95 protein-coding genes and 1 other annotated feature (1 of these 96 running past the window's edge) are annotated in these 115,343 nt (G+C 54.4%); of the genes, 78 read left to right on the top strand and 17 right to left on the bottom strand.

Annotation, left to right across the window (positions count from 1 at the left end):
- Positions 1-56 precede the first annotated feature (56 nt).
- Positions 57-1,781, top strand: coding sequence for an acetate--CoA ligase (gene acsA / locus EHV15_RS29355; protein WP_128634356.1), 1,725 nt, complete (start codon positions 57-59; stop codon positions 1,779-1,781).
- A gap of 65 nt (positions 1,782-1,846) precedes the next feature.
- Here acsA and EHV15_RS29350 read toward each other — a convergent pair whose 3' ends face one another.
- The gene (locus EHV15_RS29350; protein WP_128634355.1) at positions 1,847-4,951 is read right to left on the bottom strand and encodes a transglycosylase domain-containing protein; all 3,105 of its coding nucleotides are present in this window, start codon (positions 4,949-4,951) and stop codon (positions 1,847-1,849) included.
- 131 nt (positions 4,952-5,082) lie between these two features.
- Positions 5,083-5,348, top strand: a binding site (T-box leader).
- A 64-nt stretch (positions 5,349-5,412) separates the two neighbouring features.
- Between EHV15_RS29350 and tyrS the strand changes: the two genes are divergently transcribed.
- The 3 genes from tyrS to EHV15_RS29335 all read left to right on the top strand — a co-directional run bounded on the left by tyrS (position 5,413) and on the right by EHV15_RS29335 (position 9,573).
- Positions 5,413-6,666, top strand: coding sequence for a tyrosine--tRNA ligase (gene tyrS / locus EHV15_RS29345; protein ID WP_128634354.1), 1,254 nt, complete (start codon positions 5,413-5,415; stop codon positions 6,664-6,666).
- A 626-nt stretch (positions 6,667-7,292) separates the two neighbouring features.
- Positions 7,293-8,420 carry a hypothetical protein gene (locus tag EHV15_RS29340; RefSeq protein WP_128634353.1) on the top strand — a complete coding sequence of 376 codons (1,128 nt, stop codon included), beginning with the start codon at positions 7,293-7,295 and terminating at the stop codon, positions 8,418-8,420.
- A gap of 106 nt (positions 8,421-8,526) precedes the next feature.
- Positions 8,527-9,573, top strand: coding sequence for a hypothetical protein (locus EHV15_RS29335; protein ID WP_128634352.1), 1,047 nt, complete (start codon positions 8,527-8,529; stop codon positions 9,571-9,573).
- A gap of 97 nt (positions 9,574-9,670) precedes the next feature.
- Here EHV15_RS29335 and rpsD read toward each other — a convergent pair whose 3' ends face one another.
- Positions 9,671-10,270, bottom strand: a complete 600-nt coding sequence (gene rpsD, locus EHV15_RS29330) for a 30S ribosomal protein S4 (protein WP_128634351.1) — start codon at positions 10,268-10,270, stop codon at positions 9,671-9,673.
- A 390-nt stretch (positions 10,271-10,660) separates the two neighbouring features.
- Here rpsD and EHV15_RS29325 point away from each other — a divergent pair, with 390 nt between their 5' ends.
- From EHV15_RS29325 to EHV15_RS29305, 5 genes are all read left to right on the top strand, one after another.
- Complete coding sequence (locus tag EHV15_RS29325) at positions 10,661-12,634, top strand: sensor domain-containing diguanylate cyclase (RefSeq protein WP_128634350.1); 1,974 nt, start codon at positions 10,661-10,663, stop codon at positions 12,632-12,634.
- A gap of 152 nt (positions 12,635-12,786) precedes the next feature.
- Positions 12,787-13,623, top strand: a complete 837-nt coding sequence (locus EHV15_RS29320; RefSeq protein WP_128634349.1) for a hypothetical protein — start codon at positions 12,787-12,789, stop codon at positions 13,621-13,623.
- Between the two features lie 137 nt (positions 13,624-13,760).
- The gene (locus EHV15_RS29315) at positions 13,761-14,876 is read left to right on the top strand and encodes an aminopeptidase (protein WP_128634348.1); all 1,116 of its coding nucleotides are present in this window, start codon (positions 13,761-13,763) and stop codon (positions 14,874-14,876) included.
- Between the two features lie 82 nt (positions 14,877-14,958).
- A complete protein-coding gene (locus EHV15_RS29310) occupies positions 14,959-15,204 on the top strand; it encodes an HPr family phosphocarrier protein (protein WP_128634347.1) in 246 nt (81 codons plus the stop codon).
- Positions 15,205-15,360: 156 nt separating this feature from the next.
- Positions 15,361-15,648, top strand: a complete 288-nt coding sequence (locus EHV15_RS29305) for an Fpa/YlaN family protein (RefSeq protein ID WP_036621560.1) — start codon at positions 15,361-15,363, stop codon at positions 15,646-15,648.
- Between the two features lie 88 nt (positions 15,649-15,736).
- Here EHV15_RS29305 and cax read toward each other — a convergent pair whose 3' ends face one another.
- Entirely contained in the window at positions 15,737-16,810 is a 1,074-nt protein-coding gene (gene cax, locus EHV15_RS29300) for a calcium/proton exchanger (protein ID WP_128634346.1), read from the bottom strand.
- A 166-nt stretch (positions 16,811-16,976) separates the two neighbouring features.
- Between cax and EHV15_RS29295 the strand changes: the two genes are divergently transcribed.
- On the top strand, positions 16,977-17,339 hold the full coding sequence (locus tag EHV15_RS29295) for an Asp23/Gls24 family envelope stress response protein (RefSeq protein ID WP_128634345.1): 363 nt from the start codon (positions 16,977-16,979) through the stop codon (positions 17,337-17,339).
- A 277-nt stretch (positions 17,340-17,616) separates the two neighbouring features.
- Here the strand turns inward: EHV15_RS29295 and ftsW are convergent, their stop codons facing one another.
- Both ftsW and EHV15_RS29285 read right to left on the bottom strand, forming a co-directional pair.
- Complete coding sequence (gene ftsW / locus EHV15_RS29290; RefSeq protein ID WP_128634344.1) at positions 17,617-18,852, bottom strand: putative lipid II flippase FtsW; 1,236 nt, start codon at positions 18,850-18,852, stop codon at positions 17,617-17,619.
- 12 nt (positions 18,853-18,864) lie between these two features.
- On the bottom strand, positions 18,865-19,206 hold the full coding sequence (locus tag EHV15_RS29285; protein ID WP_128634343.1) for a YugN family protein: 342 nt from the start codon (positions 19,204-19,206) through the stop codon (positions 18,865-18,867).
- A gap of 231 nt (positions 19,207-19,437) precedes the next feature.
- On the opposite strand from EHV15_RS29285, the gene EHV15_RS29280 reads away from it, so the two are divergent.
- From EHV15_RS29280 to EHV15_RS29240, 9 genes are all read left to right on the top strand, one after another.
- The gene (locus EHV15_RS29280; protein WP_128634342.1) at positions 19,438-20,607 is read left to right on the top strand and encodes an amidohydrolase; all 1,170 of its coding nucleotides are present in this window, start codon (positions 19,438-19,440) and stop codon (positions 20,605-20,607) included.
- A 46-nt stretch (positions 20,608-20,653) separates the two neighbouring features.
- A complete protein-coding gene (locus EHV15_RS29275; RefSeq protein ID WP_128634341.1) occupies positions 20,654-21,073 on the top strand; it encodes a CBS domain-containing protein in 420 nt (139 codons plus the stop codon).
- A 117-nt stretch (positions 21,074-21,190) separates the two neighbouring features.
- Positions 21,191-22,882, top strand: a complete 1,692-nt coding sequence (locus tag EHV15_RS29270; RefSeq protein ID WP_128634340.1) for a DNA repair helicase XPB — start codon at positions 21,191-21,193, stop codon at positions 22,880-22,882.
- Positions 22,879-24,789 (top strand): helicase-associated domain-containing protein, encoded by a 1,911-nt coding sequence (locus tag EHV15_RS29265; protein WP_246061821.1) that lies wholly within the window; start codon positions 22,879-22,881, stop codon positions 24,787-24,789. Before EHV15_RS29270 ends, EHV15_RS29265 begins: the two co-directional genes overlap by 4 nt.
- Positions 24,790-24,896: 107 nt before the next feature.
- Positions 24,897-25,337 (top strand): YlbF/YmcA family competence regulator, encoded by a 441-nt coding sequence (locus EHV15_RS29260; protein WP_128634339.1) that lies wholly within the window; start codon positions 24,897-24,899, stop codon positions 25,335-25,337.
- Between the two features lie 101 nt (positions 25,338-25,438).
- A complete protein-coding gene (locus tag EHV15_RS29255) occupies positions 25,439-25,702 on the top strand; it encodes a YlbG family protein (RefSeq protein WP_128634338.1) in 264 nt (87 codons plus the stop codon).
- A gap of 774 nt (positions 25,703-26,476) precedes the next feature.
- The gene (locus tag EHV15_RS29250; RefSeq protein ID WP_128634337.1) at positions 26,477-26,914 is read left to right on the top strand and encodes a hypothetical protein; all 438 of its coding nucleotides are present in this window, start codon (positions 26,477-26,479) and stop codon (positions 26,912-26,914) included.
- A 118-nt stretch (positions 26,915-27,032) separates the two neighbouring features.
- Positions 27,033-27,932, top strand: coding sequence for a selenium metabolism-associated LysR family transcriptional regulator (locus EHV15_RS29245; RefSeq protein ID WP_128634336.1), 900 nt, complete (start codon positions 27,033-27,035; stop codon positions 27,930-27,932).
- Positions 27,933-27,961: 29 nt separating this feature from the next.
- Positions 27,962-28,843 (top strand): PHP domain-containing protein, encoded by an 882-nt coding sequence (locus tag EHV15_RS29240; RefSeq protein WP_128634335.1) that lies wholly within the window; start codon positions 27,962-27,964, stop codon positions 28,841-28,843.
- Positions 28,844-28,922: 79 nt separating this feature from the next.
- Here the strand turns inward: EHV15_RS29240 and EHV15_RS29235 are convergent, their stop codons facing one another.
- Positions 28,923-30,686: an Rqc2 family fibronectin-binding protein gene (locus EHV15_RS29235; RefSeq protein WP_128634334.1), complete on the bottom strand. Its 1,764-nt coding sequence runs from the start codon at positions 30,684-30,686 to the stop codon at positions 28,923-28,925.
- Positions 30,687-30,871: 185 nt separating this feature from the next.
- On the opposite strand from EHV15_RS29235, the gene EHV15_RS29230 reads away from it, so the two are divergent.
- The 19 genes from EHV15_RS29230 to spoVM all read left to right on the top strand — a co-directional run bounded on the left by EHV15_RS29230 (position 30,872) and on the right by spoVM (position 52,673).
- Positions 30,872-33,676 carry a calcium-translocating P-type ATPase, SERCA-type gene (locus EHV15_RS29230; protein ID WP_128634333.1) on the top strand — a complete coding sequence of 935 codons (2,805 nt, stop codon included), beginning with the start codon at positions 30,872-30,874 and terminating at the stop codon, positions 33,674-33,676.
- 111 nt (positions 33,677-33,787) lie between these two features.
- Complete coding sequence (gene dapF / locus EHV15_RS29225; protein WP_128634332.1) at positions 33,788-34,624, top strand: diaminopimelate epimerase; 837 nt, start codon at positions 33,788-33,790, stop codon at positions 34,622-34,624.
- A gap of 462 nt (positions 34,625-35,086) precedes the next feature.
- Positions 35,087-36,997 carry a bifunctional homocysteine S-methyltransferase/methylenetetrahydrofolate reductase gene (locus EHV15_RS29220; RefSeq protein ID WP_128634331.1) on the top strand — a complete coding sequence of 637 codons (1,911 nt, stop codon included), beginning with the start codon at positions 35,087-35,089 and terminating at the stop codon, positions 36,995-36,997.
- A 32-nt stretch (positions 36,998-37,029) separates the two neighbouring features.
- Positions 37,030-37,914, top strand: a complete 885-nt coding sequence (locus EHV15_RS29215; protein WP_128635601.1) for a YicC/YloC family endoribonuclease — start codon at positions 37,030-37,032, stop codon at positions 37,912-37,914.
- A gap of 50 nt (positions 37,915-37,964) precedes the next feature.
- A complete protein-coding gene (gene remA, locus EHV15_RS29210; RefSeq protein WP_036621599.1) occupies positions 37,965-38,225 on the top strand; it encodes an extracellular matrix/biofilm regulator RemA in 261 nt (86 codons plus the stop codon).
- Positions 38,226-38,238: 13 nt separating this feature from the next.
- Positions 38,239-38,823, top strand: coding sequence for a guanylate kinase (gmk, locus tag EHV15_RS29205; protein ID WP_128634330.1), 585 nt, complete (start codon positions 38,239-38,241; stop codon positions 38,821-38,823).
- Positions 38,824-38,859: 36 nt separating this feature from the next.
- Complete coding sequence (gene rpoZ / locus EHV15_RS29200) at positions 38,860-39,078, top strand: DNA-directed RNA polymerase subunit omega (RefSeq protein ID WP_128634329.1); 219 nt, start codon at positions 38,860-38,862, stop codon at positions 39,076-39,078.
- Between the two features lie 77 nt (positions 39,079-39,155).
- The gene (gene coaBC, locus EHV15_RS29195; RefSeq protein ID WP_128634328.1) at positions 39,156-40,376 is read left to right on the top strand and encodes a bifunctional phosphopantothenoylcysteine decarboxylase/phosphopantothenate--cysteine ligase CoaBC; all 1,221 of its coding nucleotides are present in this window, start codon (positions 39,156-39,158) and stop codon (positions 40,374-40,376) included.
- A complete protein-coding gene (gene priA / locus EHV15_RS29190) occupies positions 40,373-42,991 on the top strand; it encodes a primosomal protein N' (RefSeq protein WP_128634327.1) in 2,619 nt (872 codons plus the stop codon). Before coaBC ends, priA begins: the two co-directional genes overlap by 4 nt.
- 125 nt (positions 42,992-43,116) lie before the next feature.
- The gene (gene def, locus EHV15_RS29185; RefSeq protein ID WP_128634326.1) at positions 43,117-43,599 is read left to right on the top strand and encodes a peptide deformylase; all 483 of its coding nucleotides are present in this window, start codon (positions 43,117-43,119) and stop codon (positions 43,597-43,599) included.
- Between the two features lie 8 nt (positions 43,600-43,607).
- The gene (gene fmt, locus EHV15_RS29180; protein WP_128634325.1) at positions 43,608-44,567 is read left to right on the top strand and encodes a methionyl-tRNA formyltransferase; all 960 of its coding nucleotides are present in this window, start codon (positions 43,608-43,610) and stop codon (positions 44,565-44,567) included.
- Positions 44,564-46,117, top strand: a complete 1,554-nt coding sequence (gene rsmB, locus EHV15_RS29175) for a 16S rRNA (cytosine(967)-C(5))-methyltransferase RsmB (RefSeq protein WP_128634324.1) — start codon at positions 44,564-44,566, stop codon at positions 46,115-46,117. Before fmt ends, rsmB begins: the two co-directional genes overlap by 4 nt.
- A gap of 108 nt (positions 46,118-46,225) precedes the next feature.
- Positions 46,226-46,414 carry a hypothetical protein gene (locus EHV15_RS29170; protein ID WP_128634323.1) on the top strand — a complete coding sequence of 63 codons (189 nt, stop codon included), beginning with the start codon at positions 46,226-46,228 and terminating at the stop codon, positions 46,412-46,414.
- Positions 46,415-46,849: 435 nt separating this feature from the next.
- Positions 46,850-47,896: a dual-specificity RNA methyltransferase RlmN gene (gene rlmN / locus EHV15_RS29165; RefSeq protein ID WP_128634322.1), complete on the top strand. Its 1,047-nt coding sequence runs from the start codon at positions 46,850-46,852 to the stop codon at positions 47,894-47,896.
- Positions 47,897-47,902: 6 nt separating this feature from the next.
- The gene (locus tag EHV15_RS29160; protein ID WP_128634321.1) at positions 47,903-48,676 is read left to right on the top strand and encodes a Stp1/IreP family PP2C-type Ser/Thr phosphatase; all 774 of its coding nucleotides are present in this window, start codon (positions 47,903-47,905) and stop codon (positions 48,674-48,676) included.
- On the top strand, positions 48,673-50,844 hold the full coding sequence (pknB, locus tag EHV15_RS29155) for a Stk1 family PASTA domain-containing Ser/Thr kinase (RefSeq protein WP_128634320.1): 2,172 nt from the start codon (positions 48,673-48,675) through the stop codon (positions 50,842-50,844). The genes EHV15_RS29160 and pknB overlap by 4 nt, the downstream gene beginning before the upstream one ends.
- 33 nt (positions 50,845-50,877) lie before the next feature.
- Complete coding sequence (gene rsgA / locus EHV15_RS29150) at positions 50,878-51,780, top strand: ribosome small subunit-dependent GTPase A (protein WP_128634319.1); 903 nt, start codon at positions 50,878-50,880, stop codon at positions 51,778-51,780.
- Between the two features lie 4 nt (positions 51,781-51,784).
- Complete coding sequence (gene rpe, locus EHV15_RS29145) at positions 51,785-52,456, top strand: ribulose-phosphate 3-epimerase (RefSeq protein ID WP_128634318.1); 672 nt, start codon at positions 51,785-51,787, stop codon at positions 52,454-52,456.
- A gap of 136 nt (positions 52,457-52,592) precedes the next feature.
- Positions 52,593-52,673, top strand: a complete 81-nt coding sequence (gene spoVM / locus EHV15_RS29140) for a stage V sporulation protein SpoVM (RefSeq protein WP_036621610.1) — start codon at positions 52,593-52,595, stop codon at positions 52,671-52,673.
- A gap of 188 nt (positions 52,674-52,861) precedes the next feature.
- Here spoVM and rpmB read toward each other — a convergent pair whose 3' ends face one another.
- The gene (rpmB, locus tag EHV15_RS29135) at positions 52,862-53,050 is read right to left on the bottom strand and encodes a 50S ribosomal protein L28 (protein WP_009225259.1); all 189 of its coding nucleotides are present in this window, start codon (positions 53,048-53,050) and stop codon (positions 52,862-52,864) included.
- 309 nt (positions 53,051-53,359) lie between these two features.
- Between rpmB and EHV15_RS29130 the strand changes: the two genes are divergently transcribed.
- From EHV15_RS29130 to recG, 3 genes are read left to right on the top strand one after another with little or no spacing between them, the layout of a single operon-like run.
- Positions 53,360-55,129 carry a DAK2 domain-containing protein gene (locus tag EHV15_RS29130; RefSeq protein WP_128634317.1) on the top strand — a complete coding sequence of 590 codons (1,770 nt, stop codon included), beginning with the start codon at positions 53,360-53,362 and terminating at the stop codon, positions 55,127-55,129.
- Between the two features lie 47 nt (positions 55,130-55,176).
- Complete coding sequence (locus EHV15_RS29125) at positions 55,177-56,061, top strand: DegV family protein (RefSeq protein ID WP_128634316.1); 885 nt, start codon at positions 55,177-55,179, stop codon at positions 56,059-56,061.
- 46 nt (positions 56,062-56,107) lie between these two features.
- Positions 56,108-58,153: an ATP-dependent DNA helicase RecG gene (recG, locus tag EHV15_RS29120; protein WP_128634315.1), complete on the top strand. Its 2,046-nt coding sequence runs from the start codon at positions 56,108-56,110 to the stop codon at positions 58,151-58,153.
- A gap of 428 nt (positions 58,154-58,581) precedes the next feature.
- Here recG and EHV15_RS29115 read toward each other — a convergent pair whose 3' ends face one another.
- The 5 genes from EHV15_RS29115 to licT all read right to left on the bottom strand — a co-directional run bounded on the left by EHV15_RS29115 (position 58,582) and on the right by licT (position 66,068).
- The gene (locus tag EHV15_RS29115; protein ID WP_128630411.1) at positions 58,582-59,757 is read right to left on the bottom strand and encodes an IS256 family transposase; all 1,176 of its coding nucleotides are present in this window, start codon (positions 59,755-59,757) and stop codon (positions 58,582-58,584) included.
- A gap of 284 nt (positions 59,758-60,041) precedes the next feature.
- The gene (locus EHV15_RS29110) at positions 60,042-61,253 is read right to left on the bottom strand and encodes an IS4 family transposase (protein WP_128632138.1); all 1,212 of its coding nucleotides are present in this window, start codon (positions 61,251-61,253) and stop codon (positions 60,042-60,044) included.
- Positions 61,254-61,516: 263 nt separating this feature from the next.
- A complete protein-coding gene (locus tag EHV15_RS29105) occupies positions 61,517-62,926 on the bottom strand; it encodes a glycoside hydrolase family 1 protein (protein WP_128634314.1) in 1,410 nt (469 codons plus the stop codon).
- A 219-nt stretch (positions 62,927-63,145) separates the two neighbouring features.
- Complete coding sequence (locus EHV15_RS29100) at positions 63,146-65,035, bottom strand: beta-glucoside-specific PTS transporter subunit IIABC (protein WP_128634313.1); 1,890 nt, start codon at positions 65,033-65,035, stop codon at positions 63,146-63,148.
- Positions 65,036-65,219: 184 nt separating this feature from the next.
- Positions 65,220-66,068: a BglG family transcription antiterminator LicT gene (licT, locus tag EHV15_RS29095; RefSeq protein ID WP_128635600.1), complete on the bottom strand. Its 849-nt coding sequence runs from the start codon at positions 66,066-66,068 to the stop codon at positions 65,220-65,222.
- Between the two features lie 304 nt (positions 66,069-66,372).
- On the opposite strand from licT, the gene murQ reads away from it, so the two are divergent.
- The 15 genes from murQ (at position 66,373) to EHV15_RS29015 (ending at position 83,742) form a co-directional block, all read left to right on the top strand.
- Positions 66,373-67,287, top strand: a complete 915-nt coding sequence (murQ, locus tag EHV15_RS29090) for an N-acetylmuramic acid 6-phosphate etherase (protein ID WP_128634312.1) — start codon at positions 66,373-66,375, stop codon at positions 67,285-67,287.
- Positions 67,284-68,735 (top strand): PTS transporter subunit EIIC, encoded by a 1,452-nt coding sequence (locus tag EHV15_RS29085; protein ID WP_128634311.1) that lies wholly within the window; start codon positions 67,284-67,286, stop codon positions 68,733-68,735. The genes murQ and EHV15_RS29085 overlap by 4 nt, the downstream gene beginning before the upstream one ends.
- A 103-nt stretch (positions 68,736-68,838) precedes the next feature.
- The gene (locus EHV15_RS29080) at positions 68,839-69,693 is read left to right on the top strand and encodes a MurR/RpiR family transcriptional regulator (protein ID WP_128634310.1); all 855 of its coding nucleotides are present in this window, start codon (positions 68,839-68,841) and stop codon (positions 69,691-69,693) included.
- A 106-nt stretch (positions 69,694-69,799) separates the two neighbouring features.
- Positions 69,800-70,090 carry a stage VI sporulation protein F gene (locus EHV15_RS29075; RefSeq protein ID WP_128634309.1) on the top strand — a complete coding sequence of 97 codons (291 nt, stop codon included), beginning with the start codon at positions 69,800-69,802 and terminating at the stop codon, positions 70,088-70,090.
- 307 nt (positions 70,091-70,397) lie between these two features.
- Positions 70,398-71,057 carry a TetR/AcrR family transcriptional regulator gene (locus tag EHV15_RS29065; protein ID WP_128635599.1) on the top strand — a complete coding sequence of 220 codons (660 nt, stop codon included), beginning with the start codon at positions 70,398-70,400 and terminating at the stop codon, positions 71,055-71,057.
- On the top strand, positions 71,026-71,772 hold the full coding sequence (gene map / locus EHV15_RS29060; protein ID WP_128634307.1) for a type I methionyl aminopeptidase: 747 nt from the start codon (positions 71,026-71,028) through the stop codon (positions 71,770-71,772). The genes EHV15_RS29065 and map overlap by 32 nt, the downstream gene beginning before the upstream one ends.
- Positions 71,773-72,084: 312 nt before the next feature.
- Positions 72,085-73,341, top strand: coding sequence for a DNA polymerase IV (locus tag EHV15_RS29055; RefSeq protein ID WP_128634306.1), 1,257 nt, complete (start codon positions 72,085-72,087; stop codon positions 73,339-73,341).
- Entirely contained in the window at positions 73,338-73,808 is a 471-nt protein-coding gene (locus EHV15_RS29050; RefSeq protein ID WP_128634305.1) for a YhjD family protein, read from the top strand. Before EHV15_RS29055 ends, EHV15_RS29050 begins: the two co-directional genes overlap by 4 nt.
- A 994-nt stretch (positions 73,809-74,802) precedes the next feature.
- Entirely contained in the window at positions 74,803-77,049 is a 2,247-nt protein-coding gene (locus tag EHV15_RS29045; protein ID WP_128634304.1) for a glycoside hydrolase family 5 protein, read from the top strand.
- Between the two features lie 46 nt (positions 77,050-77,095).
- A complete protein-coding gene (locus tag EHV15_RS29040) occupies positions 77,096-78,289 on the top strand; it encodes a HEAT repeat domain-containing protein (protein ID WP_128634303.1) in 1,194 nt (397 codons plus the stop codon).
- A 43-nt stretch (positions 78,290-78,332) separates the two neighbouring features.
- Positions 78,333-79,736 (top strand): glycosyltransferase family 2 protein, encoded by a 1,404-nt coding sequence (locus EHV15_RS29035; RefSeq protein ID WP_128635598.1) that lies wholly within the window; start codon positions 78,333-78,335, stop codon positions 79,734-79,736.
- Positions 79,737-79,872: 136 nt separating this feature from the next.
- Positions 79,873-80,685 carry a response regulator transcription factor gene (locus EHV15_RS29030; RefSeq protein ID WP_246061820.1) on the top strand — a complete coding sequence of 271 codons (813 nt, stop codon included), beginning with the start codon at positions 79,873-79,875 and terminating at the stop codon, positions 80,683-80,685.
- Between the two features lie 42 nt (positions 80,686-80,727).
- Positions 80,728-82,092, top strand: a complete 1,365-nt coding sequence (locus tag EHV15_RS29025; RefSeq protein ID WP_128634302.1) for a nucleotide sugar dehydrogenase — start codon at positions 80,728-80,730, stop codon at positions 82,090-82,092.
- A 7-nt stretch (positions 82,093-82,099) separates the two neighbouring features.
- The gene (locus EHV15_RS29020) at positions 82,100-83,038 is read left to right on the top strand and encodes a hypothetical protein (protein ID WP_246061819.1); all 939 of its coding nucleotides are present in this window, start codon (positions 82,100-82,102) and stop codon (positions 83,036-83,038) included.
- 197 nt (positions 83,039-83,235) lie between these two features.
- The gene (locus tag EHV15_RS29015; RefSeq protein ID WP_128634301.1) at positions 83,236-83,742 is read left to right on the top strand and encodes a Crp/Fnr family transcriptional regulator; all 507 of its coding nucleotides are present in this window, start codon (positions 83,236-83,238) and stop codon (positions 83,740-83,742) included.
- 376 nt (positions 83,743-84,118) lie between these two features.
- Here the strand turns inward: EHV15_RS29015 and hmpA are convergent, their stop codons facing one another.
- Positions 84,119-85,336 carry an NO-inducible flavohemoprotein gene (gene hmpA, locus EHV15_RS29010; RefSeq protein WP_128634300.1) on the bottom strand — a complete coding sequence of 406 codons (1,218 nt, stop codon included), beginning with the start codon at positions 85,334-85,336 and terminating at the stop codon, positions 84,119-84,121.
- Positions 85,337-85,784: 448 nt separating this feature from the next.
- Between hmpA and EHV15_RS29005 the strand changes: the two genes are divergently transcribed.
- Positions 85,785-86,453, top strand: a complete 669-nt coding sequence (locus tag EHV15_RS29005) for a YitT family protein (RefSeq protein ID WP_128634299.1) — start codon at positions 85,785-85,787, stop codon at positions 86,451-86,453.
- 54 nt (positions 86,454-86,507) lie between these two features.
- Here EHV15_RS29005 and EHV15_RS29000 read toward each other — a convergent pair whose 3' ends face one another.
- Positions 86,508-86,996 carry a DinB family protein gene (locus EHV15_RS29000; protein ID WP_128634298.1) on the bottom strand — a complete coding sequence of 163 codons (489 nt, stop codon included), beginning with the start codon at positions 86,994-86,996 and terminating at the stop codon, positions 86,508-86,510.
- A gap of 138 nt (positions 86,997-87,134) precedes the next feature.
- Between EHV15_RS29000 and EHV15_RS28995 the strand changes: the two genes are divergently transcribed.
- Complete coding sequence (locus EHV15_RS28995; RefSeq protein WP_128634297.1) at positions 87,135-87,713, top strand: CGNR zinc finger domain-containing protein; 579 nt, start codon at positions 87,135-87,137, stop codon at positions 87,711-87,713.
- Between the two features lie 374 nt (positions 87,714-88,087).
- Here EHV15_RS28995 and msrB read toward each other — a convergent pair whose 3' ends face one another.
- Positions 88,088-89,068, bottom strand: coding sequence for a peptide-methionine (R)-S-oxide reductase MsrB (gene msrB, locus EHV15_RS28990; protein WP_128635595.1), 981 nt, complete (start codon positions 89,066-89,068; stop codon positions 88,088-88,090).
- Positions 89,069-89,456: 388 nt separating this feature from the next.
- Here msrB and EHV15_RS28985 point away from each other — a divergent pair, with 388 nt between their 5' ends.
- A complete protein-coding gene (locus EHV15_RS28985) occupies positions 89,457-90,140 on the top strand; it encodes a TerC family protein (protein WP_128634296.1) in 684 nt (227 codons plus the stop codon).
- Between the two features lie 58 nt (positions 90,141-90,198).
- Here EHV15_RS28985 and EHV15_RS28980 read toward each other — a convergent pair whose 3' ends face one another.
- Positions 90,199-91,023 (bottom strand): AraC family transcriptional regulator, encoded by an 825-nt coding sequence (locus tag EHV15_RS28980; protein ID WP_128634295.1) that lies wholly within the window; start codon positions 91,021-91,023, stop codon positions 90,199-90,201.
- Between the two features lie 140 nt (positions 91,024-91,163).
- Here EHV15_RS28980 and EHV15_RS28975 point away from each other — a divergent pair, with 140 nt between their 5' ends.
- From EHV15_RS28975 to EHV15_RS28925, 11 genes are all read left to right on the top strand, one after another.
- A complete protein-coding gene (locus EHV15_RS28975) occupies positions 91,164-92,225 on the top strand; it encodes a Gfo/Idh/MocA family protein (RefSeq protein ID WP_128634294.1) in 1,062 nt (353 codons plus the stop codon).
- A gap of 32 nt (positions 92,226-92,257) precedes the next feature.
- Entirely contained in the window at positions 92,258-93,028 is a 771-nt protein-coding gene (locus tag EHV15_RS28970; protein ID WP_128634293.1) for a sugar phosphate isomerase/epimerase family protein, read from the top strand.
- Positions 93,021-94,103: a Gfo/Idh/MocA family protein gene (locus EHV15_RS28965; protein WP_128634292.1), complete on the top strand. Its 1,083-nt coding sequence runs from the start codon at positions 93,021-93,023 to the stop codon at positions 94,101-94,103. The genes EHV15_RS28970 and EHV15_RS28965 overlap by 8 nt, the downstream gene beginning before the upstream one ends.
- A 36-nt stretch (positions 94,104-94,139) precedes the next feature.
- Positions 94,140-95,108, top strand: coding sequence for a sugar phosphate isomerase/epimerase family protein (locus EHV15_RS28960; protein WP_128634291.1), 969 nt, complete (start codon positions 94,140-94,142; stop codon positions 95,106-95,108).
- Between the two features lie 183 nt (positions 95,109-95,291).
- On the top strand, positions 95,292-95,609 hold the full coding sequence (locus tag EHV15_RS28955; protein ID WP_128634290.1) for a winged helix-turn-helix transcriptional regulator: 318 nt from the start codon (positions 95,292-95,294) through the stop codon (positions 95,607-95,609).
- 59 nt (positions 95,610-95,668) lie between these two features.
- Positions 95,669-96,235, top strand: coding sequence for an FAD-dependent oxidoreductase (locus EHV15_RS28950; protein WP_128634289.1), 567 nt, complete (start codon positions 95,669-95,671; stop codon positions 96,233-96,235).
- Between the two features lie 175 nt (positions 96,236-96,410).
- Entirely contained in the window at positions 96,411-97,118 is a 708-nt protein-coding gene (gene ric, locus EHV15_RS28945) for an iron-sulfur cluster repair di-iron protein (RefSeq protein ID WP_246061818.1), read from the top strand.
- Between the two features lie 156 nt (positions 97,119-97,274).
- Positions 97,275-98,000, top strand: coding sequence for a DUF4430 domain-containing protein (locus EHV15_RS28940; protein WP_128634288.1), 726 nt, complete (start codon positions 97,275-97,277; stop codon positions 97,998-98,000).
- 231 nt (positions 98,001-98,231) lie between these two features.
- Complete coding sequence (gene nirB / locus EHV15_RS28935) at positions 98,232-100,670, top strand: nitrite reductase large subunit NirB (RefSeq protein ID WP_128635593.1); 2,439 nt, start codon at positions 98,232-98,234, stop codon at positions 100,668-100,670.
- 33 nt (positions 100,671-100,703) lie between these two features.
- Positions 100,704-101,051, top strand: coding sequence for a nitrite reductase small subunit NirD (gene nirD / locus EHV15_RS28930; protein ID WP_178075987.1), 348 nt, complete (start codon positions 100,704-100,706; stop codon positions 101,049-101,051).
- A 91-nt stretch (positions 101,052-101,142) separates the two neighbouring features.
- Positions 101,143-101,952: a formate/nitrite transporter family protein gene (locus EHV15_RS28925; protein WP_128634287.1), complete on the top strand. Its 810-nt coding sequence runs from the start codon at positions 101,143-101,145 to the stop codon at positions 101,950-101,952.
- 136 nt (positions 101,953-102,088) lie between these two features.
- Here EHV15_RS28925 and EHV15_RS28920 read toward each other — a convergent pair whose 3' ends face one another.
- Positions 102,089-102,805 (bottom strand): Crp/Fnr family transcriptional regulator, encoded by a 717-nt coding sequence (locus EHV15_RS28920; RefSeq protein WP_036621673.1) that lies wholly within the window; start codon positions 102,803-102,805, stop codon positions 102,089-102,091.
- 341 nt (positions 102,806-103,146) lie between these two features.
- On the opposite strand from EHV15_RS28920, the gene adhE reads away from it, so the two are divergent.
- The 8 genes from adhE to EHV15_RS28880 form a co-directional block, all read left to right on the top strand.
- Positions 103,147-105,762 (top strand): bifunctional acetaldehyde-CoA/alcohol dehydrogenase, encoded by a 2,616-nt coding sequence (adhE, locus tag EHV15_RS28915; protein WP_128634286.1) that lies wholly within the window; start codon positions 103,147-103,149, stop codon positions 105,760-105,762.
- A gap of 295 nt (positions 105,763-106,057) precedes the next feature.
- Entirely contained in the window at positions 106,058-108,319 is a 2,262-nt protein-coding gene (gene pflB, locus EHV15_RS28910; RefSeq protein WP_128634285.1) for a formate C-acetyltransferase, read from the top strand.
- A 75-nt stretch (positions 108,320-108,394) separates the two neighbouring features.
- Positions 108,395-109,150, top strand: a complete 756-nt coding sequence (gene pflA / locus EHV15_RS28905; protein ID WP_128634284.1) for a pyruvate formate-lyase-activating protein — start codon at positions 108,395-108,397, stop codon at positions 109,148-109,150.
- Positions 109,151-109,346: 196 nt separating this feature from the next.
- On the top strand, positions 109,347-110,735 hold the full coding sequence (locus tag EHV15_RS28900; RefSeq protein ID WP_128634283.1) for an extracellular solute-binding protein: 1,389 nt from the start codon (positions 109,347-109,349) through the stop codon (positions 110,733-110,735).
- Positions 110,736-110,818: 83 nt separating this feature from the next.
- Positions 110,819-111,703, top strand: a complete 885-nt coding sequence (locus EHV15_RS28895) for a carbohydrate ABC transporter permease (RefSeq protein ID WP_128634282.1) — start codon at positions 110,819-110,821, stop codon at positions 111,701-111,703.
- The gene (locus EHV15_RS28890) at positions 111,703-112,530 is read left to right on the top strand and encodes a carbohydrate ABC transporter permease (RefSeq protein ID WP_128634281.1); all 828 of its coding nucleotides are present in this window, start codon (positions 111,703-111,705) and stop codon (positions 112,528-112,530) included. The genes EHV15_RS28895 and EHV15_RS28890 overlap by 1 nt, the downstream gene beginning before the upstream one ends.
- Positions 112,531-112,608: 78 nt before the next feature.
- Positions 112,609-114,453, top strand: a complete 1,845-nt coding sequence (locus EHV15_RS28885; RefSeq protein WP_128634280.1) for a cache domain-containing sensor histidine kinase — start codon at positions 112,609-112,611, stop codon at positions 114,451-114,453.
- Positions 114,428-115,343, top strand: partial view of a response regulator gene (locus EHV15_RS28880; RefSeq protein WP_128634279.1) — the 5' portion only. Its footprint extends 710 nt past the window's final position; the window shows 916 of its 1,626 coding nt (coding positions 1-916); its start codon is at positions 114,428-114,430; its stop codon lies beyond the right edge, outside the window. The genes EHV15_RS28885 and EHV15_RS28880 overlap by 26 nt, the downstream gene beginning before the upstream one ends.

Below are 115,343 nucleotides of genomic sequence, written 5' to 3'. Positions count from 1 at the left end.
TTCATGAACTTTGATCTACTGTTTTCTTATTTACAAAGATTAAGGAGGATGAAACGATGAGTCAACTGCAAGGGGAAATCATTGCGGCGGGCGTACCGTCGTCCAACATGAACAGCTACGAAGAAGCCTATCAAAATTTTAACTGGAGCGATGTGGAGAAGCAGTTTTCCTGGCATGTCACGGGCCGGGTAAACATGGCTTACGAGGCGATCGACCGCCATGTCGATGCCGGCAAGGGAGATAAACCCGCGCTTCTGTTCAGCGATCCGGCCCGGGAGGAATCCTACACGTATGAGCAGATGCAGGAGCAGACGAACCGGTGCGCCAATGTATTGCGCAAATACGGGATCGCCAAAGGGGACCGGGTATTCGTGTTTATGCCGCGGTCACCCGAGCTTTATATCAGCGTTCTTGGGATTATTAAGGTGGGAGCCGTAGTGGGCCCATTATTCGAAGCTTTTATGGAGACGGCGGTCAAAGACCGGCTGGAAGACAGCGGAGCGGTTGCGCTCGTCACGACGCCTGAACTGCTGCCCCGCGTCAAACGGGAGGAGTTGCCGTTGCTTAAAACGATCTTCGTCGTCGGCGACAACGTGGCCGCGGAACCCGGCATCGCCGATTGGAAATCTGAGCTTGCAGCGGCTTCCCCCGAGGCCGAAATCGAATGGGTGAACCGCGAAGACGGACTTATCTTGCATTATACTTCCGGCTCCACCGGCAAGCCTAAAGGCGTTTACCATGTGCATAATGCAATGATCCAGCACTATCACACCGGAGATGTCGTGCTCGATCTGAAAGAAGGGGACGTGTATTGGTGCACGGCCGACCCCGGATGGGTCACCGGCACGTCCTACGGCATTTTTGCTCCTTGGCTGCACGGGGTAACCAATGTCGTCCGTGGCGGACGTTTTAGTCCGGCCGACTGGTATAGAACGATTGAGAAATATCAAGTGACCGTCTGGTACAGTGCGCCGACCGCTTTTCGGATGCTGATGGGAGCCGGGCAGGACATCATCCAGCAATACGATCTGTCTTCGCTGCGCCATGTGTTATCGGTCGGCGAGCCGCTGAACCCCGAGGTTGTCCGCTGGGGGATGAAGGTATATAACCGCCGGATCCACGATACGTGGTGGATGACCGAGACGGGCGGCCAACTGATCTGCAATTATGCGTCGATGCCAATCAAACCGGGCTCGATGGGAAAACCGGTTCCCGGCATTCAGGCCGCGATCATCGATGATAACGGCAAGGAGCTGCCGCCGTACCGGATGGGCAATTTGGCGATACGGACCCCGTGGCCGTCGATGATGCGGCTGATCTGGAACAACGCGCCGAAATACGAGGAGTACTTCCGGATTCCCGGCTGGTACATTTCCGGGGATACGGCGTATATGGACGAGGACGGGTATTTCTGGTTCCAGGGCCGGATCGACGACGTCATCAATTCGTCCGGCGAACGCATCGGGCCGTTTGAGGTCGAGAGCAAGCTGGTCGAGCACCCGGCCGTGGCTGAAGCCGGCGTGATCGGTAAGCCCGATCCCGTCCGGGGAGAGATCATCAAGGCGTTTATATCCTTGCGCGAAGGCTTCACGCCTTCCGAGGAGCTAAAGGCGGAAATCGCCAAATTCGTCAAAGAAGGGCTGTCCGCCCATGCGGCGCCGAGGGAAATCGAATTCAAGGACAAGTTGCCCAAAACGCGTTCCGGCAAAATTATGCGCCGCGTGCTGAAGGCTTGGGAGCTCAACCTCCCGGCCGGGGATTTATCGACGATTGAAGACTGAAGCAAAAAGCCCCTCCGAACAACGTTCGGAGGGGCTTTCCCTTGCTCATCTAGTTTTGGCGCCAACTATTTGCTGTACTGCACCGGAGACGACGCCGGAGATTCGCCCAGCACGTTCACGGCCGTAACTTTGACCCATACGGTGCCAGAGTCGGTTTTGAACGAATACTGCGTGTCGGCGGTGGAGCCAACTTTGGAATACGTGCCGTCCGCAGCATCGGATACGAATACGTTATAACTTGTGACGAGGTCCAGAGCCGGGTTGGCTTCCCAGCTTGCCGTAAACCCTCTCTCGTCCTTCTTTACGCTCACCTGGGCGGGAGAAGCGGGGAGCGGACCGCCGGTGGCGTTCTCCCCGGCCGTTCCTCCGTCTCCCGGCGTTTCGCCGCTGTCGTCCAGAGGCGTAACGCCGCTCGGGTTCATGCCTCCCAATAATCCGACAACCGCGCTAGGCGTGGATTCCTTGCCGGCTACGTCCACGGCCGTGACGTAATAAGAAGTGGCCGGGCCGGGGGCGCTGGAGTCGGTGATCGACAAATCGTCGCCGATGAGCGCTGCTTTTCCGGTATATTGGAACTTCACCCCGTCATCCGAACGGTACAGACGGTAGCCGACGACGTCTTTTTCGCCGTTCGCACTAAACGTTACTGTAGCCGATCCTCCGCCGGAAGCCAGAGCGACGCCCTCCGGAGCGGCAGGCGCTTTGCCGTCGTCGGCACGCGGGTCCGGCTTATACGGCGCGTCCTCGCCGGCATCCCTCGGCATGTAGTAGCTCAGCGCTCTGTGGCTGCCCCTCATGACGGAAAATGCGTTCTGCAGCTCCTTCACCAGCTCGGCGATCGGTTTATCGCGGCGAACGACCACTTTTTCGCGCTGCATATCGGACGGCGTCGTTTCCAGGGGCACGTAATTCACCCCATTATAGGTGACGTATTTCGCCCGCACCAGAACGTCTTCCGATTTCGTCGGGACGTATTTGGCGTTGAAAATATCCGTAACCAGCTTGCCGGCCTGCTGCGTCAACTGGGTCGGCAGCTTGCCGCTGTAGCCGGAGACCGTTTTGGTGACGATTCCGTCGGGTTTCACGAATTCTTTCGTAACAAACAGGTCCGGTTCGTTTTCGGTGACCTCGTTCATGACGAGCGACCATATTTTGCGGGCCCGCGATTTACCGGCATCGGACAGCGTGTTCACCGAATCTCTATAGCCGATCCATACGCCAAGCGTCACGTCCGGCGAATAGCCCATAAACCATACGTCCGCGTAATTTTGCGTGGTTCCGGTTTTGCCGACGACGGGAATTTTTCCGTAGTTTTTAAAATCCCTTTTGATCGAACTGCCTGTCCCGTCTCGAATAACGGTGCGCAGCATATCGGTCATCAAATAAGCGGTTTGCTCGGAAAACACCTGCTGCGGTTCGATTTCATGTTTGTAAACGACTTTGCCTTTCCCATCGACGATTTTTTCGATCATGTAGGCGTCGGTGAATTTTCCGCCGTTCGGGATCGCGCTGTAGGCGTTCGTCAGCTCCTCTACGGTAACGCCGTATTTCAGGCCGCCGAGCACGCCGGTTTGCGCATTATAGTCCTCGTCTTCCAGCGTGGTGATCCCGAGTTTTTTGGCGAAATCCCAGGCTTTGTCGATGCCGACGATGTCGTTGAACACCCTAAGCGCCGGGATGTTGCGGGATTCGTTTAGCGCTGTTCTCGCCGTAACCAGCCCTTTGTAGCCGCCGCTGGAGTTTACGGGAATGTGGTACCCCTTTTGATAATCCCGTAAAATGATCGGCGAATCGTCAATGATGCTGGCCGGTTGAACCAAGCCCGCATCAAGCGCCGGCAAATAAGCGGCGATCGGCTTCATCGTGGAGCCGGGCTGCCGTTTCATTTGCGTCGCGTAGTTCATTTGCTCGGTATAGAAATCCCGCCCCTCGATCATGCCCAGAATCGCACCGGTATCGTTGTCGAGCATTATCGCCGCAACCTGCTCCAGCCCTTTCTTTTCACTGTATGGCGAGAAATTATCCGCATTTTCGGAAACTTTGTGCATCGAGTTGTATACCTGTTTATCGATCGTGGTATACACTTTGTATCCCCCGGTCAGCAGTTCCTGCCGGGCATCCTCGAGAATCTGCGGGTTGCTTGCCGCCTGTTCCTTGGACAACTCGGGATTGCGCAGCGTTGCAAGCACGATAGCGCCTTGCCGCTCCGTCTCCAGCATCAGATAAGGATAAGTGTCGTAAGCTTTTTTGGTTTGCCGCGCCAGCGAACCTTTCAGATCAAAAGCCAGCGCCTCCTGATACTGGGCGTTGGTAATTTTGTTCTCTTCCAGCATGCGCTGCAGCACGAGCTGCTGGCGTTTCATCGCTCTCCCGAAAGCGTCCTCGTTAAATTCCCCTTTGCCGTTAAAGGCCGAATAAGAGGAGGGAAGCTGCGGAAGACCGGCCAAATAAGCGGTCTGGGCGATGTTCAGGTCCTCCAGATTGGAGATGTTGAAGATCCCTTTCGCCGCCGCTTTGATCCCGTAAACCTGGTATCCGTTTGACCCGTTGCCGAAAGGAACTTTGTTCAAATAAGCCGTAATGATTTCTTCTTTGGATAAAAAACGCTCCAGCCGGAGCGCCAGCAGTATTTCCTTGACCTTCCGGTCTTCCGTGCGTTCTAAATTCAGGAAGACGCGCCGCGCGAGCTGCTGGGTCAGCGTACTCCCGCCGGTCTGTACGCTTTCATGGAGCACCCTTTGTTTCACGGCCCGGAGCGTTCCTTTAAAGTCGACCCCAATATGCTCCTTGAAATGGTTGTCCTCAATCGCAATCACCGCATCGATGACCGATTGGGGGATTTGCTGGTAAGAAACCGGACGGCGGTCTTCCTCCGAGCGAAGCTGGCCGATCGCCTGCCCGTCGCGGAAATACGCGAAACCCGTCATCTCGTTATAATTGATTTTTTCTTCAATGTCGGCTCGCGACCGCACGGGATCGTCCTTGACGATCGAGGAGACGTAACCGAACACGGCGCCCCCCGCAAACAGAAATCCCGCAAATCCAAGGAGAACGAGCCAGCCTAGCGTCGCCCAGATCCAGCGGCCTTTCCTGCGCCGCCGAACCGGTTTGCCGCTCCGTGTCCTGCGCTTTTTTTGCTGGCCGGAGTTGTTTTCTTTATCATGAGCCATCAATGATCCTCCTTTATAAACAGCAACATTATAGCATAAAAAAGGTCTATTGGTTGTTTTTTCATCCTATTTGGGCAGAGGTTTGACTTCTTAAACGGGATTATGTTATATAATAATTTAAATGCATATCGTCAAAGGCGTGGAAAGACTTAGTAGAAAGCGGAATCCCGCCGCTCAGAGAATCGGTGGAAGCTGCGAACCGAATGGGCGGATCCCTTTTGAATTACCGTCTGGAGCCGTCCGGGGGAACGCGGTCTTAGCCGCAAGTAGTCCGGTTCCGGGATGACCGTTATAGGAATGAAGTGAAAACCGTTTCGTTTGTTTGGTTGCGGCCTGCGGCAGGTAAACGGCGGTTTTAATTAGGGTGGTAACGCGAGCGCTCCTTCTCGTCCCTTGGGACTGGAAGGAGCTTTTTTGCGTTTGGCGGTTGTTCCAATTTTTAATCTGGAGGAGTGTTTGTCATGAAGTGGGAAGAGTTGACGCCTGAGCAGCAGGCGGAGGTGGAGCGCCAGTTAAAGGTGATTTCCCGGGGGGTTGTTGAGATTGTCCCGGAGGATGAACTGAGGCAAAAGGTGATGAAATCGGTGGCGACCGCAACGCCGCTGAAGGTTAAGCTGGGGCTTGATCCGTCGGCGCCTGACATTCACGTCGGGCACACGGTCGTGATGCAGAAGCTGCGCCAATTTCAGGAGCTGGGCCATCAGGTTCACCTCATCATCGGGGATTTTACGGGGCGGATCGGCGATCCGACCGGCAAATCGGAAACCCGCAAGGAGCTGACCGAGGAAGATGTGCTGCGGAATGCGGAAACGTACCGGAAGCAGATTTTTAAAATTTTGGATGCGGAAAAAACGAAGGTCCATTTTAACTCCGAATGGCTGGCTCCGATGACGTTTGCCGACGTCGTCAAGCTGGCGGCCAAAGTGACGGTAGCCCGGATGCTGGAGCGGGACGACTTCACCAAGCGTTACCAAAGCGGTCAACCGATCAGCATTCACGAATTTTTCTACCCGCTGATGCAGGGGATGGACTCCGTGGCGCTGGAGAGCGATATCGAGCTGGGCGGAACCGACCAGAAGTTCAACCTGTTGATGGGCCGCACGCTGCAGAAGGAATATGGCAAAGATACCCAGATTGCGATCATGACGCCGATTATTGAAGGTCTCGACGGCGTGCAGAAGATGAGCAAAAGCCTTGGCAACTACATCGGCATCGACGAGGAACCGAACGAAATTTACGGTAAAGCGATGTCCGTGCCGGACGAGCTGATGTTGAAATACTACGAGCTTGTGACGGATTTGTCGGACGATGAGCTGGAAGCTCTCGCGGCAGGCCTCAAAGCGGGCAGCGTCCATCCGCGCGACGCGAAGATGAAGCTGGCTTATACGCTGGTCCGGATGTACCATGGCGCAGATGCTGCGAATGCCGCCCAGGAGCATTTCGTTACGGTGTTTCAGCAGCGGGCTTTGCCGGAGGATATCGAAGAGAAGGAAATCCCGGCCGAAGAGCTGGAGGAAGGGAAGATCCGCCTGATCAAGCTGCTGACGCTGATCGGCTTCGCTGCCTCGAACGGGGAAGCAAAACGCAGCATCCAGCAGGGGGCGGTTAAACTGAGCGAAGAGAAGCTGACCGACCCGAATGCGGAGGTCGGGTTGTCCGGCGGAGAAGTGATTCAAGTCGGAAAACGGAAATTCGCGAAGCTGACGGTGAAATAAAGAGAATCCAGCCCATTCGATTGAAGCACCTGAATTAAAGATTTAGTGACGTTATAGAAGCGCCGGAGCGAATTTCTCCGGCGTTTTTTTAACCTTTTTATAAAATTTCGGGCATGGTAGAGGGCGACCGCAGGTAGAGAGGGGAGGAGAAGAGGGACCTAGGGGGGGGCTAAGGGACACCAGAGCCGTTATTTGCGAAAATACGGGAGTTTGCAAAATGTAACGGACACAGATGACCTTATTTACCTCAAATCGGCCTGGATGAACGGGTTTAGAGCGAAATAGGGTCGTCTGTGTCCGTTAGGCTGGGAAATACCCGGGAAATGGGCGAATAAGGTCGCTGGTGTCCGTTAGAGCAGCGTCCAAAGTTTAGGAAGAGCCTCCAATCGCTCCAAAGTAGAAGTCAGAGCAACTAAAGGACGCCGTCCGGCGTTTTTTTTATATCACAGGGGGCAGCAGGAACGGTACAAGCTGCACCAGCTCAGGCCGAGAAGCGGAGCAAACTCTTTTTTGGAAAAAATTATTGATGTTTTAAAAACTTTTTTGCAGGCCCATCCGTTTACGCCATGTGTCAACCGATCGGAACATGAGACACTAAAAAATAGGCGGAAGGATGGAAAGATAAAATGAAGCACAATTTTTACAAAGTTTTAAGCACGGCCGCACTGGCCGCAATCATTGCCGGTGCAGGGACGATTGGCGTGATGCGGGCTGTGGAGGCTGCTCCGGAAGCGAAGGCTGCCACAGCCGAACAAGCCGAACATGCCGTACAAGCCGAACAAGCCGGGAAAACGGCCGGTTTGGGCCATGTGGACCAAGAGCTGATCGGCGCCGCGCAAGCGAAGCTCAAAGAATTTGTAGAGCGACCGGTTACCTTCATTAAGGCGGAAACCACAAAACTCGGCGATGAGGAGGCCGTCTGTTTCGTGATCAGCGAGACAAAGATGGGATCTGAGACTTCCCCTAACGAAAATGTAACGGTAAAACACGACGGTACGGTGGTAAATCTCTTTCTTGGCACCTCGTATAAAGAACTTAACGATACCACCAAGGCAAAGCTGGACCTCGCTTGGAAGCAAGCCCTTAACACAGATTCAAGCGACATTGAGCGCGTGTTTGTTCATTATACAAATTCAGAATATTATTACACCGGATTGAATTATTCCAACATAACGGCTACCAACAGCAAAAACGAGTCTGTTGATCTTATGGGCGGAAAACTGGATTATGTCAGCGGAAAGTTGAAGGAGCAAGAGGTACCGGCCGCAATCAAAAAGGCGGCTGCCGAGGCCCTTTCCCGCGCCGGAGCGACAGCGAAGGGAAGCCCCGATGTAACCTTCGGCAACAAACCGAACGAAAAGAAAGTGTACTATTTTACCTACAGAGAGACGAATAAGGGAGAAGTGAAGGTTAATATTGAAGAAACGACCAACCGGCTGCTCGGCCTGAGCTTGGAGGACTCGTCCCTGCTCAAGGACCTCTCCCAAGTAAGCAAGGAAAAAGCGGAGGAAGAAATGAACGCCATCCATGAACAAGTGAACGGATACAGTTTGGACGAGTTAAAGAAAGCGGCCGTAGAGCAGGCCAAAGCGATGTTGAATCTGGACTTGTCGGAATACAAAGCCGCGAAGCGGGATGAAACATCCAAGTCTTCTTACCATAATTCAGTAGTCTTTACCAAAGAAGGCGCTCCTAGCGTAACGGGTTACTTTAACGCCAAAGGTTTTTTCCACGGCTTTAATATTGAGCAATAACCGGAGTATATTGGCCGCGAATAGGCTGGATTTATATCCGTTTACGCAATGTGTCGTCCGAATCGGGAACAGGCACTAAAATCAGTTAGGAGGAAGGAAAGACAAAATGAAGCACAATTTGTACAAAGTTTTAAGCACGGCCGCATTAGCGGCGATCATTGCCGGTACGGGAGCCGCGGGGGCGTCTGGATCGGTACAGGCAGCGTCGATAGCGGAGGCCGCACAAACCGAGCAAACGGTCAATCTAAAAAATGTAGACCAGAAGCTGATCGACGCCGCGCAGACCAAGCTTAAAGAGCATGCCAAGGGATCGGTTTCCTTCAGCAAGGCGGAGACTACGGAATATAACGGCGAGGTGGTCAGTCTCTCCTGGCAAAAAAACGGCAAATTAGCCGGTTCGGTGTATGTGAAGCCTGACGGTAAAGTGGTTAGAGTCTATCTTGATCTAAAATATGCACAACTAAACGATACGTTAAAATCTAAGCTGGGTACTGCCTGGAAACAGCTCTATAAAAAAACGGCCCCGGGATTTACGAAGCTGGACGTTAATTATTTGGAAGACGGTTCTACCGATATCATGGCTTTTTGCAATAACGAGCGTATTACCCTTGTGGACGGAAAAGTGAAAAGTGGTGGCGGATCGCTGAAATCGCTGCCGGCGGTAATCCAAAAAGCGGCAACCCAGGCGCTTTCCCGCGTCGGAGCGAAGGCGAAGGGCAGTCCGAGAATATACTTCAGTCTCGAGCCGAACAAGAAGAAGGTATATGGCTTGGAATACTCTACCAATAAAGGGGATATTGAGCTTGAGATTGAAGAAACGACCAACCGGCTGCTCAGAATCGACTTGGGATATATGTCCTTGACCAAGGAGCTCACCGAAGTAAGCACGGAAAACGGGAAAGAGGAAACAAAAGCCATCCGTGATAAAGTGAACTCTTACAGTCTGGACGAGTTACAGAAATCGGCCGTAAAGCAAGCTAAGGAAATCATGAATCTGGATTTGTCGGGATACAAAGCGGCGCGTAATGATGAAGACAACGATTCTGAGTATGCCTATCACGATTCCGTTGTCTTCACCAAAAAAGGAGCTCCTACCGTGACGGGATTTTTCAACTCCAAAGGAGTCTTCTCCGGCTTCAGAATTGAACAATAAAGCAACGGGATCTCGGATGTTCCCGTAAACAGGCCGTCCTTTATACGGCGAAACGGCCCAAGTCGAAATCGACTTGGGCCGTTTGCGTTGCAAAATCTTAACGGTTGTAGAACTCGACGATTTGCTTCTCGTCGATGTCTTGCGACAGCTCCGCACGTTCCGGTAAACGGATCAGTTTGCCTTCCATAGCGGTGTCATTGTACTCCAGGTAAGCTGGAAGATGCGAGCGGTTCTCCAAAGCTTCCTTAATGGAAGAAAGGCCGCGGCTTCTTTCACGCAGGCTGATCAAGTCGCCAATGCTTACGCGGTAAGAAGCGATGTCCACCTTCTTGCCATTGACGGTTACGTGGCCGTGGGATACCAACTGGCGCGCACCTGCGCGGGAGTTGGCGAAGCCCAGACGGTAAACGAGGTTGTCCAGACGGCTTTCGAGCAGGAACATGAAGTTTTCGCCGGCGATACCAGGCAGTTTTTGCGCTTTCTCGAACAGGGTGCGGAATTGCTTCTCGCCCAGGCCGTACATATGGCGCAATTTTTGTTTCTCGAGCAGCTGTGCGCCGTAGTTGCTTACTTTTCTGCGTTGGTTAGCGCCATGTTGTCCCGGAGGGAATGGGCGCTTCAAGTCTTTGCCTGTACCGCTCAAGGAAATGCCAAGGCGGCGGCTGAGTTTAAATTTAGGACCAGTGTAACGTGCCATTGTATAGGTAGACTCCTTTTGGTTTGAAATTTCGTGTAGGGTTCTACTTATGCGGGTTTTGTTTGCTGAGCGTAGGATAGATGATAATTACGCTCACTGACAAGAAAGTTCAGCCGCTGTCCTGTCAGCAACAAAAACCGAGAGGGTGCTCGCATGCGTTACGCCCTAATCAAGACTCTATCCAGTCTTTATCAACAATATATATTATATGAATCGGATGCCTAAAGTCAAGAAGAGGATTTTGTTTTAAAAGGTGTTTTTTTGTCGATAGGGCTTTTGTCCTAAAAATTTGATGCAAAACGACGTGGAAGATAGTAAAATACAGTTAGCAAACAAGAACGGTTAAAGCAGAGGGAGGCAGCCGACAACCTCTATAAAGGAGTTTTCCTAATGGCAGACCAATCCCGAGGACACCCTACGTTGAACATGAACATCTCTTCAATGCTGCCGCGCCCGGAACAGGAAGGAGGCTGCGCAGATTGGCTGCAGCAGCTGGATATTACCGCCTACGATTACCCCTATATTGAACCGGTTATTCTACAAGCCTACAGGGACTTATGCAAAAATGTTTCCGAAATCGCCGAGGGGGGCGAGGTCCGCTTTTTTGTGGCGCACCATGACGGAGAGCTGATGATTTCCGGGACGGAGGAGGACGAGTCTTCCGAGGATCGGGGGGACGCCTCCCATGTTGCCGGAATCATTTCCCGCTGCATCGAGGTTGCCGGTCCTGCGGTTATTCCGCAGGGGAGATTCGTCTATGCGGCGGCCCCCATCTATACGCGGAGAGAAGGCGAAATGTTCGCCGTGTTCGGTTGCCGGCTGCAGGATGCCCCCGATTATGAAGGGACGGGTGCCAAGCTGTTTATCCGTGCGGTGGCGCTGCATTTCCGGACATGCTTTTACAAAGCTTTTGAAGCCTTGTTCATCGCGGACATGCTGCTCGTTCAGCAGCGCGCCAAACGCGAGGAGCATCGCCGTTCGAAGCTGTTTCAGGTCGTGCAGAAGCTTCACGACAAAATCGATGTCGATTCCGTCCTGTCGGAAGTGTTTGAAAGAGTATCGGGCATGTACCCGGCAGCCAAGCTTGAACTTTTGATGTCCCAGGACGACTTAAGCCGCGATCCGCGGGTAAAACTGCTGCAGTTGCAGGGGCCCGAGGAGCAGTTTTGCGTCAAAGCGTTTATGGAAGGGCAAATGCTTAGCCGGAAGCTGCATGGCCCCTTGGGAGAGCTATTGCTCGAAATCGCCGCCCCGCTAGGCGGAAAGCAGGGAGTCTACGGCGTGTTTCGCCTGCTGATTCGGCGCGATCTGATCGATGAGTTCGATCTGCAGCTGATCGGCATGCTGGCGGATACCGCAGGCGTCGCCTTTGAAAACGCCAAGCTGTACCAGCAGTCCAATTTGCTGATCAATGAGCTGCGGCTGATCAACGAACTCACCAAACGCCTGAATCAAAGCTTGAAGCTGAAAGAGGTTTTCCGGTTTGCCAGCGACGAGCTGCTATCGATTTTCCAGGCGGAGTACTGCTGCATCTCCCAGCTCCATAAAGAAACCGGAACTTTCGAGGTCATGTCCACAAATGTACCCGGTCTTTCGAAACGGACTTTTCCGGAGGATTATGGATTTTGCGGTTTGGTGTGCTCCACGCAGGAACCAATCATTTTGTCGGATTATCAAGTGTACGGTAAAGTATCCTCCCAAATGATGGAAGTAACAAAAGCGCGCTCGCTGATTGCCGCTCCTTTGATCGTCCGGGGAGAAGTGAACGGGGCGATCATGCTGGCTCACCGGGAAGGGCGGTATTTTTCCTACGACAATTACAAATTGCTGCAGGTTCTTTCTTCGCATATCGGTTTGGCTATCGCCAACGCCCTGCTGCATGCCGAGGTGCGCAGAATGGCCAACAGAGACATGCTGACCGGACTTTACGCACGCCACTATGTGGATGACGCCATCCAGCAATTTCAGAAAAAAGACAGCAACGGTTCGTTGATCATCGTCGACATCGATCAGTTTAAACAGGTCAACGACACGTACGGGCATCAGACCGGGGATAAAATCCTTCAGCAGGTATGCACGATCGTCAAAAGCTCGATACGTAAAACGGATATCGCCGCCCGTTGGGGAGGCGAGGAACTGGCCATATATTTGCCGGGGGCCGATGCGGAAAACGCCTATCGGATTGCGGAAACGATTCGGCTCCGCGCCGCGATGGATACCGATCCTGCCGTAACGGTGTCGTGCGGCATTGCCGAATGGGCGCAGGGAGACGGGAAGGTCAGCGTAGAATCGCTTTTTTATGAGGCGGATATGGCGCTCTACAAAGCCAAAAACAACGGGAGAAACCAGACGCAGCTCGGGTAAAAGGTGTTCCGGAAAGCGGCAAGTCCGCGAACGGAACACCTTTTCTTTTGCGCATAGATTTCCCGCGCCGGAGGCACGATATTGCCGAATGCAGTTGTTGAATCCGCCGTTAGGCAGCGGTGAATTTCAAAGACGAGAGGCGCGGAAAGCATATGCTGAAAAAAGCTAGGGGTTATCGGAAACTGATCTGGATAATTTTGCTTGCGGCCGTTTTGTCCGCCTGCGGCGAGCCGAAAACCGGCGACCAATGGTTTGACTTTACTTGGTCCGGGCTGGCGGGTTGGGACGGGCTGACCTTTCGCGGTCTTGCTTCGCTTCAGCGGGGAGAACATAACATGCCGGAGGAGAGCATCAGCTATACGGGTCAGCTAAATAATCATCGCGAACTTAGCATAAGGGCGAAATCAGCGGCCCAAGGCGACAAGAATCGTTTTCGAGCGGCCGGATTGACCGCCGCCTCAGGATACGAAGCGAAGCTCCGCCTGCAAAACGGAAGCTGGCTGCTGCAGGCGGATCAAAGCAACGCCCTCCTGCATGGAATGAACCGCTTGAACCCGCTCGATCAGTTGGAGGATATCCGCTTTGCCGTCAAGAAGAAAATTACGCTGGAAAGCGGAGCCGCGCGCGGCACCAAAGTGCTGAGAATCGAAATGGACCCAGCTGAAGCCGGAATTCGCTTAAAAGATGAGCTTATGGCGGAGATGAGCCTGCTTGGGACGGACCTGGACAGCAAACTGGCGGCCGTTTCTCCAAGCCGGAGAAATCAAGTGCGGGCCCGGCTATCGTCCATCTTGTCGGCGGGCCACGAGCAATTGCTCGGGATGCTTGAGGATATGGAGGCGAACGTGCTTTACCATCTGACGATCAACCGCAAAACCGGGCTGCCCTCCCGTTTGACCTCGGAGACCAAGCTGAAATATTTAACGCCGCAGGGACAGCCCCAGCAGGAAGTGCTGCGGACGGACAACAGGTTCGAGAATTATAAGTAGAATTGGGGCGGGCTGACTTCCTGCGATGGCCGTGCTACAATAGTAGAAGAATTAACCATTGGTTAACACGCGGGTTCCTTGAGCGATGCGTTCGTGCGAAGGGAGGTCCCGCTCCATTTTTGAGGAGGGAAAGCCATATGCGAGATCCTAGAATACAAAAGCTGGCGGAAAATCTGGTCGGTTACTCCGTAAATGTTCAGCCTGGAGAAAATGTGCTGGTTGAAATGATCGGCGAAGAACGCGACTTGTTAAAAGCGGTTATTGAAGAGGTCGGAAAAAGAGGCGGAAACGCGTTCGTTGAAATTACCGACCGCACCGTTCAGCGGACGCAGTTGAAATACGCCACCGAGGAAAGTATGAAGACGTGGGCGGAATACGACTTGAAGCGGATGGAGATGATGGACTGCTACATCGGGATTCGGGCGGGTTCCAATGTCAACGATTTGTCCGACGTGCCTGAAGACAAAATGAAGTTGTACAATGCGCTTTACTCCCATCCGGTACATAGCGAGCAGCGGGTCAAGAAGACGAAGTGGGTCGTGCTTCGCTATCCGAACGCCAGCATGGCTCAATTGGCCAATACAAGCACGGAGGCTTTTGAAGATTTTTATTTCAACGTCTGCAACCTCGATTACGCCAAGATGGACCGGGCTCAGGACGCGCTGGCTGATCTGATGAAGCGCACGGATAAGGTACGCATTGCCGGCCCGGGAACAGACCTTGCTTTTTCGATCAAAAACATCGGTGCCGAGAAATGCTCCGGCCAGAAGAACATTCCGGACGGTGAAGTATACACCGCACCGGTGCGCGATTCCGTGAACGGGACGATTAGCTATAACGCGGCGACGCTGTACAACGGCGTTACGTTCGAAAACATCAAGTTCCGTTTTGAAAACGGCAAAATCGTCGAAGCGACCGGCAACGATACAAAACGCTTAAACGAAATTCTTGATTCCGACGAAGGGGCAAGATATATCGGGGAATTTGCGATCGGCTTCAATCCGTACATCCTGCATCCGATGAAGGATATTCTGTTTGACGAAAAAATCGCCGGCAGCCTGCATTTTACTCCTGGCCAGGCCTACGATGAAACGGATAACGGCAACCGTTCGTCGATCCATTGGGATCTGGTGCTGATTCAACGTCCGGATTACGGCGGCGGGGAAATTTATTTCGATGATGTGCTGATCCGTAAAGACGGTATTTTCGTGCTCCCTGAGCTTGCGGCGCTAAATCCGGAAAACTTGAAATAACGAGGAAAATCCTTGCTTGGAAAGCGGATTCAATGTATGATTGAAGTATGTTATTTTCAATGTTAATCACGGAGGGATCTCAATGGCCACGAACAATGAAGCGGTAGTTGAAATTGCCCAAGCAGCGGGCAAGTTTACTTCTTCCATCGTGCTCCAAGCTGACAACAAGTACATCGACGTTAAAAGTATCCTCGGCCTTTTCACCACGCTCGTGAATACGAAGAGTTATGAGCTTCACGTTCACGGACCGGATGCCGATGAGGCGAAAAAAGCGATGAGCGAAGTTTTCGCCAAGCACGGCTTAAATGTAAAATTGGTAGAAGATTAATCGAAAAGCGGAAGACACTCCAGTCGTTTTGGCGGGGGTGTCTTTTTACGAGGATAGAGTTTGTTTCCCGCAGGTTCTTGTATTGGCCCTCAATTTCGTCTAATATTAGGAATAGAGTAGCTATGAAAGGAACATTGGACATAGGGGGGAAGAAGCATGACTTCATCTGAGTTACAGGAGCAACTGAACCTGAAGGCACTTAATCTTCTGCAAGAAGATGCAGATAAAATAGAGAAGCTGATCGAAGTACAGATGGAGAACTTGGCCACACGTTACTGCCCTCTCTATGAGGAAGTGCTGGACACCCAGATGTATGGATTCTCAAGGCAGGTGGATTACGCGATTCGCGTCGGACTGATTGAGGAAATGGTAGGCAAACAAATTATAAGCAGACTGGAACGGAATCTTGCCTCGCTTTATGAAGCCATGAACAAGAAAAAGTGACCTGCAGGTCAGGCATGCATATAGCCCATAAGACAAAATACAAGCGTATGATCCGGAAATTTTCGGCCATACGCTTGTTTTGTTTTTCTTACACGAGGTAAAAAGAGACGCCGAGAATCGCGTATACGGCCAGCAGCAGCAATCCTTCGTACCAGTTGGTTTGGCCGTCCTGGGTAATCGATTTGGCGATAAATACGGATACGCCGATCGCCGCCAGCTCGATGACCGTAAACACGATATCCATGGGCCGTCCGAACAGATGGCTGACGAAGATCAGCACCGGCGCAACAAACAAGGCGATCTGCAAGCTGCTGCCGACGGCGATCTCCACGGCCGCCCCGATTTTGTTTTTCATGGCGAGCATGATGGCGGCGCTGTGTTCGGCCGCGTTGCCCACGATCGCAACGACGAAGGCACCGACGAAAAGTTCGCTAAGCCCAAACTTGGCGGAGAACGTATCCAAGGTGTGCACCAGCCATTCGCTGACGAAAGCGACCATAACGGTGGCTAGAATCAGATACAGGATCGATTTGCCTCTGGACCAGGCCGGTTCATGCTCATGCTCACCCGGCAGCTCATCACCTTTTTCGGTGATATCGGCCAAATAGTTTTTGTGGGTAATCATGGAGAAAACGAGCCAGAGCAAATAGGCGGCGATGAGGATGCCGGCGACGACCAGGCTTAACGTGGTGCGGTCCTCCTCATGCAGCACATGGGTTTGCAGAAATACCGCCGGGACGAATAAGGCGATGATCGCTACGACCATAAGTGACCCGCTCATGCCCGCCAAGGCCACATTATACTTTTGCACCTTGTGTTTTAGACCGCCCGCAAGCAGGCTCACCCCCAAGACGAGCAGCAGGTTGCCGATGATCGATCCGGTAATGCTGGCCTTCACCATATCAAATAGGCCTTCCCTGACGAGCAAAATGGCGATGATCAGTTCGGCGGCATTGCCGAAGGTGGCATTCAGAAAGCCGCCGAGGCGCTGTCCTGCGTAATGGGCGACGCTTTCCGTCGCTTTTCCCAGAAAGCCGGCCACAAAAATAACGGCGATCGCGGAAATGATGAACTCCAGTGTCGCCGGCCAATGCGCATAATGTCCGATGGCGCTTAGTGCAAAGAAAAGAATGAGCAAAAATGGGGTTAAGTACTTTCTCATAATACACCTCAAATTGTAGTAAATTGTCAGAACTGAATGATCAATTCTCCCTAAATATAACCAATAACGTGAAAATTATAAATCAAAAATAATTAGCCGGTCTACATTTGCTTTAAAGCGACTTACCATTTACAATGAAATTAATGAGGTTGAAGGAGGTATGACCATGACCGAACAACTGCAGTTGGATAATGGGCTAATTCGGATTTCGGATGACGTCGTTGCAAAAATTGCCGGAATGGCCGCCCTGGAAACACCGGGAATTGCAGCGATGTCCGGCGGGCTGTCCGAGGGCTGGGCGAAACGGTTAAGCGGCAAAAATGTGCAAAGAGGCGTCACGGTGGAAGTCGGTCAATTGGAGGCGGCGATTGATCTAAGGATTATCGTCCTTTACGAGACGCCGATTCACGAGGTATGCCGGATGCTTCAGCAAAATGTCCGCGAAGCGGTAGAGAGTATGACGGGGCTTAAAATTGTGGAAGTCAATGTGAAAGTCGAAGGCGTAGCGTTTAAAGATGACGAGATGTAATCGATCTTTGACCTTCTGCAGTAATATAAGTGCGTGAGCAACCTCTATTAAGGTTTGGCTTTCGCTCTCGGATTATCTGCAGCATCGGCTGGCATAACAAAAGGGGTTGTCCCGAAGCAGTTTCACTGCTTGGGCAACCCCTTTTTTTAGAGATCAGAAAGTGTAAGTTTCGGAGCCTCGGCTTCCTGATATCGCAATAAAAACTACCGCTGAACGCGGTCTGTCTTCTTTGAGAGTACGTCGATAAACGTTTTCTTATATGTGAGAACTTCGCGATTTAAATCTGACGCCGGCTCCGAAAATCGTAAACAGCCGATTCTCTGACGACGACCGATTTGGTCCGTTCCTGCTTTGCTGGAAGCGTCGATTCGCGCGAGATGCTCAGCACGATGCCAATGGATATCATCATGGTCAGCAGGGAAGAGCCCCCGTAGCTGATGAACGGCAGCGTTACCCCGGTCATGGGAATGGTGTTCGTGACCCCGCCGATATTGATGAAAGCCTGAATGGCGATGAGCCCCATGATGCCGACGCCGGTCAACGTGCCGAACGTACTTTGGCAGCGCAGCGAAATAAGCAGGCCTCGCCAAATAAAATAAATGTAAAACAGCAGGAAAAGCAGTGTGCCGATAAAACCGAACTCTTCGCCAATCACGGAAAAAATAAAATCGTTATACGCGTTGGGCAGATAGTGCAGCTTTTGAATGCCTTGTCCGAAGCCGGTTCCCGCAACTCCGCCGTGCCCGATGGCCGTGAGCGATTGGAGCAGATTATAGCCGGTTCCCAGGGGATCCTGCGTAGGATCCAAATAGGCCTGAATCCGGCCTACCTTATAGTTAACCTGGTCTTCCGCAGATTCGCTGGGGTGAATTTTGTCCCACAGCGCTCCGGCGGCCAGCACGATGCTGGCTCCGAGTACGAGCAGCCCGATCGAACCGAGGATGTGCTTCAGGTTCGCACCCCCGGCGAAAATAATCAGCCCGGAGGTGGCGACGAGGATCATGCAGGAGCCTAGGTCGGGCTGCAGCATGATCAAACCGGCGACAAAACCGACGATGACCATGACCGGGATGTACCCGGTCCTTAAATCCCGGAAGCGCTCGCCTTTTTTCGATATCAGGGCGGCCAGGTATAAAATCGTTGTGATTTTGGCCAGCTCCGTCGGTTGAATGCCCAGCGTACCGATGGCAAACCAACTGGTCGCCCCGTTTCTTTTGTCACCGATAATGGGGACGAGCACAAGCAAAAGGATGGCTAGAATAAACACGGGCACAAACAGTTTTTTGTATTTGTCATAACGGATATTCATCGTCACGAACATGAAAACCAGTCCGAGACAGGCAAAGATAACCTGCCGCTTGGCAAAATACATCGAATCGCCCTTACTAATCAGCGTGACGTTGGAGCTGGAGCTAAATACCATGATGATCCCGAACCCTACCAGCAGCAGGGTGAGAATGAGCAATTGAAAATCCGGGGTCCCGCGTCTGGGTTTATCCGCTTCGTCTCTCATAGGCTTGCGGCTTTAAGCCTCAAGAAGTTCCTTCAATTCGGTCAATTTATAGCTTGCGGTTTTCATCACCGTCGCGGGAATTTCCGATTCGTATTCCAGTCCGTGCGGGAAAGTGGCCCGCCCCATGTAGACCGCTTCAATAGCCAGGACCGTATCCGGACGCTCCAATTTGCCCTCTACCGCGCGCGTGTTGATGCGCAGGTAATATTCGTCGTTGTTGTGTTCGATTTTATAGTCGTATGTAGCCCGGTAATATTCCCATTGCCACCGCACAAATCCGACCTTTTCAGCGGATTCGTCCAAATAAGCCAGGTCGCTTTTTAAGCCGTTCAAACCGCTATTCTCCACGATCATGCAAGAAATGCCCCCTTAATTATGACTTTTCAACAAATTCGATTGATTCTCTACCTCATGATATTATGTTTCCACCGCTTGTGCAAGCGCCGGAAAACGCTGCCTTAAGGACGGTTTCGCCATCTTGGAGTGATTCCGTCTTCCTTTTTCTGCTACAATAGAGCTAGATTCCATTCGGGTCGGCTTTGCAAGCTAAAGAAGCGGTACTCGGATGAAGAGGAGTGGAAGACCATGGAACAGGACGTTGTACGCGCGTTGTTTCCGGCCATGGTGGCGCGGCGCAGACATTTGCACCGCCATCCCGAGCTGTCTTATCAGGAGAAGGAAACCTCGGGGCTTGTGGCGGAGAAGCTGAGAGAACTTGGCGCCGAAACCACCGTGAACGTAGGCGGTTTTGGCGTGGTCGGCAAAATCCGCGGCGGGATGCCGGGGAAAACCGTTGCGCTGCGGGCCGATATGGACGCCCTGCCGATTCAGGACGAAAAAAGCTGTGAATACGCCTCCGAGGTTCCCGGCGTCATGCACGCCTGCGGCCACGACGGGCATACAGCGACGCTGCTTGCGGTCGCGGAATATTTCAGCCGGATCCGGCCTGAGCTGCGCGGAGAAATCCGCCTGCTGTTTCAACCGGCCGAGGAGACTTGCCCCGGCGGAGCCAAAGCGATGATCGAGGACGGGGCGCTGGACGGCGTGGACGTCATTTACGGCGTGCACTTATGGACGCCGATCCCCGTGGGGACGGCGGCAAGCGCTCCGGGGCCGCTGATGGCTTCAACCGATGAGTTTCTCATCGAGATGCAGGGGCGGGGCGGACATGGCGGAATGCCGCATAAAACGGTCGACAGCGTCGTTGCGGCTTCCGCGCTGGTGCTGCAGTTGCAAAGCGTCATCAGCCGCTCCGTAAACCCGCTCGACCCGGCCGTTGTGACGATCGGATCGATCCAGGGCGGAACGGCGCAAAACATCATTGCCGACCGCTGTAAACTGGCGGGTACGGTCCGCTGCTTCAGCGAGGAGTCGAGGGCGCTGATCCGCGAGCGGATTCACGCTCTGGCTGAAGGGACGGCCCAAGCCTATGGGGCGAAGGCCGACGTCAGTTATATGATGGGTTATCCCAGCCTCGTCAACGACGAGAAGGAAACCCGGCGTTTTTTTTCCGAGGCTCCGGGGGTGTTTGGACTTCGGGCGGAGACGTCGCCTCCAATTATGCCTGCCGAGGATTTCGCCTATTATCTGCAAAAGGTTCCGGGCTGTTTTATGTTCGTCGGGGCGGGGAACCCTGATAAGGAATCCGTTTATCCGCATCATCATCCGAAGTTTGATATCGACGAAGACGCGATGCTCCACGCTGCCGGTCTGCTGATCGCCATGGCGGAATCGTATCAGAAGGAGCATGCATAATTATTTTCCCGCTTTGGAACTCTATATCCGAAGGAGGGATTTTGTAGTGAGAAAAGTAGCCGATATCATGACGGACGAAGTCGTTACCGTAACCGTCCGGGATAACATCTATGAGGTTGCCGTTAAAATGAAAGAAAACGATACCGGTTTTATTCCCGTCGTCGAAGGCGACAAGCTGCTCGGCGTCATCACCGACCGGGATTTGGTCATTCGCTGCATGGCGGAGAAACGTCCGAACTCCACGGCGGTTGATGAGATCATGACCCGCGGAATCAAAACGGCATCGCGCGACATGTCCGTGGACGAAGCTGCGGAGCTGATGGCCGAGCAGCAGATCCGGCGCCTGCCGGTCACCGAAGGCGACCGGCTCATCGGGATCGTATCGATCGGCGATTTGGCCGTGCGCAATATTTTCTCGGACAATGCCGGAGAAGCGCTGTCGGAAATATCGGAGCGGGTGCATTAATCGGCCGGACCTGAAGCGGCGGCCGGACACATCCGGGGGAAGTTCGCGGCCATGGAAGCGGACTTCTCTTTTTTTGCCCGTACCTAAGCGGTTACGGCACGAAAGGAGGAACAACTTGTGAATAAAGCGGGAGCCTGCATCGTTCAGCGCGATTTTACCGTGCTGCTGGAGAAGGATCACCCTGGTTTTGCAGCCGCGCGGGAGATTTTGTCCACGTTTGCCGAACTGGTGAAAAGCCCTGCTGTTTACCATACATACCGGATCACCCCGCTTACTTTATGGAATGCGGCGGCCGGCGGGCTGGATGCGGAGGAGATCATCGGGCGCCTGCGCTCGGTGGCGCGCTGGGATTTACCCGAAGGCGTCGCTCTCGACATCCGCAAATGGATGTCCAGATACGGCGCTTTAAAGCTGCATCCCGTCTTGGAGAATCCCGAGCTGATCGAACTGGAAAACCTGAGCCGGGAGGACGGCTTGCTGGATGAGCTCATCGGCCAGGTTGCGCTCCCGGAAGAAAAGCCGGCGGCGGCCGGCGTCCGAAACGTAAAGCTGCCGGCGAAGTACCGCGGGCTGCTTAAGCGGGAATTGGCCCGGCTCGGTTACCCCGTATTGGACGAAGCCGGATACCACAGCGGGAAGGCGATGAGCTTTACGCTGCGTTCATCCCTGCCGGACGGCAGGCCATTTCAGCTGAGACCTTATCAGCTTGGGGCGGTTGAGACTTTTGCGGGACAAAAGGGAAACGGGGGAAGCGGCGTTGTCGTCCTGCCCTGCGGAGCGGGAAAAACCGTGGTTGGCCTGGCGGCGATGGCGCGGTTTCAGTGCGAAACGCTGATTTTGACCTCCAACGTCACATCGGTGCGCCAGTGGATTTCCGAAATTTTAAGCAAAACGACCCTGTCTCCCGAAGCGGTCGGGGAATATTCGGGAGAGAAAAAGCTGGTGAAGCCTGTCACCGTCTCGACCTACCAAATACTGACTCATCGGAACCGGAAGGAGGAGGGCTTCAAGCATATGTCGCTTTTCAATGAACGGGATTGGGGTTTGATCATTTACGATGAAGTTCATCTTCTTCCGGCGCCGATTTTTCGGGCGACCGCCGATATCCAGGCGACCCGCAGGCTCGGGCTCACCGCTACGCTGGTCCGCGAGGACGGCTGCGAACGCGACGTGTTTTCATTGATCGGGCCCAAGCGGTACGACGTGCCGTGGAGAGATCTGGAAGAGGTCGGGTTTATCGCCCGCGTCGATTGCCAGGAGATCCGCGTGCCGATGCCGGATGATCATCAGGAAAAATACACCCTGGCCGAAGGGAAGGAAAAATTCCGCATTGCCGCGGAAAACCCGCAGAAATTGGCCGTAGTAAGGCAACTGCTCGAAAAGCATCGGGGGCGGCAGATCTTAATCATCGGACAGTACCTGGAACAATTGAAACGCCTAGCCGCTGATCTCGGCGTCCCGCTTATCACCGGCAGTATGCCGCAAACGGAGCGGGGAAAGCTGTTTCAGGCGTTTCGTCAAGGGGGGCTTCCCGTTTTGGCCGTCTCCAAGGTGGCCAATTTCGCCGTTGATTTGCCGGATGCTTCCGTGGCCATTCAAATTTCCGGAAGCTTCGGTTCGCGTCAGGAGGAGGCGCAGCGGCTCGGGCGGATTTTGCGGCCGAAAAGCGATGGCAGCCGCGCCTATTTCTATACGCTTGTATCGGAGAATACGCGGGAGCAGGATTTCGCCCTGCGGCGCCAGTTGTTCCTGCTGGAGCAGGGTTACGAATACGCCGTGCGGCGGGAGCGGGAGGTGTTTGAGGCATGACGGGCCCGCAAGCGAACCATTTCATGGACTGGAACGGCGATGCCATGCAGCCGCCGCTGCCTTCGTCCGCGGAGCGGGCGCTCCGCCGGTTGTTTCGCCGGTTTGCCGGGCAGCCGTTTAAGCTTGAGCAGGTCAACTCGGCTGCCGCTGGCGACGTATCGGGCGCGGAGCTGCGCGCGGCGATGCCGGCGTTGCTGCGCCGGGGCGACATCAGGGCCGTTCGCAAAGCCTGGGGCGAAAAGCTGTATTATTTGCCGCTGGACAAGCTTTTGCAGCTGCAGCGCGTATGGCGGTATTCCGGCTTGAAACCGCTGGCCGGAGGACCGGCCAGCCTGCGGCGGGAAGCCAAGACCGGACTGGCTTTCGATTTGTTCCGAGCGCTTACTTATATCGCCGGAAACGGCTTGAAATTAACGGCTAAAGGCACGATTCACCAAAAGGAGCTTGGCAAGCTGACGGGCCGGTTGCAGCTGACCGAACGGGATGTGGCCGGCCTGGGATTAAAGTATCCGCATGCCGACGTTTATTCGCCGCAGCTGGCGATCGTGCTTGATCTGCTGCAGGCGCTGGGGCTGATCGCCAAAGAACGGGCGGCGTGGCGCCTGAACGACGGGGCGCTGGCGTCCTGGCTTGCATTGGACGTTCCGGCGATGAATCGGGTGCTGCTTCGCCACGCCTTGCAGCGCTATGTTCCGGCGGAGCCGGGGCTGGCGCATGTTGTGCTGCGCCTCGCCGCACCGGATCTGCAGGCGGGCGAGTGGTATTCGATTGAAGAACTGCTGGGCACGCTGCTGGATCAGGGGATGCTGGCCGATTCGCTTCCCAAGGAACGCCAGGACTGGATCGGCAGCTGGCTTGCGGCTTGCGCCGGATTTGGCTGGATGGACCTCGGGGAAAATCCGGAGGACGGGTTAATGTTTCGCTGGCGGATCGGGAGGGGTGAGCTTGCTTTCTTTCCTGAAGTCGGTTCGGGTGAAGCTTCGGGAAAAGTCATCGTCCAGCCGGATTTTGAAATTCTCGTGCCGCCGGACGTTCCTTTTTCGGTGCGTTTCGAGCTTGAAGCCTGCTGCGAGCACGTCGCGACGGATGTGATGAGCGTGTACCGGCTGACCCGGGCGAGCGTTGCTGGGGCCGCCCGGTACGGCCGCACGCCGGAGGAGGTGTCCGCCTTCTTGACCGGGCATGCCGCCTTCGTCCCGGAGACGGTGCTGAACGCGCTCGAACAGTGGGGAAGGGAAATCGGCCGGACGTCGCTTGCCGAAGTGCTGCTGCTGCGCTGCGCCGACGCCGAAGCGGCCGCCAGGATCGCTTCGCTTTCCGCGCTGCACGGTGCTGTGGAGCGGATCGGGCCGCTGGATTTTATCGTCGCCGCAGGAAGGGAAGCGGAGGTGCGAAAGGCGCTCGAGGGCGAACGGCTCGCTCCGCCGGGCCGCGGTTCTGCCGAAACGAAGCTCGAATATCCGAGGCTGACGGGCCAAGGTTCCGCACCTTCGGACGCTTCCGGCATCGGCTGGCTGGAGGAAACGGGCGGACAAGGCTGGATCTACCAGGGAACGGACCTGCATTTTTACGAGCCTGATGATGAGCTTCCCGGCGACGAGCAGATTTTTCCCGGGCTCCGGGAACTGCCGCCGATGTGGTGGAAGGAACAGAGGTCTTACCACCATTCAACGGCGCGTCAAATCATTGCTCAGGCCGAGGCGTGGCAAACGATGGTCGCCTTGCAAATCGGCGGGGAAACGCTTCTTTGCCTGCCCCTGGAGCTTCGCGGCGATGAGGATTGGAGCGTCAAGGTTCGCACGCTTCCTTCCCCATCGGGAAAAGGGCCTGACGAGGGACGGGAGATGTGGCTGTACCCCGGGGACTGGCGGGCCATGCGGCTGATCGTGCCCGAAATTGCGCGGTAAGCCGGGGATTAGGAAGGATGAACCCCTTCTTCTTATAGCCGGATTGTGATATGATTATGTCGTCTACCTCCGGTGGATAATAAGGAGCAGAATCGAGTTGAAAATTCATGAGCGTAATCGAGAAGAACACGGTCGATATGGCCGCCGTGCTGACATACGCCTATGAATTGGGCGATATGATAAATAACTCGCGCGCCGTGTCCGATTATTTATACTGGAAACGCCGCGTAGAGGAAGATGCCGGGATTCAGGCATTGGTCAAGAAGCTGGAATCGCAGAAAGAGCTCTTCCAGGAAACGGAACGCTTCGGTCATTTCCATCCCAACTACCATGAAGCCAAAGATAGAGTGGCTGCGGTCGAGAAGGAGCTGGAGCAGTTTGAAGCCGTCCGCAAATTCAAAGCGGCCGAAAACGAGCTCGACGACATCCTGCACGAGATGTCGGAAATGATCGCTTATGCCGTCTCGGACAGCATCAAGGTGCCGAGCAACGATCCGAATCCGAAAGGCGGCGGATGCGGGAGCGGCGGCAAGTGCAGCTGCGGTTAAAGCGGCAAATGCCGCCATTAAATTCGAAACGCGGCCAGTCTGCAGCAGTTGGATAGCTCACGGCCGCCGAAATTTATAACGTACCCGGGAGGGGGGGAATCATGTTTCCGGAGCGTACAGGCTATATTATTTGGGTCAGCGATTTAAAGGCGGCAAGAAATTTGGAGAAGTACGGGAGCGTGCACTACTTGTCCCGGCGCATGCATTATGTGGTCATGTATGTGGACGCGGAGCGCGCCGAAGACATTATGCGCAACATTCGCAAGCTCTCCTATGTCCGCAAAATCGAACGATCTTACCGCGGGGAAATCAAGACGGAATACAGCAAGGATGTTCCGGACAAAACCCGGTATTACGGACTGTAAGATAACGAGAAGCGCCCGGCAGCTATCGAAAGCAGCCGGGTGTTTTTTTTAACGCCGGAATTATTTACAAAATTACGGCGGGGTAGAGGACGATGCGCAGATAGAGGTAAGATGAGGGCTTGAAGGCTAAGGGACACCAGAGGCGTTATCTGCGGAAAAACGGAGGTTTGCAAAATGTAACGGACACAGAAGACCTTATTTACCGCAAATCGTCCTGGATGAACGGGTTTAGAGCGAAATAGGGTCGCCTGTGTCCGTTAGGCTGGGAAATACCCGGGAAATGGGCGGATAAGGTCGCTGGTGTCCGTTAGAGCAGCGTCCAAATAGAAGTCAGAACACTTAAGAACGCCGTCAGGCGTTTTTCTTAGGGTAAACTAAGTATTGGCATTGTCATTGGATATATCCAATAGAATAGAAGTATGATGGTAATATTGAATTTTTCCAAGTGAAAGCGTGAACGCGTCTCAAATGTGCCTGCAATGGAACGCGGTTCTGCGCTTTATTGAAGGCGAACGTCTAATGCAAAGCCGGCTATAATTATGGATACGCCATGTTGTCGATGCCAAAAATAGGTCTAAAGTTTCTAAGTTTATACTTTTTTTACGATTTGCGAGCGCTTGCCTTGTAGAAGAATAGGAAATTATATAATATAATAGGTAAAAGTGCTTAGTCAAAAAGACCTATATAGTTACATGAGTCTGTTGGCAAAGAGGCTTATGAACATGAAATTGACGGTTAGTATGTTGAACAAGCCTATTAAATGTGAGGTGCGGCATGAGAGATAGGGCGACGGAGCGTTGGGGAACCTATGAAGCTTTCCATATTATTTTAGGGGATAAAAGAGTAGCGGACATCGTGGTGACAAACCACGCAAGAAGCAGATATCACGATCGGGTCAACCGGGAAAACATCGGATTCGAGCAAATTGCCGGATGGGCTTGGGAATGCTTGAAGCAGGGGCGGATTACCCCATACTACCGGAAGGAAGAGGACGTCTATTTGATTGACGACGACTTGGTTATGGTTGCCGAATTTACGGAAATTCCGGGCGAATTCGATTTGGCCGGCCGGCCGCTGCACCGGATGATTATCGTTACGTTCCTGGGCCGGATGTCGGAAACGATTGAATTGCGCGATTTGAAATCCTATTATTCCTGGCTGCGCCACTCCCGGCGGATGACGTTGATCAAAAACAGCCGCAAACGCAGATGACGCGATGTTAAGCGGATGGAGATTGGACGTATAGCAAGGTTCGCATGCTCAAGCGGCATGCTTTTTTTGTTGGCCTGAACATGCTATTGTAGGGTTAAAGAAAGGGGGGTAGCGGACGATGGCGTTGAACTACCACCAGCTCCATATTTTTTACACGGTCGCGGAGCGGGGAAGCTTTTCGGCGGCCGCTCAGGCGCTCCACATGACGCAGCCGGCGGTGACGATGCAGATCCAATCGCTGGAGGATTATTTCGGCTGCAAGCTGCTGGTCAGATCGACGAAAAAAATCGAGCTGACGGAGGCGGGACAGACGCTGATTCCGTTTGCCCGAAAAAGCGTTGAGCTTATCCGGGAAACCGAGCAGGCGATGTCGCGGTATACTTCGATGCTGGAAGGCAGGCTTCAGCTCGGGGCGAGCCTGACGATCGGGGAATACGTGCTGCCGCGGCTGCTCGGACCGTTCGGGCAGCGGTATCCGCACATTTCGATCGTGATGAAAGTGATGAATACAACGCAAATTATCGAGGAGATCGTGGGTCATCAGCTCAATTTCGGACTCGTCGAAGCGCCCGTCCAGCACCCGGATATGGTATCGGAGCCGGTGATGGAGGATGAGCTGAAACTGATCGTTCCGTCGGGGCATCCGCTGTCCGGCAAAAAGACGGTGACGTTGGAGGAGGTTGTTTCTTATCCGTTTGTGCTGCGGGAAAAAGGCTCCGGGACGCGCCAGGTAATGGAAGCCGAATTTAAGCGCCGCGGGATCGAGATGAGCCGGGTTCAAACCGTTATGGAGCTGGGCAGTACGGGAGCGGTCAAATCGGCGGTCGAAGCGGGAATCGGGATTACGATCATCTCCCCGTCTTCCGTCAAGCATGAACAGGCGCTTGGCCTCATGGAGGCGCTCGACATCGAAGGTGTCTCTTTTAAGCGGAAATTTTATTCGATCCACTTGAAATCGACGCTGCTGCCGGTCAGCGCGGTGACATTCCTGACGTTTTTGCGGGAATACGGAGGATAAAATAGACAACAAAGGAAGTGGAAGGAAGGATGACACAGGCACAGCAAGCAGGGGAGGGTAAATTTGATTTACATACGCATACGCAGGCTTCGGACGGCATGAACGCCCCGGCGGAAAACGTCAGGCTGGCCAAGGAAAAAGGCCTGGCGGGACTGGCGATCACCGATCACGACACGGTGGCCGGCATCGCGGAAGCCCGGGAAGCGGGGGAGCGGCTTTCGCTCGCCGTTGTACCGGGAGTCGAGATCAGCACGCGGGCCGGGGGCAAGGACATCCATGTGCTCGGTTATTTTTTGAACGACCGGGACGGGCTGCTGCTGGAGCGGCTGGAGCGGTTGCGGGCGGTGCGCGAAGAGCGGAACGAAAAAATTATCGCCAACCTGCAAAAGCTCGGCATTCCGATCACGCTGCAGGAGGTGAAGGACGGCTTGTCGCGGCCGCTTCGCCCCGATGAAAGCGTGGGGCGGCCGCATATCGCCGACGCGCTCGTCCGCAAAGGGGCTGCGAAGGACATGCGGGACGCGTTTGACCGCTATTTGGCGGAAGGGAAACCCGGGTACGCGTCCCAGCCAAGGATCGGCCCCGAGGAAGCGATGGAGTGGATCCGCGAGGCCGGCGGAGCGCCGGTGCTGGCCCATCCGGGCTTGTACGGCGACGACGATCTGGTGCGAAAGATTCTCGAAAACGGGAAACCCGCGGGCATCGAAGTTTACCATTCCGACCACGGTCCGGACGAGGAGAAGCGATACATGGCGATGGCCGAACAATTCGGGTTGATCGCCACGGGCGGGTCGGATTACCACGGCGTGCGCCAGGGCGTCGTGTTCCACGGCGATCTCGGCAGCCGCACCGCCCCGCCGGGGACGGTGGAGCGGCTTAAGTCAGCGGCGCTGGCCGGCCGGGCGCAATGATGCTCAAACACAAAGCAGCCCCGAGGTCCAAAACGGACTTCGGGGCTGCTTTTTTTGCGCGGTCTGCCGGCTATTTCCGCTAACCGTTTTTGACGGAGCTCGGCAAAGCCTTGATCAGCTGCTCGTCGGGCGTCACGAACAATGTCCGCTGATGGTCATAAATGACGAAGCCGGGCTTCGCCCCGCTCGGCTTGCGCACGTGGCGGATCAGGGTGCAGTCGACCGGCACGCTGCTGGACTGTTTGGCCTGGCTGAAATACGCGGCCAGTTGGGCCGCTTCATTCAAAGTAGCCTCCCCGTAGCTATCGCTGCGGATCAGCACATGCGAGCCCGGAATGTCCTTCGTATGCAGCCAGGTGTCGTTTGGTTTGCCCAGCCGGTTCGTGACGTACTCGTTTTGCAGATTGTTTTTGCCGACGTAAATTTCGATGCCTTCCGAGGAAGTGTAGAGGTGCAGCGTCGGACGGTCGCCTTTTTTCTTCTTTTTGCCGCCCTTTTTTCCCCGGTCCCGTAAATACCCTTGCTGGGTCAACTCCTCGCGGATTTCGTCGATATCGCTTAATGTAGCGTCGTCCAGCTGCTGCAGCAGCCCTTGCAGATAAGCGATTTCCTCCCCGGCCAGCTTCATCTGTTCGTGGATGACGGCGAGGCTGTTTTTGAATTTATTGTATTTCTTAAAATAGCGCTGGGCGTTCTCCGAAGGGCTGAGCAGCGGGTCGAGCGGGATCGTTTCGGTCTTTTGCTCCTCGTCGTAATAATTGACCAGTTCCACGGAGCGGTCGCCTTTGCGGATCGCATGCAGGGATGGAAGCAGCAACTCGCCCCAGATCCGGTAGCGTTCGGCGTCCTCCGCTTCGTTTAAGTCTTTTTCCAGGTTGGCCAGCTTTTTGATGTTTTTGTTCCGTTCGTTTTGCAAAAACCGCAGCAGGTCGCCCGTTTTCTGTTTAACGGTGTCGCGCCGCGCTTTGTCTCCGTAATAGTCCTCCATGCATTCGCTGATCGACTTGTAAGTCCGCAGTTCGCCCTGGATTTGCGTCAGCCGGATCGCGGAAAACACGCTTTTTCCTTTGGCGGTTTCGCCCGTCACCGGGGTATAAGCGTGGCCCCGGACATCTTCCATCAGCGCGGAAAAAGCCTGCCATAGCCGCTCCGCAGAATCAAGGCCGGTTTGTTCCTTGTCGGGTCCGGTCAGGCCCGCCCGGGCGTAAATTTCCCCGGCGATCAGCGGGCTTAATCCGTTATAGGCCTCGACCAGCCAGCCGCTGCCTTTTCCGGCCTGCTCCGCCTCCCGGTAAGCCGCCAAAAACCCGGCGCGCTCCGCGCCCAGCGGGTCGAGCTTGTGCTGCTCGGGAGGATGGGTGTAGGCGAATCCGGGCATAACGACGCGGTAGCCGCTGATGGCCGGGGTCACATGGTGGATTCCGTCAAGCTGAACTCCTGCCGCCGGATCGACGAGAATGATGTTGCTGTGCCGGCCCATCAGTTCGATGATGACCCTCTTCAACGACAGATCGCCAAGCTCATCGCGCGTGCGGACATCGATATGGATGATCCGCTCCATGCCGACCTGGCTGATCGCTTCGATGGTTCCTCCTTCAAAATGCTTGCGCAGCAGCATGCAGAACATCGGAGCTTCCAGCGGATTCGGAAAAGAGCTTTCCGTAAAATGAACGCGCGGATACGTCGGATTCGCCGACAGCAGCAGGCGCCGGTTGCCACCCTGCGTACGCAGGGCCAACACGATGTCGCTGGCCGCGGGCTGGTGTATTTTATTGATGCGCCCCCCTATGCAGGCTTGCAGTTCATGAACGAGCGCACGGGTTACAATGCCATCGAGTGCCATAAGCTTGTTATCTCCTGTCTTTCTGTCTAAGTAATGTTAAAGAAAACGCCTCTTCTATGATGCCATACTTTGGGCAAAAACTTAAGGGCTCCGCTGTGATAATTTGGGACTGGCCGGAATACATTTACCCTAGGTGGAAAAGCCTTCACGCTGAAACTGCACAAAAAACGGAAGGGGAATAGGGGATGGAACAAAAAAACTGGCACCAGTGGAGTGCTGAAGCGCTTTTGGAACGGCTTGGCGTCACGCGTGATCAGGGGTTGTCCGACGAGGAAGCGCAACGAAGACGCGAGGAGAGCGGCTGGAACGAGCTCGAAGAAGGGAAGCGGATTTCCCCGATCCTGCTGTTTCTGAATCAGTTTAAGGATTTCATGATGCTGGTGCTGATGGGCGCCACGCTGATCTCGGGATTTCTCGGTGAATATTTGGACGCCGTGACGATTATAGCCATCATTGTTTTGAACGGGGTGCTGGGGTTCATCCAGGAATTCCGGGCGGAGCGCTCCCTGCGCGCGCTGAAGCAGCTTTCGGCGCCGCACGCCAACGTGCTAAGGGAAGGAACCGTGAAGCATGTGCCGGCCCGGGAGCTTGTTCCCGGGGACATCGTTGCCCTGGAGAGCGGCGACCGGATTCCGGCGGATATCCGCTGGTTGTCCACAAACAGCCTGGACGTCGAGGAATCCGCGCTTACGGGCGAATCGCATCCGGTCGGCAAGCATGCCGGGGTGCTGAAAGAAAGTGAAGTGCCGCTCGGCGACCAGAAAAATATCGGCTTTATGGGCACGATGATTACCCGCGGTACCGGGCGAGGCATCGTTATCCGGACGGGCATGGACACCGAAATGGGGAAAATCGCCGACCTGATCCAAAATACCGAAGCTCAGGAAACGCCGCTGCAGCGGCGGCTTGAGCAGCTTGGGAAAATTCTGATCTACATGGCGCTTGGCCTGACCGTGCTCGTGGTGCTGCTGGGCATTTTACAGGGGCAGCCGGCGAGCGGCATGTTTTTTGCCGGGGTCAGTCTGGCGGTCGCCGCGATTCCGGAAGGTCTGCCGGCCATCGTCACGATCGCCCTGGCGCTCGGCGTACAGCGGATGATCAAACGCAAAGCGATCGTCCGCAAGCTGCCTTCGGTGGAAACGCTGGGCTGCGCATCGGTCATTTGCTCGGATAAAACCGGCACGCTGACGCAAAACAAAATGACCGTTACCCGCCTTTGGCTGGAGGGCCGTTCTTTGGAGGTCACCGGTGAAGGCTACGAGCCGGTCGGCAACATCCTCGAGGGGGACAGCCCGGTCGATTTGCGCAAGGATCAAAGCCTGCGCCGGCTGCTGCAAATCAGCGCGCTGTGCAGCAATGCCGTCATATATGAGGATGACCCGGAACAACGCGGCCGGCGCAAGACGAAAGATGAAGCGGCGGTGGGCCCGGTTTGGAAATTAAAAGGCGACCCGACCGAAGGGGCTTTGGTTACGCTGGCTTCAAAAATGGGCTTGTCCCCGGCCTCCTTAAGCGGCATGTATACGCGCGAGCGGGAGTTTCCGTTCGATTCTAAGCGTAAGGCGATGTCCGTGATCGTTTCGCATCAGGGCGGTAAAATGGCGCTGGTGAAAGGTGCGCCGGATATGCTGCTGGAGCGCTGCTCGTATATTTTGTGGGAAGGGAAAGTGGTGCCTTTTACCGGGACATTCCGCCAGCGGGTGCAGGCCGCCAACGAAAAGATGGCCCGCGGCGCGCTGCGCGTGCTCGGCATGGCGTACCGGGAATTAAGATCTCATGAAGGGGCAGATGGTGAGGACGGCGTGGAATCGCAGCTGATTTTCGTCGGCCTGGCGGGCATGATCGATCCGCCGCGGCGCGAAGCGCGGGACGCGATCAACGTCTGCCGCAAGGCGGGTATCAAAACGGTGATGATCACCGGGGACCATGGGCTTACCGCCGAAGCGATCGCCTCCGAGCTCGGCATTTTGCCGCGCGGCGGCTCCGCGATGTCCGGCCAGCAGCTGGAAGGGCTCAGCGATGAAGAACTCGAACGTCAGGTGGAGAACATCTACGTGTATTCCCGGGTTTCTCCGGAACATAAGCTGCGGATCGTCAAAGCTCTGCAGCGCAGAGGACATGTCGTGGCGATGACCGGCGACGGCGTCAACGACGCGCCGGCGATCAAAGCGGCCGACATCGGCATCGCGATGGGCATGACCGGAACCGACGTCTCCAAAGAGGCTTCTTCCTTGATCCTGAGCGACGACAACTTTACGTCGATTGTGGCCGCGATCGAGGAGGGCCGGAACATTTACGAGAACATCCGCAAGTTCATCCGCTATTTGCTGGCGTCGAACGTCGGGGAAATTTTGACGATGTTTTTCGCCATGCTGGCCGGGCTGCCGCTGCCGCTGCTGCCCATTCAGATCTTGTGGGTGAACCTCGTCACCGACGGCCTGCCGGCGATGGCGCTTGGGGTGGACCAGCCGGAGAAAGATTTGATGGAGCACAAGCCGCGCGGGGCGAACGAAAATATTTTTGCCCGGCGTTTGGGCTGGAAAATCATCAGCCGCGGCGTGCTGATCGGCGTGTGTACGCTTGGCGCCTTCTGGCTGACGCTGCAGTACGCGCCGGACGATCCGGGCCAACTGATCAAAGCGCAGTCGGTCGCTTTCGCCACTTTGGTCATGGCGCAGTTGATCCACGTCTTCGACTGCCGCAGCTCGCGTTCGATTTTTCACCGCAACATCTTGCAAAACAAGTTATTGGTGCTTGCGGTCTTGTCTTCCGTCATTTTGATGCTTGGCGTCATGTACATCGAACCGCTGCAGCCGATCTTTAAAACGGTTCCGCTCGGCGCGCGGGAATGGGCGATTACGCTGGTAGCCGCCGGCATTCCGACGTTCCTGTTGGGCGCGGGCAGCGTCTGGTCCGGGAACCGCAAGCGCCGCGGCTTCAACGGTCCGCGTCCGCTGGGAGCCGCGAAAAGTACAAATATTCGTGCATAAAATCAATACCTTTTCCGGCCGCCAAACTTTAGACTAACCCCATAGGCAAGCTTTGTCGCAAGGGATCACGTTTCCCTTGATATATATTGATGATGCAGGAGTGGGGTTAAGATGGAATTTACGAAAATGCATGGACTGGGCAACGATTTTCTCGTTTTTTACGGGCATACGGAACTGCCTGAAAATGTATCCGAGCTGGCGGTAAAATGGTGCGACCGGTATTTTGGGGTCGGCGGGGATGGTCTCGTGTTTATCCTTCCGTCGGAGAAGGCCGATTTCAAAATGCGGATCATCAACTCGGACGGTACGGAAGCCGAGCAATGCGGCAATGCGATCCGCTGTGTGTCCAAGTACGTATACGACAACGGCTTGGTCGGCAAAGAAAACGTGACGATCGAAACGCTTGGCGCGGGCGTACAGCAGGTGAGCCTGCAGGTGGAGAACGGAACCGTCAAAACGGTGCGCGTCGATATGGGCGAACCGATTTTAGACGGTTTGGCCGTTCCGACCACGCTGGAGGAAAGCCCGGTGCTGAACCGGCCGATCGAGGCGGGGGGGCGCGAATTTTCCTTCACGGCCGTGTCGATGGGCAATCCGCATTGCGTCATTTATGTGGACGACGCCCCGAACTTCGATTTGACGACATGGGGGCCAAAGCTTGAGGTCCATCCTTATTTCCCGCGCAAAATCAACGTCGAATTCGCGACCGTAACGAGCCGGGAACGGGTGGAAATGCGCGTCTGGGAACGCGGAGCCGGACCTACGCTCGCCTGCGGAACGGGCGCCTGCGCCACCTTGGTATCCTCCGTGCTGAACGGGCTGACGGACCGGGCGGCCTGGATCGGGCTGAAGGGCGGGGACCTGTTTATCGAATGGGATGAACGGGACAACCACGTATATATGACCGGCCCGGCGGAAGCGGTGTACAAGGGCAGCGTAGAAATCTAAATGCCGTTTGACCAGCGTTGCAGCAGGCGGCAAACAAAGCCGGGACACCCGTGGTTAGGGGCCCGGCTTTTTTAAGATCTGTGACCTGCATTTGCGGAGGCAGCGGAAATAACGGTAAAAAAGGGCGCTATTTTTGCCAAATAGGGAACGGGTGCGAGATAGAGGAACTTTTTTCCTCTATTTTTCGCCGGATAGGGGCAAAACGACGGTTTTTCAAGCCTAATAAGAAAATAAGGACCAAAAGTTCCTCTAATTTATTAGCGAGGGGCAAATTTGCAAAAATAACGCCACAAAATACCTCTATGTCAGGACGGTTGCTTCCTCCTAAGGCTTAAACCATGGGTGTATACAGCAAAACGAAAGTTTTCTTCCAAACGCATCATATTCTATCTTACCATTCTTATTAATTTATGTTAGATTAATATGATAATAGTTTACGTCAGGCGGTCAGGAGGAGCGAGCATGAAGCCGAATTTGCGCGAGGCGCTGAAAAACGAAGTCATTGTCGGCGATGGAGCCATGGGCACGTATTTGTACCATCTGGGCTTTCCGGTCGGCATTTCCTATGAAGAATTCAATTTGCTGCGCCCGGATGTCATCGGCGACGTGCATCGGCGATACATCAGGGCCGGAGCCCGGTTGATCGAGACCAACACGTTTTCGGCAAATTACTATAAATTGTCCAGGTTCGGCCTGGAGGAGAAAGTGGAGGAAATCAACCGCGCCGCCGTGCGCATTGCAAGGGAAGCCGCGGGGGATGAAGCTTATGTGGCGGGCGCGGTCGGTTCGATCCGCGGCGGAAAGCGGGCGAACGTCACGGCGCAGGAGCTGGGCGCTTATTATGAACAGCAAATCGCCACGCTCTTATCAGAAGGGGTCGACGCCCTGCTGTTCGAAACGTTTTACGATTTGCGGGAAATGCGGATCGCGTTGGGGAAAGCGCGGCATCTGACCGATCTTCCGGTCATCTGCCAGTTCGCCGTCGACCAGGTCGGCCGTACGCTGGACGGATTTGCGATGCCGGAAGCGTTCGGCACGCTGCTTCGGGAAGGCGCCGATGTGCTTGGCTTCAACTGCCATTCCGGCCCGAAAGGGATCATGAGCGTGATGGCCGAATTGAACGGCCCGCTGGACGTTCCGATGTCCGTATTTCCGAACGCAGGTTTGGCGGATTACGTGGATGGAGAATATGTATATGGAGCAACCCCCGAATATTTCGGTGAAAACGCGGCAGCGTTCGCCGATTTGGGCGCGCGGCTGATCGGCGGCTGCTGCGGCACGACGCCGGAGCATACCGCGGCAACCGCGAAAGCGCTGCTTGGCTACGCCGCGCCGCCGCTGGAGAAGGAACGTCAGCTCCCCGAGGCGCGTTCGTCCGTAACCTTGAACGAGCCCGAGGCTCCGGAGACGGAATCCGGACTTTCCCCAGGCGGCGGTCAGGTACGGCGGGACCGTCCGAGCCTTGTCGAGTTGGCGAAGGAACGGCACACCGTCATCGTCGAGCTTGATCCGCCGCGCGATCTGGATATCGGCAAGTTTATGGAAGGAGCGGCCGCGCTTAAGGCGGCGGGCGTCGACGCCCTGACGCTGGCGGACAATTCGCTGGCCGTGACGCGCATGAGCAACATGGCTTTGGGGCATCTCGTTCAGTCCGAGCTGGGCCTCCGCCCGCTCATACACATCGCCTGCCGGGACCGCAATTTGATCGGCACGCAGTCGCATATGATGGGTTTTGACGCTCTGGACATCGACCATGTGCTGGCCGTGACGGGCGATCCGGCGCGGTTCGGGGATTTGCCGGGCGCAAGCTCCGTCTACGATTTGACGTCGTTTGAGATCATCCGTATGATCAAGCAGCTTAACGACGGAACCTCTTTTTCCGGGAAGCCGTTGAAGCAGAAAGCCAAATTCGTCGTTGGCGCCGCTTTTAATCCGAACGTGAAGCATTTGCATAAAGCGGTTGAGCGGCTGGAGAAAAAAATCGCCTCCGGCGCCGATTACATCATGACCCAACCGGTCTATGATCCGGAGCTGATCGTGGCGATCAAAGAAGCGACGGCGCATCTGGATATTCCGATATTTATCGGCATCATGCCCCTGGCCAGCGGCAAAAACGCCGCATACCTGCATAACGAGGTACCCGGCATCCAGCTGCCGGAGGAGATTCTGAAGCGGATGGAGGGACTGCAGGGTCCCGAAGGGCGCAAAGCGGGCGTGGAAATCGCCAAGGAACTGCTCGACACGGCGATGGAGCATTTTAACGGCATTTATTTAATGACCCCGTTTATGTTCTATGAAATGAATGTCGCTTTGGTGAATTATGTCAAGGAGAAATCGAAACAAGGGGCGTCCCACTTGTCTCGCTCCACATAATCATTTACAATAGGATAACGGATGTGATGCCATTGTCGCACAGTATGACAGGATACGGTGGGGCCGTCAGATCTTACGGCGGTTACATCGTTCAATTCGAGATAAAATCCGTCAATCACAGATACGCGGAAATCGTTCTGCGTATGCCGCGGGAGTGGTCATGCTACGAGGAAGGGCTGCGACGGCTGGTTCAACGCCGCGTAAAACGGGGGCGCATCGATGTCTTCATCAGCAAAGAGCGTGACGATACAAGCGCTTTGCCTTTGGTGTTGAACGCTCCGGTCGCGGAGTCTTACCTGCAGGCCGCCGAAGAGCTCGGCCGCCGTTACGGGGTGGACGCTAAATTGAGCGCCAAAGACCTGCTCTCCCTGCCGGACGTGTTGACCGCTCCCGAGCTGTCGCCGGCGGGCGAAAGCGAACCGGAGTGGGAACGGGTGCTGCAGGACGGTCTCGAGGAAGCGCTGATCGGGCTTCTGGGCATGCGCGAGCGCGAGGGCCGGAACCTCGTTGCCGACTTAAGCGGGCGGCTGGCCCGCCTGGAGGCGATTCACGGCGAGCTGGTGCGCCTCGCTCCGGAGGTTGTGAATGATTACAGAAGCCGGCTTAAGGGGCGGCTTTCCGAACTGCTTGAGGGAAGTTTTGACGAGCAGAGATTTGCGATGGAAGTGGCCGTATTTGCCGACCGCTCCAATATCGACGAAGAGCTGATCCGCTTGAAGAGCCATTTCGAGCAATGCCGCAGTTTGCTGCAGGCTTTTGAACCGATAGGGCGCAAGCTGGATTTTCTCATACAGGAAATGAACCGGGAAACCAATACGATTGGATCTAAAGCCAATCATTTGGCTCTAGTCAACCTTGTCGTCGAAATGAAGGCGGAGTTGGAGAAGATCCGCGAGCAAGCCGCGAATCTCGAATAACGTATTTTGACGCGAGTAGGAGTCAAGTATATAGGGGGAACTACCTGAACATGGGAATTAAACTTATTAACATCGGCTTCGGAAATATCGTATCGGCCAACCGAATCATTTCGATCGTAAGCCCGGAGTCTGCGCCGATCAAGCGGATCATTCAGGAAGCGAGAGATCGCCATATGCTGATTGACGCTACATACGGGCGGCGGACGCGCGCGGTTATTATCACGGATAGCGACCATGTTATTTTGTCGGCGGTGCAACCGGAGACAGTCGCCCACCGGCTGTCGACCAAAGATGAAGACAACGACGAATAAAATGGAGAGAATTATGTCTAAAGGGTTACTTATTGTGTTATCTGGACCGTCGGGCGTCGGGAAAGGAACGGTTTGCAGCGAACTGCGCAAGCGTATGCCGGATTTGATTTATTCGGTTTCCGCGACGACGCGGCAGCCTCGCCTTGGCGAAGAAAACGGCGTGAACTATTTTTTCAAAAGCCGCGAGCAGTTTCTGGAGATGATCGAAAACGATCAGCTGCTGGAGTATGCCGAATACGTCGGCAACTTTTACGGTACCCCGCGGGATTTCGTGGAGGAGACGATCGCTAGCGGCAAGGACATTATTTTGGAGATTGAAGTTCAAGGTGCGCTCAAGGTGAAGGAGAAATTCCCGGAGGGCGTGTTCGTGTTTCTGCTCCCGCCTTCGCTTGACGAGCTGAAGGGCCGCATTCAAGGCCGGGGAACGGAAAACCAGGCAACGATCGATCACCGCATGTCGGTGGCCGCTCATGAGATCGGACTGATGGAAAATTATGATTATGCCGTCGTCAACGACGAAATCGATCATGCCTGCCAAAGAATACAATCCATCGTTATCGCCGAACATTGCAGAATCCGCAAACAAGGAAAGTGCTAAATCCGGCGATCAGCCAATAAGAAGAGGTGTTACGTTATGCTGTATCCATCCATTGACAAGATGCTCGGCAAAGTAGGGAGCAAATACTCCCTGGTCGTGGCAGCATCCCGCCGCGCCAGACTGCTGCGCGAAGGGGACAAAAGCGAGCTGAAGCAGCCGAAATCGCATAAGCAGGTCGGTATTGCGCTCGAAGAGATTTACGGCGACTACGTCAAGATCAAAAACGACGGGGAACAGCCTGCAGAAAACGAATAAATTCCGGCCTCCGGGCTGCTTTACAACAACCGCGAGGTTGTTATTTTTTTGGTTTGGGAGAAAGGCAGGGGATACCGATGTTATCCGGCAAAAAAGTTTTGCTAGGCGTCACCGGCGGAATCGCCGCTTTCAAAGCGGCGTCGCTAACCAGCAAGCTGGTGAAAGAAGGAGCGGAGGTCCGCGTCATCATGACCCGGTCGGCGACAAAATTCATCACGGAGCTGACGCTGCAGGCCTTATCGAAAAATTTCGTGTACACCGACACGTTTGATGAAAAACACCCTGAATCGATTTCGCATATCAATTTGGCCGATTGGGCCGATCTCGTGCTGGTCGCTCCGGCGACGGCCAACATCATCGCCAAAATGGCCACAGGAATCGCCGACGACATGCTGTCGACGACGCTGCTCGCCACGCAGGCGCCGATCATGCTTGCTCCGGCGATGAACGTGCATATGTACGAGCACCCGACGGTCGTCCGCAATATGGCTGAGCTCGTGGAGCGCGGGGTCATGATGATCGAGCCGGGCGAAGGGCTGCTGGCCTGCGGTTATACGGGCAAAGGGCGGATGGAAGAGCCGGAGTCGATCGCGGCCGTGGTGAACGGCTATTTTGCGCGCCAGGCCAAGCGGGCGGAAAAGCCGCTTGCCGGCAAAAAAGTCGTCGTGACCGCCGGCGGCACGGTCGAGCGGATCGATCCGGTCCGCTATATCACCAACGACTCTTCGGGCAAAATGGGCTTTGCCATTGCCAAAGCGGCCCGGGAGTTGGGGGCGGACGTGACGATTATCGCCGGAACAACGCAAGCGCAACCGCCTGTAGGGATCTCCCTGACGCGCGTCTCCTCGGCGCAGGAGATGTACGAAGCCGCCCTTCGGGAATGGGCCGATACGGATATCCTGGTGAAGGCTGCTGCTGTGGCGGATTACCGGCCAAAGGAAACCGCGCCGAACAAAATCAAAAAAACCGGTGATTCCCTGGTGCTGGAGCTGGTGAAGAACATTGATATTTTGGAAACGCTCGGGAAACAGAAAACGACCCAACTGCTGATCGGCTTTGCGGCGGAGACGGAAAATCTTGAGCAGCATGCCATGGACAAGCTGAAGCGCAAAAATTGCGATCTGCTCGTCGCCAACGATGTCACCGCGGAGGGAGCGGGATTCGGCGCCGAAACCAACATCGTCAACATTTATGATGCGAACGGACTGGTGGATTCGCTGCCCCGGCTCGCCAAAGACGAAGTGGGCATGCGGATTATGGAGCTTGCGGCCGGCCGATTGAAGGGTACGGGCCGATGACCTACCGAATGGCCAAAGTGATCGTGGATGTGCCGAGCCGGGAAACCGACCGGCCTTTTGATTATTTGATCCCCCAGCCGCTGGCGGGGTGGATCGAGGTCGGCAGCCGGGTCGGCGTCCCGTTCGGACGCCGCACGGTGCAGGGCTTTGTCGTTTCGCTGCATGAACAGCCGGAAATGGATCCGGCGCGGATGAAGCCGGTTCAGGAGCTGCTGGACCTGCTGCCGCCCCTGCCGCCCGATCTCGTGGAGCTGGCGGAGTGGATGAGCCGGAAATACGCCTGCAGCATGATTTCGGCGCTGCAGGCGATGATCCCGTCGGCGTTGAAAGGCAAGGCGGAAAGGTATATCCGCGCGGCCGAGCCGGAGGATGCGCCGGAAAGCGGGGGCGCAGCGGAGCTGATCGCGGCGGGAAGCGCAGCGGAGCCGTTTCGGGGCGGGCAGGAGGAAGAGGAACTGCGCCGGGAAACCGGCAGCCTGCCCTCTTTGTCGGCTTTGCTGACCCGGGAAGAGGAAGAAATCGTCGCCCATGTCAAGGCGTCCGGCACCGTGACGATGACCCAGCTTGGCGGCCGGTTTCCGGACCAGGCGGCGATCATCAAGGATTTGCTGAACCGGGGCGTGCTGACGGAAAGCCAGGCGATCAAGGACAAGGTCGGCAAAAAAACGGTGAAAAGCGTGGCCGCGGCAGTTAGCGGCAAGGCGGCGGAAGATGCGCTCGCTTCCTTCGGGGCGCAGGCCAAACGACAGAAGGAAGTGCTGCAGTTTTTGCTGGAGGTCGGCATGCCGCTGTCCCTTCAGGAGCTGCTGTCCACCCTGCGGGTGACGGCAGGCACGGTGAAGAAGCTGGCGGAAAAAGGCTACGCTGTCATCGAAGACGTCGAAGTGTTCCGCGACCCTTACCAAGGCCGGCGATTTAAGAGCAGCGTGCCGCTGGAACGAACGCCGGAGCAGGAGATCGTATATAATCGACTGGCCGCGGCGCTTGACGCAGGGAGGCCCGAAGTTTTTCTGCTGCACGGGGTGACCGGCAGCGGCAAAACGGAGGTGTACCTGCAAACGATTGAGCGCTGTCTTTCCCTGGGGCGCCAGGCGATCGTGCTCGTGCCGGAAATTTCGCTCACTCCGCAGATGGTCGAGCGGTTCAAAGGGCGGTTCGGCGGCAAGGTTGCCGTGATGCACAGCCGGTTGTCCAGCGGGGAGCGGTACGACGAGTGGCGGAAAATCCGCGAAGGCCGCGTAGAGGTTGCGATCGGGGCACGTTCGGCGGTGTTTGCGCCGTTTGCCAAGCTCGGGCTGATCGTCATGGACGAGGAGCATGAAACCTCCTACAAGCAGGAGGAGACGCCGAAATACCACGCCCGCGACGTCGCCGTCCGGCGCGCCCGGCAGCACGGGGCCGCGGTGATATTAGGCTCGGCAACCCCGTCGCTGGAGAGCTATCATGCGGCCCGCTCCGCAGGCGGGGACCATGGCGGCTTTGCTCCGGTGCTGCTGGAAATGAAGCAGCGTCCGTCCGGCAGCCGGCTGCCGGAGGTTCAAATCGTCGACATGCGGGAAGAACTGAAGGAAGGCAACCGTTCGATGTTCAGCCGCGCGCTGCACCGGGGGATTTCAGCCCGCCTCGAGCGCGGCGAACAGACCGTGCTGTTCCTCAACCGGCGCGGCTACTCCACGTTTGTGATGTGCCGGACTTGCGGCTACGTCGCCGGTTGTCCCGAGTGCGACATTTCGCTCACCTACCATCAAAAATCGAACAACCTGCGCTGCCATTATTGCGGTTACGCCGAAGCGGCGCCATCCGTATGCCCGGAATGCGGCAGCGAGCATATCCGCTACTTCGGAACGGGCACCCAGCGGGTCGAAGCTGAACTGGCCAAGCTGTTTCCGGGCATGCGCGTCATCCGCATGGATGTGGACACCACGAGCGAAAAAGGCGCGCACGAGAAGCTGCTGCAGGCGTTTCGCGAGAAAAAAGGCGACGTGCTGCTGGGGACGCAAATGGTCGCCAAGGGGCTGGATTTTCCCGACGTGACGCTGGTCGGTGTGATCGCGGCGGATACGGCGCTGAATTTCCCCGATTTTCGCGCGGCGGAAAAAACGTTCCAACTGCTGACGCAGGTGGCGGGACGCGCCGGGCGCCATCAGCTGCCGGGGGAAGTGTTTATCCAGTCCTATATACCGGAGCATTATTCGATCGTCCACGCCAGCGGGCACGATTATTTGTCTTTCGTGCGCGAGGAGCTGAAGCACCGCAAGGCGCTGCATTATCCGCCGTACAGCCGGCTGATTCTGGTCACGCTTTCGCATGAGAAGCTGCCGCTGCTGCTGCGGATGGCGGAAAATTTCGCCGGCGATCTGCGGGTCAAGGCGCAGCGCCTCGGCTGGTTCGGCAGCCTGGACCGGTTTACGCCGGCGGCGCTGGACATTCTCGGCCCGGTCGCCTCGCCGATTCCGCGCATCAAAAACCGCTACCGGTTCCAGTGCATGGTGAAGTACCGCGGCGATTTGGACGCGGTCGGCCTCGTGCGGGAGACGGCGGCCGCGACGCTGGCGGGCCTGCGTGACGCCAATCTGCAAATCAGCATCGACGTCGATCCGCAAATGCTGATGTAATGGCTGCATACACTTTATGATCAAACCGCGGGTTTACGGCATATATATTTTTTGAAGAATGTACTGGGCCTTTTTAATGTAAATAATACTCAAAAAGCTCATGAAGCGACGGAAGGAAGTGCCATATGGCGATACGCATTATCGTAAAAGAACCGGATGAAGTGCTGCATAAGGCAGCCAAAGAAGTGACGAAAATTACGCCGAACGTACAGAAGATTTTGAGCGATATGGCGGATACGATGTACGACGCGGAAGGCGTGGGGCTGGCCGCCCCGCAGATCGGCATTTTAAAACGGATGATCGTGGTGGACGTGGGCGATGAGCACGGACTGATCGAGCTGATCAACCCGGAGATCGTGTCCAAGGAAGGGGAGCAGTTCGGGCCCGAAGGGTGCCTAAGCATCCCGGGATATCGCGGCGATGTGCGCCGGGCGATGACGGTGACGGTCAAAGGCCTTGACCGCAACGGGAAGGAAGTCACATATACCGGATCTGAGCTGCTGGCTAGAGCTTTTCAGCATGAGATCGATCATTTGAACGGGGTTCTTTACACCGATGTGGCCGAAAAAGTATACGAAATTACACCGGAAGGTGAAGAGAAGGAGTGACGTCGCAGGTGAAGATCGTCTTTATGGGAACCCCGGAGTTTGCGGTTCCTTCCCTGGAGGCCTTGCTGCGCGAAGGGTACGATGTGGCCGCCGTCGTGACCCAGCCGGATCGTCCGCAGGGGCGCAAAAAGGTGCTGACGCCGACGCCGGTCAAAGAGGCAGCGCTGCGGCACGGGTTGCCCGTGCTGCAGCCTGTGCGGATGCGGGCGCCCGAGGCGGTGGCGGAGGTGGCGGGCTATCGGCCCGACCTGATCGTCACGGCGGCGTACGGACAAATTTTGCCCAAAGCGGTGCTCGATTTGCCCCGTTACGGCTGCCTTAACGTTCACGGCTCGCTGCTCCCGAAATACCGGGGCGGCGCGCCGATTCAACGTGCGATCATAAACGGCGAGAAGGAGACCGGGATCACGCTGATGTATATGGCGGAGGGGCTGGACACCGGCGACATGATCGCGAAGTCCATCGTCCCGATCGCGGACGAGGACACGTCCGGCACGTTGTTCGAGAAGCTGAGCCAGGCGGGCGCCGGGCTGCTGCTGGAGCAGCTGCCGCTGATCGTGGCGGGCAAGGCCGGGCGGATTCCGCAAAACGATGAGGAATCGACGTATGCGCCGAATTTGAGCCGCGAGGATGAGCGCATCGACTGGACGGCTTCTTCGCGGGACATCTATAACCGGGTGCGGGGGCTTGTTCCTTTTGCCGGCGGTTTTACGTTATGGAACGGCGAAGTGTTTAAAATATGGGCGGTTGCCAAGCCTGCGGAAGGCGGAGTTTCTGGATCGGCGGACGGGGCCGCGCCCGGACAAGCTCCCGGGACGGTGCTCGATTTGTCGGCGCGCGGCATTGAGGTGCAAACCGGGGACGGTTCCGTGCTGCTCACCCGCGTCCAGCCGGCCGGCAAAAAAGCGATGGAAGCCGCGGAGTTCGTGCGCGGCGGCGTGATGAAGAAAGGAACGGTATTGGGATGAGCCTAAGCGGTGGCGTTGGCGGAGGAAAAAATGGCAGGGAGCGCGGTAGCGCCCGAAAGGGAGGCGCCGAGGGCGGTTTCGCTTCAAATGCGGGGGGCAGCTCTGCTCCAAAAGCAGGCGCCGGCGGCGGGTCTCAAAAAGAGAAGGCCGGGCGCAGTGCTGGCTCCTCGGGGGGAGCGGCCCGCAGACAGGGGAAACCTTCCGCCCGCGGCGTTGCGTTGGAGGTGCTTACCGCCGTCGAGCAGGAAGGAGCCTATAGCAACCTGCTGCTGAACGGGGCGCTGCAAAAATCCAGTCTGTCCGGGCCTGATGCGGGTCTTGCGACCGAGCTCGTTTACGGTACGATTCAACGGTTGAATACGATCGACTTTTTTCTGGCGCCTTTCGTAACCAAAGGGCTTGGCAAGCTTGCTCCGTGGGTGCGCAATTTGCTGCGGCTCAGTTTCTACCAGCTTCATTATCTGGACCGGATTCCTCCGCATGCCGCCGTCAACGAGGCGGTCAATATCGCCAAAAAGAAGGGGCATCAAGGCATTTCCGGGATGGTCAACGGTGTATTGCGCAACGTGTTGCGCCGGAAGGAGGAACTGACCCTGCCGGAAGATCTGCCGCCGGTCAGCCGGATCGCCCTGGCTCACTCGCATCCGGAATGGCTGGTCGCCCGCTGGATCGAACAGTACGGGGAAGCCACGGCCGAGGCCATCTGCCGGGCCAACAACGAACCGCCTTCGGTCAGCGTCAGGGTCAACCGGGCCCGGGCGAGCCGGGAGGAGATACTGCGGCTGATGGAAGGGCAGGGTCTCACGGCTTCCGCTTCCCCGATTTCGCCGGACGGCATCATCGTACATAGCGGCGGGAACATGGCGCTGACGTCTTGGTACCGGGAAGGATTGATCTCCGTTCAGGACGAGAGTTCCATGTTGGTGGCCGAAGCGGTGGATCCGCAGCCGGGCATGTCGGTCCTGGACTGCTGCGCGGCGCCCGGCGGGAAAACGTGCCATATGGCGGAAATCCTCGAGGGCGGCGGCGAGGTTGTGGCAAACGATATTCATCCGCACAAGGCCAAGCTGATTGAAGACCACGCCCAGCGGCTGGGGCTCGGGAACGTGCGGGCGTTGTCGGGAGATGCGATGAAGCTGAACGAACGCTTTGAAGCGGAATCGTTCGACCGCATCCTGCTCGACGCCCCCTGCTCAGGGCTTGGCGTGATCCGCCGCAAGCCCGATTTGAAATGGGCGAAAACGCCGGGGGACATTGGAGAGATCGCCGGGGTGCAGCAAGGGCTGCTGGACGCGGTGAGCGGACTGCTGAAGCCGGGCGGCATCCTCGTTTACAGCACCTGCACGATCGAACCCCGGGAAAACGCCGAGATGGTCCAGCGGTTCCTGGACCGCCATCCGGAGTTCGCTTTGGCGGCGGAGGAGCCGGCCGGCTGGGAGCGGCGGCCGCTTGCCGAAGCCGCCGGCCGGGTAGCGGAAGGGCTGCAAATTTTGCCGCAGGACTTCCACTCGGACGGGTTCTACATCGCCCGTTTGCGAAAAGCGTGGTAAAGTACCAATTAAATGAGACTAGTTCGTTTTTAGAGGTCAAGCTCACGGCCAATGCCGCCGGGCTTGGCCTTTTTGAAATAACAGGCGACGGAGTGTATTAAGTTTAGAATGGCAACCATACTTGAAGAAGCTGTACTCTTCCTGATGCCAAGCGCCGCTTTGGTTTTGAGCATAAAAAATAGCGGAACTTTATGTTCCTATTTTCCGGATTTGAGCATGATCATCACCCTTAGCGGAATTTTATGTCCTTATTTTTCAATGAACGGTGCGAAAGGTGGTCAGTTCTCCGCGATTTAGGAAAATAACGACAAAATGTTCCTCTATTTCGCTCAACATGGGGGATATCGCCGAAATAGCGACATTTTTTGTTCTTATGTTTTCGTCCGGGTTTTTCAACAAGCTAACTTTTACAATTTTCCCCAGGCCTTCGCTTCGCAAAAGAGTCACCGCCGCCACGCCGCTACTCGCATTATTTCAGGTACCGTATACTTATTGCGGCTTCCCCTGCCCATCCTCCCCCATGCCTATTCTCGCTCGTCCCCAGCTTGCCCAACCTTTCTCGCCCCGGCTATTCCGGCGTTTCCGCCGCACGTTTTCCCCGCTTCCCAAAGTCCCGGAAGGCTGTCCGGCCCGGCCCTATCCGGCGCGCCCTTTAGTGTCTTGGCGATTTATGATAAAATAGGTGGAATGAGTGGGTGATTTTTTGATAAAACATAGGATAGGTGTGTGAAAATGAAACCTTTTATATATGATTACACTTTGGAAGAACTGCAGGATTGGGCGGTCTCGCAAGGAGAGCCGGCCTTTCGCGGCAGCCAGATTTTCGACTGGCTGTACGTGAAGCGCGTCAGTTCCTTCGACGAGATGACCAACCTGTCCAAATCGCTTAGGCAGAAGCTGGACGAGCAATTTGCTTTCGTCACGCTGCGGGAAATTACGAAGCTGGAGTCCAAGGACGGCACGGTCAAATTTCTGTTCGGGCTGCATGACGATCACGCGATCGAAACGGTCATCATGAAGCATAATTACGGCAACAGCATCTGTGTGACGACGCAGGTCGGATGCAAGGTGGGCTGCACCTTTTGCGCTTCGACGCTCGGCGGCCTGAAACGCAACCTGACGTCCGGTGAAATCGTCGCCCAGGTCGTACAGGCGCAGAAAATTCTCGATGCCAAAGACGAACGTGTCAGCAGCATCGTGATCATGGGAACGGGCGAGCCGTTCGAAAATTACGACGCCACGATGAAATTTTTGCGGATTATGATTCACGAAAAGGGCTTGAACATCGGACAACGGCATATTACTGTATCAACGAGCGGTATTGTGCCGAACATTTACCGGTTTGCCGATGAGAACACGCAAATCAATCTGGCGATCTCGATTCACGCGCCCAACGATGCGCTCCGTTCCAAGCTGATGCCGGTGAACCGGCGCTTTCCGTTTGACGACGTGATGGAGGCGCTGCGTTATTACATCGCCAAAACCGGCCGCCGGATCACCTTCGAATACGCGCTGATAGGCGGGGTCAATGACCAGCCGGAGCACGCGGAGGAATTGGCCGGCGTGATCAAAGACATGCTCTGCCATGTCAATTTGATTCCGGTCAACTACGTGCCGGAACGCAAATACGTAAGAACATCCAGAAACGATATTTTTAATTTTCAACGGGTCTTGGCGGATAACGGCATCAATGTGACGATTCGCCGGGAGCAAGGCCATGATATTGCGGCGGCCTGCGGTCAACTGCGGGCGAAGCATATGGAGTCTGGTGCGAGGTGAACGAAATTGATTAAGACGGTTTATTTAAGTGATGTGGGACGAGTCCGCTCGGTCAACGAGGATTGCACCTGGGTGGACCGGCTCGAGCAGGGCTATACGCTTGGCGTCGTGGCCGACGGAATGGGCGGCCATCAGGCGGGCGATATCGCCAGCCAACTGGCCGTGGAGACGATTACCCGGGATTTGACCGGTCTGTCAGGCGGTCTGTCGGTTCAAGATTTCGGCGAAGAGCTCCGCAAAGCGATCCTCCACGCCAACGAAGTCGTGTTCCGCAAAGCGTCGGAGCATGAGGAATACCGCAACATGGGCACAACGGTTGTCGCCGTGCTGCTGTATGGGCGCGAAGGCATGGTTGGCCATATCGGAGACAGCCGGGCGTACAAGTGCCGGCGCGGGGAGATCGTGCAGTTGACGGACGACCATTCCTTGGTTAATGAGCTGTTGAAAAGCAACCAGATCAGCGCCGAGGAGGCGAATGTCCATCCTCACCGCAATGTGGTGACCCGGGCGCTGGGCACCGACGAACAGGTCGATGTCGACATGAACCGGGTAACTTTGGAGCCTGGGGAAATCCTGCTGCTCTGCAGCGACGGGCTCAGCAATTACGTTACGCCGGAACAAATGACCCTGACGCTGGGCTTGGATGATCTTGCGCTGCATGATCGCGCCGATCGTCTGCTTCAGATGGCGCTGCATGCCGGAGGCGACGACAACATCAGCATCGCCTTGCTGGAACAACATGAGGATGCCGGGTCAGGCACAAAGGAGTGGAATTCATGATCGGACACGAATTGGGCGGTCGTTACCAGATTATCGAACGAGTCGGCGGAGGCGGGATGGCGCTCGTCTATAAAGCGCAGGACATTTTGCTGAATCGCTACGTAGCCATCAAAGTGCTGCGTCAACAATTTGTGAATGACGAGGAATTTATCCGGCGTTTCCGCCGGGAAGCGCAGTCGGCCGCATCCTTATCGCATCCGAACATCGTCAGCGTGTATGATGTCGGACAGGAAGACGAAGTTCATTATATCGTTATGGAGTTCGTGGAAGGCCAAAATTTGAATGAAATCATCAAGGAGCGGGCCCCGCTGCAAGTCGAGGAAGCCGTCCGCATCGCGTCGCAAATCGCTGACGCGCTGGATCACGCCCATCAGAATCAAATCATTCACCGTGATATTAAACCTCATAACATATTAATCGGGCGCAACGGATGGGTGAAGGTTACCGACTTCGGCATCGCCCGCGCCGTCACGTCGACGACGATTACGCAAACGGGATCGGTGGTCGGTTCGGTGCATTATTTTTCGCCGGAACATGCCAAAGGGGTGGCGACCGGGGAAAAGTCGGACCTGTATTCCCTCGGGATCGTGCTGTATCAGATGCTGACGGGACGGCTTCCTTTTTTGGGCGAAAGCCCGATCAGCGTGGCGCTGAAACATCTGCAGGAGCATTTTGACGAGCCGCGGACGGTCAACCCGATGATACCGCAAAGCGTGGAAAATATTATTTTAAAGTCGATGCGCAAAAATCCCGGGGAACGTTACCAGTCGGCTAAAGAAATGCTGCGCGACCTGGAGACTTCCCTGCTGCCGGAACGGCGGATGGAATCCAAACTGGCCTTTATTGATCATGATGATGAAGACAACACGCGAATCATACCGGCCATCCGCCCCCAAAGCAGCTCACAGAAGGGAGGAGCCGCCAAGCTGACCCGGGACAATCCGCGGGAGCGGGACAATGCGGCGGCGGCGTCCGAAGTACGCGAGGCCCCGAAGAAAAAAGCTTGGGGCAAGCCGGCGTTATGGATCGGGGTGACCTTGGTATTCCTGCTGGCGATGGCGGGCGTGGCCTGGTACGTCAACAGCCTGGTCACGGTGCCGGAGGTTAGCGTACCAAGCGTTTTAAACTTGGCAGAGCAGGAAGCAATCGCCAAGCTTAAAGAAAACGGGATTGAAGTTGGCGATATCGCGCGCGAGTATAAAGAGGGCTTCGGCGAAGGCGTCGTTTGGGAACAGAGCAAACCTGAGGGCATGAAGGTGAAGGAAGGCTCCACGGTCGACCTTAAGGTCAGTACGGCCAAGCCGTTGCCGGACATGCCGCCGCTAACGGGTCAGACTTATGACGAGGCCGTGAAGCAGCTCGTTGCCTTAGGGATCGATGAGGACCGCATTTCGAAAAAGGAGGAACCCAGCGACGATAAGAAAGCGGGCGAAGTCATCGGCCAAAGCCCCGATGCCGGAGCGGAGTTCGATCCGGCAACGGAGGAAATCACACTGACGGTCAGCACGGGGCCGGAAAACGTCAAAATGCCGAATTTTGTTGGCAAAACCCAAGCTGAAGCAGAGGAAGAAATCAAAAAGCTGGGGCTGAAGCTGGCCGAGGGCGGCATCAAAGAGCAATCCAGCTATGAAATGGAAGCAGGCAAGGTCATCAAGCAGTGGCCGAACGCGCCGAATGAAGAAGTCCCGCCGGGCTCGGAAGTTACTTTGTTCGTCAGCACCGGTTATCCGCCGGAGGCGATCACGTATACGTATCAGGTGCCGGTCGTTCCCGCGGCGGAAGGCCAGAAAAGCAAAATCAGCATCAGTTACGGAGACGCGCGCGGCGACAGTCAGCAATGGGGCACCAAAACGATCGGCAAAGCGCAATATCTTGCGGTCGATCTCGTGCTTGCGCCAAACAAGGATGGCTACGTTTCCGTGACTCGGGATGACGTGCTGCTGGAAACTTACCAGATTTCCTATATCGACGCCAAGCAGGGAACGGTGCCTGTTCCGGAATTCCCGGCAAGCGGCTCTGAGGAGACGTGGGGCGATGAGAATTCGATGGATCAGGATTCGGGAGAGATCCCGGACACCGGTATGGTTCAATCGGGCAACCTGGTCTCTGCCGCGGGCGACAAGGGTAAAGGCAACGGTAAAGGCAAAGGCAACAAACATGGTCATTAAGGCAAACCGAGATGAAAGCGAGGGCCTGCATTTATGCCGGAAGGCTTAATCGTGAAGGCATTAAGCGGATACTATTACGTGAAACCCGCCCAGGCGGCCCCGGAAGGTTATGTGCAGTGCCGGGGCCGGGGCATATTCAAAAAAAAGGGAGTTACTCCACTCGTCGGGGACCACGTTATTTATACCCCGACGGAAAACGGAGAGGGCACGGTGGACGAAATTTTGCCGCGCGAGACGGAGCTGATTCGTCCGCCGATCGCCAACGCCAAACTTGCGGTGCTGCTCTTCTCCTTGCGGGAGCCGGACCTCAATTTGCCGCTTTTGGACAAGTTCCTGGTGCATATCGAGCATGCCGGTCTTAAGACGCTGATTTGTTTGACCAAGGGGGATTTGCTGAACGAAGAGGAAGAGGATGCCTCGGAGAGCATCCTCCGGGTTCAAGAGCTATACCGCTCGATCGGTTATGAGGTGATCGTCACAAGCTCCGCCACCGGGTCCGGGACGGAGGAAGTTAAATCGCGGCTTGCCGGCGAGATCAGCGTGTTCTCCGGGCAGTCGGGCGTCGGCAAATCGTCGCTGCTGAACGCGATGCTGGGGCTTTCGCTGGAAACGAGCGAAATCAGCCTGAAGCTGGGCCGCGGCCGCCATACGACGCGCCATGTGGAGCTGATCGAGCTGGAAAACGGCGGATACGTGGCCGATACGCCGGGTTTCAGCCAACTCGACTTCCTCGAGCTCGGCGTTGAAGAGCTGTCCGGCTGCTTCCGCGAGTTTGCGGAATACGCCGAAGCGTGCAAATTCCGCGGCTGCAGCCATCTGCACGAGCCCGGCTGCAAGGTCAGGGAAGCGGCGGACCGGGGAGACATCGCTGCGAGCCGCTACGAGCATTACGTGCAGTTCCAGGAAGAAATGAAAGAGAAAAAACGGAGGTATTAGCCGCATGAATCCAATTTACATTGCACCGTCGATCCTGTCGGCGGATTTTGCCAAGCTGGGTGAAGAGGTCGCCGACGTGGAGCGCGGGGGAGCCGACTGGCTGCATGTCGACGTGATGGACGGCCATTTCGTCCCGAATCTGACGTTCGGCCCGCTCGTCATGGGGGCGATCGCGCCCATGACGAAGCTGCCGCTGGACGTCCATTTAATGATCGAGAAGCCGGAGGAATACGTTCCTGCGTTTGCGGGGGCGGGCGCTCACCTCATTACCGTGCATGCCGAGGCCTGTGTTCATCTGCACCGCGTGCTGCACCTGATCAAAGAGCAGGGCGTCAAGGCGGGGGTAGCGATCAATCCGGCCACGCCGGCTTCGGCGGTCCGCGAGGTGCTGGAAGACGTTGATCTCGTGCTGGTGATGACCGTGAATCCGGGATTTGGCGGGCAGGCGTTCATTCCGGGAACGCTGCGCAAAATCCGCCAGCTGAAAGCATGGAAAGACGAGCTTGGCTTGACGGATTTGCGGATCGAGGTGGATGGAGGCATTTCCGCTGCGACGGCGCCGCTCGTCGTGGAAGCGGGGGCGGATGTGCTCGTCGCCGGCAACGCCGTGTTTGGCCAGGCCGACCGCCGCGCGGCGATCGGAGAAATCCGCGAGAGCCTGGCCGGTTTGGCATAGGCGCCAAAAGCTGCGCATACAATGGGTTACATGAGCAGGGTTCTCATGTAACCTTTTTTTTGTGGCGGGAATACACGGGTGAATGAAATCGAACATAGAATATGGGTGAGCATGAGCACGATGGGGAGGGTGAACGATGAAATTTTACACATTCAAGCTGCCTAAGTTTTTGGGAGGATTCGTCAAAGCCGTTCTAAATACGTTTCACAAAAACTAGAGGGCGGCCCGCAGGCCGCCTGAGGAGCGAAGGGCCCGCCCCTAGCGGTTCCCGCCGGCCATTCACGAAAGGGCCCTTTGGCTGATGGCTTCGATCGGTGATTTCCCAAGACTTCCGGGCAAAAAAACGCATGAAAAAAAGCACCTCCATAAAAAAGGTGCTTTTTGTCTATATGTCTCGTCCCGACATTACACGCGGGTCACTTTACCGGATTTCAAAGCCCGAGTGCTGACGTATACGCGCTTCGGTTTGCCGTCTACCAAGATCCGGACCTTTTGCACGTTTACGCCCCAAGAGCGCCGATTGCGATTGTTTGCGTGAGATACATGGTTACCGCTGCCTGGCTTTTTACCAGTCACATAACATTTGCGAGCCATTCATTACACCTCCTGTTCCAATACACCTGTCTTGAATATAACGGTTTGATTTCTCCATGGGAACCGCATAAAACAATACTTATATATAATATCACAGTAAAAAAAGCTGCGTCAACAGATCGTTAAAGTTTATTTCTACGTGTTCTTATAGTACAATATGGTTTAGTCCATAATAATTTCATCATCTTTTATATTATTGCTTTTGCGAGATTGTTGGACCCGGGTCCGGCCGAATCAAGATCAAGGCCGTTGTATGTGATTACCCGCCGTCCAAGCGTACGTGGATCAAGCTAGGAAGGGGAATTCTCATTGAGTAAGCGTTCTTTAAATGGAACTGATTTTACCGCCATGGTGTTAGCCGGTGCAAAGCGGCTGTCGGAGCATGCGGAGCACGTCAATTCCCTGAATGTATTCCCGGTTCCCGACGGGGACACCGGTACGAATATGAATTTGACGATGACGGCTGGCGTAACCGAATTGCAGCATAGCGGAACGGGAGGTGTGGGCAGCAGAGCGGGAACCTTGTCCAAAGGTTTGCTCATGGGCGCCCGCGGGAACTCCGGCGTTATCTTGTCCCAGCTGTTCCGCGGTTTCAGCCGCCATGTCGCCTCGTTGGAGGAACTGAATACGATTCAATTCGCCTCCGCCCTGCAGAGCGGCGTGGATACGGCTTATAAAGCGGTAGTGAAGCCGGTGGAAGGAACGATTTTGACGGTGGCGAAGGAAGCGGCCAAACACGCGGTTTTTTACGCGAGAAGAACTCATGATGTCACGGAGCTCATGGGCGAGGTGCTGGCCAAAGCCAAGGAAGCTCTCGCCGGAACGCCGGAATTGCTGCCCGTGCTGAAACAGGTTGGCGTCGTCGATTCGGGCGGTCAAGGACTTGTGTATATTTATGAAGGGTTTATGGAGTGGCTGTCGGGCGAAGGCTCTGCTGAAGCATGGCAAGGACAAGCTCCGTTTAAGGCCGCAGCTCCCGAAATCCGCCAGCCTGCTCCGGCGGCTGCGGTGCACGCGCCCGTTTCGGCCCAAGCCAAGCTGGAAACCGAGGATATCGAGTTCTTATACGACATGGAGTTTTTTATCAACCGTAAGCTTGGCGGCGTGCAGGGGGCTATTTTTGACGAGGAGCAGTTCCGGAAAGCGCTGTCACTTAATGGGGATTCCATTATCGTGATCGCTGACGACGAAATCATCAAGGTGCATGTCCATTCCAAAACGCCGGGCGATGTGCTGAATTTGGCGCTGCAGTACGGCGAAATTACGCAAATTCATATTTTGAACATGCGCGAGCAGCATCGCGAACTGCTCACCGCGGGCATGGATGCCGCCCCGATGCCGGAGCTGTTCGCCGACATTCCGGCGGAAACGGCCCGGCCGGAGGACCCCGCAGGATTGCCTGCCGATGAACTGGCGCCTTACGGATTTATCGCCGTCGCTTCGGGGCAAGGCATTGCCGACATTTTCACCAGCCTGGGCGTCGACGCCGTTTTGTCCGGCGGGCAGACGATGAATCCAAGCACGGAGGACTTCGTAAAAGCGATCGAGTCCATTTCGGCCCAGCATGTGTTCGTGCTTCCGAACAATTCGAACATTATTTTAGCGGCACAGCAGGCCCGCGATCTGCTAGAAGGGGAACGCAGCGTCATCGTCGTTCCGAGCAAGAGCATTCCGCAGGGGGTTGCGGCAGCGTTCGCTTTCCAAGAAGAAGAGAGCGTGGAAGTCAACGAGTCGAATATGCTGAACGCGGTGCAGCATGTAAAGACCGGGCAGGTGACGTACGCCGTCCGGGACACGATGTTCGACGATTTGAAAATTACGGCCGGACATTACATCGGCATTGCGGATGCGAAAATCGTGGCTACGGAAGAGGGGCTGATCGAAACCTGTCAGGGGCTGCTGGACAAAATGCTGGCCGGCGGCGATGAAATCGTCACCGTCCTGGCGGGCGAGGAAGCCGAGGAAGAAATGACGGACCGGCTTGTGGCATGGCTGCAAGACAAGTATCCGGATGTCGAAGTGGAGGTTCACTCCGGCGGACAACCGATCTACTACTATCTGTTTTCGGTGGAATCCTGACGGGTTCGGAAAGGAAACGGGCGATAGAGGAAAGGGGGGAGAACCCTATGCGGCAGGCCGTTATTGTGGCGGACAGCACGGCTGATATTCCGCAGTCCATCGCTTCGGAATTAGGCATTCATATCGTGCCGATGCGGCTGGCCTTCGGCGGCCAGTCTTTTGTTGAAGGCGTCGATATTACCGCGGAACAGTTTTACGACAAACTGACAAAGTCGCGCGAGCTGCCGACAACTTCGCAGACTTCGCCTTCCCAGTATGCGGAAGTGTACCGAAACCTGCTGAATGCGCATCCCGGTGCGCCGATCATCTCCATCCATATCTCCTCCGGCATGAGCGGTACATACCAATCGGCGCGGCTCGCCAAGGAGATGATTGAGGAGGAGTTGGGTCAAGAGTCCGGCATTACCGTCATCGACTCCCTCTGCGCTTCCTACGGGTTTGGGCTGCAGGTCGTTCATGCGGCCAGGCTGGCGGGGCAAGGGGCGACGGTGGAGCGGATTCGCGAAGAAGTGGAGCGTTTGGGCCAGGAACGCCGGCTCTATTTTCTCGTCGATACGCTGGAGTATTTGCAAAAAGGCGGCCGGATCGGCAAGGCGGCGGCGATTTTGGGGAATTTGCTCAATATCAAGCCGATTTTGTCGGTGGACCGGGAAGGCGTCATTTATGCCGTCGACAGGGCCCGCGGCCGGAAAAAGGCGCTGTCCCGCGTGATCGAGCTGTTCGTGAACGATTTCGGCGAGAGCAAAGATTTGAACGTGGCGGTGTGCGATGGCGTAAATCCGGAAGGCGCGGCGGAAATGCTGAACCTGCTGTCGCAGCATTTTACACTGCACGAGGTGGTTCGCACGAGCATCGGCGCCGTGGTGGGCACGCATGTGGGGCCCGGCATTTTGGCCGTGTTTATGTGGCCGGCTTCCGGAGCCGCCAAGTAGTTTCCGCCAAGGGTTCAATGGGGTGTGTAAAGCGAGGGATTTCAATATGGATTTGCATGAAATTCCCGTAAAGCAAGTCAGCGGCGTGAGCGCTCTTAAACAGGAGGAGCTTCACGCCTTTGGCATCTTTACGGTGAATGATTTAATTGAATATTATCCGTTCCGGTACGAAGATTACCGGCTCCGCTCCCTGACGGAGGTGAAGGATGGAGACAAAGTGACGGTTCAGGCGAAAATCATGGGCGTCCCCGTCCTCCAGCGTTATGGCCGCAAATCGCGGTTAACGTGCAAAATGGTCGCGGAGGACTGGATGTTTACGGCGACCTGGTTCAACCGTCATTTTTTAAAGGATCAGCTAACGAGCGGCCGGGAAATTATTTTGACGGGAAAATGGGATATGCGCCGCAGCCAATTGACCGTAACGGAGTCGGAATTCCCGGATCGCGGGACGCTGCGCAGCGGCAGCCTGCAGCCGGTTTATTCGGTGGGCGGGAAAATCACGCAGGCGTGGATGCGCAAGACGATCGGACAGGCGCTGCAGCAGTACGGGGAGATGTTTCCGGAAGTTTTGCCGCAGGAGCTGTTGCGCAAATATGACCTGATGCCCCGTAAGTTCGCGGTTCAGCGCATTCATCAGCCGCAGGACAACGAGGAAGGGCTTAAGGCCCGCCGCCGCATGGTGTATGAGGAGCTGTTTTTGTTTCAGCTGAAGCTGCAGGCGTACCGGGCAATGAACCACGAGCGGATGGACGGCGTGGCGCATGCGGTGGACAACACCACGGTGCGGGAATTCGTCCGCAGCCTGCCGTTTGAGTTGACCGATGCGCAGAAGAAGGTGGAGCTGGAAATTTTGCGCGACATGCGTTCTCCGTACTGCATGAACCGGCTGCTGCAGGGGGACGTTGGCTCGGGCAAAACCGTCATCGCGGCGATCGCTTTGTTTGCGGCGGTAAAGTCGGGGAATCAGGGAGCCTTCATGGTTCCGACCGAAATTTTGGCGGAGCAGCATCTGCGTTCTTTAACGAAGCTGTTTGAGCCGTTCGGCATTACGGTTGGTCTGTTGACCGGCAGCTTGACGGGGCGCAAGCGCAAGGATCTGCTGGCCTCGCTGCAGATGGGGCTGATCGATATCGTTGTCGGCACGCACGCGCTGATTCAGGAGGACGTGTTTTTTCGCTCGCTTAGCCTCGTCGTCACCGACGAGCAGCACCGCTTTGGCGTTAACCAGCGCAGCATTTTGCGGCGCAAAGGCTTTAATCCCGACGTGCTGACGATGACGGCGACGCCGATTCCGCGCACGCTGGCGATCACCGCCTTCGGGGACATGGACGTCTCGACCTTGTCGGAGCGGCCAAAAGGGCGCAAGCCAATCTTGACCTACTGGGTGAAGCACGAGATGATGGATCGCGTGCTCGGCTTTATTTCGCGGGAGGTGTCGCAAGGCCGGCAGGCTTACGTGATCTGCCCGCTGATCGAGGAATCGGACAAGCTTGACGTGCAGAATGCGATCGATTTGTACGTATCGATGCAGCAGGCTTTTCCGGACTTTCGGGTCGGCCTGCTGCACGGGCGGATGACGGCGGCTGAAAAGGACGAGGTGATGCGGGCGTTTTACGAAAACGAGGTGCAGCTATTGGTGTCGACGACCGTGGTCGAGGTTGGTGTCGATGTGCCGAACGCGACGCTGATGATTGTGATGGACGCGGACCGGTTTGGCCTGTCGCAGCTGCACCAGCTGCGCGGGCGGGTGGGCCGGGGCGAGCACGCGTCGTATTGCGTGCTCATCGCCGATCCGAAGTCGGAGGTTGGTCAGGAGCGGATGAAGGTCATGACCGATACGGACGACGGCTTCGAAGTGGCCCGGCGGGACCTGGAGCTGCGCGGTCCCGGGGATTTTTTCGGCACCAAGCAAAGCGGGGTGCCGGATTTTCGCATCGCGGACATGGTCAGCGATTATGCGGTGCTGGAGGCGGCGCGGGACGACGCCGCCCGGCTGGTGGCGGACGCGTCCTTTTGGACGTCGCCGGAATACGGACCGCTGCGCGATTATTTGCGGCGGGAGCAGGTTTTTCAGGGCGAGCTAATCGATTAGCCGCTGTATCTTTGTTCAGGATGCGGGAAGGAAGCAGGCTGTCCTATTGCGGAGGTCTTGCGGAAATAACGGTAAAAAAGGGCTCTATTTACGGGTAGAAGGTGGTTTAGCCTAAATAGAGGAAATTTTTACCGCTATTATTGGAGAATGCAGGCAAAAATGGTGCTTTTTTCAGGCGTTGCGAGAAAATAAGACCGAAAAGTTCCTCTATTTTGCGGGTGAGGGGCCAATCACGGGTAGCGTCAAGAGTTTTGTGTAATTATCTTTTAGGGTTCGAAGTAGGGTATCCATTGGGACAATGGATATCATTGGTTTTCAAGCTTCAGGGGGGATCCCCCCTGAAAAATTTCCTTTTCATTTCCAGTTGTCAAAGTGTCCTTGTTATCTATGCTTTGTGTGCCACACCTGGCTAACGCGACTGCATCGGCTCAGGCCTGGGGATATTTTTCGTCAAACATTTTTTTGAGCGCTTGCTGGGTTTTTGCATCCGCGAATCCACGCAACACCCGGCTGCTCCAGCGTTCGTTATAGGAGAGGGCCTCTAGATAAATAATTTTCTCCGCTGCATCCATGTTCGTCAAACTGTTCATGGGCCGCAGCCGCTTGCGGATTTCCTTGTTTGTTCGCTCGATGGGGTTCGAGGTGTAAATGGCATAGTGGATCATCGTTGGGAAATCGTAAAAGCGAAGGAGGACCGGTAACTCGTTCTCCCACGACGCGAGCTCCTTCGGATAGATCTTGCCCCACTTGGCTTGCACGAGGTCGAAATTGGCCATGGCGACATCGCGATCCATGGCACTGTAAATCGTCTTCATGTCCGTCACGAAATCCGCTTTGTCCTTATCGCGGATTTTCGGTAGCGTATTGCGCATTTTATGAGTGACGCAACGCTGGACGCCGGCCTGCGGATACGTTTCCCGGAAGGCCTCCTCCAGTCCCGCTAAGCCATCGAATACGCCCAGCAGCACCTCGTGCACGCCACGTTTGTAGAGGTCTCGCAGGACATCCCTCCACCCGTTGGCGCTTTCTTTGCCGCCAAGGCTGAAGCTAAGGATCTCACGGTGTCCGGCCTCATCGACACCCATGGCAATATAAATGACTTCGCTGGCGACGGACTGACGCTTGAGCTTCACGTACATCCCGTCCAGATAGATGACCGCATAACGCTTGGCCAGCGGTCGAGCCTGCCAGGCCGCAACGTCTTCCAGCACCGTGCTCGTGATGTTGCTCACGGTCGTTGGCGAGTACTGGGCGCCAAACATTTTTTCAATGAAGGCGGCGATGTCTCTTGTGCTCATCCCGCCCTTGTACATGTGAATGACCGTGTCCTCTAGCCAAGCTTCCCGCCGCTGGTAGGGCGCGAACAGTTCCGTCTGAAAGTCGCCTTGGCGATCCCGCGGCACTTGCAGATCCGGAATCACCCCGTGTCGGGTTTCCCAGTTCCTGCTGTAATATCCGTTGCGGCTGTTTGCCACTTCCGGGTGTTCTACTTGTAAGTAATTTTTAATTTCCTCCTTTAAAAGAGTTTCAATTTTTTCTTTTAGAAAACTTTGCATTGTATTTTCGAGTTGTTCTGTGAACGAGTTTTGTTGTATAGTTGTCATTGAGTAGGGTTCCTCCTTGGTGACTTCGCAATCCCAAGCATACCCTACTTTTTTGTCGTTTGATAGACTAACCTGTCCTTACACAACTTATTTTACGCCATCCAATCACGGAAATAACGCCACTATTTACACTAGCGTTGCAAAGACCCTAACATAAGATTAACATTTAATATATGTAATAATTTTCCATTTTTATTTTAAGGAAAGAGGCCAAAAAGTTGAGAGCACCAGAAAACGACGCGTTTATCCATTTTTTTGGATATTTAGTTTTCAAATCAACTCTTTTACTTTCCCTCAGTTTTCCGCGGCTTTATAATCCCCACCGATGTATGTAACTTCGGTGGACTTTTCTGGACTTTTGGTACCTTCTGTCGTCCTCTTGATGACCGGCTGGGCTTCCGATGAAGCTCCGCTTCGAAGATCGAGAGGTTTTTTTCCCAACAATTCCGAACCGACTGTAATACGTCCCATAAACTCAACGAAGTTCCACTGGATAGCTGAATATGCATCGCAATGGCGTATGTGATGAGTGCCAAAAAAATTTGATTCCAGACGCCCTGCGGTTCATAACTGTACAGTTTCACGAGCCGTAAATGCTGCTTCATCCACTTGAAAAACAGTTCAATGAGCCAACGTTGCCGGTAGATATCGGCAATTTCCGTAGCGCTGAGATCAAAGCAAGATGTAACTAGTCGGTATTTACGGTCCTTTTCATCCCGAAATTCAACCAAGCGCAAAGTCTGCTTAGTTCGGCGAAAAGCACTCCCCAACCGGACAATAGCGTCGCGAGTAATCTTCGTGTTTGAAGGAATCGGCAATTCTTGCTCGACGTGCCATACCCCGTTATTTTCGTTGATTCGATTCACGAAGCGAACCTCTCGCTTTAGCCAGGCATCGAACTGTTTGTACTTGATATAACCACGGTCCATCACGTAAATCGTGCTGTCATCTTCAACTAACAGATCCACGGTTTCTACGTCGCTCACATTTCCGGTCGATGGGATTGCCTTCTCGGGAAGTGTTTGACCCGTAGGTAAAGCTAGGACACGGACATGAATCTTGATTTGCGTGTGAGTCCGATTCACATGGGCCCATTCGGCCAGATTGGCTGGAAGCTTGATACATGTCGAGTCGATGATACGAACCGCGCCAATCTTAGAGGTGGCCGTAGGAAGAAGCAACTTCACCTTTCCCATAATGTCAAGGAATAACGATTCAAGCCACTCGGTCGGAATCTCCGGTAATTTCCTTGAGATTTGGGAGGCACTGATACTGGTCAATTCCAGGCTCTCCTGTAAAGTTTCGCTAGTACGAAGCGCGCGGGAGATTTGACGATACGACTCCCATTTCGCCAGTTGGGAAGTCATAATTAGCTTCGTACATTTCATCACGGTGAGCTTAGGGACACGATAGTCAGCGATGGGAAAAGAAATTTTTTCATCCGAAAAATAAGAAAAGCATTGACGAATCAGGGATAAATTGTGTATGTTACCCATGGGTTTGGCTCCTTTTGTTGAGAGTTAGATGGGTAACGCGTCTCTCTTAACAATAGGAGCTTTTTTATGGGTTTTCCATGAAAATAACTTATATTTTTCCTTAATTAGTTAATTTTTGAATCATGATAGGTTTGATGCAACGCTAGTGCACTATTTACCGCTATTTCTGGCAAGGGAGGCGTTGGCGTTCGTTCCCATGGGCCCACCTATAAGTTTGCCCTAAAAGGACCGCCTGGCAATTCGCCGGGCGGTCCTTTTAAAATTTAACGAACTTCTCCATTACTTTGAATCAGTTGCTGATACCAGTAAAAACTTTGCTTGCGGATTCTGCGCAGTTCTTTGAGATCGAACTCGTCGCGATCCACATAAATAAACCCGTAACGTTTGCTTGACCCCTGATGAGTGCTTACGAGATCGATCGCCGACCAGGGGCAGAAACCGAAAACGTCTACGCCGTCGGTAATGGCCAATTGGATTTGCTCGATATGCTTTCTGAAAAAATCGATGCGATAGGGGTCTTGAACCACATCGTTGTCCTCCAGTTTGTCGAAGGCGCCCAGTCCATTTTCCGTGACAATCAACGGCAGACGGTACCGGGAATAGATTTGCCGGAGCGTGGTTCTAAAACCTACGGGATCGATCTCCCAGCCGAACTCCGTTTTCTGCAAATGAGGATTGACCGAACCTCTGTAAGCTCCCGGCTCGCCGACGATTTCATGCTGGTCGCCCGTATGCGAAAAGTCGTTTCCGTCATTTTTGCTTTCGCCGACCGTTTGCGAGGTATAGTAATTAAAGGCGATAAAATCCGGGTTGCCTTGTTTTAAAATCTCCATATCGCCGTCTTCGATCACCGGTTCGTATCCCTTTTCGAGCAAATAACTCCAGGCGATATAATTGTAGGTTCCGAACACCGCCATGTCCAGATAGAGCCAATTGCGGATTGCCGCATAATTGTCGGCCGCCAGCACATCTTCCGGACTTGAACTGGCCGGATAGATGGCCCCGATATTGGGCGCCGGCCCAATCTTTGCGTCAGGCAGCATTTGATGGCACAATATCATTGCTTTGGCCTGGGCCACCAGCATATGATGATTTTGCTGGTACAGCTCCTTCTGCGGATTTTCCAGTTGTTCATTTAGCGTTCCGATCGAACCGGGATGAAGGATCAGCATGTTTTGTTCATTGATGGTCAGCCAATATTTCACCCGATTTCCGAAATGCTCGAACAAAGTTTTGGCGTATTGTTCAAACGCGGTAATCGTTCCGCGGTTGGACCAGCCGCCCTTGACTTCCAGCGCATAAGGCAAATCGAAATGATACATGGTCACAATCGGCTCGATCCCATATTTGATCAGTTCATCGATCAGGGAGCTGTAGAATTGGATCCCTTTCATATTCAGCTTCCCGGAGCCTTCCGGATAAATCCGCGTCCAGGCGATGGAGAAGCGGTACGCTTTAAAGCCCATTTCCGCCATTAAAGCCACGTCTTCTTTGTATCTGTGATAATGATCGCTCGCTACTTTAAAATCCGTAACTCCTTCAACGTGATTCGCCAGGTCGACTACGGACGGACCCTTTCCGTCCTCGTCCCACGCTCCCTCGAGTTGGTAAGCCGAGGTGGAGCCTCCCCACAGGAAGTTTTCGGGAAATGGTTTCAGATGTTGGTGCAGCATGATTTGATTCCTCCAGTTTGATAAATTTAAAAAGGTAGTTCAAAAAGTCGTCTTTTGATCACGAAGCAGGTCAGGAAGCGGTCTCGACGTCGAATCTTGAATTCAGCCGGGCCTTCCGTTGCTCACGTACCCAAAACGTACGCTCCGCTACTCAGTCCCTAGCTTCATCCAACCTTCTCGGTGCTGAAAAGCCGACTTTTTGAACTCTCATATATATATTTAAATCAGGGTCAACAACACATCGTTTTTCTCAATCGACTCCTGGTCGGTTTCGAAAATTTCAACTTCTCGCTCCGTCAGGGTGACGATGACTGGCGTTACGGTCTGGTATCCGGCCGCCTGAATTTGCTCCAGATCAAATTCAATCAAAACGTCCCCTTGCTTTACCGCGTCTCCCTCTTTAACCGCGGGTTTAAAGTACTTTCCTTTGAGGGACACCGTATTTATGCCGATGTGGATCAGGATGTCCGTCCCTGCGGCCGAGGTCAACCCGATCGCATGACCGGTCGGGAACAGGGAAGTCACCACTCCATCCATCGGTGCGACTACGACACCCTCGCTGGGCAGGATAGCCAGGCCTTTGCCCATCGCTCCGGAAGCGAAAGCCTTATCGGCAACCGCGCTGAGCGGAACGACTTTGCCGGTCAGGGGGCTGTGAATCTGCTCTTTCTTCATGTTCAGTGCCGCGGATTCGGTATTCTTTTCCGGCTGGACCGTTTGCGGTTCGGATTCCGCTTGCACCGCAGACTCCGCTTCCGCCGCCTTTGCCTTGCCTTTGCTCTCATACCCAAAGATCAAGGTCAGCAGCAGGCCGATCCCCATGGACAGAATCATCGATATGACAAAGATGCCTGACGGCTTCTCGACCGGAATGGAAAAGATGTTATGAAATACATAAGCCGTATATTTAACGCCAAAGTGACCGTTAACCGCTCCGCCGATAGCGCCGGCAATAATGACGATGGGAATGACTCTCTTGTAACGGAGGATGAGCCCGTATACGATCGGCTCGGTTACCCCGGCCAGCAGGCCCGTGACGGCGGAAGAGCCGGATATCGATCTTAACGACTTATCCTTTTTGGACTTAAGGAAAATACCGAGCGCAACCCCGATTTGGGCGAACACGGCCGCGGCGGCCATCGCCTCGATCGGATCGCCGCCATTGTTGATGTTCTGCAGCGTGATCGGCGTAAAACCCCAATGCAGGCCCAACACGACCATGAAGGTCATGCCTCCGCCAAGCACTATGCCCGAGAGAATGCCGCTAACGTTAATCAGCCAAGTGACTCCTGCGGCGATCCAATCCCCGACGCTTGTCCCGAAGGGGCCAAAAGCGATGGCCGACAACGGCACCATGATCATGAGCGACAACATCGGCACCAGGAAAACCTGCAGGTCCTTAAGAATGATTTTTTTCAGGAACCGGTCCAGTAAGGCATAGATGCTGATGGCGATAAAAATCGGGAACACGCTTGAAGAATAATTCATCAGAACAACCGGAATGCCCAGGAAAGAACCGTCGGTTCCTTTATCCATCAAACCCGTAAAGCTGGGCTCCAGCAGCGCCGCTCCGATGGTTCCGGCAACGTACGGATTGGTTTTGAGCTTGATTCCGAGCGTAACGCCGAGGAATATAGGCAAAAAGTAGAACACGGCATTCCCGGCGGCGGACAGGATCATGTAAGTATCGCTGGTGTCGGACATCCAGCCGGCCATGGTTAACACCGTAAGGAGCGCCTTCAGCATCCCGGAGCCGGCCATTGCCGGAATAAGCGGCGAGAAGCTGCCCGAGATCACTTCAAAAACTTTGGACACAGCCGATACCTTCTGGCCGCTTGCCGAATTCTCCGCGGCTTTATCCAGAAAGCTGGTGCTCTTGGCGATTTCGGCGTATACATTAGCGACATGGCTGCCGACAACGACCTGGAATTGGCCGCCGCTTTCCACGACGGTGATCACACCTTCATGCTTTTCCAAAGTTTCCCTTTCCGCTTTTTTGGAATCCTTTAAACTAAAGCGAAGTCTAGTCGCGCAATGGACGAGATCGTTAATGTTCTCCTCGCCGCCGACCAGACGAACGATGTCGTCGGCCAACTTCTTGTTGTCCATATGTCATTCTCCTCTGCCTGAACATGATTTGGGCATAAAAAAATACCTAAACGAAAGGCCCGCGGAATCACCGGAGTGATCATATGCCCGTCGTTTAGGTATCGCCTGCTTTACCAGTAACAATCCTTAAATTTAAGTTGTAGGATCACTATAAAACAATCCGTAACCGTTTGCAACCTTTTTTTTAAACTTCGCTGCGGGAGGTTACCCGTTGAATATGAATCGTCAAATACACTTTTTCATCAATCGACATCGCGTTTTCATAATTTTGTTCCAGATAACGGTTGATTAAATTCATGCATTCGAAGGCCTGGGGATACTTTATTTTGATTTGCTCGTAGAGAAAATTGTCTCCTGTGGCGGAACGCTCCTGTTCGCCGCTCAGCATTCGTTGCGCAAAGTATTGAATATGGGTAATAAAACGGGAGTAATTAAACGATTTTTCATCCAGCTCCAAACTATAGAACCGGGTGACGATGTCGACGATTTCGCTCATCACCTTCGTAATCTCGGCCGTCCGCTGCATGCCCTGACCGTCTTGTCTGGCATTCACAAAATGCATGGCGATAAAGCTGGCCTCGTCCTCGTCCATCTCGATATCAAAATGCTGTTTGATCAATTGAAGCGCATTCAATCCGATTGAGAATTCCTTCGGGTAAAATTTTTTAATCTGCCAAAACAGCGCGTTTTTCAGATTCATGGCGTTTTTATATCGGGTTACCGCAAAATGAATATGGTCGATCAGCGTGATGTAAATATTGTCGTTGAATATATTTCCCATCTCCGCCTTGGCGTAGTTTACGATATCGTCGGCCAGCGAGAAATAGTCCGCCGACGTTTCGCCGATCAGATCGATTAACTTTTGCGGAACTTTGTCGGGTTTGAGAATAAACGTTTTTTCGATCTTTTCCTCATCCACCGTTTGCCCCGGCTTTTTCTTGAAGCCCAGACCGTTGCCGATCACCACAAACTCATGACCGACTTGGTCTTCGGCACGAATCACGTTGTTGTTAAAGATTTGCCGGATAATCATGATCGTACTGCTCACCCCTTCTGCCTAAATCCATGCCTATTGAACATTGTTTCATCGGACCCAAATTTTATAACCTAAGATAGCATAACCCCCGCGGCCAGCACAATAGAGAAAATTCCCGGCTGTTTCGCGATTCCCGGACTATGGACCCGGCTCTCATTCAGGTAAATCACGTTATGATACTCATTGTGAAATTTTATTTCATATATAAAAATAATTATTGAAATATTATATTAGGTGGATTATAATCAAATCGTAAACGGTTACACAGCTTGAATCTTATACATCAAAAGGAGAGTTTCCAATGCTGGAGAATCTGACTACTGAGGCAAGAAACGAACGAACGATGCGCTTGGACGAAATGACCGTTGCCGAATTGCTTACGGTGATGAATGAAGAAGACGCGAAAGTGGCGGGGGCGGTAAAAAAAGAGATACCCCAAATTGCTAAAGCGGTTGCGGCCATTACGGACGCACTGCGGCGCGGTGGCCGCTTGATCTATATGGGAGCAGGAACGAGCGGGCGGATCGGTCTGCTTGACGCGGTGGAATGTCCGCCGACCTTCGGCACTTCTCCGGAGCAGGTCGTCGGGCTCATCGCCGGCGGAAGCAATGCGTTTATCAAAGCGGTGGAGGGGGCGGAGGACCGGACCGAGCTTGGTGCGGCCGATTTGCAAAACCTTAACCTCACCGCAAACGACGCGGTCGTCGGCTTGGCCGCCAGCGGCCGAACGCCTTACGTGATCGGCGGGCTGGAATACGCCAAGCGGGCCGGCGCAGCGACGATCAGCATCAGCTGCAACAAAAACGCGGCGATCAGCCAAAAAGCCGACATTGCCATCGAGATTGAGAACGGTCCCGAGGTGTTGACCGGGTCGACACGGTTAAAGGCGGGAACCTCGCAGAAGCTGGTTTGCAATATGCTGTCTACGGCTACGATGATCGGCTTGGGCAAGGTTTACGGCAATTTGATGGTCGATGTGCAGCCGACCAACGAAAAACTGGCGGAGCGGGCCAAGCGGATTGTCATGGAGGCGACCGCGTGCGATGCTGAAACCGCCGAAAATGCCTTGCGCCTCGCCGAAGGAAAGCCGAAACCGGCGATACTGATGATCCTGACGGGGTGTACGTATACGGAAGCGCTGAAACAATTGGAGTTGAGCCAAGGTTTTATCGGTCAGGCGGTAAAGAATACGGGTAAGGAGGCGACGAACCGATGAGCAAATTTGAAGTTATGGCAAAACGGATTTTGGAATCCATCGGCGGTTCCGGCAATGTGGAGCAATTTACGAACTGCATGACCCGGCTGCGGGTTTCGGTCGTGGACCACAGCCGGATCGACGAGGCCGGATTGAAACAAATCGAAGGGGTACTCGGCGTGGTTGATGACGAGACCTACCAGGTTATCCTTGGACCGGGCGTGGTCAATAAAGTGGCGGAAGAATTCGGCAAACTTATGCAAGCCGGAGAGGATGCCAAAGGGAACGCCCCTTCGGGAGGCAAAACGGCTCCTCTTCGGGAAGGCTCCGACATTAAGGCAGAGCTCAAACGGAAAAACAACACTCCGCTTAAAAACTTTCTGCGAAAAATCGGCAACATCTTTATTCCATTGATCCCGGCCTTGGTGGGTGCGGGGATTATCAACGGGATTGCAGGTTTGCTGAACAACCTGATCACCTCCGGCAACGACGCGGCCTGGCTGGTTACTTTGCAGCCAATTTTAAGCGTGATCGGTTCGGCGTTTTTCGGGTACTTGACGATCTTTGCCGGGATCAACGCAGCCAAGGAATTTGGCGGCACGCCAGCGCTTGGCGGCGCGGTGGCGGCGATTATCGTGGCTCCGGCGGTGGCCAATATTTCGTATAGTTACCCCTTCTTCGGTGAAATCAAGCTTAATGCGGGGCAAGGGGGAATTATCGGGGCGATCCTGGCGGCAGGTTTAATTTCGGTCATGGAAAAATGGATTCGCAAGCGGATGCCTGCCTCCATCGATATCATTGTAACTCCTACCATTTCGCTTATTGTCGTCGGTTTAATCACGGTGTTTTTCCTGATGCCGGTCAGCGGTATCATTTCCCAAGGCATCGGGCAGGCAACAACCTGGCTGCTGGCGCACGGCGGACCGCTTTCCGGATTTGTGCTGGCATCGCTTTTCCTGCCGCTGGTCATGTTCGGCTTGCACCAGGCGCTGATCCCGATTCACGCCGAACTCATTTCCCAGGTAGGATATACGGCATTGCTGCCGATTCTGGCGATGGCGGGAGCGGGACAGGTCGGATCGGCTATCGCGACCTACATCAAGCTCAAAGCTAACACACGTATGCGTAATATGATCAAGGGTGCGCTGCCCGTTGGCTTCCTCGGCATCGGCGAGCCGCTCATCTACGGGGTAAGCCTTCCTTTGGGCAGGCCGTTTGTGACCGCCTGCCTCGGCGGCGGTTTTGGCGGGGCGCTGCTCGGTTTGTTCGCGATGACGGGAAATTTCGTCGGTTCGGTGGCGATCGGTCCTTCCGGCCTTGTGCTGATCCCGCTGATTCAAGGTCCGATGGGGATCGGCATGACGATACTCGGTTATTTGCTCGGGTTGATCGTTTCTTACATTGCCGGCTTCCTGCTCACTTATTTCTTCGGTTTTACAAAGCAGATGCTTCTGGAGCATAATAGATAAGAGAAGCAACAAGCAACCGGAAAGAAACGTTGGCGGATATTTGCCGGGCCGCCGCGTTTCTTTTGCTTATGGAAAACGGATGGGAAACGAAAGGGGCGGGCAAGTGACGACAGGAAGCATACTTACGCAAATGGAGGCGGTACTGGGGCAACTGCCCGAATCGGAAAAAAAGGCGGCGTTATATATTTTGGCCGCTTCGGCGGAAGTCTCCGGCCTGAGCATCCATGCGCTGGCCGATAAAGCGGGGACCAGCGCGGCGGCGATTACCCGGCTGTGCCGTTCGCTGGGGCTGACCGGATTTCCCGATTTGAAGATACGGTTGTCCGTGGACAATGCCAAAACGCAAAAACCCGGCTATTACGATATTGAGCAGGGCGAGGCGCTTCAAAACATTATTCAAAAAACGCTCTCCAACAGTGTCCAAGCCATTCAAGACACGATGCTTCACTTGCAGCCGCAGCTGATCGAGCAGGTGGTGGACAGCTTCCGGAAAGCTCCCGTCATCCATATGTACGGCGTTGGCGCTTCGGCGATCGTAGCGGCGGATGCCGCTCAAAAATGGCTGCGGCTCGGCAAGCAGGCGTTTGCTCTCCAGGATGAGCATCTGATTGCCGCCGCACTGGCCAGCGCTCCGCCGGGCACCTTGTTTATGGGCGTTTCGTACAGCGGCAATACCAAGGAAGTGCTGCAATTGTTCCGGGTTGCTAAGAAGTACGGAGTCCACACCATCGGCTTGTCCCGTTTCGGCAATCACAAAGTTTCCGAACTGGCCGATTTGATGCTGTATACGCCGCAAGCGCCGGAAGCGACGCTGCGAAGCGGGGCGTCCGGTTCCCGGCTGGCTCAGCTTGTGGTGATCGATATTTTGTTTTTTGCGTACGCATCAATGCAATATGAGGAGACGATCGTGAGATTGGGACAAACCCATGAAGCGACGGCGTTTCTTAAACAAAGCTGAGCAGCGGGTGAGCGGCCGCGGTTACTTTTTCTGAACTATGTACAGCCTATCCGTCATATATTAGGGTTGAAGTCCGGAATTGACGGGACAGGAGGTGCTAGTCACGGTGCCCAGTTATCATCAATATGGGATCAGTCCGCAGCTGGTGGAGCGGGTCAAACTGAAAATGAAAAATCCGGCGATCAAGGACCGGATCAAGCAGATGGTCGACGGCCTCACCCGGGCGGATTTGCAGGACCGTCCCAAGGTGCGCAGGCTCGTCCGAACGGCAACTTCCGTGCTTGGCGAACGCCTGAGCGGCACGCAGGAGGAGCAGATCGTACAGTTCGTCATCGACCAAAAAATCGATCCGCGCAATACGCTTCACCTGCTTCGGCTGTGGGGGATGTTCCGGTAGGCGTGGCACGAACATCGGTTAGAGAAATGGACAGAAATGATAAGAATTCGTATAGCAGGGCCCTGGGGATGGATAAAGTACCGGGGGTCCTTCTTTTTCTGCCGTATATAAAAGAGACCTGCCGATGTTCTCGGCAAGTCTGTGGCATGATTGATTATTTCCGGGCATTTGCTTTGCGCAAAATTTCATCCGCCTCGGCGGCTGCCCTTGCAATTTGCCTGCTATTGTTTTATATTGACATGAGAGTAGGTCAAAACAAAAACGGGAACGATATCTAAACCAATGAGAGGAGGCTGTGAGTTTAGTTATGACCCCGCGGACGAAAGAACAAAACGAAGAGATCCGGCTGCGCCGCCTGGTGCAAATCCGCAAAGCGGCGGCCGATGTTTTTTTGGATAAAGGGATGGCTCTGGAAATTCGCGACGTCGCCGCGCAGGCCGGACTCGGCTACGGGACGGTGTATCATTACTACAGCAACAAAGGGGATTTGCTGCACGATGTGCTGTGGGTGGCGATGGAGCGGGCCGGGGCTTGGCTGGGAGAACAGGACGGCGGGCACGGCGGGCGTTTACGCGCCCAGGTCGTCCGTCTGCTCGAGGAGTGGGCGGATGATCACGGCTTGTACCTGCTTTACAAGCTTGCCGGGGACGGCTTTCGCCTTCTGCCCGAAGCCCGGGCGGTGCCGCTGGCGGACGCCTTTCGCCGGGAGGTGCTGCTCCCGTTTGCCGCCGCGCTCAGCGGTGAGCCGCCCAGTAGCGGAGGTGCTGCCCCTGGCCGGCGGCCTTTTGGCGGCAGCCTCCCGGAGGAGCTGGTGCGGCGGGCGGAAATGCTGCTGGCCGCGCTGGCGGGCTGCGCCTCGCTCTCGCTTCGCCGGGGAACGCTGCGTCAGGATGCGGAAAATATTGTACAGATCGTCCATTTAAGGAGTGAAAAAAATGATTATTTTGAAATCGCCGAGAGAAATTGAAGAGATGAAGCCCGCGAACCAAATCGTAGCCGAGTGCCACCGCGAGGTAGCGAAGCTGATTCAGCCGGGCATTACGACGCAGGAAATCAACGGTTTTGTCGCCAGACATATCATCAAATTGGGCGGCAAGCAGTTTACGAAAGGTTATAACGGCTTCCCCGCGGAAACATGCGCTTCGGTCAACGATGTGGTGGCGCACGGCTTTCCTTCGAACCGCCCGCTGCAGGACGGGGATCTGCTTAAGCTGGATATTGTGGTGGAATACGACGGCTGGTTCGGCGATTCGTGCTGGTGTTACGCCATAGGCGAGATCAGCCCGGAAGCCGGGAAGCTGATGAAGGTTACGAAGGAATGCCTGGATCTCGGGATCGCTCAGGCGCTTCCCGGAAACCGTCTCGGCGACGTGACTTCAGCGATCCAGAAGCATGCGGAAGCAAGCGGATTTTCGGTCGTGCGCGATCTGCTGGGTCACGGTATCGGCCGGAGCCTGCACGAAGAGCCGAACTACGAGCATATCGGCGTGGCCGGCAAGGGTATCCGCCTCAAGGAAGGCATGGTGTTTACGGTGGAGCCGATGATCAATGAAGGGACGTTCCGGATTACGATCGATGACGACGGGTGGACGGCGCGTACGGCCGACGGCAAGCTGTCGGCTCAGTTTGAACACACGATCGCGGTTATGCCGGATGGGCCGCTTGTTCTAACCGCCCAGTAGGTGCTGAAAACCCGACTTTTTGAACTCAAACTTAAAGCGGCCCGAAATGGGAAACGAAGCTGCTTCCAAAATGTCCGAGAGGCTTTTGGGGGTGGCTTTTTTTTGCGCCGATCATCCTGCCAAATTATCCAGCATAAACCTGTTGATGACACGAATATTTGTTCGTATTATGAATATAATAAGAACAAACGTTCTGATGGTAGGTGCCTCTACAGCTATCTAGGAATTGACATGACGAAAGAGGGGATGTTCTCGTGAAGCCTTCCGAACGGGGGACGACGGCGGAAACGCTCAAACAGGTGGTGAAGAGTTATGCCTGAACGGACGATTTTTCTGGTCGACGGCCAATCATTCTACGCTTCTATCGAAAAGGCTGCTCATCCGGAGCTAAAAGATAAACCGGTAGCCGTAGGCGATCCTGCGCGCCGGTCAGGCATCATTCTCGCAGCCTGCCCAGTTGCCAAGTCCCGTGGGGTGACAACGGCTGAAAGGGTAGGTGAGGCGCTGGCAAAATGCCCGGATTTAAACGTCATTCGACCGAGAATGCAGACCTACATTACCATATCCTTATTTATTACTGAGATCTTCGAGTCGTTTACTGATCAGGTTGAACCTTACAGCATTGACGAACAATTTCTCGATGTTACCGGCTCAACTGCATGTTTTGGTTCTCCGGAAGAAATCGCCAGGCAAATCCAATCTCGCGTGCTGCTGTCGACTGGAGTTTGGACTCGCTGCGGAATTGGACCCACAAAAATATTAGCCAAGATGGCCACGGATAATTTCGCTAAAAAAAAACCTGAAGGGATCTTCAGGCTTGGCTTTGACAATATTGAATCTGCTTTGTGGCCGCTGCCCGTACACCAAATGTTTATGGTGGCTTCGAGGATGTCCCGCCATTTTATGAGAATGGGACTAAATACGATTGGTGACATAGCACGGTTGGAATTGTCCGAATTCAAACGGCGCATGCGATGGGAGATGGGAAAGCAAAGCGATATTCAAGCGGAGTACTATTGGCAGACGGCGAGGGGCATCGATCCCAGCCCGGTCGTACCGAGTATTCGTAACCAATTGAAATCGATTAGCCATGGCAAGGCACTGCGAAGCAGCCTTTATCGAAAGCTTGAAGATATTGAGGTTGTGCTTTTAGAGCTTGTCGTAGAGGTCTGCCGCCGCAGCCGGAGACATGGATACATGGGCCAAGTGGTGTCAGTGGGTGCAGCGGAGACTGACGGAGCGCGGTCTACAGGGTTTAGCCGGCAGGTAACGCTGCAGCAGCCTACATCGCTTTCTCACGAAGTAGCGGTAGCAGCGCTCAGAATATTTCATAAATATTGGAATGGTATGCCCGTAAGCCACCTGCATATTTCGCTCACTCAGTTGGTGGACGATAGTGTCTATCAGCTTACGTTATTCGAGGACCGGGAGAAAGCTTACGGTTTGGAAAGAGCGGCTGATACAATTAAGGATCGATTTGGCAGCGCCGCTATTATGCGGGCATCCTCTTTATTATCGGCCGGAGTAGCACGAGAACGAGCGGAACAGATAGGAGGTCATTACAAATGAGCAAACTGGACGGTAATGAGCGGTGGAAATCAAAGATGCTGCTCACCGAGCATCAAGAGCAATATGAAAGCCGAAATGATCCCAAAAAGACGTCTCGCCCCACAGCAGAGGAGTTCAGGATGATCCGCGACTACATCTTACTGCCTTACATGCTCACGATGGTGCAAAAGAGCATAGATGACATTGAGCGCAGCTCTAACCTTCTAAAACAGCTTTATCTAGCAACTGGCCAAGTGGTCATGAACAAAATAAGCAAAGACATGCGTGATATAAGGCGTGAATTGACCAAACGCAACATAAAGATTATCAGTGACGAACATGCGGATTTGATCGTGTATCACCGTTTTCTGTGTCGAGGATATGAGGAGCGTTTTGGGATGACTCGTGATGTTATGCGTTCGGAAATCAGCGTCCAGTTGAAAAAATATATTAAAGAAGTTATTGGCCGAGCAGCAAATGAAAAATAACCCTTCTTAGCGCTAGAACTCCCCCGGGGCCAGTCGGCCCCCTACCTCTCATTGGATAAAATCCAATAGATTGTCGAAAATCGAACACGATTTGGAGGTCTCATTGGAAAATATCCAATAGAATTCGCTCAAATCGTCCGTTTTGTGCCTGCCGAGCCTCATCTACTGGAAATATTCCAATCAAGCCGCTGTATTTTTCGCTCAATTTTCAATTCTATTGGAATATTTCCAATCAGGGCGTACTCTCAGGGCCGTGCAAACCTGTCACCCAGGGCCATGTAGAACGGGGAATTTTAGCAGAATCTATTGAATATTTCCAATGGAAACGACGCTCGAAACTGAAAACCTATAGGCAAAAAATACGAAAAAACATTTGAAAGCGCTTTATTTTTGAAAATTATTTAGAAAATATTCCCTGAAAAGGTATGAGTTTTTAGGCAATAAGTCACCAGCCAAGGACTTCGTTCATGACGAAGTTTCGCTTCCGGGAAACACGAAAAAGCGCTAGGCCTATCCTGGGACCAGGGAAGCTTTTTTTAACGCGGTTTGTAACTTTCTGAAATCGCAAAAAACCGCGTCATTACGCGATTTTTAAATATGACTTTGGTATCAATTTTGTAACCTTTATGGAAAATGGTGTAAAATTCCAGCGAAACCTAGCAGTTTTTTGCGCGTCTATTATTGACGGAATCGTCCGGCAGGGAAAATGGAGGGGCGAACCGCATCCCGGAAAACGGGCCCAGACGGGCCTACAAAGTAAAATACTTCCATCAGCCTAGTTACATGATAGGTCAACTTGGTTAATGATAGAAGTAATTTGAGAGATGGAGGTGTGGAAGGCCATACTGTTCGTCACCTGCATAGAAAAGGCCGCATCCATAAATCATTGTCGGATCAAGCTGACGCCTAGGAGAACTGATGCTTAGACACTGGCTGGGAATCTGACGATAGGACCGGCACTATAAAAAACGGCGAGGTGAGAACCCAAAATCCGATGACAAGACTAATGAGAAAAAGGCTGGCGGTTTGGCTGGCGCTGGGGGCGATCCTGATCGCTGGCGGAGTCTATCTGGTGCTCCAGCAATTGCCGCCGCCTATTAACAGCTTTAAGGCTTCGGATGGGACGGAGCTTACATTCCGTACCTCCAAGGATCAATTTATGGCCTACGAAGGCGATGGGCAGTGGCGGAAAATGTTCGTCAAAGGCGTGAATTTGGGAGCGACGGTTCCTGGCCATTTTCCCGGGGAATTCCCGCTTACCGAAGAGGACTATATGCGCTGGTTCAAGCAAATCGACGACATGGGCGCCAACGTCATCCGCATTTATACGGTTCACAACCCGGTGTTCTACAAGGCGCTCGTGAAATACAATCGCGACAAAGAGGGCGACCCGCTATACTTCATTCAGGGGATCTGGTCCCCGGAGGAGCAGTTGATCGAGCAGCAGGACGCGTATATTCCGGGGATTAAGGAAGCTTTCCACAAAGAAATCGAAAAAGCGGTTAAAGCTGTCTACGGGGATTTGAACATCCCGGTTCAGCCCGGCACGTCGGGCGGCAAATACACTGCGAACGCCGGACCCTATTTGATGGCTTGGCATATCGGCACCGAATGGGATCCGGAGATGGTGGACAACACCAACCGCAAGCATGCCGATGTGCAGCCGTACCAAGGGCAATATTTCGGGGCGACGCAGGAAGCCAGTCCCTTTGAAAGCTGGCTGGCCGAGCTGGTCGATGACACGGCCCGGCAGGAGCGTGCTTACGGATGGGAGCATCCGATGACGTTTACCAACTGGGTGACGACCGACGTGCTGGAGCATCCCGGCGAACCGCTGTTCGAAGAGGATTTGGCCAGCGTCGACGCGACCCACATCAAGCCGCTGGACTGGGAGGCTGGATATTTTGCCGCCTACCACGTGTATCCCTATTATCCTGACTTTTTCCATCTGGACAAGACGCTGGAAACGATCCCGGACGGAAACGGCGATTATAACACCTACAAAGCCTATTTGCAGGAGCTTAAGGCTTATTACAAGGACATTCCCATCATGGTCACGGAATACGGCGTGCCTTCCTCGCTCGGCGTATCCCATCTCGGCCGCGGCGGCCGCGACCAGGGAGGGCATAACGAGCAGGAGCAGGGAGAAATCAACGTCTCGCTGACGAAGGATATTTACGATACCGGATACGCCGGCGCGATCCTGTTCATGTGGCAGGATGAATGGTTCAAGAAAACTTGGAACACGATGCGGTTAGAGATTCCGGAGGACCGCCGCGCTTTTTGGCTGAACGTGCTGACCAACGAAAAAATGTTCGGCCTCGTATCGATGGGCCCCGGCAAGGAGGACGAGATCACGATCGACGGCAAGCTGGACGATTGGGATCTGCTCCCGGAAGGGGAAGTGCAGGCCTGGGACCGGCCCGCCCCCGGTATCAACAGGCTCAGGGTGACGCATGACGAGGCTTACGTTTACTTAGGGCTCACGCTAAGCGAACCGTTTGATCCGAAGACGCGGAAAATCGCACTCGGAACGGATACGCAGCCTGGCGGAGATCAGCCGGCTGCCGAACTTCCCGGCCAAACGCTGAGCGACGGGCTTGAAGGGCTCATCATGATCGGAAACGACGATGAAACCGAGGTGCTGACCGCGCCCAGCTACGATTTCCACCGCCGGCTCTACGGCCGCTACGGCTATTGGATGCTGGACGATCCGACCGCGGAGGAAAAGGTGAAGTTCCAGCCCTGGAAGCTGGCGGTCAGCCTGACGATGACGCCGCCGGACACCCGCACGGCCCATCCTTTTCAGGATATGACGGTCGGGAAGCTGGCCCGCGGTACGTCGGACCGAAGCAGCAAGGATTTCAACTCGCTGACTTCATGGCAATACAGCGGTAAAGAAATCGAGCTGCGCATCCCTTGGATGCTGCTCGGATTTACCGACCCCAGCTCGCTGCAGGTGGTTGATTACGGACCCTTGAAAAAGGACCGGACCTTCAGCGCGACAAAGACGAACGGCATCACCTTCGTGCCGTGGGTCGTGGACCGTGCAAGCGGGCAGGTTATAGGCTCCGGCACGGGGAAAGGGACCGCCGGGTCCGGAAGCCGGCAAGGAGTGCTTCAACTGGAAAGCTATCCGAAATACGTGTGGCCCGCATGGGAAACGGTGAAATATACCGAACACCTGAAATCAGGATATTACGAGCTGCAGGCATTTTATAAAAGTTTGCCGGATCGGTAGGCAGAGGGCTGGCAGATGAAGCAATCCAAAGGAGGAAAACGAAATTATGGCTCAGCATCTTACCCTGGCTATTTATTTCATTTACGTGTGCCTGGGGCTGATCGGTACAGGTATCGCGCTATTGTTTTACTTGAAAATCAAGCAGTTGCGGATCACGCGCAAGACGAACATGTATCTGCGGAAACATCAAGATTACTTCACCTATATTCAGACGCATTTGAGCAGCGCGAACTCGCTGCGGCTGCCGCCCGGAAAGCTCGGGCGCTTGGAGCAGCGGGTGATCCAGCAGCGGGTGATCGAATGGATCGAGCAGTTCAGGGGAGATCTGCAGCTTAAGCTGATCGCGCTATGTTATGACGCGGGTTTCGTCGCCGACGATATCAAGCTGCTGGACAGCTTGTTCTACGGCCGGCGGATCGCCGCCGCGTACCGCCTGGGCGGGATGCGGGCGGCCGAAGCGGTGCCGCGGCTGCTTGAGATGCTGAAGAGCCAGCGGTACAGCCCGCTCAGCATCGTGATCGCCCGCTCGATCGCGAAATCTGCGGAGCAGCCCGAGCAGCTAAAGGACATGCTGCGGTACCTGCTCCGCCACAGCAAGCCGATCCACCATCTGGCGGCCGATATTGTGATGGAGACGCGGCTCGATATCAGCCGGCTGCTCCCCGAGCTGCTGGAGGAGCAAAACAAGGATCTGGTCAAAGTCGCCTTGGTGGCCATGTGGGGACAAGCGGTCCCCGAAGCGGCGCCGGCGCTGGGACGGCTCGTCGGGGCGGCCGAGGAAGACATCCGTGCGGAGGCAGTAAAGCTGTATTTAAAAGCCAGTACGGAGATGAAAGACGAAACGATCCGCGAGCTGATGGCAGACAAAAGCGCCGGGGTTCGCGCCGCTGTCGCCAAATCGCTCGGCTCGCTGCAAGCGGCCGGTAGCATCCTGCTCTTGCGGAACGCTCTAAAGGACACTAACTGGCAGGTGCGCCAAAACAGCGCGGAAAGCCTGGCGAGCTTAGGGGAAACCGGCTTTGAGGTGTTGTGCCAGATCGCCAAACATGGCTCCGGCGATGAACGCGAGGCGGCCATGCTGCAAATCGAAAAAACGATGCGGCAGCAACGTGAACATCAAAGACTCGACCAAATGGTCGATTTCAACAAAATGAAGCTGCTGTACGACCGGTATTTCGGAGCTTCCGAAACGCGCCCGGTCCGTCAAGTGACGGCGGTTAGGGGGGATTCCACTGCTTAGGGATATTTTGCTGATCTACGGGCTGTTTGCCACGTATTACGTCATGACGGTCAATCTCATCTATTTCTCGATCATGGGCTTTTCGTTTCGCCAAATTATGACGATTTTCCGGCGCGCGGCGTATTCGAAATACAATACGCTGTCCGGCTCCGAGCTGGTGCCGCCGATTTCTCTGCTCGTTCCGGCGTTTAACGAAGAAGTCACCGTCATCGAAAACGTCAACTGTCTGCTGACTTTGAATTATCCGACGTACGAGGTCATCGTCATCAATGACGGCTCCAAGGACAATACGCTCGGGGTGCTGCGGGAGGAATTCGGGCTTGAGCCGCTGGCGAATCCGGACATTCGCCAGACGATCGACTGCCAGCCGATTACGGCCGTGTACCATAACCCGCAATATCCGCACCTGTACGTCATCGACAAACCGAACGGCGGCAAAGCGGATTCGCTGAACGCCGGCATCAATTTGTCGCATTATCCGCTTATTTCATCGATCGACGCGGATTCGCTGCTGGAGAAGGACGCGCTGATCCGGATGGCCCGGATGTACATGGAAAATCCGGAGGAGACGGTGGCGATCGGCGGCGACGTGCGCATTGCCAACGGCTGCGTGATTGAAAACGGGGCGGTGAAGCAGGTTTCGCTGCCGCGCAAAATGTGGCCGATGTTCCAGGCCACGGAATATTTGAAGGCGTTCCTCGGCGGCCGCATCGGCTGGAGCTCGATTAACGGACTGATCATCGTGTCCGGGGCGTTTGGCCTCTTCCGCAAAGATTACGTCACTGCGGTGGGCGGCTACCGGGGCGGTTACCCCGGTGAGGACATGAACATCATCATCAAGCTGCACCGCTATATGCTGGAAAACAAGGTGAAGTACCGGATCGCCTTTTGTCCGGAGGCGGTATGCTGGACGCAGGCGCCGGACACGTACCGGATTTTGTCCAATCAGCGCAAGCGCTGGGGACGCGGAAATCTGAAAAACATGATCGAAAATTTCGACATGGCGTTCAATCCGCGCTACAAGGTGATGGGGCTCTTGACGATGCCTTACAACATCATTTTCGAGGCGCTGAATCCTTACTTTAAGATTACGGGGCTGCTTGCCCTCATCGGGTATACGATGCTTGATATGACCCATTGGCGGATTTTGGCCGTGTTCTGGCTGATCAATTTCCTCAGTGGATACGTGCTCAGCATCGGCGCGCTCCTGCTGGAGGAACTGGCTTTCAAGCGGTTCAGCAAGCTGTCGGATTTATGCCGGTTGCTCCTTTTTTCGGTTTTCAAATTTTTCGGTTATGCCCAGCTCGGAGGACTGTGGCGTATTCAGGGGCATATCCAGTTTATGCGCAACAACAATTCCTGGGGCACGATGACCCGGCAGAGCTGGGGGGACAAAAGCGTGGCAGGAAAACGCGAAACCCCGGCGGAGCAGGCCAAAACCGCATAACCTCCGTTCTCCTTGCAGGGACCGGAAAGGGGATGATATGGCGAGAACTAACTGATGTTAGCAAGCAACCGTGAAGCTTTTCTTATTCATGGTCATGGCTAATCCAAAATCTAAGTTTCAAGAAAGGCGGGAATGAATGATGCCAAACATAGCGGCAGTGCAAAGCGAAGTGGAACAATCCGAAGTGTATGCAAGCATGAAGCAAAGCGTGGAGAAAAACGCCTGCGAGGTCAACGGGATGGTGTTCATTTATTCCGCAGGCGGGCCCTCTTATGCGGAAACGCAGGTCCGGGGAATTCTGGATTCCGAGTCGGGGCTTGATTTTGAAGTTTGGAGCGGGAAAGAACCGGGTAGCGTGGCCGTCCTGTTGCCGGGACAAGCCTTGGACACGGTCCATTTCGAGGGGTTGCGGCTGAAGCTGCGTCTTCAGGAAAGAATTGCGGACTATCATCCGCAAGTGGCGATCGCCGGTTTTGCCAGCCAGGAAGAGATCACGCCGGAGGTGCTGCAGCAGTTGGAAGAAGCGGCCAAACTGAACTATTCCGATGATATTCATATTTTTACGCAACATGATACACCGCTGGCCAAAAGCCGCATCCTGATCGTGGAAGGCGACGCCACCGTACGGGAATTTTTGCAAATCCGGCTGGGAATGCAAAATTACGAAACGATAACGGCCGATAACGGGATTACCGCGCTGGAGCTGATTGAAAGCTGGAAACCGGACCTGGTGTTAACCGAACTTAATCTTTACGGCATTGACGGACTTCCGTACATCCACCAAATTCAGCGGATCAAGGGAGACGAAACGCCGAGAATCGTCGTGCTCAGCGAGCAGCGCGTCGAAAAAACGATCAGCCTATGCTTTCAAAGCGGAGTGGACGACTACATTACAAAGCCGTTTTCCCCCGTCGAGCTGGACGCGCGGATCCGCCGTTGCATTATTTAAAGGTAACCAAATCCTATACAGACAAAATGGAGGTTGAAACCTATGAATAATAACTACTATAAGCTGTTGAATGCGATTGAGTCGAAAACGGCCGTGCTTGGTGTCGTAGGCCTTGGATATGTCGGATTGCCGCTGGCTGTCGAGATGGTGAAGCAGGGCTTCCGGGTCGTCGGGATCGATTTGGATGCCGGCAAAATCGACAAGATTGAGCGCGGGGAATCGTACATACACGATATCCCGTCCGAAACGCTGGCCGCCGCGATGGCGAGCGGCCGGTTTAAGCCGACGACGGACTATGCCGTCCTGTCGGAGATCGACGCGGTCAGCATTTGCGTGCCAACCCCGTTAAGTGAAAATCAGGATCCGGATACCTCTTATATCGTGACGGTAGTGGAGCAAATCAAACGTTACATGAAAAAAGGCATGCTGATCACCTTGGAAAGTACAACATATCCGGGAACGACGGAGGAACTGATCCAGCAGGAGCTGGAGAAGCTGGGATACGTCGCCGGGGAGGACTTCTTCCTGTGCTTCTCGCCGGAACGGGTGGACCCGTCCAACTCCAAATTTAATACTTACAATACCCCGAAGGTCATTGGGGGAACGACCAAAGCCTGCCTCGAGCTGGGAACGGCGCTGTATTCCCGGTATGTCCAGACGGTCGTGCCGGTATCCTCGCCGAAAGTTGCGGAAATGTCCAAGCTGCTGGAAAACACGTTCCGCAGCGTTAACATCGCTTTCGTCAACGAAATGGCGATGATGTGCGACCGGATGGGCATCGACATTTGGGAAGTCATCGACGCGGCCAAAACGAAGCCGTTTGGCTTCATGCCGTTTTATCCGGGGCCGGGCATCGGCGGCCACTGCATTCCGCTGGATCCGATGTATCTGTCCTGGAAAGCGAAAGGCTTCCGTTTCTATAGCCAATTTATCGAGCTGGCTCAATCGACGAACGACAACATGCCTTATTACGTCATCAACAAAACGTCCAAAATTTTAAACGAATATGCCAAGTCGGTCAAAAAATCGAAAATTCTCGTGCTCGGCATGGCCTACAAGCCGGATATCGCCGACCTGCGCGAATCGCCGGGGCTTGCGGTGTACGAGCTGTTCAAGGACAGCGGCGCCAGAGTGGATTATTACGATCCTTACGCGACCAGCTTCCGGGAAAAATCGGGCGGCGTGGTGCATAGCGTCAGCTACGAGCTGGACAAGTTCAAAATGTACGATTGCATCGTGCTGGTGACGAATCACAGCAATCTGGACTACGGCGCCATCGCCGGACTGGGCGTACCGATCGTCGATACGCGCAACGCTTTCCGTGACTATTCGCTTCCGCATATCTACAAAATCGGACATTCCGTCCATCCGGTGAACGTGGAAGCCGCAGCGCTGATCGTCGGGTAACGGAATATTGCGCAACAAAACGGCGCTGCGGATGAGAATGGCCGGATTCATCGCGCGGCGCAAGCGGTTGGCGATCGTTGTTCTGGGGGGAGTGTTGCTGATGCTGATGGTGGTGCTGATGCTCGTTTTTCTCCCCGAAGGCCCGCAGCCGAAAGCGACCTGGATCTGGGACGCCGCACAGATTGAGCAGCGGCCCGAAGAGATCGTGGACTTCGCCAAGCAGGAGGATGTCAAAGTCATCTTCCTGCAGATCGGCAGCGAAGTGCACAATGAGAGCTACCGCCGTTTTATAAGTTTGGCCACGTCGCATGGGATCGAGGTTCACGCTTTAAACGGACACCCCGAATGGGCGCTGCGGGAGCAGCGGCAGGAGGGAGATGACTTCCTGAATTGGGTGGCGGTTTATAACCGCGGGGTTTCACCCGAGGAACGGTTCAAAGGCGTGCAGTTCGACGTCGAGCCCTATTTGCTGAAGACGTGGACCAAAGAGCGGGAGTCGATTGTCGAGCAGTGGATGGAAGGCATCCGGGCCTGGACGGAAACGGCCAAATACAACAACTTGCAGATAGGGGCAGCGGTTCCTTTCTGGCTCGATGAAATCGACCACCCGTCCGAAAGCGTGCAGATGCCGCTTGGCGATTGGATGGTAAGCCAGTTCGATTATTTGGCGATCATGGCCTACCGCGATAAGGCCGGGCGGAGCTACGAGCTTTCGCGGACGACATTGTCCGAAGCCGACCGGCAGGGGAAGCGGGTTTGGGTGGGTGTTGAACTTGGGGAAAGCACGGAAGGGCCGGGCGTTTCCTTTCATGAACAGCCGCTCGCTTCCCTGACCCGGGAGATGAAGCAACTGGAGAAGCTCGGAGGGCAGCATGTCTCGTTTGCCGGCGTGGCCGTCCACAGCTATGAATCGTGGACAGACAAGCTCCGGCAACCGGACAAGTAGCTCCCGACTATTGCTTAAATGTACGAGGCTGCCCTGCAGGGCAGCCTCGTTACTTTTGGCGCGCGGAACGCCGATGATGACTGAATGGTTGGATCGCTGCCCGCATTTGCCGGCATTTCAAAGGATGCAAGGGACAGCCCCTGTCTTTTTTGCTATAATGGAGATAATTGTGATTCAGGGGAATGGAGAGAGATCATATGATTTTGCATAAGGGCGAAATCTTATTCCGCCAAGGGGATGACGGTTCGTTTTTATACCATATCAAAAGCGGGCTGTTCAAAGTGACACGCCTGCATGAGAACGGAAATATGGTTTTATTTAACATTTTATATCCGGGAGAGACGGTTCCGCATCATTCCTTGATTTCACCGAAGGAGATCCACGGTACGGCGATCGCCCTAATGCGCAGCGAGGTCGAGGCGATACCGGCCCAGAGCTGGTACCGGGAGCTCCAGGATAATCCGCAGAAACCGCTGGAAGTGGCCGAACTTCTTCAGGAGAAGGTCCGGTTTATGCAGGAGCGCCTGGATCATCTGACGGTCGGCACGCCGGCCGAACGGCTGGAGCTCTTGAGCAAATGGCTGAACCGGCATGCCCACGGCGTTCCGTTGACCGAATATTTGACCCAGGAAGAGATCGGGCAGCTAATCGGCGTGAGACGGGAAACGGTCAACCGGCTGCTGCGCGGCCATCATAAGGAATAGGCCGGTGCAGTACCAAGTACAAAAAGCGCGAGTGAGGGACGTTTCCCTCGGCCCGCGCTTTTTCCAATTAGCACGCGACAATTTCGGCGGACGGTTAACTTGAGATAATCGGATGGATAGCCGGTCCCCGCACCCGACACGCATCGTTCTGATTGGAAATATCCAATTGAATTGGAAATTCAAAGGTAAATACGGACGCTTGATTGGATATTTTCCAATAGATGAGGATCGGCAGGGCGCAAAATGGGTGATTTGAGCGAATTCTATTGGATTTTTTCCAACGAGAGTTCAAAATAGCGTGCTATTTTCGTCATTCTATTGGATTTTTCCAATCAAAGGCTGTCAAACTCTATCCTACACTCAGGCAGCCGATACGTTATTTGCTCATCGTATCCTCAAGGCTGTCGGCCGGCCCGAAAAACTCGAAGTGAATCCGCTCTTCGGGAACGCCCCATTCTTTCAAGGCTCGGTTGATCGCTTTCATGAACGGCAGAGGGCCGCAAAAATAAAAATCGCTGCTCGCGTCCGTGACGCTCTTCAACCATGGGAGATCGATGTAGCCCGTTTTATCGGGGGTTTCCTCGGCTTCCGCGGTTTCGTAAATAAAATAGGAACGAAGATTGTCATGGGTTCGCGTAAGCTCGGCGACATGCTCTTTCATCGCGTGGTGTCTTCCGCTCCGGGCGGCGTGGATGTAGACGATCTCGCGCCCCGAGCCGTTTTGCAGCGCCGTTTCCAGCATGCTGATCATCGGCGTGAGCCCGACGCCGCCGCTGAGCAGGACGAGCGGTATTTGCTTCGATTGGTCGAGCGTGAAATCTCCAGCCGGCGCGCTTAGTTCAAGCACGTCGCCTTCGCCGATCCGCTCATGCAAATAAGTGGATACGATGCCGGCCGGCTGGCCTTCCACAGCGTCTTCCCGTTTGACGGAAATCCGGTAAAAGGGCTGGCCGGGAGCCTTGGACAGGCTGTAATGGCGCAGGTGGGTGAATTCCTGGCCCTCCGGCTTTACGCGCACGGTAATGTACTGGCCCGGCTGGTAGGAGGCGATTTCCCCGCCGTCTTCCGGCTTCAAGTAAAACGAGGTGATGACTTCGCTTTCCTTGACTTTGCGGTCGACGATAAACTTGCGGAATCCCCGCCAGCCGCCTTTTTGCTGTTCGGCCTCCTTGTACATCTCCGCTTCGGTGCTGATGAACACATTGGCGATCACGCCGTAGGCTTTGCCCCAGGCTTCCAGAATTTCATCGGTTGCAGCATCGCCGAGCACCATTTTGATGGCCGCCAGCAGGTTTTCGCCAACAATCGGATAATGCTCCGGCATAATGCCAAGCGCCCGGTGTTTTTGCGCGATACCGCGAACGACCGGGAGAATTTCTTCCAGGCGGTCGATATGCGCGGCGGCGGCGTAAACGGCGTTGGCGAGAGCCGTCGGCTGCTTGCCTTGGCGCTGGTTGGCATGGTTGAATATGTTGAGCAATTCGGGATGATTTTTAAACATCGTTTCATAAAACTTTTTGGTTATCGTTTCGCCGTGAACTTCGAGTACGGGTACGGTCGACTTGATGATTTCAATAGTTTTGGCGTCAAGCATTAGTGAAGACCTTCTTTCCTGGAATTTCATTTCGCTTCCACCTCAGTATAGGCAGGGGTGAATCGCGTAAAGGTGATTTTCGTCACACTGAAATTTGCTGAAATGTGAACTGTTCGTAGGTTGCAATGATATACATCACACTATTCGCCTGAATTTATCGAAATTTGGATGACTGCTGTAGTCATGTTTGGCTTTGTGGTATAATATAAATATAAGAAAAATCTAAAGAAAGGATCAGGATACCATGAGTTCCCGAAGGACGAATTCCCCAAGGACGATTTGGAAACGTTGTGATCTCTCTTATACTTAGCTTCTTTCGTGGACTGTCGGTTACGGCCAACAACCCTACGAAAGAGGCGTGACATCATGCGAAGGATAAAGTCCTCAAGGACCTTCTCCGTAGGGCGTTGGCGTAAGGTCAACCAAACTACGATAAGAGGGATCCCGTATGAGGAACAAGACAAGATGGCAAGTTGACGGAAAATCGCTATTGATAATGATGTTTGGCTCATGTTTATTGGCTTTTGCTTATTATCACATTAATTTTCAGAACGGATTGTCGGAAGGCGGTTTTGTCGGTCTGGCCTTGCTCGGCAAATATTTGTTTAATCTGCCGCCGGCGCTGACGATGATCGTGCTAGATGTGCCGATTGTACTGCTGGCCTGGTTTTTCAAAGGACGTAAGTTTGTCCTTAATACTTTATTTTCATCGCTTGCGTTTTCGGCATTTTATGAATTGTGCGAGCAATTCTCGCCGCTGATGATTGATTTGCGCAACAATTTGCCGCTGGCGGCGCTGTTGTCGGGCTTGCTGACCGGTATCGGGGCGGGTCTGGTGCTGCGGGCGGGCGGAGCGAGCGGGGGAGACGACATCTTATCGATGCTGCTTAGCCAATGGTCCGGAATCAAAATCGGTGCCATGTTTGTACTGATGGATGCCATCGTTCTAACGATTTCATTATTATATCTGCCTTTTAAAGAAACTTTGTTTACGATTATGGCAGTTCTTATAGCGGGTAAAGTGATCACCTGGACCGTTCATTACGGACACGGTCAGTTGACGCCGCTGCGCGTCCCGCACCGGGTTAAAGTTAAGGAGAAAACGGCTCGAGCTTAAGGCTCGGGCCGTTTTTTTGCCGCTTGCATCCGGCGAATTGCCGGCAGGGACTCGCTAGGATCTCCAGGAGCCCTGCTGCCGGCGGATAAGCACGATTTGTCCGGCATGGTAGGCATCATGCAGCATCCAGCGGGAAAGCTCGCGGCCGATCGTTTCCGTGCTTGAGCCATAAGGGGCTTCCAGATCGGCTTCGCTTAGGGAAGCGATCGCCTCGCGCAGCTCCAACTCGATCCGTTTCGTTTCAGCGAGGATGTTGTTCCAGTCGCTATCGTTCAGGTCGTCTCCCGGCCCGCCAAACGTTTCTTCGTTCGTGTCCACGCCGGGACCCGGATCGATCCCCCGCAAGCGGCTTAGGATCCGTTGGTTGTAATAATTGATATGGCTTACGGTTTGCCAAATCGTATTACCCCCGCCCGGCGGCGCCCAAGCCGCCTGTTCGGCCGTGACGTTCGCAAGCGCGACGGATAAAGGAACGATCCACTCTTCCAGCTCCCAGGTATTGTCTTTTTGCACAAGCAACAAATCAACTGCGTTTACGCTCATCCTTACTTCCTCCTCATCAATGTAACTGGCTAATCTTCTATTAAAAGGTTACACTGTGATTGTACCAAAATAACGCTCAGGATGTAACCGCCTATTTCATGTTTAAATAGTTACAAGCAGCTTTGGGAGGCAAGTGATTTGGAGACGCTTTGGAGTGATTTCATCAACAGCGAATGGCATGACTGGAAAGGCAGCGGCCGTAGCGAGGACCGGCTGGAGAAGCTGCCGTGGCAGTCCCGGTTTCTAAGCGACTGGCAGCTGCGGGCGCCGGTTCCGGCAGCGGTTGGGGACATCACGGCGATGCGGCAGCTTCGGAAGGGGTTGCATGCTCTGGCGGTCAAATTGGCCGGCGGTGAAGAAATGGCCGGGGAGGATTGGCGGCTGTTGAATCAATATATGGAGCCGGGGAGGGTGTATCGGGAGTTTGCGCCCGGCGATGGCGGAACCGTCAAGCTGGAATACCGGCCGGTTGCGGCGGAATGGGAACAGGTGATGGCGGAGGTGGCCGCAAGCTTCGGCCAGACCGTTTTGCAAGGGGAGGCCGGCCGCATCCGCGTTTGCGATAATCCGGACTGCAGGTGGATATTTTATGACGATACGCGGAATCGGACGAAAAAATACTGCGACGATAAAATGTGCGGCAATCTGATGAAGGTGCGGCGTTTCCGCGCCCGGAAAAAAGCGGGACAAAACCCGGACGGCGGCGCTGAAGCCTAAGGCGGGAACGCCGATAAGTATGGTTCAAAAAAGGTTGCCCTGACCATTTTTCGGTGCCATGGTCGTGGAGCAACCTTTTCAACTGCAAAAGTGCCTCTTTTTTTCTGTAAAAGCCCGGTTGCAGACGATTCAAATGCAAAAGTACATCTCTTCGGGGGCTGTTCGAAAAAAAGGGGGCTTATTACGAGAAATGAACTGCATTTTTGCAGTTGGACCACCTGTTTCGAGAAAATCCGACGAAATTCGCCTGCACTTTTGCAGCTCGTGGCAACAAGTAGCGCCTCGTGGATTTGCGTACGCTGGTTTACTGCTGCATGCCCGACTTACCTAAGCCGCCGGCCACCCGTCACGGCCTATTATCCCCCGACAACGTTCTATTTCCCAGGCTCATCGAACAACACAAGATACTCGCCGTAGCCTTCCTTCTCCATATCGGCCTTCGGAACGAACCGCAGCGCCGCAGAGTTGATGCAGTAACGCAGGCCGGTTGGTTCCGGTCCGTCGTCGAACACGTGGCCCAAATGGGAGTCGCCCAGCCGGCTGCGCACCTCGGTGCGGACCATAAAGTGGCTGGTGTCCGTCTTCTCCTTGATATGGTAGCTGCGGATCGGGCGGGTAAAGCTTGGCCAGCCGCAGCCGGCGTCGAATTTATCGCGGGAGCAAAAAAGTGGCTCGCCCGAAACGATATCCACGTAGATGCCTTCTTCGCCGTGATCCCAATACTCGCCGGTAAAGGGCCGCTCGGTGGCGTTCTTTTGCGTAACTTCAAATTGGATCGGCGTGAGCCGGCGCTTCAGCTCCTCCGGGTCGGCAGGACCGGACCAATGCCGTTCCAGGAAATCCTCGCGGCCCGAGCCTTTGCGATACAGCTTGTAATGCAGCGGATTTTTTTTATGGTATTGCTGATGATATTCTTCGGCAGGATAAAAAGGAGCCGCCGGAAGAATCGGTGTGACGACCGGTTTGTCGAAGCGGCCGCTTTCTTCCAGCGTCAGCTTGGATTCCTCCGCTTCCCGCCGCTGCTCTTCATTATGATAAAAAATAGCCGTCCGGTACGATTCGCCCCGGTCATGAAATTGCCCGCCTTCATCGGTCGGGTCGATTTGCTGCCAGTAAAGCTCAAGCAGCTTGCGGTACGGAAACACCGCCGGGTCAAATCGGATTTGCACGGCCTCGTAATGGCCGGTTCCGCCGGCGCAAACCTCCTCGTAAGTAGGGTTTACCGTGTGTCCCCCTGTATATCCCGATATAATACCGTGTATGCCGGGCAGCTCCTCAAACGGCGAAACCATACACCAGAAGCAGCCTCCGGCAAAAGTGGCCAGTTCTACCTTTGTATTTGACGCTGAGCTCATCATGATCCCTCCGTTTCGATATCATTATAGCGTTTTTTCGGAAAAAGCCAAAACGATTCTCCGAAAAAGCTGGTGCTCTTTCACGGGACGTGGTACAATAGCTCCAAGAAAACATGCATGGTTCCCAAAGGGGAGTAGCTTATACAATAAAGTCGTCATTACGGGAGTTATACATACCCCGGCTTTATTGGCAACGTAACTTAGTTGTTAGCGAGACCTTTGCCCGTAGCGAGTATTGGGTAAAGGTCTTTTTTGATGCGTTTTTGCGTCGTGCCCAATATGGACACGGCGCATTTTTTTTGGATGGAAGAAGGCGTTTCTTCCCGTAGATCCGTCTGAAGCAAAAAAATGGGTCGATGCATGGGAAACTATGAAAGGGGAGAGAAACATGGAATTATTATCTCCGGAATTTTGGGCCGCACTGCTATCCATCATATTGATCGATCTCGTGCTTGCCGGGGACAATGCGATCGTAATCGGACTTGCCGCACGCAACGTGCCGCAAAAAGATCAGAAAAAAGTGATTATTTGGGGGACCGTCGGCGCCATTCTCATCCGCGTCGTCATGACGCTGCTCGTTGTACAGCTGCTGAATATTCCCGGGCTGCGGCTCGCCGGGGGGCTGGCGCTCGTTTGGATTGCCTACAAATTGATCGTGGATGAAAAAAGCCACGAGATCAATGCGGGCAACCAGATGTGGGCGGCGATCCGGACCATTATCATCGCCGACGCGATGATGGGTCTGGACAACGTGCTGGCGGTGGCCGGCGCGGCGCACGGCGATTTCCTGCTCGTCATTATCGGGCTGGCCGTCTCCGTTCCGATTATGGTCTGGGGCAGCACGCTGATTCTGAAACTGACGGAGCGCTTCCCGATCGTCATTACGATCGGCGCCGCCGTCCTCGCCTGGACCTCGGCGAAAATGATCGTTGAGGAGCCGCTCATTCATGATCTGTTCGTCAGCAATTGGATCAAATACGGGTTTGAAGTGCTTGTGATCGTCGCCGTGATCGGCCTCGGCACGCAAATGAAAAAAAGAAAAGCGCGTCTGCGCGAAACAACGCAGGCCTGAAGGTCCGCAAACGATGAAACGCCGCAGGGGAGATACTAAGCCCCTTGCGGCGTTTTTCTTATACCGGCTGCTGGCCGCGCGCTTGTTGCCGGAACTGCCGCGGCGACATGCCGAACTTTTTGCGGAACACTTTATGAAAATAATTATAGCTGGGGAAACCGGAGCTCTCCGCGACATGCTCAAGAGAAAGCGGACTGAAAATAATCCGCTCGCGCGCCATGTTCAGCCTGACCTCCAGCGTATATTGAATGATACTTGTCCCGAACGTTTCCTTAAACAGATGCACCGCCCGGGAAACGCTGATGCCGGCATAGGCGGCGGCATCCTCCAATTTGAAGGGGGAGGAGGCGTTTTCTTCAATATAATTTTTGATCCGATGGGCAAGATAAGTCGGATAGGCAGGCAATGGCTGAGCCAGCAGATTCCGGTCGATGTCCATGCACAATATTTTCAAATAGTATTCCGCGATTTCCGGAGCAGGGTTGGCTATGCGGCGCTGCTCCAGCATAATTTGCCGGAAAGCTCCGACGATGCCCTCGGAAAGCGGTACCTTCACCCGGTGGGGCCTGGCCCTTTTTTTCCACCACGTTTCGATCCATTCACCGGCCAAAAAAATATGATAATCGCCGCTGGACACCAGCGATTCGCCAAGCCCGCTCATTTCGGCTTCAATCTTCAGCTCATAGGGTTCGCCCGGCGCGAACAGCAGCAGATCCCCGGGCTCGAGCAGTTCCAGCCGGCCGTCTAACCGGGACCGGCATTTACCCGAGGTTTGCAGCCGGATCAAATAGTTTTCGTGCCCGTCCGGCTGTACCGTATGAAACGGCTTATGGTGGACCGAATAGCCGGCCAATAAAATCTGCAGGTTCGAATTAGGTTTCATAACCGACCTCCGTAGGGATCTCCAAAAATAATGACCAGATTGTTCATGTTTTAATCATATTATTCATTTTATATCAGCGCAATTTGAAATACCATTGTACATGGAAACAGCACAGATACTCACATCAGGAGTGACCAGAAATGACTATGAAGATTGGCATGATCGGCTGCGGCAACATCAGTCCAGTATACTTGACGTACCTCGGGCAAAGCGAAGTCGCCAGGATTACGGCAGTAGCCGATCTTCTCCCGGAGAAGGCGCGCGAACGGGCAGAACAATTCGCAATTGAAAACGTCTACACCGTGGAGGAATTGCTGGGACGGCAAGATATCGACCTGGTGTTGAACTTGACCGTACCGTCGTCCCACGCCGCCGTCAATATGGCAGCGCTTGCCCAAGGCAAGCATGTGTACGTGGAGAAGCCGCTGGCGATCTCGCTGGAGGACGCGGGAAGCATGCTGGAACTGGCGGCGGCCAAAAATCTCCGCGTAGGCTGCGCTCCCGATACGTTTCTTGGCGCAGGCATCGAGACGAGCCGCAAGGCCATTGCGGACGGGCTGATCGGCCGGCCGGTGGCGGCCACCGCGTTTATGATGAGCGGAGGCCCGGAAAGCTGGCACCCGAATCCCGAGTTTTTCTACGCGGAAGGCGGGGGACCGATGTTCGACATGGGGCCGTACTATTTGACCGCGTTTGTGGAACTGCTCGGGCCGATCGCGCGCATCAGCGGCTCGGCGGGCAACCTGGTTCCCGAACGCACGGTCAAAACCGGACCAAACGCCGGCAAAACGATCCCGGTGCATACGCCGACGCACTACAGCGCCACGTTGGATTTTGCCGGAGGCGCCATCGGCACGCTCGTGACCAGCTTCGATGTCCCCGGCGGAAGCGTTCTGCCCCGCATCGAGATCTACGGGACCGAAGGGACGCTGCTTGTCCCCGACCCGAACCACTTTAACGGCGACGTGAAGGTCAGCCGTTCGGGCAGCGATGTTTGGGAAACCGTCCCGCCGGTGTTTGAATGCGGCGAAAATGAGCGCGGCCGCGGCATCGAGGATATGGCCAGGGCGATTCTTGAAGGCCGGGAACACCGGGCCAGCGGCAAACTCGGCTACCATGTGCTGGAGGCGATGCATGCCGTAGCCCGTTCATCGCGCGAAGGCCGGCATATTTTGCTGGAAAGCGCGGATAGTTTAAAGTAGAGTCTTTCATTTTAATGGAGAGGTGATATTTTATGACAAAGGTTGGACTGCAGCTCTATACGGTTAGAGATCATTTGGAACGCGATTTTGAAGGCACGTTGCGCAAGGTGGCCGAGCTTGGGTATAAGGGCGTGGAGTTTGCCGGATTTTACGGAAGAACTGTGGAACAAGTACAGCAAATCCTTGAGGAAACCGGGCTGGTTGCGGTGGGTGCCCATACGGCTTACGACCGTTTAAAGGCTGCGCTCGATGAAGAGATCGCTTTCAACAAGGCGATCGGCAACCGTTATATCGTCGTGCCGTATCTGTCGGAGGAAGACCGCAACCATTGGCCCGAGGTCATTGAGGACTTGAAAAAATTCGGGGAACGCTGTAAAGAGGAAGAAATGATTCTCTGCTATCATAATCATGATTTTGAGCTGACCCAGTCGCTAAACGGTAAACCGGTGCTGGACGCGATTTATGAACAGGTGCCCGCCTCCCTGCTGCAGATGGAGCTGGATTCCTGCTGGGTAGCCTTTGCCGGAGCGGATCCGCTGGCATACATCGCTACATATCGCGATCGCCTTCCGCTCGTGCACTGGAAGGACGTTGCCAAGAAGCCGGACGGTTCGCCGGAAACGGTCGAGCTGGGCCGGGGAGAAGTCGCCGTTGCCGCGATTGGCGATGCCGCGATCGACGCAGGTGTGGAATGGCTGATCGTAGAGCAGGATCACTGCGCGGGAGATTCGCTGGAGAGCGTTGCCGTAAGTATGAATTGGGTACGCGCTTATGCCGATCAAGGGGGAAAACTTCATGTCTAAAACATTAAAAATAGCCGTCATCGGATGCGGCGGTATCGCGAACGGCAAACATTTGCCGAGCTTAAAGCAGCAGCCTGAGGCCGAACTGGTCGCCTTCTGCGACATCGTGGAGGAACGCGCGCAAAAAGCTGCCGCTGAATACGGGGTAGAGGGAGCCAAAGTATTTACGGATTTCCGGAAATTGCTGGCGGAAAGCGATGCGGAAGTGGTGCACGTCTGCACGCCAAACGATTCGCACGCGGAAATCACCGTCGCTTCGCTGGAGTCGGGCCGTCATGTCATGTGCGAAAAGCCGATGGCCAAAACGGCGGAGCAAGCCCGGCAGATGCTGGACGCGGCCAAACGCACGGGGAAAAAGCTGTCGGTCGCGTACCAAAACCGTTTCCGCAGCGACAGTTTGTATTTGAAGGAACTGTGCGAAAACGGCGAGCTGGGCGACATCTACCTCGGGAAAGCGCTGGCGCTGCGCCGCCGCGCCGTTCCGACATGGGGCGTGTTCCTGGACGAGGAGAAGCAGGGCGGGGGACCGTTGATCGACATCGGCACCCATGCGCTTGACTTGACCTTGTGGCTGATGAACAATTACGAGCCGAAAAGTGTAACCGGCTCCGTATTCCATAAACTCGGAAACCGTGAAAATGCGGCAAACGCGTTTGGCCCTTGGGATCCCGAGCAATTTAAAGTCGAGGATTCCGCGTTTGGCTTCATTACGATGAAAAACGGGGCGACGATCATTTTGGAATCCAGCTGGGCGCTTAATGTCGTCGAGGTCGGAGAAGCAAAAACGCTGCTGTGCGGCACCGAAGGCGGCGCCGATATGACCAACGGACTGCGCCTGAACGGCGAAAAATTGAGCCGCTTGTACGAAACCAACGTGGATCTCGGAGCCGGCGGGGTCGCCTTCTACCAAGGAAAACAGGAAAACGAATCCACCCGTGAAGCCAGAGCCTGGGTGCAGGCGGTTTTGGAAGATAAAGAGCCGCTCGTGAAGCCGGAACAGGCGCTTGTGGTCACGGAAATTTTGGAAGCCATCTATAAATCGGCCCAAACCGGCCAAACGGTATATTTCGATTAAGTCGGCCTAAGCCTAACTAAGCAAGGAGGAGCTTACATGAAATTAGGAGTATTTCTGGTGCTGTTCGGAGGTCTTCCCTTGGAACAAGCGCTCGATAAAGCGGCCGCTCAAGGGTTGAAGGCCGTGGAAATCGGCACCGGCGGACATCCGGGGAACGCCCACTGCAATCCTGACGTGCTGCTGGAAAACAAAGCGGCGCGAGATGAGTTCAAAAAGGCGGTGGAATCCCGCGGTCTCATCATCAGTGCACTGAGCTGCCACGGCAATCCGCTGCATCCGCAAAAAGCGGTCGCCAAAGAGTTCCACGATGCTTTCGTCAAAACCGTCCAATTGGCCGAATTGCTGGAAGTGCCGGTCGTCAACACGTTTTCCGGCTGCCCGGGCGATCATGAGGATGCTAAATACCCGAACTGGCCAGTGGCCCCTTGGCCCAACGACTTCCAGGAGGTTCTGGATTGGCAGTGGAAAAATAAAGTCATTCCGTATTGGACGGAATGGGGCAAATTTGCCGCCGATCACCATGTGAAGATCGGGCTTGAGCTGCACGGCGGATTTTCCGTGCACACGCCGGCGACGCTGCTGCGCCTGCGCGAAGCGGCCGGTGAAGTGATCGGGGCCAACCTCGACCCGAGCCATATGTGGTGGCAGGGGATCGATCCCGTTCAAGCGATTTCGATCCTTGGCAAGGCCGGCGCCATCCACCATTTCCACGCCAAAGATACGACGATCGATCCGGTGAACGTGAACCGTTACGGCATTACGGATATGCAGCCTTACACGAACATGCAGGAGCGGGCTTGGCAGTTCCGCACCGTCGGTTACGGGCACGATCTGAAGACATGGGCCGATATCATCAGCGCGCTGCGGCTGTACGGCTACGATTACGCGGTCAGCATCGAGCACGAAGACGGGCTGATGTCGATCGATGAAGGGTTTACCAAGGCCGTACGCAATCTGCAGCAAGTGCTTATGGAGGATTCCGCCGCGGAAATGTGGTGGGTATAACTGACCGTAAACGTAATATACTATATTAGCGGCTGCCGCCAAGGCGGCCGTTTTTGCGGATATGGGGTGATGAATAAGGAGCCCCCTTACTTTTCGTGTGTAAATATGCTATTATGAAATATACTAACTTACTTAAGGTAAGTTTTATGCTTGCAGGCTTGCTATAATAATGAGGTGAATGTTATGGATGAGCATTCGAATGGAATGTGTCCGCGATTTGAATCGGCTTTTTCGTTTTTGGGAAAACGCTGGAACGGTTTGATTATTCAAACCCTGATGAGCGGGCCGAAACGCTTCAAGGATATTTCCAATCAGATTCCTTCCATGAGCGACAAGATGCTATCGGAGAGGATGAAGGATTTGGAATGTGAGGGGATTTTGGTCCGTCATGTTTATCCGGAAACGCCGGTTCGCATCGAATATGAGTTGACCGAAAAAGGGCGGGCGCTTCGTCCGGTGATGGAGCAGGTGCAGACCTGGGCGCATCAGTGGATCAAGTAAGCACATGCCGCTTTCGGGTCGCGAAGGCGGCATGAAAATTTTAGAAAGTAGGTGTACTTGTGGCTGAGGTAATTGTAATCGGGGCGGGGCCGGCTGGAGCCAGCGCGGCGTTATTTTTGGCCAAGGCGGGCAAAGAAACGCTTGTTCTGGACAGCAACGCGAGCATGACAAAGCGGGCCTGGATAGAGAACCATTACGGGGCAAAGGACATTTCCGGACCGGATTTGCTCAAAATCGGACGGGAGCAGGCCGAAAAATTCGGCGCCAAGTTCATTGAGGAAAAAGTGACGCATATCGATGCCAACGGCGGTTCGACAGTAACCGTGAAAACGGAATCCGGCCGCGGCTACGAGGCGTCCCATATCATATTGGCTACCGGCGCGTTGACCGATCTTGCAAACGCTACCGGGCTGGAGCTGAAAGAAGGCCGCGAGCCGAGAATCAAAACCGTTATCGCCACGGACGGGCAAGGCCGGACCAGCGTTCCGCGGATCTGGGCAGCCGGCACGGCGGCGGGCGTCAGCGTCCATACAATCATTACGGCCGGCGACGGGGCAAAAGTTGCGATCGAACTGATCAGCGAAATAAACGGCGAACGTTACGTGGATCATGATGTGTTGAAGTAAAACGAACTTATTTGCAATTCCAGGCAACAACAAGGCCTCCCGGCTACGGGTGGCCTTTTAATATTTTCATCGGAAGTAAGAAAAGTTGAAAGTGACTAAAATCACAAGGGGAGACGCTTCTATGCATTAAGTTAAAAGCGTAAGCTTACGACATTAGCTCAGGAGGTCTTTCCGGATGAATCACATACAAGCATTATTTAAGGAACAAGACATGGTCCGTGATATCGTGCTTCGTTTCCCGAAATCGGCGGATTATTTCCGCGGGCGGAAAATCGATTTTTGCTGCGGCGGCGCACGCCCGTTGGGGGAAGCGGCGGCAGAGCGGGGCATCCCGGTTGAAGCGCTGCTCACGGACTTAAACCGCATGGCGGCCAAACATCCCCGGGCAGAGGAAGAACAGGATTGGACAAAGGCGGAATCGGCCGATTTGATCGGGCATATCGTAAACACGCACCATCGCTATTTGCGCGAAGAACTGCCGGAAATCCAAAAAAATGTGACCAAAGTGTCCCGGGTCCATGGGGATGCGGATACGCATTTGCGCGAGATCGAGCGGTTGTTCGGCGAGCTTCGGAGCGAGCTGCTGGAGCATACCGACAAGGAAGAGGCAGAAGAGTTTCCCAAAATAATTCTTTGGGAGGAGAGCCGGGACCCGGAAGTGCTGGGAAAATTGCGGTCCGCCATCGCGGAGTTGGAATCCGAACATGACGCGGCGGGGGATATCCTTAAACAATTGCGGGAATTGACCGGCGATTTTCAGCCGCCCGGCCATGCGTGCACCAGATACCGTTTGACCTATTCGCGTCTAGAAGAGCTGGAAGCCATGACTTTTACGCATGTACACCTGGAGAACAATATATTATTTCCGCGATATACAAAATAACTTGACGTATTCAGGCCTCGGCCCTTCCCTGCTCAGGGAAGGGTTCTTTGCGCCCGCCCCGAAATTTGAGAACTTTCTGTTGGTCCGGTATGCTTAAGTTACGGAATATTCCTGGATCGAATAAGGAAAAATGATTAGAGGAAAGGCGGGGCGGCGATGCGCAATAGGTTGAAATGGCTGGCTGGACTAGTGATATTGATGGCGTTCTTCACGGCAGCCTGCGCCGATGGCGGCACGATCGACAAACCGGATCCTTCGGAAGAGCTGCAAAGCGAGGATGGGGAAGCCCATGACATTACCTTAACAATTGACGGGGGCACGTTTATCCCCGATGTGAAGCGAAAATTGCATTTTGATTATACGGAAGGGATCACCGTTCTTCAGGCGCTTGAAAGCAGCGGAATCATAGAGCTGGCGGAGGATAGGAGCAAAATTCAATCCGTTGGCGCAGTGTCGCTTGATTCGACGCTGGAGTGGGGAGTCCGCTTGAATGACAGGGAGCTTCCGTCCGGCGATTGGGCCAAGCTGCTCAAGGCGGGGGACAACATACTGGTTTACGTTAAAACCGTAGGCAGCGCTGCGGTGAGCCCCAATGGAGCTTCGCTGCTGCTGACCGTGAACGGGGGAAGCCAAAATCCGCAGCTCAAACGCTATTTTGTCCATCAATACAATGAAAACACGACCGTGAGGGACTTGCTCAAGCGGAGCGGGCTCGTGGAGCTGAACAAAACCGGGCAATATATCGTCTCCGTTAACGGGTACCGTCCGGATGATACGGAAGCATGGGTGCTGAAAGTAAATCAAAAGAAATTGCTGTCCACCGGCCTCGACATGAGGTTAAAACCCCAGGATAATGTGGAAATCACTTTGGTGCGAAAGTGAAATTTCGGACCTGAAGAAAATAAATCCGCAGTTCTCTTAGATAAGAGGCTGCGGATTTTTCAATAGGGATGCAAAAAAAAATGTGACAATTACATGTGATAACTTTCACAATTAATGTGAATGTAATCACAAACTATTCTTAATTTTAAATGTATACTTTCGACATAAGGGATTTACAGGAGATTAATTAAGAATCGGAACAGTCTTATTCTGAAAGGGGCATGGATGATGATGGCTACAGCGAAAGAGAAACTGGTCGTGATCGGTAACGGAATGGCGGGGATCAGCACCGTTGAGCAAATATTGAAATTAACCTCCAAATTCGAAATTACGGTGTTCGGAAGCGAGCCGCATCCCAACTACAACCGGATCATGCTTTCCTATGTGCTTGAAGGCAGCAAAACGATAGATGATATTATTCTGAACGATCTGAACTGGTACCGTGACAACGGCATTACGCTGCATACCGGAACGGCGGTTGCCCGGATCGACGCGGAGACGAAGCAGGTTGTCACCGAGGACGGTGAGCGCGTGCCGTACGATAAGGTGCTGATCGCTACCGGATCGACCTCGTTTATTTTGCCGGTTCCCGGGAGCGATAAGGAAGGGGTAGTCGGCTTCCGCGACATTTCGGATTGCGAACAAATGATCCAGGCGGCCAAGACGTACCGCAAAGCGGCGGTCATCGGCGGAGGGCTGCTCGGGCTGGAGGCGGCCAAAGGACTCGTTCAGCTCGGCATGGACGTAACGGTCGTGCATTTAATGGAAGATTTGATGGAACGCCAGTTGGATCATCAGGCAGCAGGGATGCTGAAAGCGGAACTGGAGCGCCAGGGCATCAAATTTAAAATGGGCGCGCAGACGACCGAGCTGCTTGGCGATTCGCGGGTAAGCGGGCTGCGGTTCGCCGACGGCACGGAGCTGGAAGCGGAATTCGTCGTCATGGCCGTCGGCATCAAACCGAACGTTGCGGTGGCCAAAGCGAGCGGCCTCGAAGTGAACCGCGGGATCGTCGTGAACGATTATATGCAGACGTCGCTGGAGGGCGTATATTCCGTCGGCGAGTGCACGGAGCACCGCGGCATCTGCTACGGCCTCGTCGCTCCGCTGTTTGAGCAGGGCATGGTTCTGGCCAAGCATATCAGCGGCGTGGAAACAGCGCCTTACACCGGTTCGGTCGTTTCGACCAAACTCAAAATATCCGGGGTTGACGTGTTTTCGACCGGGGAATTTATCGATGGTCCGGAACATACGGTGATCAGCAGCAAAGACGATTGGAAACGGACCTACAAAAAAATTCTCCTGAAGGACAACGTTTTTGTAGGCGCGGTGCTGTTTGGCGACATTAACGATTCGGCCGAGCTGCAGAAGCTGATCAAGCAGAAGGCGGAGATGACGGACGAATTGTACGACTCGCTGATGGGCACGGGCTGCTGCGGCGGCGGTGGCCAAAAGAAAGCTTCGGTCGAAACGATGGCGGACGACGAAATCGTCTGCGGCTGCAACGGGGTGACCAAAGGGACGATCGTCGACGTGATCACGAATCAGGGATTGACGACCGTCGACGAGATCAAAGCCTGCACGGGGGCGACCCGGTCTTGCGGAGGCTGCAAGCCGGTGGTTGAGCAAATATTGCAATACGTGCTGGGAGACGGGTTCGAGTCGGCGGCGAAACAGGGCATTTGCGGCTGCACGACGCTGAGCCGTGATGAAATCGTGGCTGAGATCAAGGCGAAAGGGCTGCAGACGACCAAAGAAGTGATGAACGTGCTTGGCTGGAGCCAGCCGGAGGGCTGCTCGAAATGCCGCCCGGCCATCAACTATTACCTCGGCATGCTGTACCCGGACACGCACGAGGACGAAAAGGAATCGCGCTTCGTGAACGAGCGGATGAGCGCCAACATACAGAAGGACGGGACTTACACCGTTGTGCCGCGGATGTACGGCGGCGTGACGACGCCGGAGGATCTGAAGAAAATCGCCGACGTATCGCTGAAATACGATGTGAAGGTCGTGAAGGTCACCGGCGGCCAGCGGCTGGACTTGATCGGCGTGAAAAAAGAAGACCTGCCGAAAGTGTGGGCCGAGCTCGACATGCCGTCGGGGTACGCCTACGCCAAATCGCTCCGCACGGTGAAAACCTGCGTCGGTTCGCAGTTCTGCCGGTTCGGCACACAGGATTCGATGGGCATGGGCGCGCAGCTTGAACGCAAATTCGAACGGCTCGATTTTCCGGCCAAATTCAAAATGGCGGTGAACGGCTGCCCGCGCAACTGCGCCGAATCGTGCACGAAGGATATCGGGATCGTCGGCAACGACGGCGGATGGGAAATCTTCATCGGCGGCAACGGAGGGATCAAGGCCCGGCTTGCGGACTCGCTGTGCAAAGTGAAGACCGACGAGGAACTGATCGAGCTGTGCGCAGCCATTATCCAGCATTACCGCGAAACCGGCAACTACCTGGAAAGAACGTCGGAGTGGGTTGAACGGATGGGGCTGGACAATATCCGCGCGGCGGTAGTGGACGATGCGGAAAACCGCAAAGCGTTGGTAGAGCGCATTGAGTTTGCCTTGAAGCAGGTTTCGGACCCGTGGAAAAAGATGCTGGATGACAACGAAACGCGCGGCAAGCTGTTCCACAGCCTGGAAATGAGCGAACAGACGAACTAAACCGGACGGATGACAGGAAAGGGGAAGAGGAGCATGAACAAGGACATGAGTAAAGAGACATTTTTCCCGGTGGGGCCCGTGGAGCAGTTTCTGCCCCAGATCGGGCGCGTGGTGGAGGCCGGAGGCCGTGAATTGGCGGTGTTCCGCTTATCCGACGGGCGCATCTTCGCCGCCCTGAATCAAAATCCCCATCCGAAAGGCGGGCCGCTCGCCGAAGGAATCGTGTCGGGGAACTACCTTTACGATCCGCTGTACGATTGGAAAATCGATCTGACGACCGGCCTGGTTCAGGCCCCGGACAGCGGACAAGTGCCGATGTTCCCGGTTAAGGTGGAGGGCGGACAGGTGTCGATCGCCGCCAGCGCCTTGCAGCAAGTATAGGCCCGGCAAGAGCGTAAGCGCGGTGACCCTGCTCCCAGGAATCGCCGCGCTTGCTTTCAATGGAGGACAGGTATAAGGGGAGGAAACAGCAATGTACACGCCAAATGTGGAAGCCATTGTGGAAACGGCAGTCAAGAAAAAAGAAAAAATGAATGAAAGCTTGCCGAGGTATATCGTCTCGGCCATGCTGGCCGGCGCTTACGTCGGGCTCGGCATTATTCTCATCTTCAGCATCGGCGCACCGCTGGCCGCGGCGAAATCGCCGTACCAGACGATGCTGATGGGGATGTCCTTCGGGCTCGCCCTGACGCTGGTCGTTTTTGCCGGATCGGAGCTGTTTACCGGGAACAATATGTTTTTTGCGGCAAGCACGCTGGCGAGGCGGACAACGGTAGGCGATACGGCGAAGAACTGGACGATCGTGTTTCTCGGCAACCTGGCGGGGGCGGTTGTGCTTTGTTTGCTGATCGTCGGCAGCGGGCTGTTCAAAACGGCGGCGCCGGAGCATCTTATTTTTGCCTCTGCCGCGAAGAAGATGGGCGCTCCGGTCACCGAGCTGTTTTTCCGCGGCATTCTATGTAATTGGCTCGTTTGCCTTGCGTTATGGATGGCGAACCGCGCCAAGGAGGATATCGCCAAGCTGGTGTTGATTTGGTGGTGTCTGTACGCCTTTATCGCCAGCGGTTACGAGCATAGCGTGGCCAATATGACGCTGCTCAGTTTGTCGCTGCTGCTGCCGAACCATCCCGATACGGTCACCCTTGCAGGTTGGTTTCACAATATGATCCCGGTGACGGTGGGCAATATCGTCGGCGGTGCGGTGTTTGTGGGCATGGCGTATTGGTTCATATCCCCGGTACGAAAAAAGGCGAAACCAATGGAAGATGGAAAAGCAGCATAAACCGGCTACCGGCTCATCCCGAGCCGGTTTTTTTTGCGTTTTCGTCCAGAAAACGTAGCCAGACAAAAAAGCCGTCCCGTAATCGGGACGGCTTTGCATATTAAGGACAGGCACATATAGCCAGGTGCGCGGCAGGTCAGATCCGGCAAATTTCGTTCGGGCACAGCTCGCAGTGGCAAATATCCTGCAGCATGACCATATCTTTGATGACGATCATGCCGTTCTCGTATTCGAGCGCATCCTTTTTACGCAGGTCGCTGAGCATCCGGTTGACGCTTTCGCGCGTAGCTCCGATCATGTTGGATAGGTCGGTATGCGTAATTTTTTTGTTGATCAGAATCGTGTCCCCATGCTGCTCGCCATACGTGTTGCTGAGGCGGATCAGCGTCGAGCAAAGAGCGCCCGGTTTGCCGTACATCATCAAATCGCGGAATTTCGTCTGCGTCAGGCGATGGTGGATGCCCATCCATTTCATGAAGTCGATCGCAAAATCGCAGTGCTGGCATATCATGATTTCAAGATCTTTTTGATCGATCACGCCGATTTCGCAATCTTCGATCACCTCGGCCGTGAAGCTGTGCTTGGTGCTGAAGAACGGATCGGCCTGGCCAACCATGTCGCCGCGTCCATACATATACAAAATGAGTTCTTTACCTTCGTCGGTCGATTTGGTTAATTTGACGCGTCCGCGTTTGATGTAAAACAGTTTATCGGAAAAATCACCTTCCCAGAACAAATGCGTCCCCTCGGGATATGCTTTATCTTTCATTGTAACGAGAAGGCGGTTGAAGTTTTGTTCTGTAAAGCAGCTCGTGTTACCGCGGGGCAGGGTGGCGTTTACGATTTCACTCATCATGGATTTCCCCTTTATATTCCTGATTTTTATGAAATTTTTAATTAATTATATAACGATTATTGCAAAATTTGGGGGCTTGAAAGGACGAAAAAGTGTCGAAATTCTAACATTGTGACTAAATTCACGAAATTCGCATGATAAGCGAAAAAATTTCAGAACTTTTTATACTTTGTGAAAAAATTCACTATACAAAATTATCTCTCTATGCTATGATCAAACCATAAAAAGAAGAAGCACATCTTTTAAGGATGAACTTGCAAGTGAAAAATTTCACGAACTTGTTGATAACCCGTCTTAACTGCAGGTTGATCCTTACCAAACTCAGGAGGATGAGAGAAATGGCCGTAAAAAATGAAGCGACGACGAAAGCCCAGCCCACTCCGGAAGCTTACATCCAAACTTTGATCGACAAAGCGAAAAAAGCTTCCGAGGCGTTCATGAGCATGACGCAGGAGCAGATTGACGGCATCGTGCAGGCGATGGCCCTGGCGGGTCTCGACAAACACATGCATCTCGCGAAGATGGCGGTAGAGGAGACTGGCCGCGGGGTGTACGAAGACAAAATCATTAAAAACATGTTCGCCACGGAGTACATTTACCACAACATCAAATACGACAAAACGGTAGGCGTTATCGAGGACAACGATTTTGACAGCTTCCAGAAAATCGCCGAGCCGGTCGGTATCATCATGGGGATTACGCCGGTGACGAACCCTACGTCGACCACCATTTTCAAGTCGCTGATTGCGATAAAAACACGCAACCCGATCATCTTCGGCTTCCATCCATCCGCTCAAAAATGCAGCGCGGAAGCCGCTAAAATATTGCTGGAGGCCGCGGTGAAGCACGGCGCGCCCGCCGACTGCGTCCAATGGATCGAAAATCCGTCGATGGACCGCACGAACGCTTTGATGAACCATCCGGACGTAGCCTGCATCCTCGCTACCGGCGGTTCCGCGATGGTAAAAGCGGCGTACAGCTGCGGCAAACCGGCCCTTGGCGTCGGCCCCGGCAACGTGCCTTGCTTCATTGAGAAGAGTGCGAATCTCGATCAAGCCGTCAACGACCTGATTCTTTCCAAAACGTTCGACAACGGCATGATTTGCGCTTCCGAACAAGCGGTCATTATTGAGGAACCCGTGTTCGACCAGGTGAAAAAGAAAATGATCGCCAACGGCTGCTATTTCGTAAACAAAGATGAAGCGGCAAAACTGACGGCAGGCGCGATCATCGCCGATAAATGCGCGGTGAACCCGGTGATCGTTGGACAACCGGCCACGAAGATTGCGGAAATGTGCGGTATCGACGTGCCGGCCGGAACGAAAATCCTCGTCGCCGAAATTGAAGGCGTCGGTCCGAAATTCCCGCTCTCCGCGGAGAAGCTTAGCCCGGTGCTCGCTTGCTATAAAGTGAAAAACGCCGAGCAGGGCATCGAACGCGCCCTGGAAGTCGTGGAGTTCGGCGGTATGGGCCACTCTTCGGTCATTCATTCGAACAACCAGGAAATCATCCAGAAATTCTCCGACCGGATGCCGACCTGCCGGATTTTGGTGAACCAGCCTTCCTCGCAAGGCGGCATCGGCGACATTTACAACTCGAACCTGCCTTCGCTGACGCTCGGCTGCGGGTCCTACGGGCGCAACTCGACGTCGTCGAACGTTACGGCCGTCAATCTGATCAACGTGAAAAGGGTGAACCGTCGTACCGTGAATATGCAGTGGTTTAAAGTGCCTAGCAAAATTTATTTTGAGAAAAACTCGACCCAGTATTTGGCGAAAATGCCGGACATCTCCCGCGTCATGATCGTTACTGACCCGATGATGGTGAAGCTGGGTTACGTGGAAAGAGTTGAGCATTACCTCCGTCAACGCCAAACGCCGGTAGCGATCGAAGTGTTCTCGGACGTCGAACCGGATCCGTCGACAACGACGGTGGAACGCGGTCAGGAGATGATGGCGAAGTTCCAGCCGGACTGCATAATCGCCCTCGGCGGCGGGTCGGCGATGGACGCGGCGAAAGGGATGTGGCTGTTCTACGAATATCCGGATGAAGATTTCTTTAACCTGAAGCAAAAATTCATGGATATCCGCAAACGCCTATACAAATATCCGCGGCTCGGACAAAAAGCGAAATTCGTGGCCATTCCGACGACCTCGGGAACGGGCTCGGAAGTAACGTCGTTCGCCGTCATCACGGACAAAATCAAAGGCAATACGAAGTATCCTTTGGCCGATTACGAACTGACGCCGGACGTGGCGATCATCGACCCGGTATTCGTGTACAGCCTGCCGAAAACCGCGGTGGCCGACACGGGGATGGACGTTCTGACGCATGCGATCGAAGCTTACGTATCCGTAATGGCCAACGATTACACGGACGGACTGTGCATTAAAGCGATCCAACTCGTCTTCCAGTACCTTGAAAAATCGGCGCTGACCGGCGATGAACTGGCCCGCGAAAAAATGCACAACGCTTCGACGATCGCGGGGATGGCGTTCTCCAACGCGTTCCTCGGCATCAACCACAGCTTGGCCCATAAATGGGGCGGCGAATTCCATACGGCGCATGGCCGGACCAATGCGATCCTGATGCCGCACGTCATCCGCTACAATGCCAAGAAGCCGACGAAGTTTGCCGCATGGCCGAAATACACGCATTTCACGGCCGATGAACGTTACGCGGAAATCGCCCGCATCCTGGGCTTGCCGGCGCGGACGACGGAAGAAGGCGTGAAGAGCCTGATCAATGCGATTCGCGACCTGAACAGAAAGCTCGGCATTCCGGAAACATTCCAGGATCTCGGCTTCGATCCGAAAGTGTTCGAATCGCGCGTCGATTATTTGGCCGACCGCGCATTCGAGGACCAATGCACAACCGCCAATCCGAAGCTGCCGCTGGTGACAGAGTTGGCGGAAGTTTACCGCGATGCTTTCTACGGAAGATTTGAAAATTAAGTGAACAAAGCCCTTTGAAAACGTGAGAAATATCACTATATGTGATATTTCTCACAATCTTATTCGACAAGTTAAGCTATGATTACAGTATAAATGATCCCTCAAAGTTTTATGACGGATGAACCCAGGGAAAAACAACGGGACTCATCGAAACCTTTTATCAGGTACATTTAACGCAATGAATGTGAAATTTATCACGTATTTTATGTGAAAAATATCACAAATTTTTAAGGGATCATGAGGCGCGGTACATCTCCTTCGAACCGCGACCAAAATATAAATGGAGGGAATAAAGATGTCGGTGATCGAAAAAGAAGTACAAACCGTAGACAATGCTTGGAGAGGATTCAAACCGGGCAAATGGATGAAAGAAGTGAACACCCGCGATTTCATCCAAACCAACATCAAACCTTATGAAGGCGACGAATCCTTCTTGGCAGGCGCGACGGCCAACACGAAAGCTTTGTGGGAAATCGTGTCGCAGCTGTCCAAGCAAGAACGGGAAGCCGGCGGGGTGCTGGATGTGGACGTCAACACGCCATCCACAATCACTTCCCACGCTGCGGGGTATTTGGATAAGGACAAAGAGCAAATCGTAGGCGTACAGGGCTCGGCTCCTTTCCAACGTACGATTCGCCCGTTCGGCGGGATCAACATGGTTGTCAACTCCTGCAAGGCTTACGGCTATGAGCTGCCGCAGGAAATTATCGACTTGTTTACGCATATTCGCAAAACGCACAACCAAGGCGTTTTTGATGCTTATACATCGGAAATGAGAGCGGCTCGCAAAGCCGGCATTATTACCGGGCTTCCCGACGCTTACGGCCGCGGCCGGATCATCGGCGACTACCGCCGGGTGGCGCTGTACGGCGTGGATTTCCTGATCAAGCAAAAACAACAGGAACTGAAAGCTCTCGAAGTGGATGTCATCGACGAGGATGTGATTCGCCTTCGCGAAGAGCTGTCCGAACAAATCCGCGCGCTCGGCGAACTGAAACAGATGGGCGAAATGTACGGATTCGATATTTCCAGACCTGCAAACAACGCAAAAGAAGCTTTCCAATGGCTGTATTTCGGTTATCTGGCAGCCGTTAAGGAACAGGACGGCGCCGCCATGTCCCTCGGACGCGTATCCTCCTTCCTGGACGCTTACATCGAACGCGACCTGGCCGAAGGAACGCTGACCGAAGAAACCGCGCAAGAACTGGCCGACCATTTCGTCATGAAGCTGCGGATCGTGAAATTCCTGAGAACTCCGGACTACAACGAACTATTCAGCGGCGACCCGACTTGGGTAACGGAATCGCTTGGCGGAATGTCGGTGAACGGCAAAACGCTCGTTACGAAAAACAGTTTCCGCTTCCTGCACACGCTGTACAATCTCGGCCCGGCTCCGGAACCGAACCTGACGGTGCTTTGGTCGGAACAATTGCCTGACGCGTTCAAGAAATATTGCGCCAAAGTATCGATCGAGACCAGCTCGATTCAATACGAAAACGACGACTTGATGCGTCCGATCTACGGCGACGATTACGGTATTGCCTGCTGCGTGTCGGCGATGGAAATCGGTAAACAAATGCAGTTCTTCGGCGCTCGCGCCAACCTGGCAAAAGTTCTGCTGTACGCCATCAACGGGGGTAAAGACGAGAAATCCGGCGTCCAAGTCGGTCCGGAATATCCGGCGATCACGTCCGAATATCTCGATTACAATGAAGTCAAAAAACGTCTGATTCCGATGATGGAATGGCTGGCTAAGCTGTACGTCAACGCGCTGAACGTCATCCACTACATGCATGATAAATACTGCTACGAACGGATCGAAATGGCGTTGCACGACCGCGACATTCTCCGGACGATGGCTTGCGGTATCGCCGGCTTGTCCGTAGCGACCGACTCGCTGAGCGCGATCAAATTCGCCAAAGTCAAACCGATCCGCAACGAAAACGGCATCGCCGTTGACTTTGAAATCGAAGGCGAATTCCCTTGCTACGGCAACAACGACGACCGCGTCGACCAAATTGCGGTTGAACTTGTGGAAACGTTCATGGGCATGATCCGCAAACACAAAACTTACCGCAACTCGCTGCCGACACAATCGATCCTGACGATTACTTCGAACGTCGTTTACGGTAAGAAGACGGGGACGACACCGGACGGACGCAAAGCGGGCGAACCGTTTGCGCCGGGCGCCAACCCGATGCACGGCCGCGATAAGAAAGGTGCGCTGGCTTCCTTGAATTCCGTGGCCAAACTGCCGTACGAACACAGCTTGGACGGCATTTCCAACACGTTCTCGATCGTGCCTAAGGCGTTGGGCAAAGAACTCGACACCCGCAAATCGAACCTTGTGTCGATGATGGACGGTTACTTCGGCAGCAAAGCCCACCATCTGAACGTCAACGTGTTCGATCGAGAAACGCTGCTGGATGCGATGGATCATCCGGAAAATTATCCGCAGCTGACGATCCGCGTATCGGGTTATGCGGTGAACTTCATCAAGCTGACCCGCGAACAACAACTGGATGTCATCAACCGGACATTCCACGGCAAAATGTAATCTCACTACCTGCATACAGGCAGCCGATTACAGGTTGAACCCCCGGTTCAGCCTGTCACAGAAAGGGTGACGAAAATGCTAAAAGGTCGCATACATTCATTAGAAACTTTCGGAACGGTCGATGGCCCGGGTATTCGCTTCGTGCTCTTCATGCAAGGCTGCCTGCTGCAGTGCCAGTACTGCCATAATCCGGACACCTGGAACCTGTCGGGCGGGAAAGAAATGACGGTTGAGGAAGTGCTCGCCGAAATCGAACCCTACCTGAACTACTACCGCCCGTCCGGCGGAGGGCTTACGGTCTCGGGCGGGGAAGCCACGCTGCAAGCCCCGTTCGTGACCGAGCTGTTCCGGGAAGTGAAGAAACGTTGGAACCTTCATACGACGCTGGATACGAACGGGTATAATGAAGGGAATAAAATCCGCGATCTGCTGGATGTGACCGACCTCGTACTGCTTGATTTAAAGCATATCGACAATGAAAAGCACATCAAGCTGACCGGCAAACCAAACGACCGGATGCTGAACATGGCCCGCTGGTTGTCCGATCAGGGACGGAGCATGTGGATTCGCCACGTATTCGTTCCCGGCATCCATGACGACGAACAAGATCTGCGGGATCTTGGGCGGTTTATCGGCAGCTTGCAGGGCGTTGAGAAGTTCGAGATTCTCCCGTACCACCAAATGGGGATCTACAAATGGCAGGAGCTTGGTTGGGATTATCCGCTTGACGGCGTTCCGTCGCCGACGGAGGAACAGATCGAGCGAGCGTACCGGATCATTCATGAGGGAGAACGAGAAGCAGCTGAGCAAAGACAGGTTCATGTTAATTAACATGACGTTAAAATGAATAATCTTGACCGAAACGGTTAAATCGGACATTTACATGTCAGGTTTAACCGTTTTCATTTTGTCTTTTGGATGATATTATCCCTCTAATAGAAAAATGTCCTCCTTACCAAAAAAGTAGACGCTTTCTATAATGAGGGGTGTAAGTGAATCTACCGCGTTTGAGGAGGGGTCTAGAAACATGAGGAAAAGTTTGATGCTGCTGCTGTCATTGATTTTTATCGCCTCCGCGCTGCTCGCCGGCTGCGGATCATCAGGAAACGGGGGGAATCAAGCTCCGGCCAACGAAGGGCAAGGGACCGCAAATAACGGGAATGCCGGAACCGGGACGGAGACGAGCAATGAACCGTTCGAGATTACGATTCGCCACACGCAAGTCGGGGAATCGAAGAAGTTCCGTTTGGCGATGCTCGAGGATGTTGTCAAGCAGACGGAAGCGGCCGTCCCCGGTTTGACGGTCAAGCTGGACGCAGTGGACTCCGAAGTCAACCGCAAGGAGAAGCTGCGCGGCGAAATGGCCGCCGGGAAACCGCCGGAAATCTTCGATGTGTTCGGCAGCCCGGATGCGGAGCTGTATGCTAAAGAGGGCTTGATGCTCGATTTGACGCCAATTATCGAAGAGCTTGGCATCAAGGATAAGTTCACGACCCTCGATCCGTTTACCCATGACGGCAAAGTGTACGGACTGCCGATCGGCGGATCGATCGAAGGCTTTTTCTACAATAAAGAGTATTTTGAGCAAAAAGGGCTGCAGGTGCCCAAAACGCTGGGCGAGCTGGAGCAAATCGCCGAGAAAATCAAGGCCGACGGCAAAATTCCGTTTGCGCAAGCCTCCAAGGACGCCTGGATTCCGCTGATGACCACAAACAATTTATGGTCGTATTACGCGGGGCCGGAAATTACGTACGGCTTCAAGACCGGCGCAACGAAATGGACGGACGAAAGTATGGTCAAAGCGATCGCCAAACACCAGGAATGGGTGCAAAAGGATTACTACAAAAAAGGCGAGCTTGGCTTTGAATACGCGGACATGAGAAATCAAATCATTACGGGCGAAGCGATGATGATGATGGACGGCTCCTGGGCCAACTCCGTCTTCCGCGATCCCGAGCAGGCCGGCGACATGGTCGGCAAAATCGGCTACTTCAACATGCCGCCGCTGAACGAAGGCGACCCGGTCATCGTGATGCAGGACGCCAACAACGGGTACGGCTTCTCCAGCGCCGTCGCGGAAGATCCGCGAAAGCTCGCGGCCGTCAAAGAGTTCATCAAAAACATGTGGACGGAAGAAATGCAGCTGCGCGGGCTTAAAGAAGATGGCGTGCTGCCGGCGATGAAAATGGATCTCGAGCAGATGAAAACGGCGTCCGACGACCCGCTGATGCAGGACATTTTCAAGGGTGTCAGCGAAATCGGCACCTCGTTCCCGGCGTTTGACGCACTGGTGCAGGCTGATGTAAATACGGCGCTGAGCATGGGAATTCAGCAAATTATCGGCGAAGAAATCAAGCCGGAGCAAATGCTGGAAAACGTCCAGGCCGCACAGGATGCAGCCAACGCCGTAGAGTAACAGATCACGAATGAATTTCGGCAAGGGCGCCGCTCGCCTCGATGGCGTTGGCGCCTTTGCTCCCGACTACGGAGGTTATTGGCATGAACAAAGCGCTTAGAAATCCTCTGCTGTATGTGCTGTTCGTTTTACCGGCCTTTGTGCTTTTTCTGGCCTTTTTTATTTATCCGATTTTTACCGCCATCAATCACAGCTTTACCAGCTGGAACGGGATCTCGAAAAACATAAGCTACATCGGCTTGGACAATTACGCCACGGCCTTGCATGATCAGGCTTTTTGGAAATCGGTGCGCAACAACGCGTATTTTATCCTGTTTTCCTGCCTGATCCAAGTGCCGCTGATCGTCTTTTTTTCGCTGCTGATCGCAAGCGTGAAGAAGCTTAAAGGCTTGTACAAGACAGCCGTGTTTATGCCGTCTATTATGTCCACTGCCGTGATCGGCATTTTGTGGGGATTTATTTATAACCCGGATTTTGGGCTGATGAACAAGGTGCTGGGCGTATTCGGCATTCCGCCGGTCTATTGGCTGTCGGACAAAAATTGGGCGATGTTATCCATCTTGATTACGAACGCCTGGCAGTGGACCGGCTTTTACATCGTGATGGTGCTGGCGGCGATCCTGGCCATTCCGCGAGAGCTGGAAGAAGCGGCGGCGATCGACGGCGCGAGCGGCATTCAGAGGGCGTTAAAAATCACGATTCCGCTCATCATGCCGATCATTTCCGTCGTCATCATGCTGTCGGTGGCCGGGGCGATGAAAGCGGCGGACATCGTGCTCGTCATGACTAAAGGCGGTCCGGCGGGATCGACGGACGTGATGGCGACGTATATGATCCGCTACGCGATCACCAGCTTCCGCCATGGCTTCGGCAACGCGATCGCGGTGCTCATTTTCGTGTTTACGATCCTCATTACGGCGGCATACCAGGTCTTCGTCTCCAGACGAACGGAAAGGATTGAATACTGATGAGAGCGCTCAAAAAAACGATCCCGCATCTATTTCTAATGGCCTATCTGCTCGTCATTTTATATCCGTTTCTGTTCGTGTTGTTTTCCTCGGTCAAAAGCAACAACCAGGCGATTGCTGCAAACCCGTTTGGACCGCCGGGTTCGATCATTTTTGACAATTACGTCAACGCCTGGGTGAATGCCAAAATCAGCACCTATTTTTTTAACAGCTTGTATATCGGCGTATTGTCGGCCTGTCTGTCCATCCTGCTGGCGGCGATGCTGGCGTTTGCGGTGACGCGGATGCGCTATGGCCGGATCAGCATGGTCATCTTTCAGTTGATTCTGCTGGGCATGCTGATTCCGAACAACTCGCTTTTGCTGCCGATTTACGGGATGATGCGCAGGCTGGACGTGCTCGACACGCACCTGGCGCTCATTTTGCCTTATGTGGCGAACGCGATTCCGCTATCGGTCATTATCCTGGCCGCCTTCATGCGCTCGATCCCCGGGGAAATCGAAGAAGCCGCTGTCATGGATGGGCTCGGCTCCGCCAGGCTGTTCGCGCGGATCATCGTTCCGCTGACCGTTCCGGCTATCGTCACGGTGTTTATCGTCAATTTTCTCGGGAACTGGAACGAGTTTTTGCTGGCGAACTACTTTTTGTCCAGCGACGAACTGCGCACGCTGCCGGTAGGCATGGTCGGTTTCCGCGACGCCTACAATACGAACTATGCTCAGATGTCGGCCGGGATCGTGTTCAGCGTGCTTCCCGTCATGATCATTTACGCCGTGCTGCAGGAAAAAATTATTGAAGGGGTGACGGCGGGAAGCGTTAAAGGATAAGCGGCGGCGTGGTAAAATGAGGTAAAACGCCAAAATAGACGTCAAGCATATTCGCTCAAAGCATGGGAGCTGCCGCCGATGAATCTGCGCATTAAATTGTTTACCGCCTTTTTAGGGCTCGTCATTATCCCTTTGTTTATTTTGGGGATTATTACGTTTTGGGTCACCTTCCGTTCGATCGAAACGAAATACAGCCAACAGGCGGAGTATTCGCTGAAAGCGATCGGCTACAGCATCAAAAGCGCGCTGCATGAAATGGACAACGTGACCGACAACGGCATTGCCAAGGGCGTGTTCCAGGATGCGCTGGTGGCGAAGGACCCGGATTCGCAGGATTTGACGGCGACGACCCAACTGGAGCTGAACGCCAACCAGCGGAACTTCCGCTCCCTGCTGTACAGCCATCCCGCCATCGACTACGCGTTCCTGTACAATCTCCATGGCGGGGGACGCTCGAATGTTATTGCGATTTTTAACAAGGAAAATTTTCAAACACTGCCTTACGAAAAATTCAAAGAGCATCCTCTATATAATGAAGTGATGGCGTTAAACGGGATGCCAAGGTGGATCGGTCCGCACGAATATCCGGAATTGACCGGGTCGGACAGCGTGTTTACGCAGATCCGGCTGATCAAGAAGCTGAGCAATCTGGGGCGTGTGGGCGTGCTGGTGGTGCAGATCAAAAATTGGGAATTCGAAAAGATTTTTCAGAACTTGAATTTGGGCAGCAATTTGCAGGATACCCGGTTTATGCTGGTCAATGATCAGGGGCTTATTTTGTACGATTACCAAGCGGAGCTGGATGGCCGGCAAATCGGGGAGTATATTTCGCACAAATGGCGGTTCCCCGAAAGTTACCACAGTTTCAAAGGGAAATTTGACGGGCAGGAAAGCGTCATTTCGATCTATAAGCTGCAGGATTACCCCTGGAGCCTGGTGTCGGTGACTTCCTGGAGTTATTTGTCCCGGGAGGTAACGATGTTCGCCAAATGGTTTGTGGCGATCATTTGCGTGTGCGTGCTGACGGCGATGCTGTTTAACGTGCTGTTTATGAACCGGATTACCGGAACGATCGGTGTGATCGTGCGCTTTATGCGCAAGGTCGAAAGCGGCGATTTGCACGCCCGGGTCGACGAAAAAGGCGACGACGAGCTGCTGCTGCTGCAAAAAGGCTTCAACAATCAAATGGACAAAATCAATGAATTGTTCGAGCAAGTGAAGCGGGAGCAACTGCAGAAGGCCAATGCCGAGCTGAGGGTGCTGCAGGCGCAGATCAAACCGCATTTTCTGTTTAATACGCTGGAATCGATCAATGTGCTCGCCGTGCAAAACGAAGGGCGCAAGGTCAGCGAAATGGTCGTTCGTCTTGCCAGCATTTTGCGCATCAGCATCCAGGGGCGGGAAGAGATCAAGCTGAGCGAGGAAATCGAGCATTTGCGCAATTATTTGGAAATCCAGAAATTCAGGTTCGACGATTTGTTTGATTATGAAATCAACATTCAAGGCGAGATGCTGAATTGCCGGGTGCTTAAATTGACGCTGCAGCCGCTGGTGGAAAACAGCATTCAGCACGGGTTTGAAGGAATTGAGTACAAAGGCAAAATCACGGTAACGGGGAGCATGGAACAAGACCGGATTCTGCTGAAAGTGGAGGATAACGGAATTGGGATGACGAGCGGGCAACTGGCGACGATTCAATACGCGGACCTGGAGGATCCGGCCTACGGGACGGTGACGCCTTATCCGAGTCACGAACGCCGGGGGCTGGGGCTGCGCAGCGTGTACGATCGGCTCAGGTTCAAATACGGCCGCAAATACGGCTTGTTTATCTGTTCGCAGCCCGGGTACGGAACGATTATTCAGTGTGTGATACCTAAATACGGGGCGGGTGATGACGATGCGTTTAAAGGCTCTGCTGGTTGACGATGAAATTCATATTTTGAGCAATTTGTCGAAAATATTGCCGTGGGGAGATATGGGGTTTGAAATCGTCGGTTTGGCCCGGAACGGCAAGGATGCGCTGGAAGCGGCGGCCTTGCATCGTCCCGATTTGATCTTGAGCGACATCCGCATGCCGGTTATGGACGGGATCACGCTGCTGCAAAAAGTTCGCGAGCTGAATTTTCCCTGCGAAATTTTGCTTCTGACGGGGTATCAGGAGTTTGAATATGCGAAGACGGCGATCCGTTATGGGGTAAAAGATTACATTTGCAAGCCGATCCATTATGCCGAGCTGGAGGAAACGGTGGGGCGGATCGCCGGCGAAATTCGGGAGAAACGCAAAGCGCTGGGCATGGAGGAACGCCTCCATCAGGCCAAGGATTTGGCCGCCGAAAACTTCCTGCTCCATGCGCTGCTTGGACAGGAAACGGAAAACGGCGCTTTGTGGGATGAGGAGCAAGGTCCGGCGGAAGAGCGGTGTTATGTCCTCCTGCTGCTGGATTTCGAGGGTTACTCGCATCATTCCCTGCCCTGGAGCGCACCTCAACGGAAAGCTTGGAATTTGCGGACCAAACACGCGATCAAAGAAATTTTCGGCGGCGTTTTCCCCGCGGGAGCCACGGTGCTGCAAATTCGCGAGGGAGAATGGTGTCTGGTGGTCCCGGTTTCGACGGATAGCCGGCCGATTACGAAATGGACGCTGCAGCCCGGGTTTGAACGCCTGCGCCAACGGCTGCGGGAAGATGACGAGGCTGGGCTTGCGGTCCGATTCTGCCTGGAGCCCCGGCCGCAAACGGCTCAGGAACTGGCGGCCGCGTACTATCGGTTGCAGCAAACGCTGATCTTAAAAGCGCCGGAGGAATGGTTTTTGG

It is taken from the genome of Paenibacillus oralis, assembly GCF_003863965.1.
In the GTDB taxonomy this organism is placed as follows: domain Bacteria; phylum Bacillota; class Bacilli; order Paenibacillales; family Paenibacillaceae; genus Fontibacillus; species Fontibacillus oralis.
Note: the sequence above shows the minus strand (reverse complement) of the source record. Positions and strands in the feature narration are given on the sequence as shown.

Excerpts from the sequence above, each read along its gene's own strand:
- remA (WP_036621599.1), top strand. The coding sequence starts at position 37,965 with ATGGGAATTAAACTTATTAACATCGGCTTCGGAAATATCGTATCGGCC.
- EHV15_RS29030 (WP_246061820.1), top strand. The coding sequence starts at position 79,873 with ATGATGCCAAACATAGCGGCAGTGCAAAGCGAAGTGGAACAATCCGAA.
- rpsD (WP_128634351.1), bottom strand. The coding sequence starts at position 10,270 with ATGGCACGTTACACTGGTCCTAAATTTAAACTCAGCCGCCGCCTTGGC.
- coaBC (WP_128634328.1), top strand. The coding sequence starts at position 39,156 with ATGTTATCCGGCAAAAAAGTTTTGCTAGGCGTCACCGGCGGAATCGCC.
- map (WP_128634307.1), top strand. The coding sequence starts at position 71,026 with ATGATTATTTTGAAATCGCCGAGAGAAATTGAAGAGATGAAGCCCGCG.
- msrB (WP_128635595.1), bottom strand. The coding sequence starts at position 89,068 with ATGAGCTCAGCGTCAAATACAAAGGTAGAACTGGCCACTTTTGCCGGA.
- EHV15_RS29050 (WP_128634305.1), top strand. The coding sequence starts at position 73,338 with ATGAGCAAACTGGACGGTAATGAGCGGTGGAAATCAAAGATGCTGCTC.
- rpe (WP_128634318.1), top strand. The coding sequence starts at position 51,785 with ATGAATCCAATTTACATTGCACCGTCGATCCTGTCGGCGGATTTTGCC.
- EHV15_RS28940 (WP_128634288.1), top strand. The coding sequence starts at position 97,275 with ATGCGCAATAGGTTGAAATGGCTGGCTGGACTAGTGATATTGATGGCG.
- EHV15_RS29245 (WP_128634336.1), top strand. The coding sequence starts at position 27,033 with ATGGCGTTGAACTACCACCAGCTCCATATTTTTTACACGGTCGCGGAG.
- EHV15_RS28970 (WP_128634293.1), top strand. The coding sequence starts at position 92,258 with ATGACAAAGGTTGGACTGCAGCTCTATACGGTTAGAGATCATTTGGAA.
- EHV15_RS29265 (WP_246061821.1), top strand. The coding sequence starts at position 22,879 with ATGACGGGCCCGCAAGCGAACCATTTCATGGACTGGAACGGCGATGCC.
- pknB (WP_128634320.1), top strand. The coding sequence starts at position 48,673 with ATGATCGGACACGAATTGGGCGGTCGTTACCAGATTATCGAACGAGTC.
- EHV15_RS29260 (WP_128634339.1), top strand. The coding sequence starts at position 24,897 with ATGAGCGTAATCGAGAAGAACACGGTCGATATGGCCGCCGTGCTGACA.
- dapF (WP_128634332.1), top strand. The coding sequence starts at position 33,788 with ATGGAATTTACGAAAATGCATGGACTGGGCAACGATTTTCTCGTTTTT.
- rsmB (WP_128634324.1), top strand. The coding sequence starts at position 44,564 with ATGAGCCTAAGCGGTGGCGTTGGCGGAGGAAAAAATGGCAGGGAGCGC.
- EHV15_RS29110 (WP_128632138.1), bottom strand. The coding sequence starts at position 61,253 with ATGGGTAACATACACAATTTATCCCTGATTCGTCAATGCTTTTCTTAT.
- EHV15_RS28890 (WP_128634281.1), top strand. The coding sequence starts at position 111,703 with ATGAGAGCGCTCAAAAAAACGATCCCGCATCTATTTCTAATGGCCTAT.
- EHV15_RS28895 (WP_128634282.1), top strand. The coding sequence starts at position 110,819 with ATGAACAAAGCGCTTAGAAATCCTCTGCTGTATGTGCTGTTCGTTTTA.
- ric (WP_246061818.1), top strand. The coding sequence starts at position 96,411 with ATGAATCACATACAAGCATTATTTAAGGAACAAGACATGGTCCGTGAT.
- EHV15_RS29240 (WP_128634335.1), top strand. The coding sequence starts at position 27,962 with ATGACACAGGCACAGCAAGCAGGGGAGGGTAAATTTGATTTACATACG.
- cax (WP_128634346.1), bottom strand. The coding sequence starts at position 16,810 with ATGAGAAAGTACTTAACCCCATTTTTGCTCATTCTTTTCTTTGCACTA.
- EHV15_RS29350 (WP_128634355.1), bottom strand. The coding sequence starts at position 4,951 with ATGGCTCATGATAAAGAAAACAACTCCGGCCAGCAAAAAAAGCGCAGG.
- EHV15_RS28920 (WP_036621673.1), bottom strand. The coding sequence starts at position 102,805 with ATGAGTGAAATCGTAAACGCCACCCTGCCCCGCGGTAACACGAGCTGC.
- EHV15_RS29220 (WP_128634331.1), top strand. The coding sequence starts at position 35,087 with ATGAAGCCGAATTTGCGCGAGGCGCTGAAAAACGAAGTCATTGTCGGC.
- EHV15_RS29295 (WP_128634345.1), top strand. The coding sequence starts at position 16,977 with ATGACCGAACAACTGCAGTTGGATAATGGGCTAATTCGGATTTCGGAT.
- EHV15_RS29320 (WP_128634349.1), top strand. The coding sequence starts at position 12,787 with ATGCTGAAAAAAGCTAGGGGTTATCGGAAACTGATCTGGATAATTTTG.
- EHV15_RS29105 (WP_128634314.1), bottom strand. The coding sequence starts at position 62,926 with ATGCTGCACCAACATCTGAAACCATTTCCCGAAAACTTCCTGTGGGGA.
- EHV15_RS29255 (WP_128634338.1), top strand. The coding sequence starts at position 25,439 with ATGTTTCCGGAGCGTACAGGCTATATTATTTGGGTCAGCGATTTAAAG.
- hmpA (WP_128634300.1), bottom strand. The coding sequence starts at position 85,336 with ATGCTTGACGCCAAAACTATTGAAATCATCAAGTCGACCGTACCCGTA.
- EHV15_RS29170 (WP_128634323.1), top strand. The coding sequence starts at position 46,226 with ATGGCAACCATACTTGAAGAAGCTGTACTCTTCCTGATGCCAAGCGCC.
- tyrS (WP_128634354.1), top strand. The coding sequence starts at position 5,413 with ATGAAGTGGGAAGAGTTGACGCCTGAGCAGCAGGCGGAGGTGGAGCGC.
- EHV15_RS29065 (WP_128635599.1), top strand. The coding sequence starts at position 70,398 with ATGACCCCGCGGACGAAAGAACAAAACGAAGAGATCCGGCTGCGCCGC.
- EHV15_RS29250 (WP_128634337.1), top strand. The coding sequence starts at position 26,477 with ATGAGAGATAGGGCGACGGAGCGTTGGGGAACCTATGAAGCTTTCCAT.
- EHV15_RS29000 (WP_128634298.1), bottom strand. The coding sequence starts at position 86,996 with ATGAGCGTAAACGCAGTTGATTTGTTGCTTGTGCAAAAAGACAATACC.
- EHV15_RS29100 (WP_128634313.1), bottom strand. The coding sequence starts at position 65,035 with ATGGACAACAAGAAGTTGGCCGACGACATCGTTCGTCTGGTCGGCGGC.
- rpoZ (WP_128634329.1), top strand. The coding sequence starts at position 38,860 with ATGCTGTATCCATCCATTGACAAGATGCTCGGCAAAGTAGGGAGCAAA.
- ftsW (WP_128634344.1), bottom strand. The coding sequence starts at position 18,852 with ATGAGAGACGAAGCGGATAAACCCAGACGCGGGACCCCGGATTTTCAA.
- EHV15_RS28965 (WP_128634292.1), top strand. The coding sequence starts at position 93,021 with ATGTCTAAAACATTAAAAATAGCCGTCATCGGATGCGGCGGTATCGCG.
- EHV15_RS29115 (WP_128630411.1), bottom strand. The coding sequence starts at position 59,757 with ATGACAACTATACAACAAAACTCGTTCACAGAACAACTCGAAAATACA.
- rpmB (WP_009225259.1), bottom strand. The coding sequence starts at position 53,050 with ATGGCTCGCAAATGTTATGTGACTGGTAAAAAGCCAGGCAGCGGTAAC.
- EHV15_RS29305 (WP_036621560.1), top strand. The coding sequence starts at position 15,361 with ATGACTTCATCTGAGTTACAGGAGCAACTGAACCTGAAGGCACTTAAT.
- EHV15_RS29025 (WP_128634302.1), top strand. The coding sequence starts at position 80,728 with ATGAATAATAACTACTATAAGCTGTTGAATGCGATTGAGTCGAAAACG.
- nirD (WP_178075987.1), top strand. The coding sequence starts at position 100,704 with ATGAACAAGGACATGAGTAAAGAGACATTTTTCCCGGTGGGGCCCGTG.
- EHV15_RS28900 (WP_128634283.1), top strand. The coding sequence starts at position 109,347 with ATGAGGAAAAGTTTGATGCTGCTGCTGTCATTGATTTTTATCGCCTCC.
- murQ (WP_128634312.1), top strand. The coding sequence starts at position 66,373 with ATGCTGGAGAATCTGACTACTGAGGCAAGAAACGAACGAACGATGCGC.
- rlmN (WP_128634322.1), top strand. The coding sequence starts at position 46,850 with ATGAAACCTTTTATATATGATTACACTTTGGAAGAACTGCAGGATTGG.
- adhE (WP_128634286.1), top strand. The coding sequence starts at position 103,147 with ATGGCCGTAAAAAATGAAGCGACGACGAAAGCCCAGCCCACTCCGGAA.
- acsA (WP_128634356.1), top strand. The coding sequence starts at position 57 with ATGAGTCAACTGCAAGGGGAAATCATTGCGGCGGGCGTACCGTCGTCC.
- EHV15_RS29235 (WP_128634334.1), bottom strand. The coding sequence starts at position 30,686 with ATGGCACTCGATGGCATTGTAACCCGTGCGCTCGTTCATGAACTGCAA.
- EHV15_RS29055 (WP_128634306.1), top strand. The coding sequence starts at position 72,085 with ATGCCTGAACGGACGATTTTTCTGGTCGACGGCCAATCATTCTACGCT.
- pflB (WP_128634285.1), top strand. The coding sequence starts at position 106,058 with ATGTCGGTGATCGAAAAAGAAGTACAAACCGTAGACAATGCTTGGAGA.
- EHV15_RS29045 (WP_128634304.1), top strand. The coding sequence starts at position 74,803 with ATGACAAGACTAATGAGAAAAAGGCTGGCGGTTTGGCTGGCGCTGGGG.
- EHV15_RS29085 (WP_128634311.1), top strand. The coding sequence starts at position 67,284 with ATGAGCAAATTTGAAGTTATGGCAAAACGGATTTTGGAATCCATCGGC.
- EHV15_RS29280 (WP_128634342.1), top strand. The coding sequence starts at position 19,438 with ATGGAACAGGACGTTGTACGCGCGTTGTTTCCGGCCATGGTGGCGCGG.
- rsgA (WP_128634319.1), top strand. The coding sequence starts at position 50,878 with ATGCCGGAAGGCTTAATCGTGAAGGCATTAAGCGGATACTATTACGTG.
- priA (WP_128634327.1), top strand. The coding sequence starts at position 40,373 with ATGACCTACCGAATGGCCAAAGTGATCGTGGATGTGCCGAGCCGGGAA.
- nirB (WP_128635593.1), top strand. The coding sequence starts at position 98,232 with ATGGCTACAGCGAAAGAGAAACTGGTCGTGATCGGTAACGGAATGGCG.
- EHV15_RS29285 (WP_128634343.1), bottom strand. The coding sequence starts at position 19,206 with ATGATCGTGGAGAATAGCGGTTTGAACGGCTTAAAAAGCGACCTGGCT.
- EHV15_RS28955 (WP_128634290.1), top strand. The coding sequence starts at position 95,292 with ATGGATGAGCATTCGAATGGAATGTGTCCGCGATTTGAATCGGCTTTT.
- def (WP_128634326.1), top strand. The coding sequence starts at position 43,117 with ATGGCGATACGCATTATCGTAAAAGAACCGGATGAAGTGCTGCATAAG.
- spoVM (WP_036621610.1), top strand. The coding sequence starts at position 52,593 with ATGAAATTTTACACATTCAAGCTGCCTAAGTTTTTGGGAGGATTCGTC.
- EHV15_RS28925 (WP_128634287.1), top strand. The coding sequence starts at position 101,143 with ATGTACACGCCAAATGTGGAAGCCATTGTGGAAACGGCAGTCAAGAAA.
- EHV15_RS29125 (WP_128634316.1), top strand. The coding sequence starts at position 55,177 with ATGCGGCAGGCCGTTATTGTGGCGGACAGCACGGCTGATATTCCGCAG.
- EHV15_RS29325 (WP_128634350.1), top strand. The coding sequence starts at position 10,661 with ATGGCAGACCAATCCCGAGGACACCCTACGTTGAACATGAACATCTCT.
- EHV15_RS29335 (WP_128634352.1), top strand. The coding sequence starts at position 8,527 with ATGAAGCACAATTTGTACAAAGTTTTAAGCACGGCCGCATTAGCGGCG.
- EHV15_RS29015 (WP_128634301.1), top strand. The coding sequence starts at position 83,236 with ATGATTTTGCATAAGGGCGAAATCTTATTCCGCCAAGGGGATGACGGT.
- recG (WP_128634315.1), top strand. The coding sequence starts at position 56,108 with ATGGATTTGCATGAAATTCCCGTAAAGCAAGTCAGCGGCGTGAGCGCT.
- EHV15_RS29310 (WP_128634347.1), top strand. The coding sequence starts at position 14,959 with ATGGCCACGAACAATGAAGCGGTAGTTGAAATTGCCCAAGCAGCGGGC.
- gmk (WP_128634330.1), top strand. The coding sequence starts at position 38,239 with ATGTCTAAAGGGTTACTTATTGTGTTATCTGGACCGTCGGGCGTCGGG.
- EHV15_RS29035 (WP_128635598.1), top strand. The coding sequence starts at position 78,333 with ATGACGGTCAATCTCATCTATTTCTCGATCATGGGCTTTTCGTTTCGC.
- EHV15_RS29040 (WP_128634303.1), top strand. The coding sequence starts at position 77,096 with ATGGCTCAGCATCTTACCCTGGCTATTTATTTCATTTACGTGTGCCTG.
- EHV15_RS28975 (WP_128634294.1), top strand. The coding sequence starts at position 91,164 with ATGACTATGAAGATTGGCATGATCGGCTGCGGCAACATCAGTCCAGTA.
- EHV15_RS28960 (WP_128634291.1), top strand. The coding sequence starts at position 94,140 with ATGAAATTAGGAGTATTTCTGGTGCTGTTCGGAGGTCTTCCCTTGGAA.
- EHV15_RS29315 (WP_128634348.1), top strand. The coding sequence starts at position 13,761 with ATGCGAGATCCTAGAATACAAAAGCTGGCGGAAAATCTGGTCGGTTAC.
- EHV15_RS28980 (WP_128634295.1), bottom strand. The coding sequence starts at position 91,023 with ATGAAACCTAATTCGAACCTGCAGATTTTATTGGCCGGCTATTCGGTC.
- pflA (WP_128634284.1), top strand. The coding sequence starts at position 108,395 with ATGCTAAAAGGTCGCATACATTCATTAGAAACTTTCGGAACGGTCGAT.
- EHV15_RS29340 (WP_128634353.1), top strand. The coding sequence starts at position 7,293 with ATGAAGCACAATTTTTACAAAGTTTTAAGCACGGCCGCACTGGCCGCA.
- EHV15_RS29005 (WP_128634299.1), top strand. The coding sequence starts at position 85,785 with ATGAGGAACAAGACAAGATGGCAAGTTGACGGAAAATCGCTATTGATA.
- EHV15_RS28985 (WP_128634296.1), top strand. The coding sequence starts at position 89,457 with ATGGAATTATTATCTCCGGAATTTTGGGCCGCACTGCTATCCATCATA.
- EHV15_RS29230 (WP_128634333.1), top strand. The coding sequence starts at position 30,872 with ATGGAACAAAAAAACTGGCACCAGTGGAGTGCTGAAGCGCTTTTGGAA.
- EHV15_RS28885 (WP_128634280.1), top strand. The coding sequence starts at position 112,609 with ATGAATCTGCGCATTAAATTGTTTACCGCCTTTTTAGGGCTCGTCATT.
- licT (WP_128635600.1), bottom strand. The coding sequence starts at position 66,068 with ATGATTATCCGGCAAATCTTTAACAACAACGTGATTCGTGCCGAAGAC.